This is a genomic window from Rhodospirillales bacterium (assembly GCA_016710335.1).
GTDB lineage: Bacteria > Pseudomonadota > Alphaproteobacteria > Rhodospirillales > Defluviicoccaceae > JADJXQ01.
Genome location: JADJXQ010000001.1, coordinates 343,661 through 459,003, shown reverse-complemented (window position 1 = coordinate 459,003; position 115,343 = coordinate 343,661). Strand labels below are relative to the sequence as shown.

Below are 115,343 nucleotides of genomic sequence, written 5' to 3'. Positions count from 1 at the left end.
GAGCAGCCGCTGCATGTGACATCCCGCTCATTTCCGCCGTCGGACACGAGACCGATACCACTCTTCTCGATTACGCCGCAGACTTGCGGGCACCGACACCGACCGCGGCTGCGGAACTTGCCGTGCCGGTGCGATTGGAATTGTCGACGCAGTTGACGACGTTGGAGACCAGGTTAGTCAGAGCGGTTCGTCGGTTGATCGGCAACCACCAAGTCAATGTCGAAGGCTTCGGACGCGGACTTCCACGGCCGGCGCAATTGGTGCAGGAGACACAACAACGCCTTGACGACTGGTCGGATCGCCTTTTCAAATGCGCGTTGGTGGGGGTACACCGCCGACGACTGGTTGTAGAAGGACAGGCCGGACGTCTCGTAGATCCGCGCAAACTCATCGTACACAATCAGGAACGCGTGGCTTCAGCGGCGCGAGCCCTCCTTGTCTCCATGAGCGCATTCCTGCAAAGACATGGCGATCGCTTACAGCATGTTAATGCCCTGCTTTCGAGCTTGTCGTATATGCGGACGCTCGAGCGCGGATTCGCCCTCGTCTATGACGTCAACGCTCACACCGTTTCGAGCGCGCAGCAGTTGCAGCAGAGTATGCCGCTGATGTTGAAGTTCAAGGACGGAGAGCGCAACGTCATCGTGACCAACCGTCGCAGCGGATTAAGAGTTTCGCAAGTTCAAGGCAAACCGAGTGGCAGCCAAGGCACGCTGTTGTAAGGCCATCCGCTGAGGCTCTTCCAAGCACTTCTGCATTAACCTCCGGTCGGCCGCTCGGTCGCTTCCCTGTTGTCATTGGCTTGCCCAGACGATGCGGGCGATCCAGTCGACCTCGTCTCGATCGACCAAACGCGCTTCATGCTCCGGATTGAACGACTCAAGCTCGTACTTATGGGCAGTTTGGCGGCGCAGCAGTTTTGCCATAACCTCGCCCTCGCGGGTTTTCAGCACCACCCGATCTCCCCGGCGGATGCTAGCCTGAGGAGCAACGATGATGATGTCCCCTTCCCGGTACACCGGCTCCATGCTTTCGCCACTTATCTCCAAAGCGTAGGCATGTGCATCTCCGATATCTGGAAATGGGATTTCATCCCACGCCCCGCCTACAGGGAAACCGGCATCGTCAAAAAACCCCTGGATGCCGGCTTGAGCGAGTCCGATGACCGGAACATTCATGTGCGGCTGATTCGCGCTGCCCTCCGTGACATGGACCAGAAATTCACTAACCGACGCGCCAGTAGCCTCCAATACCTTGGAAATACTTTCTGTGCTCGGCCACCGTTGTTTGCCGTCCCTGGTGATCCGCTTACTCTTGTTGAAGGTCGTCGGATCCAGCCCGGCACGGCGCGCCAAGCCTGAAGGCGACATGCCATGCTCGGCCGCCAACCGGTCAATCGCGCGCCAGATGTCTCCATGTCTCAACATGGGAACACTATCTTACATTAGGCCGGCCAGCGCACTAGGAACATTTTCATTGATACTAGGATGCCAGGCCCCTATCTGTTGCGCCGTGGTCAGGCTTCCAAGGCGCCGCAACCGACCCGCGGCATCCACGCGAAGTGAAGACGCCCTTGAAAATCAAGATGAGCATGGTGAACCGACCCGGTGGCGCCAAATGACCGTCGTAAATATTAAAAACGCTGTTGCAAGTGGCGACATCCCCGGTACTCCGAGGCCTGCGGTCGTGGTCTTCGGAGACAACTGCGGGGTCTGGTGGCTTCGCTTTCTACGGCGGGGTTTCCGACACTGCTTTGTCGCGGTCCTCTCCGCCGAAGCTTGGGTCATCATAGACCCCCTCTTGCACTACACCGAGCTAACGGTCCTACCGGGAGTCGGCCAATGCGATGTCGCGGCGGCGTACCGGGAAAAGGGTTTCACCGTTGTCGAAACGACCATTCGCCAGGCACCGCTGCGCTGTGCGCCGGTTGGTTTTCATACCTGCGTGGAGGCGGTAAAGCGAGTTCTCGGCATTCATGCCCGAGTGGTCACAACGCCTTGGCAGTTGTACAGGCACATCCTCCAGCGGCCGGCTGACGTGATGGTTGACAGAAGCCCAATGTAGGAATATATGCCAAAACGCAGCTGACACAACACAATCCGGTCAGCATCCGATGTGACTCGTGCGATGGAATTTGCTCACAAAGGGGCGTTCGCAAGTCCATTTCAAGACCGATTTCCTTGTTCTCACACGAACCCCGCTGTCTTGAACAAATATCGTTCCCGAGCGGGTTGGGCCCGCGTCCGAGCAGGCGAGGTCGCTCGTCACGGCCGCCCCGTTGTCGCAGAGGCTACTTGCAAGACAAGCGCCGGGACCACCGCGAGACATGACACTGGAAACTAATATGAACGAGCTTGCAACACAGAAAGCGACACTGGACCGCTACGCAAGAGCGCAACAGCGGCGGTCGGCCTGGACCGGTTTCTGGGACGAATGCTACGAGTTTGCTCTACCACAGTTTGGTGGATCCGCCTCGCCCCATCGTGCAGCGGCAACGAAGATTGACCGCCTATTTGACGGAACGGCTCCTGATGCCGTCGACCAGTTGGCCGCTACCTTGCTGGCACACGTTACGCCACCTTCATCGCGCTGGTTCGCACTGGATGTCGGTCCCGACGTCGACGCCGCACATGGGCAAATTACTGCAGCCGAATTGGAGAGATCCACGCGGTTATTGCATTCTCACTTCGAGAGATCAAATTTCGCCGTCGAAATTCATCAATGTTTTCTTGACTTGGTAACGGCTGGAACTGCGTCGCTGCTGTTCGAGGAAGCAGCGGCGGGAAATCCGTCTGCGTTTCGTCTTGCTGCGGTACCGCTGGCCCAGATCGCATTGGAAGAAGGGGAAGATGGCCGCCTCGACGCGACATTCCGAAAGACGCAGCTGTCCTTGAGCCAAGTGCTCGCGCGCTTTCCCAATGCGCAATGTATCGACGATATTCGCAAGCTCGCGCTGAACGATCCCAACGCTTCGATCGGCGTTTTGGAAGCGGTGACACCGGAGGACGGCGGCTACTCATACCTGGCATTTGCCGAAACGAGCGTATGCCCGGCGAGCGGCATGCGGATATTGGCAAACGGCCACTTCCGGGCGTCGCCTTTCATCAACTTTCGGTGGTCGAAGGCGCCGGGCGAGATTTACGGCCGATCCCCGGTCATGAAGGCCTTACCGGATATCAAAACCGCCAACAAGGCCGTCGAGTTGGTGTTGAAGAACGCCTCGATCGCGGTGACCGGCATCTGGCAGGCCGATGACGACGGCGTTCTCAATCCAGCCACGATCAAGCTTGTGCCGGGCACCATTATTCCGAAAGCCGTCGGATCAGCGGGGTTGAAGCCGCTGGAGGCACCGGGCCGATTCGACGTGTCCGAGATCGTGCTCGATCAAGTTCGCTCTCGCATTCGCAAAGCTCTGCTCGTCGATCAACTCGGCTTCGTCAATGGCCCACGGATGACGGCAACCGAAGTGCTGGAACGGTCTGCGGAAATGGCTCGCGTTCTGGGCGCCACCTACGGCCGCCTGCAATCTGAGTTCCTGGTACCGTTGCTTCGTAGAGCGATCGCTATCCTGACTCGAAGAGGAGAGATCGCCGACATCCCTGTCGACGGTCGCATCGCGACGATCAACTTCACGTCTCCTCATGCCCGCCATCAAGCTCAGCATGATGCTCATAACACCATGCTCTGGCTGTCGGCGGTACGAGAAATGGGATCCGAGGCTTTCGCTATCGTCGACCAGGTGGCGGCTGCGAAATGGCTGGGACGTGCATTCTCTGTTCCTGGAGAACTCATCCGCGACAATGACCTGATGTCGGGGCGCGCTGCTGAAGCGTCACGGCAAATCGATGCGAGCGTGCTGGGCCCAGACGAGGTTGTTGACCCTCAAGCGGAGGCACTGGATCTCCCGCTCTCAGGGGAAAGCTGAATGGATCAGAGCAAAGCAAACGAACTCGATACAGGCTGGTCATACATCGACGCACCAGAGCCTGGCTTGGCTTCCGACTATGCAAATGCGGACGAGATACCGATGATCTTCGCGCGGTGCTTCCAAACTGATGAAGGGGCAATTGCATTGAAGCACCTGCGCCGCATTACTTTGGAGCGCGTCATCGATCCCTCAGCTTCGGATTCAATGCTGCGACATGCCGAGGGACAGAGACATCTCGTCAAGATGATTGATAGCCTGGTCGCACGTGGACGCAAATCCCGGAGCGGGGTCCTGCCCGATCCCAGCTGAGGCCATTCAACGAGGAACAAGCCGCATGAGCGAGACCGCTTTTGAGCAACCAATGGGCGTTGGCACCGTGGGTTCTGAGGAGAAACAGGATCAGGCCGTTAACCTGGAGCAGAACCGGCGCCCGCAGAATATACCTGAGCAATTTTGGGACGAAGAACGCGATCAGATCAGAACCGATGCGATTCTCGAGTCCTATCTGGCGCTGGAACAAAGAGTCGTCTCGAGCGCTGGTCACGATAGGCCACAGGGTCCTGCGGATTACAAAATCGAGGTTCGCAGCGAACTGTTTTCCAGCGACATGGACATTAACACACGTCTTCACGAGGCGGGCTTCAGCCAAGAACAGGCACAACTCGTCTATGACCTGGCCCACGAAAGACTTGCACCGCTCGTCCATGAGATCGCTTCTGTGTTCGAGGCTGAGCATCAGGTCCATCGCCTCAAGCAGCGGTTCGGCGGGGATGAGCGTTGGCGGGACGCGTCTCAACAGATCTCGGCTTGGGGGCGCGCTAATCTTCCCGCCGAAGTATTTGACGCATTGTCGACATCCTACGATGGAGTCGTCGTACTCCACCAGATGATGTCCAGCAACGAACCGGGGCTTGTGCGCGACGGAGCTACCGGCGGCAATAATCGTTCAGAGAATGACCTTAAGCAAATGATGCGTGACCCCCGTTACTGGCGGGATCAAGACGCGTCGTTCGTGAATGAAGTGCGTGACGGATTCAGGAAGTTGTTCCCTCAACGGGGATAGGTTCCGCCCTCCGTCGCGACGACAGGACGGGCTGAAGCACAAAGGCGCTACTATTTGTGCGCGAATGTCGTCTCGCCACCAGTCTCGGCGTAACAGAAACGCAAAGTTCAACGAATACCGCAGCGCCGCAGGAGCCTTAATAGTAAGATAGGAGAAATGGACATGTCGACACAGGTCGAGCTGTCGTTCGTTAAAAATTTTGAAGCCGAAGTCCATATGCAATATCAGCAGATGGGCTCGAAACTTCGCAGCACCGTTCGCACGAAAAACAGTGTCATCGGTGCAAGCACCACATTTCAGAAAGTGGGTGCAGGAACAGCCAGCACCAAGTCCCGCCACGGCAAGGTGCCGGTCATGAACATCGACCATTCACCGGTCGAATGCATGTTGCAGGACTTTTACGCCGGCGATTGGGCCGACAAGCTGGATGAATTGAAAACGAACATTGATGAACAGCAGGTTGTGGCGAAAGCCGGCGCTTATGCTCTAGGGCGCAAGACCGACGAGCTGATCATTAATCAGCTCGCGAAGGGTGATGTTTTCGCCGGTGGCGAGACCGACGGGATCACGCGCGACAAGGTGCTCAACGCCTTCGAACTGCTCGGGGAGACGAACATCCCGGACGACGGCCAGCGCTTTGCGGTGGTCGGGTGGAAGCAGTGGAGCCAATTGCTCGCCATCGAAGAATTTGCCAATGCCGACTACATCGGCTCCGAAGAACTCCCGTGGAAGGGCACGCAAGCAAAGCGATGGTTGGGGACGTTGTGGATTCCGCATTCGGGTCTTCCAAAGAATGGCAATGTGAGAGACTGCTATTGGTACCACAAAACCGCCATCGGGCACGCGATTGGATCTGAAGTCAAAACGGACATCACATGGCATGGCGATAGAGCGGCTCATTTCATCAACAACATGATGAGCCAGGGCTCGTGCCTGATTGACAAGAAAGGCGTTATCACTCTCCGCTGCGTTGAAAATTGAGGATTGCTCTCATGTCTTATGACCCAAAATACTTGAGCGTGCTCGCCTATGCCAACGGTTTTACGCTTTGGCATTTTACGACAACTGATCCTGCTACGATTGTCGATGCTAGCGGCTACTTCAACGCCGCTGCCGATATGGTCCGCGTCGGCGACATGATTCTCGCCAACGTCGATACGGATGGATCACCTGCGGCGGGGGTTTTCCTCGTCAAGAGCAACAACGCCGGAGTTGTCGATGTTGCAGATCTTACGTCATTCGGATCGATCGACAGCGACTAACCCCGGAATTCACTTCTCAACCAGAGCCTGAGCGTCCGGGCGTACTCTTCGGGCCGACGAGAAGTTCGAACGGGCTGACGGATGATCTAAACCACATCCGTCAGCGTCGAACTCGCCGTGGTTGCCGAATGAATACTCCCACTGCCTGCCCCCTACTGGCGGCGCTCCTCATCCCCGACCCAGATTTTGGTGATGTTATGATAACTCATATCGATCTGTGCTCACTTGCGCTTATTAAGATCGGCGCCGGCGGCATTACTTCTTTCGACGATGGCACGGTTGAGGCGCAGGTAGCTGCCACGATTTACCCTATAGTCAGGGACAGCGTTCTTTCGGTTCATCCGTGGAATTTTGCCACGACCCAAAAGATCATTCCCAAGTTGTCGCAGCGACCGATCGCGGACTATCAAAACGCCTTTCAGTTGCCGCCGGATTGCCTTCGTGTGCTATCGGCCGGAAGCGGCGGCCGAGGCCGAGGTCTCACTTACAAAATCCACGGTAAACAAGTGTTGACCGATTTCGATGACGTCACGATCACATATATCTACCGAGCGCCTGAGTCCGTGTACCCGCCTTTTTTTAATCTCGCGCTTATATCGCGCCTTGCGGCGGAGTTCTGCATCCCACTCACGGACAGCACATCCCGCTGGCAAGGACTGCAAAAAGTCGCTGAGGACGAGTTGCGCAGGGCGAAGCTATGCGATGCGCAGGAAGATACACCGCCTGGCTTTTTAGAATTTAATTTGGTCGAAAGTCGATTTTGATGGCCCTCATCCGCATTGAAAAAAACAGTTTTGCGAGCGGCGAGGTTTCGCCGCGACTTTACGGCCGTTCAGACCTTAACGCCTACGCGAATGGCGCGGCGCATCTTCGCAACGTGTTCGTTCATCCGACAGGCGGCCTCAGCCGCCGATCAGGGCTTCGGCACGTCTCTGCTGCCTCAGGGCTTGGCAGACTTGTCGCCTTCGAGTTCAGCACGGAGCAGGCGTATCTATTGTTGTTTGCTCAAAACCGCGTCGATGTCTACGCGCAGGGCCGCAAGATCACTGAGCTTCCAACTCCTTGGATACTTGAACAAGTCGCTCAGATGAACTGGACGCAAAGCGCCGATACCTTATTAGTCGTCCACCCGAATTGCCCCCCAAAGAAGATTACCAGATTGGGCGAAGGTGACTGGAAGGTTTCAGACTGGCAGTTTGTTGTACAGGATACGGGCCGGCGCGAGCAGCCGCACCATAAGTTCTTTCACGAGGATGTCACCTTACAGCCTGGCGGCACGTCCGGCAACGTGTCCGTCACCGCATCCAGCTTTGTTTTTCATCCGGATCACACGGGCTGCAGGTTTCGCATCCGGAACAAAGAAGTTGAAGTCATTGCTGTCGAAACCGCGGGTGGATCCCAGAACGACGGGTGGTGGGACAGGGCATTAGTCAATGTCAAGGAGACGTTGCAGAACGTATCCGCGTCCAAGGACTGGAGTGAGCAAGCGTTTTCTGCGGTCCGCGGTTATCCCGCTTCTGTCACGTTCCATCAGGACCGTTTGGTGATCGGTGGCTCGCGAAGCCTTCCAAATCGGCTTTGGCTCTCCAAATCATCTGACCTGTTCAATTTCGATCTTGGCGAAGGGCTCGACGATGAGTCCATCAATTTCGGGATTCTGTCGGACCAAGTTAACGCGATCCGTGCCGTGTTCTCCGGTCGGCACTTGCAGGTGTTCACCTCTGGCGCTGAATGGATGGTTACCGGCGATCCCCTGACCCCCACCAACATTCAGCTCCATCGACAGACGCGGATCGGCTCCCCAAGCGGCAAAAGTATTCCGCCTCAAGACGTTGATGGAGCGACAATATTCGTTCCTCGCAGCAGCAACCAGATCCGTGAGTTTCTCTTCACGGATGTTGAGCAGGCTTACCAATCCGCGGACCTGGCGCTTTTGTCGCAGCACCTAATCAAAACGCCGGCGGATATGGACTACGATTCCCGGAAACGGCTGCTCCATGTGGTCATGGCAGATGGAACATTAGGAACCCTGACGATCTATCGGACTGAGCAGATCACAGCGTGGACTCCGCAAGAGACGGATGGATTCTTCAGATCCGTCAGCGTGTCAGGTGACGACGTCTATCTCTTAGTGGAGCGGCAGGGATCGTACAACATCGAAGTTCTCGATTCCGCAATACATGTCGATGCAGCGATGGTTGGCGAGGTCGAAACGCCCAAGTTGGAATGGTCCGGTCTGGATCATCTCGAAGGACGCACCGTAAAAGTCGTTGCGGATGGCGCAGTCCGCCCTGATACTCGCGTCGAAGGCGGAATGATTGTTTTAGATGAGCCAGCGTCGACAGTTGTCGCTGGACTCGGGTTCTCACATTTCATCGAACCGCTGCCACCAAGATCGTCTAGCGGCGGAAGCGCACAGGGTGCCAACATGCGCCCGATAACGATCACGTTTCGTTTTGACAACACGTACGCGCTTCAACTTGACACCGGCCGCGGTTTAATGAGTGTACCGTTCAAACGCTTCACGGGTAGTGCCGAAGATTTTTCTCCCACGGGGTTCAGTGGTGAGAAAACAGTGCGAGCCTTTGGCTGGCGACATGGAGCCGATGTACCGATCTGGCGCATTGAGCAGGATATACCCTTACCGTTCACTTTGCTGTCGGTGGCAACTGTAGTCAGTGTGAACGGCTGACCTTGCACTGCCAGCCAGAGGGTCGATGGGACGGGCCCGCCGTTGATGGCAATGCGCCGGTAGGCTTGCGCATTCAGGAAAGCGCTGCTGTTGCCGAGGTGGCAGCAAAATTACAGGCTCCCGAGCGCCTGCGGCGATCGCACCATAATCCCGTTTCACGGATTCAGGAGGTAACTATGGGTGGTTTTGTTCCCACTGCCGCCATGAGCGCGCTTCAAATCGGGTTTGACGCCGCACAGCGGAATCAACGCGCCAAGGTGGAAAAGTCAGCGCAGCGCGCCCACGCTCAAGATCAAATTGAGCAGTTGCGACGCAAGCAGGAGACCGAACGCCGGCAAAGAGCCCAGGACCTGAAGCGCGCGATTGCCGCACAGCGTGCCCGCTTCGGCGCTCGAGGCCTCCCGGTCGGTGGTTCCGCAGAAGCGGTTCTCGCCGGTTTGGCCGCAGAGGCGGAACGTTCGAATACAGACAGCCGTGCCCTCGCAAACTTGCGGATTGGACAGTTGAACACGGACTCCAACTATGCCGCCCGCAAAAGCCTCCTCAACGCCACACAACCGACCTACGCCTCAACGTTCGACGTAATCCAGAAAGGCCTGCGAAGGTTTCCCTTATTCGACGCCTGAGTGGACTCTGGAGAGCATTTTATTCACGTCGCTTCCAACCTCTCCCGTTTGGAGCCAAAAAACAGGGATTGCAACCTACCGATTGCATCCTCCTTTCAGCTACCAAGCAATACAAGTCACCGCAGCATCAGGGTACGCGTAATGTTGGACCATGATTTTTGGAACATATTTGGGATGCTGATAGTACCCCTGATCGGCGTCATCATGGGGGGGATGGTCCACTGGCTACGAAAGCTCGATGATCGGCAATACCATCTCGCCGTTAATACCGTGACGCGAGCAGACTTGGTGGAGGCACTTCGTCCTCTCAACGAACGACTGGTTCTGCTTGAAGGCCGGCTGCCCACTGCCAGCGCCCAATCTCCGCGTTGGCGGAATTCTTGAGATTCTGTGCCTCTCGCGCAGCAAGAACCCTTTCTAGCCAGGTAACATAAGGCAGCCTGGTATCATAAACACGTATATTCTCATGTTCTATAGTGGCGGACAGTTTCACCGGAGGATTCATTAATGTTGCGGGCGGAATCCGTGCTTACTTTGACTGACAAATATAACGAATTGTGCATTCATGAGCCGCCGGATGACAGCAAGGGTGCGGCTATTCACTACGACTTACTGAGAGAAGTGTGCCACGTATTGGAAAAGTTTTATGATATGAGCGACAGCGGATCAACATTTAAATCTTCAATTTTTAGTGAGATCGGCAAGCCTGATGAACTTTTGAGGCGGGCGGCTCAGGAAATCAGTAAGTACGATCCGCGTCTGCCATAAAACGGCTATCATCATCATGACCCGAGGGTTTGTCAGTTTTCCGGAGTTTGTGTGGATTTGGAATCACTGCCAGGGCCTGTCCACGCCATCGCTGCATGTCGGAATAGCCGTTTGGCTTTATGAGCGTTGGCAAGAAAAAGACCGGCGTCTTCTTGTCTTGGCGTTTCGCAACTCCGGTAAATCCACGTTGATCGGCTTGTTTTGCGCCTGGCTATTTTCGGTGGACCAGAACCGCCGGATTTTGGTATTGGCCGCTGAACATTCTCTGGCCGCCAAGATGGTGCGCAACGTAAAGAGAATTATCGAAAGTCATCCCCTGACGGCTGGGCTGAAGCCCAAACGTGCGGACCAATGGGCGTCGGATCAATTTACGATCCGGCGCACGGCGGTGTTTCGCGATCCGTCTATGCTCGCCAAAGGGATCGAAGCGAATATCACTGGTCTTCGCGCTGACGCCGTCATCTGTGATGATGTTGAAGTGCCAAACACCTGCGGAACACCGGCCAGACGTCAGGTCTTGCGGAGCCGTCTTCAGGAGGTCGAGTACGTTCTTGTGCCTGACGGCCTCCAGGTCTTTGTGGGCACGCCGCATACTCGCGACTCCATCTACTTTCCCACAGAAAGCTTGGTGGAGCAGAAGACGGAACAGGGGATCGGCAGCGAGTTCAAGCGACTGGAGATACCAATCGTCGACAATAGCGGACAGAGCCAATGGCCGGAACGGTATCCGCTCAACATCATCGAAGAGATCAAAAACCGGACCGGACCCGCAAAGTTCGAGAGCCAGATGCTTCTGCGTCCGAGAAACATCCGCGAGGCCCGGCTGGATGCCGACTACGTGCGAATGTACGATCAAGAATTACAATACACCGAGGCGAACGGTCAAGCGATCTTAAGTATTGGGCTGAAGCGGCTCGTATCCGCCTCATGTTGGTGGGACCCCGCTTTCGGTTCGCCCAACAAGGGCGACTCAAGCGTCGTTTCGGTGGTTTTCACTGATGAAGACGGACAGTACTACCTACATGACATTTTATACGTTAAACATAATCCCGACATTGTAAAGGATGTTGACGAAGCTTCGCAACAGTGCCGGCAAGTCGCGCAGTTTGTGCACCGGAATTACCTGCCGCACGTTTGTGTTGAAGTCAATGGCATTGGGAAGTTTCTGCCGGGCTTGCTGCGCCGGGAGATAAGAAATCAGCGCATTTCGTGTGCGGTTTTGGAACGGGTTGCGGTGCAAACCAAGGATTTGCGAATTCTCGACGCTTTCGATGCAGTGCTTGCTTCTGGACGGCTTCTCGCCCACAGGCGTGTCTGGGACACACCATTTTTAGATGAAATGCGGGAATGGCGTCCCGGGGAAGGGAACAGCGACGACGGGCTGGACGCCGTCGCAGGCTGCCTGCTTGATGAACCGATAAGGTTGCCGTACCAGCTCCCAAACACCAGCGCCCCTACGTCAGCGAAAAACAACTGGCGTCCGGGTGGCGGCGTGTTCCTGGTCGACACCGACTTCGCGGTCTGATGAGCCATCCGGAGCCGCGAGCGGCGGAACTTTCCGCGGCTTGAGCCGGACCGGGGAGGCTGAACGGCGAAAGTCGGTCTCCCTGTGCGAAATACGGATACAGGAGCATGTCGCAACAATTGAACCGGTCAGGACGGACGGCTACACTCAGCGAATGGCGGAATTCGCGAACGAAACTCAGCCGTGGGTGGACTGGCTCTTTCTTATCGTCACAGGCATCATTGCCTGGCACGGCATTCGGCACCGTGACGACGATGGTCACCCCACATTCGTTCACCTGTTGTTCGGATGCATCGCCGCCGTTTACTTCTTCCTGGTGCTGTTTGAAGATGTCCTCGGTATCATCGACTTCTAAGCCGTAACAGCCTGAAGATCCGAAGCCGGCTGACCCCCTGCTTCCCCGTGCAGCTGACGACCGGGTGTGTCGTCCCTTCTCGACAACGCCAGGACAGGAAATCAAAACGACCTCGGCGCACGATGTTGCCCGAGCCCGCAATCTGCGTCGTGACGTTGTGGTCGCCGACAGTGCGAGCGATCTGCGTGATCGGCTGGCCGCCCTTTGTCCTCGATGTCGCGCAGCAGCCCTGCAACGTCTTCGCGGAGCGCCGGGTCCGTCGAGCGACTTGCGCAGATCCTTGACCAGCGCCCCTTGGTTGGCCTGATCCTCCGGCACCTGCCTAAACGGCCAGCACCGTGTCGAGCCATGTGGCGAGCGCCACTGCGAAGCCCGGATGGGCCTCGGGAACCGAAGCATGACCCGGCGCCGTTGCAGCTCGCTCCGCCATCACCGACGAATCCCTCACCCTCAATCTCCCGCCACTCCAACCGCACAGATTGCGCGGTGCGGATTCGGGCACAAATAGAAGTATGTCAACACAGGGTGGTATCGACCCGGCACGGTCAAAACCCAGTTTGTGCCGACGAAATCGCCGCAGCGGGTGGAGGTTGATGTCCCCAACATCGGAGACCGAAGAACGGCCGAAGACTGATATTCGCAGCCAAGCCCTGTCTTTCGGCTTCGATGCCGTAGGCTTTGCGGACGCTGTCGGCGACCCGGCGGATGGCGAGCGTCTTCGCGCCTATCTCGCCGAGGGCCGACATGGCGACATGGACTGGATGGAGAGAACGGCGGAGCGGCGCGCCGATCCCCAGATGCTGTGGCCGGAGGCGCGCTCCGCCATCGTTGTCGGCGTCAATTACGGACCCGTGGACGATCCGCTGGCGGCGCAAGCCGAGGCGGATCGCGGCGCCATCAGCGTCTACGCGCGCGGCCGCGACTACCATGACGTCCTCAAGAAGCGGCTGAAGGCGTTCGCTCGGGCGGTGCAGGAGCGGCAAGGCGGCGACGTCAAGGTGTTCGTGGACACCGCGCCGGTAATGGAGAAGCCACTGGCGGCGCGAGCCGGCCTCGGTTGGGTCGGCAAGCACACCAATCTTGTGTCCCGACGCTTCGGCTCATGGCTGTTCCTCGGTGAAGTGCTGACAACCCTGGAATTGCCGCCCGACCCGCCGGGGATGGATCTGTGCGGACGGTGCCGTCGCTGTCTGGATGCGTGCCCGACGGGTGCGCTGCCGGAGCCCTACCGCATAGAGCCGCGGCGGTGCATCTCATACCTGACCATCGAGCATCAGGGCGCAATCGATCCGGACCTGAGGGCGCTGATGGGCAATCGCGTCTATGGTTGCGACGACTGCCTGGCAGTGTGCCCCTGGAACAGGTTCGCGATGCCAACTCGGCACGCTGACCTGGAGGCGCGCCCGGAATTGACCCTGCCTGCCATCGCCGATCTCGCGCAACTGGACGACGTTGGGTTCCGGTCACTGTTCGCACGCACCGCCGCCAAGCGGACCGGACGCGAGCGCTTCATGCGTAACGTCGCCATCGCGGCCGGTAATAGCGGCCATGCCGGCCTGAGGGGGACGATCGACGGCCTCGCGGCGGATGCCTCGGTCATGGTGCGCGACGCCGCCGCTTGGGCTCTAAGCCGCCTCGGTGGGCTCGGCGACAAACCGACGGATGATCGAACCTGAGGCAATCTTGATATGGACGATGCCGCCATTGCTCGTGCGCTACATGTCCTGGGCGTAGTCCTCTGGATTGGAGGGGTTGGTTTTGTGACAACCGTTTTGCTGCCGGCTGTCCGCCGGATGAAGGATCCGCCGGAGCGGGTCGCATTTTTCGAAGCGATAGAGGGACGTTTCGCCTGGCAGGCGCGAGGGACGACGCTGCTTGTCGGCGTGACCGGTTTCTACATCACGGCGGTGTGGGGGATTTGGGACCGCTTTCTCGAGGCCAGTTTCTGGTGGATGCACGCCATGGTGTTTGTGTGGCTTCTGTTTTCGTTCATGCTGTTCATCGCGGAGCCGCTATTCCTTCATCGCTACTTCCTGAACTCCGCAACGAAGCGACCCGAAGGGACGTTCCGGCTGATCGAAACCCTGCACTGGGTGCTGCTCGCCCTCAGCCTGATTACGCTCCTGGGCGCGACTGCCGGCAGCCATGGCGTCGCGTTTTAGCAGCGAAGGCGCGGCAACCTTCGAACGGACCAAGTCCTCCGTCTCCAGGCTCGTGATCAGTCGCGTTTGACCTGAACTCCGTGCGCCGCCGCCGCTTCCTGGAGCGCGGCAAGAGCTACGAGTTCGGCATCCACGGTTCTAAATCAGCGTCTTTGGGTGGCGCGCCCGGGAGGACTCGAACCCCCAACCTCCTGATCCGTAGTCAGACAAAAACCTAATAATAACAAGGACATTTCCAACTGTGTGTGGCGAACAAACGGTAAATTTCAGACTCTCTTGTAACCTATTTGCGCCGGTAGGTTTGCCGTTTGTTCCGCGTCAGCGAGAGCGGTTGGGCCGGCAACTACTCTCGGCCAAGCGGAACCGGGGCGTTGCGCGGACGCTTGTTCCGGATATCGCCGCCTTTGCGGATGCCGGCCGGGCGCGAGTTGCTGGCATCGGCCCATCGCACCGGCCGGGAGTCACTCCCCCCTGCAGCGACAAGGATGACTTGACGTTTTACGCGAAGTCGTGCAATCTGGAGGTGCATCGAGATTGGGTCGACGCCCAGACCAACCTGCCGTCCCGGGCAAGGTGGTTCCCGAAAGGGGATGTGGCTCTCGCCGGCGCACGAGCGTCATCGGGAGCAACCAAGCGGGTACGCGTCGACCCTCCTCGGCCAACCGAAGGAGGGTTTTTCAATGTCTTCTACACGTCAAGACTCCACACGTCGCAAGCATCCCCCCGACGACGAGGTCATCGTCGATCCGTGGCTGAACAGGGGGTGCAGAGATCAGCGGCTGCCGCGAGGCAGCGAGTTCCTCTGCGCGTTCGACTGCTGGGTCATCATCGACGCGGTCCCCGTCGCCACCTTCGTCCACGCCGGGCAAACGCGGGACGAGCTGTGGCTCGCCATCGGCATCGACCACATCGATCCGCTCGCCGCAGCAGCGGAGATCATGATCCACGGCGCTCCGCCGCCGCCGGCACAACTGGGCGTGGCGGTGTCGAAGGCGAGGCGGGCTGGTCCTGAAGCGACGCCGCTGGAGCTGCTCGAGATTCTGTTCCGCTCCTGGGTCGGGCATGGTGCGCCGTCGGACTTTCTCGCCTCCGGGCTGGTGTCGGGTGACGAGTATCATGCGCTGATCGCCCGGCTCGAGCAGGAGCGCGCAGACAACGCCGAACGAGCGGCCCGGAACGAGACGGAGATCGTCGTCGCCGCGCGCGAGCTTCGCCTGAACCCGCGTCCGAGCGGCACCGGCGGAGACCACTGGCGCGCCAACTGCCCGCGGACCAAACACTCCCTCGAAATCCAGGCGCGGAACAACCTGTTCTTCTGCGGCTACTGCAGCCGCGGTGGAGGCCCGGAGGAGCTTCAGGCCTTAGTCGACCATCGCGCGGCATGGAAAGCGCGACAGAGCCGCTCGTGAACCGGCGCGCTTCCCGACATCAACAGGACATGGGGAATCCACAATGACAAAGTCACTCAAGTTGCGCCCGGCCGCGCCCGACGATCCGATCTACAAGCTCGGCTACGTGGTCGGAGGCAGCGTGGTTTTCAAACGCCGCGAGGACCTCTACTACCGCGAAGCGCGCGGCAGTCTGGTGTTCGCCGGGCGCAGCACCGCCGAGCACGTGCACCGGATCCACGAGGCACTCCGCAGTGCGGAAACCTGGGGCGCGTTCAAGGCGGCGCTGCCGGCCGGCGAGTGGGACGACATCGCCGAGCGCTACCGTGCTGCCGATGAAGACGAGGATCTTCCGGCGGACGATGCGCCCTTCAGCTCCGCCGACGTGCCGGGCGTCTGCGACGGCGACTATCCCGTCTGGCTGCAAGCGGAGATCGATCTCGTCCTTCCCGAGGATCTCCTCCACCGGTTCGCGAAACGGGAGAACAGCGTCCTCAACGGCCCGTTCTTCACCATCGACCCGGAGCACGAGGACGCGCTCGTCCGCGAACTCAGGAGCCGCGGCTACACGGTCACCCGCCGGGATGATCTCCGGTTCTGGTGAGGTCGGCTGCGGTCGCGCCCGCGCCGGGGGCGCGGCCACATTATTACCCCCTGCGCGGAAGCGCCGAAACGAAACCAGTGAGCAGCTCGTCTATAAACCAGAGAACACCTCGTCTATGACCGCTCGAAGCCGTGGGTCTTGAACTTGAGGGTCTGGCAGTTCTCGGTGACGATACGCTGGACGGTGTCGGGCACGCCGCCGGGAACCTCCGCCGCGATCTCGATCGTCACGCTCGGCTTTGCCTGCGGCAGCGTCGTCAGGTGCTGAAGCACTTCCTCGGCGATGCGGCCCATGTCGCGGGCGGCGCGGTCGGGGCTGACCTCGACGGTGGCGAAGAATCGCCGCGGCAAATCAGGTCCGAGCGCCTCCAGTGCAGGTCCCGGGGCGGCGCCCGGCTCGGCTCCCGGCGTTGGACCCGGACCAGGCCCTGGCCCTGCCGGCGGCCGCTCCGTCGCCTGCTGCGCCTTGGCGATGTCGGGTTTGACGAGGACGCTGAGCGCATCGATGACGACGGCACCGCCCCCTGTCAGCTTGAGGCCGTCGTAGCGTCCCGTCTCCGTGTTGAAGCCGCCGGCGTAGGCAAAGTGGTCGCAGACCAACTCGCTGATGCCGGCCTGGATGGCGTCGATCAGCACGGTGACGTCGCGGAGCCGCGGCAGGTAGAGATACGACGCCAGGTACTCCCACAGCTGGCGGGTGCCGATGTGGTTCGTCGCCTGCCATAGGTACCTGTCGAGCACCAGCCGGAGCCGCACCGGACCCATCCTGGTCATCAGTGCCTCGTCCTGGACCAGCTTCCTGCTGATGCGCACGGCGAGAGGATCCTGTCCCTGCAGGCGGATCTGCGACCAGTCGAGCATCGGGTTCTGCGGGTCCGGTTGCCCGGGGACCAGCGCCCACACCCACGTCTCGAGGATACGAGCGGCGACCGTGTCTTCCAGTTCCCGCGTCTTCGATTCCGCCTGCCGGCGCTGGAAGGCGTCCAGGTTGAGCTTTTCGCGCTCATCGGCTATCGAGGTCCACGCGATCAGCGACCGCATGGCCTCCTCGAGGTCCGCGAGGCGCTGTTTGTCGGCGGCGAGGAACACCAGCATATTCTTGTAAAGCCGTTGGCTGGACCCGCGGTTGGCGATAATCTCCGCCGCCGCCGCGACGGCGCGTCCGTCTACGTTGCGGGCCCGTGCGTGTACTGCGGCGCCAGGATCACCAGCCGCGCCTCCATCTCGTCCGGAACTTCGCCGGAGCTGTCGGGCGCCACATGCACCGCCGCGAAGTCGCCACGCGGCGACTTTTTCCGTAGCCGCTCCACCAATCGGTCGAGCACGTCGTCACGGGCGAGATCTGCGGCGCGGTCGGCGGCGAGGCGGGTGACGCTCGGCTGTGTGGCGAACCAGTAGCGGTTCTGGTCCACGTAGAGGTACGACGCCTGATCCGCCAGCCTGCGGAGCGCGTCGCCGAACGTGCCGACCGTCTCGCCCGGCTGCACGCACGCGAGCCGGATGCGCCGATCATCGACGCCCGGGTTGGCCCCGGCGTAATTAGGGGCCGAGGCGAGAAAGATCGAGCGGGCAACCCGCCGCGTCGCCCCGTAGCGCTGCAGGTTCTGGTTGTCGCGATCGATCTGCAAGGCGCGCGCGGTCGGGCCGTCGATGTCGGCGGCGATGATCGCGTCCCACTTCTGCTCGAGATAGTCGAGGAGCTTGGCGTGGACGGCGACATCCTCGAGCGGCAGCGTCCCCGGCATGATCATCAGGCTCTTGTCGCCGCTCTCCCATAACACGTTGATGACGCTCGCCATCAGCCGCAACACGCCGCGGGTGCGCTGGAACTTGTCGAGCGCGCCCCAGTCGGTGTTGAGGCGCTCGAACAGCTCGGGGTGGATCGGGTACGCCTTCTCGAGCAGCTGACGGTAAGCCGCCTCGCTGCATTCGCTCGGAAACGCGGCGCCGTTCTCGCGGTATAGGTCGCCGTACGCCTTGACCACAGCGTCGCGGGCGCCGAACGATTCCCGCTCGGTCATCGGCTCGAACAGCCGCCGTCGGACGATCTCGTAGCCTTCCTCCGCGGAGGCCGGCCGCCACGAGCTTTCCACACGCCCGAACGTGTTCTTCAGCATGGAGAGCGCCATCTTTCCGCCCTCGCCGCCGATCTCGATGTCGGAGGCCGGCAGCGACGCGACCAGAAGCGCACCCGGCACCGCCTTCACCGCCTCGCTCAGCGCCTGCGCGAAGGTGAGGTTGGTCTCGAACGAGCCGGCCGCGGTGCCGGTCTTGCCGTAAAGCTGGCGGACGAAGGCGACCCACTCATCAATGAGAATGAGACACGGCACGTGACGCTTGAGCAGGTCGACGAGGAGCGTGGAGCCGGGGCTGAGGCCTTGCGCGTCGGAATTCGCCAGCATGCCGTACGCCTCGGCGCCGCCCATCTGCCACGCCAGGTCGCCCCATATGGTCTGCACCTCCGTGCCGTCCGGGCGGCGCTGGATCTCGCCCGGCGACCACGACGTGCCGACGAACACGGCGCGCCGCGCGCGCGGGATCGAGGTGATGCCCGTGTCGGCCATCAGCTGATCGACGCCCGATAGCGCTGTGGCATCGTCGGCCCCTGCGAGGTGGTAGAGCGCCAGCATCGAGTGGGTCTTGCCGCCGCCGAAGTTGGTCTGCAGCTCGACGACGGGATCGCCGCCGCGGCCGCTGAACCGCTCCGCGGCGCCGCGCAGGAGGCGCGCGAGTCCCGTGGTGATGAAGGTGCGGCGGAAGAACTCGGCGGGATCGCCGTACTCCGGGCCGGCGTCGCCGCGCACCACCTGGGCAAGGTCGGCGGCGAACTCGGCGACGAGATAGCGCCCGGTGGCGACGTCCGGGTGCGGGGTGATCACCTCCCGCCATGGTTTCAGGCCCGCCTTCGGCGCAGCCTGCAGGGTCAGCGTCGTCTGCCGCCGCTCCTGGACGCGCCGCTGCTCGGCGAACATGGTGCGCATCACCTCCTGGCGCATGGCATCGATCTCCCGCGCCTGCGCGGCGGAGGAGACGGCGTTCAGCAAGCGATGGGCACTGTCGAGGGCGCGGTGGGTGTCGTCGTAGCTGAACGCGTCCTGATGCGCCCAGCGGTTGCGCACGTCCTTGAGTTCGCCGACCAGCGACCGCTCTGCGTGCCCCAGGGTCTTCGAGAACACGTCCCGCCAGTTGCCGATCATCGTGTCGAGCAGCGGCTGGACTTCCCAGGCGATGCTGCCGTCGCGCCTCCGCGTGATCGCCCGGCCACGGTCGTGATCGATCCACGTGCGCCAGGAGGCGCCGGCGCGGGCGTCCATCTCCCGCTCGACGAACCCCTGCAGGCCGTCGGCGAGGATGTGCAGGCCCCGGTCGACGCGCTCGCGATTGGTGGTGGCCATGATCCTTATTCTCCTCCATCACGGTCCGGTTCGTTCTTCGGGCCCAGTGCCATTGCGATTGTCTTGAGCGACTGCAGTTGCGCAATTGCCTCGCAAACGCGCCCCACCGTCGGGGTGTCCGAAATGTCTTCTTCCTCGGCTGGATACCGGTACGCCAGGCCCCAGACGGTAAGGTCTGCGAGTGCCATCATGGCATCCGCCAACTCCGGGTAATCGGCCGCCGCGCGGTGGGCCAAGCTTTTGATGTCGTGGATCTTCGGGAACCGCGTGGCGGCCGCGACGAGCAGTCCCTTGATCAGCTTCTCGGCCGCTTGCTGGCAATGGTAGGCACCGGGGCCGAGGAGGAGAGGCTCGGCCGCGGCGCAAAGTTCGGCCGCCTGCAGGTCCTGGTCGACATATGCAAACCAACGCAGCGCCTCTGACCACTGAGCCGCGGCGCGGTCGTCATCTTCGCTCATAGACGACAATCCCCTCGTGGCTCGCGGTGTTGCAGAGGGTGCCGACGATCTTCCGGCGACGAGCGAAGGTGCTCGCCCGGCACGGAATGACGTCGGCTGCGCCGGCGAAGGGGAGCGCAGCGTGATAGCCGGATTCAAGCTTGAGGGTCTCGCGAGGCACATCGTCATCGACGACGACGAGCAGGTCATAGTCGCTGTCGCCGCCGTCGTCGCCGCGCGCCCGGGATCCGAACAGGATCACCCGTTGCGGATCGAAGAACGCGACGACCGACCGCAGCAATGCCTCCGGAACGGACGGTTCAGGCTCCGGCGACGGGCGCGGTCCATCGCGGGCTTGCGGCTGTTGCGGTTCCGGTTCCATGACCTCAGCCTATCACACAGCCAGCTCCGCCTGCGCCGGGGCCGTTCGGGCTTGTGCGGCGAGGCGGGTGAGTTCCGGCCAGGCGACGACGAGGCCGTTGTAGGCGCGCGCCTCGTCGGCCCGCTTCCTGCGCTCGCAGACGCGGTAGAGCCGGGTGGCGAGGTCCCGCGCCAGCTCGCCGCGGACGCCGAGCCGCGCCAGCAGCGCCGCCGCCGCGCTCTCGCCCTCGCCCTCGAGCCTCTGGATCAGGTGCTGGGTGCACTCCCATACCGTCAGGCGTGTGTCCGCCAGCGGGTCCCAGTCGCCCGGCAGTTCGGAACGGGCCAGCAGCCGCACCCTGCCGCTTCTGGCTTCGAGAATGCCCGAAGCCCGCACGCCGTCGACGGCGACGCCACGCGCCGTTGCGAGCGTCTCGGCAGCGCCGTAGGGGCCCGCGTCCATGCCGTGGGTCTCGAACCAGGTGATGGCGAAGCGGGTGTGGGCGTCGTACTCGGCCTCCTGTTCCGAGAGGTATTCGTCCAGGGCCTGATTGATCAGTTGCAGCGCCGTCTTCACCGTCATCGGGCTGTCGTCGGCCTCGAGCACGCGGGCATAGCGGGTGAAGATCGCCATGCCGGGGCCGATCGACGCCTGCGCCAGATCGACGGCGGCGATGTGGCCGTGCTGGAGGAGCTTGATCGCAGCCGGCAGCTCTGCTCGCATGGCCTTGATGAACTCGGCGCGGGTGATCACCGGCGCGGTCGCGGCGCGCTTGCGGCAGACGAGCACGATGGAGGAGGCGAGGGCGTTGGCGCCGATCCCGACACTACGGGCGCTCCGCTCGGTTCGCATCGGCCATGTGCCGTCGACGGAAAATCCGGCATGGGTCAGCGCTTCGAGAAAGGTCGCCCAACCGGTGGACGCGACGCCCTCCCGCTCCACCTCCGCCTGCTTGAAGGCATAGTACAGCGTGACCGGGTAATCCGGATGCGCCGCCGCCGCCATGTTGCGGAGCGCCTTGCCCATGCCCTCCATGAAGAACGCCTCGGCCTTGTTCTTGCTGCCGTGGCGGTAGGGTGTCGCCACCAGTTCCTCGGCCTTCGGCACCAGCATCGTCGCGAAAAGATCGGGGTAAATGCCCATAAGAGATCGCCTCAACCAGACGTAAAAATAGTCGGAAAGGTCCGCATAACCAATATTATCATAGTAAGGTGGATCAGTACTTACTACGAATTCATAACTTTCTTTGATTTTCCCGGTTGCATCAGCCATTTCCACAGTCGGCGTTTTTCCCACCCCTATTCCATCGAAGCACTTGGATATCCACTCAATTTGCGCTCCAAAGTTTCCGGTGGTGTTGCTGAACGGGTTGCATTCCGTGTAATCCCACACCATCGGAATGGCCTGTCGAGAGAACGTGTTCCTAATGAATTCCCCAGTTGAAGCCCACGAAGCAATCGTACTCCAGGCATCGCTGGCGCGATCCACTGCAAATGCAAGATACTTCGCGACAGCATCCGCGTAGGCTTCGGCGCCGGCGCCGCCGGCGGCGAGGCGGGGCTGGCCGGAGGGAAGGCCGGCGGCTTCGGCGTCGGCCACCACTTTCTCCCGCGCCTCCCCGACCAGATCCGAAAACGTCGTCAACGCCACCAACTGCCGCGGGGTGAACAGGTCGCCGTAGGTCATCATTCCGTAGTCAGGCGGCGAGAACCAACGCGGATTCTTCGGCATTTCCTGTTCCGGCCGCCATATCGGCTGGGCCATTCGCGCGGCCCGCTCCATCTCCTCGGATGGCGGCAGGTAGATGCGGCTGCGGTTCCCTTCGGAGACGACGGCCATCAGTTGCGCCCCCATCCGTCCAGCTCTGCCTTCCGCCTTGACGTGCGTATCCGGTGCGATCGTGCCGCAGCACGGGCACCTGAAGTTGGCGCCGCGTCCCAGCTTGGTCGGTTCCGGCGGCGTGCCGACGCCGGTTTTCACCGCAAAGCGGACACGCGGCGGAGAGGCGGATCGATCGATCGCCGGCTCGACCCAGGCCTGCTTTCCCTTCTTGGTCGACAGCGCGTAGGAACTCACAAGAGGCAGGTCGGCGCGGCACGCCGGATTGGGGCAGACGACCGTGCGCGCCCATAGCCACGCGATCACCGTCGCCTTTTTCTCCTCAGTCCCTGTCGCGCCTCCGGCGCTCCCCGCCTCTTGAGCCCCATCCGGCAACGTCGCCTGCGGATACAGATGCCCGATGCGCCGGTAAGCCTCGTCGCGCATCCATTGGCCGTAGTACCGCACGTCCTCGGCGAGGCCCTGCGCGCCTTTGCCGTTCCAGGCGCCCCGCTCGAGTTTCGCCCGGGAGCCGGGATTGACCGGCGGCAAGCCGGCGAACTTGGGCGGGATCTCGACCAGTGCCTTGGTGATCAGCACCGCGACGGGATTGAGGTCGGAGGCATGGGCCTCGAGGCCAAGCCGCTGTGCCTCCAGCGGGATCGAGCCGCCGCCGCAGAAGGGGTCGTAGACCGGCGGCGGGTTATCGCCACAGGACCTGCGAATTTCGGCCCGCGCCCGCTCGAGGACGGTCTCGTTGGTGGTGTTCTCCCACTTGACCAGATCCTCAATGATCGCAAACAGGCGCTCGCGTTCGACCATTGCCGCCGCGTTTTCCAGCGTCGGCTCGGGCTCGATCTCGGCCGCGCGGCCGCCTGCCATGCCCGCCTCGTCGGCCTTCTCGCGGCGAAGCGCCCACTCCTTCCGTTGCTCGCGCAAGCGCGCCTCGGCCTTCCGTCGCGTCTCCGGATCGGCCAGAAGCTCGTCCACCCGCTCCGACGGATCGTCCACCAGTTGCGCGAACAGCACCGCCCGGCACGCTGCAAGCGGCCGTCGCGCCCACCACAGATGCAGCGTCGACGGATGCCCGTGCCGGATCGACTTCTCCTTGGCCGAGGCCGCATTGATCGCCTCCAGCGGCAACGCCACCTCGATAAGCTTTTTCTTGTACGGAGGCTCCATGATGCCGCGCCCCTTTCGCGCGACAAGGCTAGTGCAGCGGTGCATTCAGTGAATGCACCGCTGCACGCAACTTCTTGTTTCCCTGCACAATATGACCCATCCGATTCAATCACTTGAATGGATCTGTGCACTAGGCGTAGGCCAGCTCCTCGTCAGCGGGGTCGAGTTCCGAACTCGGAACCAGATCCACCCAGCCAAGAAGGTTCAGATTGCGGGTGGTGTTGGCCACGTCGTTTCGGTTTATGGGCGGCCGCCGCTTCTGCTTCCAGCGCATGACCTCGTCGACCACCTCGATCTCAGTGGCTTTGCCGTCGGTTTTCTCGGCCACCTCCTTTGCGGCGAAATGGACAGTGGCGGCGATCTCGGCGTCGGTCGTGGTGGGCAGCCTCAAGAACAGATCCGCGACATGCTCGATGAGCGGAACCCATTCCCTGAGTTGCGGCTTGGAAACCTCGCGTGCGTCGCGATAGGTCGGTCCCGGCTTGATTTCGAACATCTGCCCGCGCTTTGTCTCGGCTACGAGCTGATGGTTCACGAGGCAGGAGATCACCTGCTTGAGGTCGGCGGCGAACGGGCCGTAGCTGCCGCGCTGGTATTGCAAGCCCGTGGGGATGCCGCTCTCGGTCGCGAAATAGGCGATCTTCTGAAACGTGGTGCGGCCAATCGGCCAGTGGTACGTTTCGCGGTTGATGCGCGACAGGATCGCCACCAGGGCGACGATTGCCGGACTGACGCGCGAGCCGTGCAGGCTTCGCCCAAACACCGGAGGATTCGCAACTGACCCGGCAAGAAAAGCCTCGTCCATCAGGTCGGCAGGCGTGCCGTGCGGCGCGTAGAGTTCGACAGGGGTGTCCAGTTCGCTCAGGTAGCGATGGAGCGTCGGGCCGACCACCTTCCACTCGAGCTGGCCATGGCCGCATCCGAGCGGGGGAACGGCAAGCGACGTAATGCCCCACTCGCGATAGTGTGCCTGGAGGTACGCGAGGCCTTCGACAATGTCGTCCAGCTTGGAAACCGACCGCCAGTGATCCTTGGTCGGAAAGTTCAGGACCCAGTGGTCGACGAGATCCTTGTATAGGTAGGGGCGTCCGAGCCTGACCTCTCTGGCGTCGCAGCGCTTCTCGTAGTCGCGGAACATTTCCGGGAAGCGCCTCTTGAATTCCAGCGCGATTCCCTTGCCCATGATGCCAACGCAGTTCACCGTGTTGACCAGGGTCTGTGCTTTGGACGCGAACAGGTCGCCGACACGGACGGTGATCATGGTCCTCCCACTCACCGAAAGAACAGGTGTGCATTGATCGCCACCTGCAGCCCCGGAGCCTGTTCAGTCAGACTCGCCGAGCTTCCAGCGTTGGAAACGTATGCACCAAAAATGTAGCCAGCGTCTACCAAATCTGGCACCAGCACCTCTGCGCACTTCACGGATTTGTGACGCAGCTCGGCAATCGGATCCTGTGGGTGGGTCCAGTACTCCGCAAAGACCTTCGCCTCGTCGATAATCGACAGCCCGCCCGGAGCGGGACTGAAACGGCGGTAGTCACTCGCTGCGTTCTGGTCGGTGATCACAACGTTCGGGAGATCGAGCACCGTCGTGCCGACCCTCAACACGCAAAGGCTTCGATGCATGTCCCGGCACTTGAAGAGCATCGGATTTCGCGCGCAGACGTAGAGGTTAACGTAGTCGTGCAGGGCGCGCCCTCCGGGCACGCGCACTTTGGCTCGCAGGTTCTGGACCTCCTGTTTGGCGACGGATTCATGCTGAAGTCTGGCCACCCGGCGATGAGAGAGAATTCCGTGTTCAAGTATCGACGGGAGGTTGGCAATCGGCGTGATGTAGTGGAGTTCCTCAAGATTCTCCCGGTTCATCCGGGCGGCTCCGCGCGCGCCAACAGCTCGGCAAGCTTGTACGTCACCGACGTCGCACCGAAGTCCGGCTCGCGCTGGAACGGCCGGCGCACGTAGCGGGGCGTGCTAGCGGAGCCGTTCCGCACCTCGACGACCGCCAGAATGAATGCATCCGGCTGGTTGAGCGCCGTCAGGATCTCGTTGCGGGTGACGGTGACGGTGTCGGCTCCCTCCACGCGGCCCTTGACCTCGATGAAGCGGAGGTTGCCGTCACCGTCCCTGGACTCGATGTCGTAGCCGCAGCGCTCGGCGCTGACGTCGCGCGGCTGGAAGCCCAGTTGCCGTTCGGTCTGCATGACAGCATCCATGGCGGCGCGCTCGACCGCGGCGGTGTCTTCCGCGAACTGCGTCACCGTGGCCTGCCGCCCGGCCCGCTCCGGCAGCAGCAGACCCTTCGGCACGACGAGGGCGCCACCGCGGATCACCGGCGGCAGGGCCGAGATGTCCCGCTCCTTGCTCACCTCCGCCAGCCGCCGCTGCAGTCGGTCAGCAAGGTCATTGGCCCGCGCCTCCGCATTGCCGGAGCTGAGCCGGGTCTTCTTGCCGGCGCGCTCCTGGGCCTTCAGATCCTGCGCCCGGTGGTCCCAGTAGTTGATTTCCTTCTTCAGGCGCGCCGTCACCTCCCGCTCGACCTTGTCGATCTCGGGGAGGCTCCGCCGCGCACCTCCTCGACGTGGCGAGGGATGATGGTCTGGATGGCATGGGCCATCACCCGGTTCTCGATGCCGTCGGCAAGCCAGGGCGCAGCCAGGTGCTGGGTAACCTCCCGGCGCTCGTCGTCCGCGAGCGGCCGGTAGTCGAGATAGGGCGCGGGACCGGCATCGACGCTGCGGCCGTCCGGCATGACCTCGACGAACTGGAGGCGCTGCGAGACCACCTGCTGCTGGCCGTTCCTCCCGCTCCGGCCGTCCTGGACCGCGTGCTCCAGGTAGACCAGGACGCGCAGTTCGTTGCCGTCGTCGGCGTCGTCGACCAGCACCGCGCCCCGTTTCAGCAAGTCCCGGTAGCGTTCCAGCACCAGGTCGATGGTGGCGTCGAGGAGAGGGTGGCCGGGGCAAACGAAGGCGGCGACCGGCGGCTGGTTGATCCTGTCCTTCTCGAAGCAGATGCGCTCGTAGCGGTCTACCACAGGTGCGCCGAGGCCGACCTGTCGGTCCCGCGCGCGAATCGGCCCCGGTACCCGGCTGATCTCCCACCGGCCTGCTTCCCGCTTGTGGACGCGTCCGCCCAGGTGCGTGAACGCTTCCAGGAAGAACGTCTGGATGTGGTACGGCTGCAGGCGCCGCGCCGCCGCCCGTTCCATGTCGTCCCGGATCGCCGCGACGCGCGTCGCGTTCATCGTCTCGTGGGCGAGGGCACGGTCGGCGAGGAGGTCGAGCAGCCGCTGCTGGTCGACGGCATCGTCGACTACCTGAAAAAGCCGCGCCTTTACGTCCTCGCGTTCGCCGTAGCGGATGGCGTCGAGGAGAAGGCTCCGCAGGTCCCGCGCCTCGAACAGGCGCCCGAGCACGTCGTAGACCCGGCCACCAAGCGCCGCACGCGCCGTCTCCAGCTTGTCCAGGAGACGCCCGTAGACCTCGCCCTCCCGCGTGTCGGCGGCGACCAGGTTCCAGCAATGGCAGACCTCGGTCTGGCCGATGCGGTGGATGCGCCCGAACCGCTGCTCCAGCCGGTTGGGGTTCCACGGCAGGTCGTAGTTGACCATGAGGTGGGCGCGCTGGAGGTTGATACCCTCGCCGGCCGCGTCGTTGGCCACCATCACCAGCACGTCCTTGTCGTGGGTGAACGCCTGCACGGCCTTGCGTCGGTCCTCCCGGCCGATGCCGCCATGGATAACCACGACAGCTTCGTGGCGGCCGAGGCGAGTGCGGATCCTGTCCGCGAGGTAGTTGAGGGTATCGCGCGGCTCTGTGAAGATGATCAGCTTCCGCCGGTTGCCTTGCGCGTCGATCATCAGGGGATCGTCGAGGATGCTGTTGAGCTGCGTCCACTTGGTGTCGGTACCGGAGCGGCGGAGATCGCGCGCCTGTCGTTCCAGGTACTTCAGCGTCTCGATCTCGGTCTCGAACTCGGCGATCGTCCGCGCCGCCGTCGCCTGATCGAGGACCCGCTCCTCCAGCGCTTCGATCTCGTCCTGCGGCGAGTCGTCGATCTCGTCCTCGTCTATGCGTGGACCGGGATCGCTGACGCTGATTGCAGAGAGCCTCGCCTCCGCTCCCCGCTTCATCAGCCGCTCCTCCGCCAGGCGGTTCTCCAACCGCTCCAGGCGGCGGCGCAGGGATTCGTGGATGGCGGCCGGCGACGATGCCAGCCGGCGCTGCAGGATCTGCAGGGCGAAGCCGACGTTCTGCCGTCGCTTCTCGTCCTCGGCGGCGAAGCGCTCGGCCCGGTTCATTTCCTCGCGAACGTAGGTAGTCACGTCGGCGTAAAGCGCCGCCTCCGCCGGCGACAGCGCGTACTTTACGGAGTAGGCGCGGCGCTCCGGGAACAGGGCCGTGCTGTCGAACTTGAGCAGCTCCTCCTTGGTCAGGCGGCGCATCATGTCCGCTGCGTTTGACTGGTGGACGCCGTCGCGGAACTTGCCCTCGAAGCGGTCGCCGTCGAGGAGTGCCATGAACAACTGGAAGTCCTGCTCCTTGCCATTGTGGGGTGTGGCCGTCATCAGCAGGAAATGGCGGCAGTGCCCGCCAAGGAGCTGGCCCAACTGATAGCGCCTGGTGTACTTGACCTCGCTGCCGAAGAAGCTCGCCGACATCCGGTGCGCCTCGTCGCACACCACCAGATCCCACTCCTTCGCTGCCTTGAGGCGGTCCTGAACATCCGGGTTGCGGCTGAGCACATCGAGACGGGCGATGAGCAGGTTGGTCTCCGCGAACGGGTTGCCGGTGCGCGCTGCTTCGAGCCGGTCGCGGGTGAGGATGTCGAAGGGCAGGCCGAACTTCTCGCCGAGTTCGTCCTGCCACTGCTCGACGAGGCTGCCCGGAGCGACGATCAGGCATCGCTCTAGGTCGCCGCGAATAGCCAGCTCCTTGATGAACAGGCCCGCCATGATCGTCTTGCCGGCGCCGGGATCGTCAGCGAGAAGGAACCGCAGCGGCTGGCGCGGCAGCATCTCGCCGTAGACAGCGGTGATCTGGTGCGGCAGCGGCTCGATGCGCGAGGTGTGGATGGCGAGGTAGGGATCGAACAGGTGGGCGAGGCGGATGCGGAATGCTTCGGAAACCAGCCGCAGCAGATGCCCGCCGCCGTCGAACGACCAGGGCTGGCCGGCCGTCACCACTTCCAGCTTCGGTTCCTCGTTGCGGTAGACGAGGCGGTTCTTCGCAGCCCCGCTCGCCTCCTCATAGGTGACCTTGACGGCTTGGTCCCCGAACCACTCGACCTGGACGATCTTCGCCGCTCCGGCCGGCGAGAGTCCGGCGATCATCGCCCCTGCCTTCAGCTCTTCGAGCGCCGCCACCTTGCCTCCGCTACCCTTGGTGCCTCTCAGAAAAGTTGAGTAGCACGAAGCGGGTTGAGTGTTAAGGGTTGTGCAGCCGCTCCACCGTCTCAATACACCAGCAATTCGTAGGCGCCGAAGCCGAAGGCGGCTCGGGCGCCCGCATGCGCCGTTTCGCCCAAGGCGAGGAGCGGCATGAACGGGCCGAGCGGGCCCTCGAGGCGGATCGTCCCGGTGAGTCCCACATGTGGGATCTCGCGCCCGGGCTGGGCCGAGGAGTGCCGCCGGCCGGCATGGAACCCGGCGTGGTCGAGTGTCGCGCGGACGCGTTTCGAGCGCTCCCGCCATCCGCCCCAGTCGGTGTCGATCCGCACCCCCTGCCAGCGCGCAAGGCCGCTCAGGCGGTTGACCAGCGACATCCCCAGGTCGTCGAGGTTGTTCTCAATCGCGCCGCTCGCCCTGAGACAGAGTGGCGTGCGCAACCGCAGCAGCACCTGCCGCGCCGGCTCCGGCACCGACACGCTTTCGCTTCGTCCCCAGTACACATCCGTCAGGTCGTACCGCCGGCGCAGTCGCCCGTCCCCGCGAAGCGGCAGCCCGGCCGCCAGGGCCGCCATCATCGCGTCCCGCGCGTCCCGGCGCCAGAACCCGGCGACGCCGAACAGGGTCAGCGTGATCCGCACCGCGCCGGCGTCGCTTTCGATGGCGATGACGAACGGCTTCGGCACCGCCAGGCGCGGGGTGAGGTGCGCGTGTTCCCGGAAGAATACCTCCAGCGCCGACGCCCGGCCGAACGGATCCGCCCGCCGGCGATGCCGCGCCCCCTGATGCTCGTGCGCCGCCATCGCCAGAAGCTGCCGGCCCCAGGCGCCGCGCAAGGCCGCCGCCAGCCACGGACCCTCCTCCAGAGCCTCCGGCCGGGCGCAGACGAATACCAGGAACGTCCGCCGCCAGTGCATCGCCAGCGCATCGAAATCGAGCGTCACCGGCGGATCATCGAGCCGCGCTCGGAGCCCCGGGTGCGGCGCGAAGATCCCGCGCTGCGGCTGCTCCCGCGCGCTCACAACAGCCAGAAGTCGTGCGGCTCCGGCAGCGGCGCCCCGCCGATCCGCCGGCAGGCGTCCAGCATCCGGTCCGAGAGCGTGTAGACGCGGAGCTTGTCCCCCGGCTCGAACAGCGGCTCCAGCTCACGCATCACCGCCGCCACCTCGGCATCGCTCATCCGCCCCTCGAACACCGAAAGCTGGATCCGCACCGCCACCGCCTCCAGCACCGCCGCCACCTTGTCCCGCACCCGGTCGGCGGTGATGTCGTAAGCGAACACGCGCACCGGACGCGCAACCGGCATTCCTCGTCCTCCCTCTTAGGTCGTCCCGCCCGGTCAGTAGTCGAGATCGTAAGGGCGATACGTTTCCTCGCCCAGCATGTGGCGGGCGTAGGCGTCGACCTGCTCCTCCATCACGCCTCGCCACGTGGTCCGGCCGTCCCGCCACTGGCTCTTGATCTCCCGGTCGAGCCCCGCCTCGTAAGCCCGGATCACCACCGTCCGCCCCTGCCGGTTGATCCGCACGCGGCCCTCGCCATCGACGTAGAAGTGCTCCTCGCGCAGCCGGCGCCGGTTGAACATTCCCACCGCCGGACCCTCCGCCAGCGGCGCCCGGAACTCCTCGACCACGTCGTAGAGGGCGCCGTCGTGGCCGTCGTAGGAGCCGTGCAGCGCCGCGAATCCGGGGTGGAGGCCGCGGCGCAGCACCAGCGCGTGGACGTCGCGGGTCAGCATCGCCGACAACCACGAGATCACCGCGTTGACGGCGTCGGCCGGCGGCCGGCGGGTGCGCTTGCCGAGCCGCCAGCCGTGCTTGAGAAGCGCCCCGAGGGCCGGCCAGTAGCGCCGCGTCGCCGCCCCCTCGAAGCCCATCACTTGGTCGACGCCGTCGCCGTGCGCCGCCCGCCGCGACAGCCGGAATATTTCCTCTGCGGCGTCCTCCACCCGCTCCACGTGCGCGTCCTGGTTGAGCTTCTTGAGTTTCTTCTGCTGGCTGCGCAGCCGCCCTTCGACCAGGATCCGCGCCAGCGCAAGCCTCCGCGCGGGATCGAGCACGCACCCGGCCTGTGCCAGGTGCAGCCCGGCACGGCGGACGAGCTTCGGCTCGATGCTGCCGATCGCCTCGCCGTGCCCGTCCACCATCGCCACCGGAATCCGCCACGCCATCGCTTGGCGGATCGCGGCTTGCGCGATCTCGACGTAGGGCCCGACCTCGATGCGGTCGACCCGGCCCGGCGGCAGCGCCAGCAACTCGACCTCGCCCTCCAGCACAACGAGCGCCTCGTTCCTGAGATCGATCCTCCGGCCGCTCTCCATCACGTAGAGCGGCGCCAGGATCGGCGCGAAGCGGCCGTGCGGCGCGGCGCCAAGCTCCGCGCGCAGGTCGGCCGGCGGCGGCTCCGCTGGGGGTTCCGCAGGCGCGTGCGCGGCCGATGCGACCGCCGCAGAACCGCTGACCTCCCTGGGGATCGTCACCACCGGCTCCGGCGGCTCCTCCGGCTCCGCCACGCCGGCGTTCGCCGCCGCTGCCGGCATCGGAAACGGCACGACGTCCCCCGGCGGCCGCTCCTCCGCCACTGCGGCGTCGTTCCACGGCGGATCCGGCTCGCTTGCGGCAACTTCCGGCGCCGCCTCGTCGGGATCGGTCTTGACCACCAGCGAGCGCACGAACAGCCGGCCGAGGAAGGTGAACCCGTTCTCGAAGCGGACGATGCGGGTCTTCTCCGGGTGCAGCTCCAGGCCGTGCTCGGCGAGCAGCGCCGCCATCCGCTCCAGCGCCCCCGCGGCGCGGCTCTCGCTCCGGCACAACAACACGAAATCGTCGGCATAGCGCACCAGCCGCACGCCCCGCCTCTCGATCCGTTCGTCGACCGCGTCCAGGTAGAGGTTGGCGAGCAGCGGCGAGATCGGCGAGCCCTGGGGGATGCCGACGCCGTCCTCGTCGAAGCCCTCCAGCCACAGCTCGATCAGGTCGATCAGGCGTTCATCGTCGACGATCGCTTCCAGGCGCGCGACCAGCGGCGCGTGCGGGATGCTGTCGAAGTAGGCGCGGATGTCGCCGTCGACCACGTAGCGGTAGCCGTCGCGGTAGAGCGCCGAGACCCGCGCCACCGCCCGCTCCACCGACCGCCCCGGGCGGTAGGCGAAGCTGGAGTCCTCGAACTCCGGCTCCAGCACCGGGCCCAGCACCATCGCCGCCGCCGTCTGCGCCACCCGGTCGACGACGCAGGGGATCGAGAGCGTGCGGGTGCCGCCGCTCCGCTTCGGCACGTCCACCGCCCGGAGCGGTCCCGGCCGGTAGTCCCCGCCCATCAGCTCCCGCGCGAGGCGCTCGATGCGTGGTCCGGCCTGGGCGCGAAAGTCCCACAACGTCTCGCCGTCGCCGCCCGGCCCGCCCTTGTTGGCCCTCACCTTCGCCCACCCCATGGTCAGGGTGTGGGCGCTGCAGACGCTGGCGAACAGGGAAGGCGATTGCCCAATCATCCGTGGATATCATAAACGCTTGTGATAACGCGATATTTTTTATAGTATCGGGTTTTCTCGCGTGACGCAACGCTTGGAGGGCTTTATCCGTGGAAACCGCCCCGAAAATTACGGCTTGCGCAGGGGCCTGCAAGGGGGTAAGTTACTGCCCGCGTGCATTGCGCCCGCGGTGAAAACACTTCGACCCATTGTCGCCTCCTGGAAAGTTGGTTACTGCCCGCGTGCATTGCGCCCGCGGTGAAAACCTGCCGGTCACACCAGTGCTGTATAGGTACGTTACTGCCCGCGTGCATTGCGCCCGCGGTGAAAACACAGCGCGAGCACAGCGTCTTTGCAGAACAGCGTTACTGCCCGCGTGCATTGCGCCCGCGGTGAAAACTACCCCGGGAAATCCGATTGAAATTCGTCGTACCTCTTCAAGTTACTGCCCGCGTGCATTGCGCCCGCGGTGAAAACTGACGGGGCCGTAGTCTTGTATGGAAGGAACGGGGGGTTACTGCCCGCGTGCATTGCGCCCGCGGTGAAACCATCGGTAATGGACGTGATCGATTGTGTCGTCATGTTACTGCCCGCGTGCATTGCGCCCGCGGTGAAAACATTCTGATCCACTGTACTACCCCTAAAAGTTGATGCATCGTTACTGCCCGCGTGCATTGCGCCCGCGGTGAAAACACAAACGGTTCGACGTCCAAATCGCGCAAGTTACTGCCCGCGTGCATTGCGCCCGCGGTGAAAACACATTAGTAATCTCCCATACTAGCTAGGTTGCGTTCCTGTTACTGCCCGCGTGCATTGCGCCCGCGGTGAAAACAACTGTAGCCGGTGTGTCTGTTTCTTTTGCATGACTGTTACTGCCCGCGTGCATTGCGCCCGCGGTGAAAACCCATAGTCACCTCCATTGTTAAGCCGTGTACGTGAGTTACTGCCCGCATGCATTGCGCCCGCGGTGAAAACTTACCTCGTCCTTGTCGAGGAGCTGTCGCTGTTCGCCCGTTACTGCCCGCATGCATTGCGCCCGCGGTGAAAACGTTCTAGTGTTTGGATGAGCGTAACTAGGTCGTTACTGCCCGCATGCATTGCGCCCGCGGTGAAAACGTATGCCTCGTACGAGGCGCACTCGTTGCGCTGTTACTGCCCGCATGCATTGCGCCCGCGGTGAAAACTACTTCAAAGAAGAATGTAATATCAGGCTGTTGTTCAATACAGTTGTTACTGCCCGCATGCATTGCGCCCGCGGTGAAAACTCATTCGGCTTCGTGAAGAAGACCGCTTCGTTGGTAAGTTACTGCCCGCATGCATTGCGCCCGCGGTGAAAACCCTTGAGCAGCGCAGTTCGTTCAATGGTGAGTTACTGCCCGCGTGCATTGCGCCCGCGGTGAAAACTATATATGAAGACATGTCTTCCTCCTTTGGCACATGTGCAATTTGTTACTGCCCGCGTGCCTTGCGCCCGCGGCGGTCCAGATGACAGATGTCAGGCATCAGGGATCAGAAGCTCGGCGTTGCGATGAGATCGTCATCGCGAGCCCCCGCGAGGGGGCGTGGCGATCCAGAGCAGCGGCGGCGGCGCTGCGGGCTTGATCCGAGCTTCCGCGACGTCTATGTACTTGCTATGTTCTCTTGCGCGGCCAGACCGGCCACCACCACAGCATGCTGACATTTGCATACATATGAATACATTCCTTGCCGCGGTCTTGCCACAAAATCAGCGATTTCATGACTTTACGATTGGTCTCCGGGGACAAACCTGTTGCTTTTCCGGCCAAAGCCGGCTGCAGTACTGGGAATTTGGTCCCGGTAGCCGCTTTGGCCGCCGGGACCTGCCATGACCGCTACATCGCTTGCCAAACCTTCAGAAGTGCAAGCATAAGCAACAGCCCGGCCTCAACGTAGAGTGGCTCGATCATGCCCTTCTCCGTCTTTGTTGCCATAGCGAGCGGCACGATGCCGCTCATGTAACCTACCGCGCCCATTGCGCCCGCGGTGAAAACCGGGTCCTTTCAGGTGCAGTCATGATGCGTTGACATCTGTACATACATTGCGCACGCTCATGGCATGCGTGTTCCGGTGGCGGGAGTGCAATGGGACGACGGCAATTGGCCGAAGTGCGGCAAGCACGGCGTCGCGCAGGCAGAGGTCGGAAGGGCTGCTCCGCGGCCAACCCGCCGTCTATCCCGACCCGCGGCACTCCGTCGACGAGGAGCGCTTTCTCGCCATCGGCGCGACCGACGCCGGGCGCTGGATCTTGGTGGCGTTCACCCTGCGGCGAACGGACGACGAGACCTGGATCCGCCCGATCAGCGCCCGCCACATGCATCGGAAGGAGGTGGAGCACTATGAGCGACGAGACCAAGCTTGAGCCGCTTAAGCCTCTTCCCCGCTTCGCCAGCGATGACGAGGCGGAACGCTTCGTGGAGAACGCGGATCTCAGCCGGTACGACCTGTCCGGGTTCAAGCCGGCCGCCTTCGAGTTCGAGCCGAAGTCGGCCCGCGTCAACATGCGGCTGCCGGCGCCCCTGCTTGCGGCGGTGAAGGAGAGGGCGAGAGCGCGGGGCGTGCCGTATCAGCGGTTCATCCGGGAAGCGATCGAGCGGGCGCTTACGGACACTCGCCCGTCCTGACGGCGTCGGGTCGCCGTCGGGACGACCGGAATCAGTCGGCGAGGCGGGCTCGGAGCCCGGCGATCAGGCGGTCGCGCTCCGGGCCCGGCGGCAGGTGCGCGCCCCAGAAGCCGCGCCCCGGCAGGGCGCCCCCGGACCAGCTTCCCGGCACCCGTTCGGAGAGCCAGCGGATGGTGTCGCCGTCGGCGAACACCGCCATCTCGTCCGCCATCGCCACCATGAGCGCGTCGAAGCCGGGCCCGCCCAGGAGCGGCTCCATGCGGTCGGCGACGGCGGACGCGCGGTTGCCGGGGACGGTGACGGCGGTGAGGCGCCCGGTGACGGCGCGCTCCGCCACCGCTGCCTCGGCCGCCCGTTCTTCGGCTTCGGTCAGACCCTGCGCGCGGCGGTCGCGTGCGCGGATTTCCCGCATCTCCTCGGCCGTGGCCGGCGGCTGCAGCGCCCGCATCGCGGCGACGTGGCCGATGTCGTTGGCGGCGATCAGCTGGTATTCGCGGGTCCATTCGTGGCGAGGCCGGCCGAGCAGGCGGAACACCTGCTCCAGCGACGACGGCCTGTCGGCGCCCGCCCGCGGCCCGTGGTGGTCGACGACGATGGTGCGCGCCCGGTCGATCGCGTCCGACGGGAGGTCGTCGGCCAGTTCCACCAGCACCGGCGTCTCGCCGCGCCCGAGCGCCGCCCGGATCTCGTCGGCGTAGTCCGAGATGCCGGCGCCCCAGGCCAGCCCCTTGTCGGTGTACCGCCCCGGCGCGTGACGGGCGAGGAGACCGGCAATCGCCTCCATCTCAAGATCCGCTCCGCCGAGGAAGAAATGGAGGCGGGCGGGCGGCGGGGTCATCGATCAGTTGCGCTTCAAGGGGTACAGGCCGGGCTGATCAGCCTTGATGGGGTCGAGGCACTGGGGGTCGGTCTTCGTGTTCTGGACGAACCACTTGAAGGTTTCCTGCTCCGGGTCGTTCTGATCGCGGCGGAGCGGATAATGCACCGGAACTCCGGCCTTCAGCTTGTCCGGATCGCCGGTCAGCATGATGGCCCGGTGCGCGTCCGGATACCGCTTCTCAAGGCGCTCGGCATGTTTCTTCGCCCGCTCGACGCAGCTTTTCAGGGTCGTCTGTGCGGCAGCGGCCTCGCTAGAGTACAGGCGGTCGGGGAGATGGTCCCCCTTAAGCCAAGCTTCGGCATACCGCGCCTGCGCAAACACGTCGGCGCCGTTGCCGTAGCGCGCGGCGCGGTCGATGCAGAAGAGTGCCACCGGCTCGATGTGCACCTTGCCGAGGCCGATCGGCTTGCCCATGCCGAGCTTGTGCCGGAACTCGTCGCTCGGATGCAAGGCGAAGCAGAGCAGGTCCAGTTCCGCCTCGCTAAGGTTGTCGAAGTCCACATGGAACCAGAAGTCACCGTGCTCATGGCACGCTTGCGGGTCCAGCGGCCGCACCGCGTTCTTTAGCCGCTCGTTTTCGTCCGGGTGCTCGGTCTTCCACGGCTGTAGGTCGCCGCCGTTGAGGTCGCGGTGGAGGTACACCTTGCGACCGTTGGGCCGGTCATCGGTGTTCAAGTCATGCTTGGCGATCGGCTTGTTGCCGTCCGGCTTGAAGTAAATCGCCGGGCTCGGCGGCTTCGGCTCCGCCAGGGTCTTGAGGCGGACGAGCCTGGGGCGAGAACACGTCGAATGTTCGGTATCCTGCGGTGATTGCGGCGTGTAGTCGCCGCCGAGGAACACGTCGTCGGCCGAGCCGGGCGTCTCAGCAAGCCGCGCCGCCGAAATCCGCACCCGCCCGGCGTAGGCCACATGCTGCGCTGCCTTCTCTTCGTCCGCCTGCTCGCCGGCCCCGTCCTCGCTGACGAACCCGAACATCCACTCCGCCGGGCTGATCGTCTCTCGATCGCTGTTGAAGGGCAGGTATTCGCCCTCCTTGCCGTCGCGCTTGTACTTGCGAAAGAAGTCCCACGTCCCGGCGATGTGGGGGTCGGACTTGTCGGACTCGGGATTTTTGATCACCAGCCCCCGCCAGATCGACGAGAACGAAACGGCGGAGACCACCGGCAGTGGCTCTTCGTCACCCCTTTGCGCCGCCGTACTGCTATCTCGTCCTGCATTTACATCGAAATAAACAAGCTGCCCTGTGCGAAGTCGGATCTCGTTCTCACCATCGTGGTCGAGTTGCATTTCGCCCCTGGAATGTACCGGCGTGAACGGCAGTCGCTCATAAACCGAAGCATCGTCCTTGTTCGTGCGCCCTCTTTCTCCGGCCAGCGCGTAGAAATTGGCGACTGCCTTGGTGGTGATCGGCAGAGATATCTGACAAGTCAAGTCCTCCGGCGCGGGTACGAAAATTTCGTAATGCCTACCCGTTTCGATTTTGCGACTGTCGTGATAGAGGACCCGCACGAATCCAGAAACCCAGCCATCAGGAATGTTTGCTGATCTTCGCACCTGTGGCCAACGCCATGCACCCTGATTCCTCTCCTGTTTACACAAGCCTTTTTCTTCTACCGGCCACTCATCGGTCGCGTACTGGCCGAGCAGCAAATGGCCTTGACGCTTCGGATCGAAGGACCAATCAACGACTCCATTTTCCGGAAAGCTGTCGCCACGAAACGCTTGCATCAGGTACCGGTCGGTCTGTTTCTTGACGGAGAGCCGACGGCGCAAATAGACACGCAGGTTCGCATAATTCCGGAACGCCTTGCTCCACAGCTCCTGTTTTTCCCGAAACGAGATTGTTTGCCGCCCACCATCATCACTCCGGTATTCGACGAACGGCAAAGTCAGCGGTTTCAATGCAAACCCGCTATCGCAGGAAGAATCCTCGACGATCATGCCTATCGCAGAGAGTGCTTTTTGATGCGGCTGCCGGTAGCTGACCGGGCGCCGGTTGTGGAGGACGCGGAGCGCGGAGCCGCTGGCGGCCTCTGCGAGGGAGGAGATCAGGCCGCGGAGGCTGGAGGCCGGGACCGCCGGCTCGCTTCCCAGCATGAATGGCGCGATGACGGCGTAGCCGTCTTTCGTCTTGTCGTTGCCGTCTTCGTCCTTGCCGTCGGGAAGCTTCTCGCGGTAGCGGTCGGCGCCGATGAAGACCGGGTCCTTGAGGCTGAGCCGGCAGATGATGCGGCCGTGCCAGATATCCTTCCCGGTTGCGTAGCTGGCATGGGAGAACCGGCTGCCGGTAAAGGCCTCCCTGGCCTGACGGAAGTCGTCCGCCTTCGGCGGCCCTTCTCCAAGCGGCCACGGTGCGTCTGGGTTGCCCGTCTCGCCCACCGGGATGAACTGGTAGGGGTTGTAGAACTCATCCTGTGCCATCCGCCCCTCCCTTGCGTTTGTGCATGTTCCTGATGCAGTGCTGCACCAACTCGCCGTAGTGCACCCGGGCGACGTCGCGGTCGATCGGCCCGGCGGCACGATCGGCCTTGTCGATGCCAGGCAAGTCCTTGACGGCTTCACAGGCAGCCGCGCCATTGACCTTCAACTCCGCGATCTCGGCCCCGCAGGCGCCGTAGCCTTTGGCGCGGCCCCAGCCGAACTGGACGTCGCCCTCGATGACGTCGCGCAGCACCAGCGCCATCAGGCCTATCGCCGCCGGAGCCATCGGCGGTGCCGGAGTGTCCTCCGGTTGCTCGCTGTGCTCTCCCGACGGCTTGCGTGACCGCGGGCTCAGGCGCAGGGTCAGGGCGCCAGTGAACACCGGAGCGGTGGCGGGCTCGGCCATGTAGAGCTTTGTGGGCGCGGCGCCGCCGGTGAAGCGGTCGATGGCGACGAAGTGCTGCGGCACCACGTTGCAGTGTTCGACCCGGAAGTCGTTCACCTCCAGCGCCCCGCGCCGGCCGGTCGTGCCGAACAGAGCGTCGATCTCGGGCATATCGCCGTCGTCGCGGCCGATGGTGCGGAGGATGCGCTCGGCCTGGGAGCGGAGAGCGCCCCGCACCGATTCGCCGGGCAGCACGGGCCTGCCGTCGTGATCGAGCCGCGGGCGCATGTCCGGCGCCGTCTTGCCCCTGTCGTCGGCGTCGGGCTGAGGACTGCCGTCACCCTCGCCGGCGCGCCACGGATCGTTGACCAGGAACGGACCGTCGAAGCTCAGTCGCAGCTTGACCCGGACGAACGCCGGCTGTTGACGTTGCCCGAGGAGGTCGGCGGCGGCGGTTTTAAGGTCCCCGGCCTCGACCGTACAGTCGTCGTCAGTGCGGATCCACCGCTGCCACATCACCGGCTCCGGCTCCGAAAGCCAGCGGGCGACGTCACCCGCATTCATGCACCGCACCTCGTCGAGACACCACGTCGCGCGGCCCTTGCCGCTGCCGGCGCTGCCGCCGAGGGTGATGGCGAGGTCTTCGGCGCCTTCGTTGAAGCCGCTGAAGGCTGCAAGGAGGAGCGCGACCTCCGCCTCGTCGAGGTTGTCCCCCGTCACGGTCACCTTGAATACGATGCCGGCCGCCACCTGCTCGGCGTGAAACAGCTTCCGGCGCTCGGCAGTGCGGGTATGGCGGTCGATCGCGGTCGAGCTGCGAAGCGGCAAAAGGGGGCGCCACGCGTCCGGCTCGTCATCTCGCGCCGAAGCGACGGCATCGTGAAGGTCGGCCTTGCCGCCACGCCCTGACTTCCGATCCGGGTCGCCTGCAATCGGCCGCGGGTCGTGGCCGAACACCTGCTCGATCGCGCCCTTGTGCCTGTCGCCGAGCCGCTCGACGATCCAGTGCCGCAGCACGCCCTTGAGGCTGGAGCCGGGGATGACCGGCCAGCCGTGACCGCCGCGGTGGACCTGCGACACCTGCACCGTCGTCTCGTCTCCGCTACCGGGCTTCGGCGGGGTCCGCTCGATGGCCTCGCCGGTGCGGATCGAAAGCGGCGCCTCGAGCTTGAGCGTCCCTTCGATCAGCCATCGGCTCCGGAACGATCCCGTCATCGCGACGCTGCCTTCTTCTCGCCATCATGCCTCGACGGAAGGCGATGCGTGCGATGGATCCGATCGTTGATCACCACCTCGCCGTAGCCGTTCTGGCGGATGTAGGGACATCGGTCCCAAAGCTTCGCGTCGTCGTCGCCGGCGCGGTCGGGAAAATGCCACTCCTTGACCGACGCCGGCAGCGGCAGGCCGTGGCGGAGCCAGTCCCGCAGGAGATCCGTCACCATGTTTCGCTTGCGCTTGTCCGTCACTTCCAGCACGAACACACTGCCCGATTCCGTGAGCAGGAACGGCTTGTAGTCGTCGTTTTTCATGTAGTGATGCAGCAGGAACGGCCCGCCGGCGAGGCGCTGCTTGGCAAAGTAGTTGTAGAGGCGGAGGGAGCCGCCGGAGATCTGATCGAAGGTGTGCCCGTACGCCCTTTCGAGCCGCTGCTGTGCACTGCCGTTCTTTTCAGCGCTGATGTCGTCGGTCGTGCACAGGAGCGCCGGCGTCTGCAGGGTCAGAACGTAGAGACCGTCATCGAGAGGTCGCAAAGCCTTGTCTTCGACCTCCCTAGCCTTGCTTACATAGTCGCCTTCGCCGCCGAGGCTGACCTGCGCCAGCGCATCTGTCTTGCCGATGCCCGGGATCGTCCCGCCGGTCAGCGCCCTCAGCCACGGGACCACCTCGCCGCGGCGGTCCTGCGTGACGTCCGCAAGATCCAGCTCGCCGACCCAGAGGTGGCCGTCGGGGATCACCGTCTCATAGGCGAACAGCCGCTCGGTCTTCGAAGCACGCGTGTCGTCGTCGATCTCGGTGCGGAGCTGCAGGCGGCGCGGCGGCTCATGGATCCCGAACAGCTCCACCGCCTGCGCCCAATGCCGCCCCTTCCAGTCCGGCCGGAACGCCGGCGCCCCATCGCCGATCAGGCACGGGTCACGAACCAGCGCCATGTCGACAGGCCGCTCGTCCGGCCCGAATGCCACCGACAGCGGGATCGCGCGCGGCCGCCGGATGTCGAGCCGCGCCATCAGAGCAGCAGGGTCGGCGAAGGCAAATGGCTCCCGCGCCGGTTTCGGCGCCAGCGCCACCGGCTGCAGGTGGCTGATGCGGAGCCTATCGAACCACTCGGGCAACGGTCGCCCCGAATTGAGCGCGTTGTGAAGTGCGGCGAGAGCGCCCTTGATGACGCCGCCGGGGACCACGGTGTCGCTGGTATAGAGCGTGTCCTCGCGCGGGGCGACGCCGATGCAGAACGGCTCGAAGAAGCGAAGCACCAGGCGGAGTCGGTCGTCCTCCGCCGGCATCGGCGGCGTTGGCCACGGTCGCTCGACCGGCGTCTCCTCGGCCATCTCGACCGCGAGCAGGCGGCCGAAGCCGATGGTGCGCTCGCCGCCCAACTGCGGGATCCAGTGCAGCCCGCGGCGGATCGCATCGGCGATCTTCGATGCCTCATGTGGCGGCGCCAGGATGACGATGCGGCCGGTGAACACGATCGCGGCGCCGGCGGCGTAGGGTGTCTCCATGATCTGCAGGGCGCCGTCCTCCGCCGTTCCGCTGGCGGCGTCGATCTTAATCCGGGTACGCATCGCATCTTCAACGCCGTCCTCTTCGGCGCGGAAGTCGGCGAACTGAACACGGGCCCTGGCCTGCCCCGATCCATGATCCTCTCCGCCGAGCCAATCCTTCAGATGCGGCTTGAACGGCGTGCCCGATATGGCTTGACCACTCCGCATGGCGAAGCAGCGGGCGGCGCGGTCGGCCTTGGCCAGGTCGCGCAGCGCCTGGCGCAGCTTGCCCTTGACGTGGGAGCCGGCGATGAAGGGCCGGCCGTCGGTATCGCGCGCGACCGGGGCGTCGACGCCGTAGGCGCCGATCGCGGTCGAGCGGGTGAGGATCGGCCCCTGCACCGTCAGCCTGACGCGATAGGCGATCACGCTGCGCCCTCCGCCTGCGCGGGCGCGACCGCGGACGCGGCCTCGGGCTTGACCAGGAAATCCCACAGGTCGTCGAGGTGCAGCCACAGCGCCTGCCCGTCTCCGAAGCAGTCCCGCAGCGGCGCGAGGTCCGCGGCGAGGTCGGCGCCGCGCGGGTACTCGTCGCGAAGCGTCTTTTCCAGCGCGCTGACGCTTTCGCCGGCGCCGTCCATGTGCAGGGTCAGCGCGAGGCGCTTGAGCTGACGCCGCGGCAGTTTCTTTCCCGACTTGAGGGCGTCGATGGACCCGAGCACCGGCCCCATCTTCTCGCCCGGCACGATCATCTGCGACGGCGCGATGCCGGCGGGGCAGCGCTCGCGGCGGAATGCGTCGAGGTCGCGGCCGATGTGGTCGAACGACTCCAGCACCTGGTAGCAGAGCAGGCTCTGGCTGCGGTCGTGGGCCTTGGCAATCTCCGCGAGGTTCCGCGCCAGGGTCTGGATGCGGGTGATCGGCGCGTCGTGGTGGCAGAACACGAGGCCCGCGGCGTGGTGCAGCGGCGGGGCATCGACATGGTCGCCGATGGTCCAGCCGGGGCGCGGACCTTGCCGCCCGGTCTCGATGTCGCGGCCGAGGGTCTCGGCGAAGAAAGTGGCGGCGAGGGTCCAGCCGAGCGACGCCGGCACAATCCACATCCCTTCGTCGCCTGCGGCATAGAGCGTCTCGAGGCGGAGGTTGGGGCGCTTGTCGTCCGCTTTGCCCGGCGGTTTTCGTAGTTTTACTTCTTCCTTCAGAGGCTTCTTGGTCATCTCCCCTAGTTGCTGGAGCCCCGCCTTGCTGCCGGCGACGGTGTCCAGGACGCGCTCCAGCAGCAGGCGGCGATAGTGGCGCAGCCGGTCGTCCCAGTCGCGCTGGCGGTGCTCGGGCGGGCCAGCGGACCAGGGGTTTTTTCCACGGATGAGGTCGTCCTGGATCCGCCCGAAGCCGTTGCCGTCGGCGTAAAACACCGCGATCTTGCCCTTGAGGTTGGGTCCGTCGCTTCCGGGATCGGCGAGATCGGCCATGTCGTTGGCGAAGTCGGCGAACGGAGCCCGACCGCCTGCGTCGAGCGGGCGACGAAGGAACTCCTGGTACCAGTAGAACTTGCAATCGATTCCGTATCTCCGGCGGTCATTGACCGAGTCGCTGAGGCAGCGGTTTTGCTTGCCCTTGATCAGTTCGCTTCGAATGCTGCCGGGGCGGACGAGGTCGAACTCGCAGACGCGTTTCGATGTCTCGCGGTCGCCCCCCGGCATCGACTGCGGTGACGGCGCGACCAGACTCGGCGACTGCTGCTGCCGCCAACGGTTGGCGGCGATGACGCGCTCGCGGTTATGGAGAAACGCACGCGCCTGCTCATCCGCGTCCTCGCTTGGTGGCAACGCCGGCGGCTCCCGCATCTTCACCAGGTCGACGACGAAGGTGAGGTGGCTGAACAGCTTGTTACTCTTGGGAAGTTCGGCCTCAAGGGCGTCGCGGATCTGAGTGGGCGAAGCGCCGTCTGCGAGGTCGAGGCTGAACAGGCCGACCGAACCGCCCTGGCTTAGGGTCTCGACGCGCCCGACCTCCGGGCGTCCGCGAAGAATCTTGTCGATCCGGGTGATGGCCTCGAGGTAGAGGAAGCTGGCGCCGCGGACGGTGCTGAGGTCGGTGGTATCTAGCATTGTCGAGGCGAAGTTGACCCCCTCGATGCGCAGCAGGTACCCGGCCATGCCCGCTCCCCCTCGCAATCCATCGAGCCGAGGCACCCGGTCCCGGTCGTCCGCCGGTCGTGGATCGATAAGCGAGACTAGCAGCGGCAGTTAAGCCCCGCAATCAGGGAACAGGCGTCACCAGTCAGGACCGGAGATCGGACACCGGAGCCGACGCCCGTCCGCCGGCCGGCATCTGCCTTCCGAGCCGCCGCGCGCGACGAACGCGGGCGCCGCGGGCGCAATGCACGCGGCCAGGAACTCAATATATGGCGGCTAGGCGTGTGTTTCTTGCGTTTTCACCGCGGGCGCAATGCACGCGGGCAGGAACTTGCTGCACTGGTTGCGTGCGTACTCGGTACACTAGGAGTTTTCACCGCGGGCGCAATGCACGCGGGCAGGAACTCAAAAAAAGACCCGGTATGCAGGGGTAGCAACGAGGAGTTGCTGAGTTTTCACCGCGGGCGCAATGCACGCGGGCAGGAACAAAACGTCCACTTCTTTCTCCTGTGCATGAAGTTTTCACCGCGGGCGCAATGCACGCGGGCAGGAACGTTCAACAATCGCCGTAATGCGGCAGAAAGGACTGAGTTTTCACCGCGGGCGCAATGCACGCGGGCAGGAACAGTAAATAAGCTCAACACGTAGTACACAGGAGAGTTTTCACCGCGGGCGCAATGCACGCGGGCAGGAACGGACCAGGTCGGGAAGCAGGTCAGGGAGCAGGTGTTTTCACCGCGGGCGCAATGCACGCGGGCAGGAACCGAGCAGCCGACCGACTTGGTACACCTACGGTCCTAAGTTTTCACCGCGGGCGCAATGCACGCGGGCAGGAACGAAGCACCTTAACATGGAGAGTCAAATGGGTTTTCACCGCGGGCGCAATGCACGCGGGCAGGAACCCTAAACGCCCGTTTGAGGAAAGCGGCTGGGATCCGGATGACGTTTTCACCGCGGGCGCAATGCACGCGGGCAGGAACATCCCGAGGAGGCCGACAGCAGGGGCGAGAGTTTTCACCGCGGGCGCAATGCACGCGGGCAGGAACATCGAAACAAGACGGACATGGAGAGGAGACAAGACGATGGTTTTCACCGCGGGCGATGACGTATTGAATCGTTCGCACAAGATTGGGTGGTGGCGCCCGGGTCTAGATGTGTTGGGTGTTGCGAGCATCCAACGCCGGACGGAGGGAGCCACCATGAGCGAGGATACAGAGACGAAGTCGTTGAGCAATGTGGTTCGGATCGACGAGGAGCAGACCCGCGAGTACCTAGGCAAGATCGTGCGCGGCAGTGTGGAGGAGACGCTGAACGCGCTGTTGGATGCGGAGGCGGACCGGCTGTGCAACGCGGCGCGCTATGAGCGGACGGAGGCGCGCTGCGACACCCGCGCCGGCTCGTACGAGCGCGGTCTGCACACGCGGGCCGGGGAGGTTCGCCTCAAGGTTCCGAAGCTGCGCCGCCAGACGTTCGAGACGGCGATCATCGAGCGCTACCGGCGGCGAGAGACGTCGGTGGAGGAAGCGCTGATCGAGATGTATCTGGCTGGGGTGTCGGTGCGCCGGGTGGAGGACATCACCCAGGCGCTGTGGGGCACGCGGGTGAGCCCGAGCACGCTCAATCAGCGCATCTACAAGCACATTGAAGCTTGGCGCAACCGGCCGATCGAGGGTTGCCATCCTTACGTTTTCCTCGACGGCGTGGTGCTGAAGCGGAGTTGGGCCGGCGAGGTGCGCAATGTGTCGGTGCTCATCGCCATCGGCGTCAACGCCGAGGGTTTCCGCGAGATCCTTGGCATCTGCGAGGGCGCCAAGGAGGATAAGGCCGGCTGGAGCGGCTTTCTCGCCCACCTGAAGGCGCGCGGGCTGACGGGGGTCGAACTGATCACCAGCGATGCCTGTCTCGGCCTCGTCGAGAGCGTTGGCGAGTTCTACCCGGAGGCCCGCTGGCAGCGCTGCGTCGTGCATTTCTACCGCAATGTCTTCAGCCACGTGCCGGCGCCGAAGGTGCGCGAGGCGGCACGGATGCTGAAGGCCATCCATGCCAGCGAGGACCTGGCGACGGCGAAGGCCAAGGCCGGTGAGGTCGTCAGCAAGTTGCGCGCGCAGAAGCTCGGCAAGGCCGCCGACCTGGTCGCACAGTCTGTCGAAGAGACACTGACCTACTACCACTTCCCGGAAGAGCACTGGCGGCGGATCCGGACCAACAACCCGCTCGGAGCGGATCATTCGCGAGATCCGCCGGCGAACCCGGGTGGTGGGAGATTCCCCGACGGCGAAAGCGCCCTCAACCTGGCCGCGGCCAGGTTGAGGCACATCGCCGGCACCCACTGGTCCACCCGCCGCTACCTGAACATGCAGCCGCTGCACGAGCAAAACTGACCGCATAAACCGCATGACCCGGACGGCCATCACCCACGGAAAAGTGCGAAAGACTCTGGACACTACCCCGCGGGCGCAATGCACGCGGGCAGGAACTCAACAACAACCAATTCAGCGGCGCATGGACGGGTTTTCACCGCGGGCGCAATGCACGCGGGCAGGAACAGAAAATGATACCTGTACGAAGGAATATGTGTTTTCACCGCGGGCGCAATGCACGCGGGCAGGAACGGGTGTCAACGCCTTTCTCGTCACCATGATGAAGTTTTCACCGCGGGCGCAATGCACGCGGGCAGGAACTGCACCGCCCTCCATGACCCGACTCTCTTGACCCCGGCATTGAAGTTTTCACCGCGGGCGCAATGCACGCGGGCAGGAACGGGGTTTGTACTAAAAGGGAGAGGGAGAAATTCGTGAGTTTTCACCGCGGGCGCAATGCACGCGGGCAGGAACTTCCCGCGAACAGGAGATCTTTGAATGTTCAACAAGTTTTCACCGCGGGCGCAATGCACGCGGGCAGGAACCTACCCCCTGATATGCTGCTTTGCAAGCTGAAAATTTTGAGGCGGTTTCCACGGATGACCGGCCTTCCCAGGGCGATGAAGGGGTTGTACCCAGTTCGCGCGAAAAAGCACCATATATCAATCATTTCTGCTTTCCACGGATGATCCGGTTTTGGCCGCGAGCAGCCGCTCCTGCCAGCGGCGCCGCCATCCTATGACGCGCTCGCGCCAGCGCGCCGGAACCAGCAGCCAGACACCGTAAGACACACCCGCGAGCAGCCCCAGCAGCAATGCAATGGCGAGGAACTCGCCGTCGGCCGCAGCAGCAAGCAGCCACGAGACGACAATGAGACCGGCAAGGACGATGACGAACGTGGCCAGTCGCGCCACGAGCATAACCGGAACGGCGTCCCGGAACGCGCGCTTGAGGAGGCGATTCAGGCCAGCGAGGAGGCAATTCAGGCCGGCCCGCCAGCCACGTTCGGATGCGCCGGTCGCATCCCGTCGGATACCGTTCCTGGCTGTGATGACGTCGCGCTCGCGAAGGGCGAACAGGGCAACGACGCCGGCGACGAGGACGAACACGGCGACGAGCGCCGCCGCCCATTCGTCCGACATGCCGCCCAGCCTGTTCAGCAGCCAGCCCCACCAGTCGTGCGTCGGCTCGCTGCCGTCCTTGCTTCCCGGCTTGCCGCGGAGGCCGTAGAGGGCGAGCATGACCGCGAAGGGAATGCCGAGTAGGGTGAGCGCCCGCATCCGCTCCTCGCGGCGGATCTCGGACTCCTCCTGCCAATAGCTGTCGGTGTCGGCGATCTCCTGCTGAATGCGTCCGTACTCGCGCTCGAGTCCGGCCTGCTGCTGCATCCGTTCGAACAGCTCGACGCCCTGCACCTGGCTCGACACCCGGTGGAACCACAAGAGGTTCGTGAAGCGGAGGAACACCGGGCGCAGCCGACGGTAGGCGTCCGGCAGGCGCTCGCCGGGCGTCCACGCCTCGAGGCTCTTGGGAATGTCGCTGGCGAAGGCCTGCAGCGCGGCCGCGTGCAGCAGGGTCAGCACGAACATCCGGCGGTAGACGCATGCCATGTGCGTTCCGTGCACCACCTTGCGGCCGAAGTCGCCGAACGTGAGGCAGACGAAGCTGTGGCTGGAGATGCCAAACCAGGTGCCGCCGGCGTTGAAGCGGGCGTAGCTGCCCTGCTCCAGCTCCGTCTCGGAAAATCCGGGATCGTAGGGCCAGCCGCTGTCGTACTCCTCCACCATGTGCAGTCGGGCGCGGAGGCAACGGAACGCCTCCGTGCCGGCCTCTCCCGTCGGCTGTCGGCCCCAGGCGACGACGGAGGAGATCACTCGGGCGCGATCGTCGCTGAGGAGGTCGATGTGCTCGCCTTCGAAGTCCTCCGGCTCGACGTGCGCGCCGAGCGCGTTCTGCAGGAAAACCCGGAACCAGGGTTCGAACGGCTGCCGGATGCTGACGCCGGCGGCGTGGTTGAGGGCGGCTGCTACCTGCCCGTCCGCCATCAGCCGGATCAGCGTGCGCTTCTTCATCGCATCGTTGCCGGACACTTCCTTCGCCTCGTAGCTCGAGTACACGAAGCGGGCGTGACGGTTGAGGTCGAGAACGGCGGCGAGGGAGGGAGCCGCTTGCGGCAGGCGCTCGAGGTAGAGCCGCCAGAGCCGCCGGTGTTCCTCGGGATCACCGCGCCGCCGCTCCTCTTCGTCCTCGACCGCCTCCCAAGCCAGCGTCCATTCGACCACCAGGCAGTTCTCCGCGAACAGGTGGAGGCGGACGGAAACGATGTCGTGCGCGATCGCCTGGTCGTAGTCGGCGCGGGTCAGGCGGAGGCTCAGCTTCGTGTCGGTCCGTTCGAACGACAACAGGGTGGCGTCCCGGCCGTCCTCTCCGGGCGGGATCTCGTCGCGGTCACGTATGGGCACGATGTGCGGGCGAAGCTGCAGCAGGAAATAGGCGCGCTCCTCATCGTCCGGCCGTACGAGCTTGAAACCCGTCGCGCCTGAAGCCGTCCGCAGCCGGTCATCCTCTCGCAACAGCTCGCGGCGCAGGCGGCGGAACCGCTCTTTGTCGCGGAACCGGAGCGGCTGCAGGAACGACGTGCGCCAGGCGCGAAGCGGCCGGTTGCCGGTGAGCAGGTCGTCGAGGAGCCAGTCGGCGAGACGGCTGAGAGCCCGGCTCTCGCTGCCGAGCGCATCGGTCAGACGGCAGCTCACCGCGTCGATGCCTGAGATCTCGATCGTGAGCCGTTCGAGGCCGAGTTCGCGCCGGGTGTCGGGCCTGAGCAGCGCCTCGACCAACGGCCGCCTCGCTCCGTCAGTGTGCAGCTCGACACCCACCACCCGGGCTCGGCCGCCCAGCGCCAATTCCTTGCGCTCGGACTCGTACAGCGCCAGGATCTCAAGCCGATGGGTCAGCGGCGAGCCGTGCGTCTCGTACATCCACCGGTAGATGGCGTCCTCCAGCACCGGCCGGAAAGGCTCTGGCGCCGTCACCAGGATCAGCTCCGGATCGTCCTCGCGTTCCGCGTTGCGGCCGGTGGCGAACACGCGGCGGCGCACGCCGCCGGTCTGCTTTCGGAGCGCCTCGACCGCGGCTTCCAGGGTCGGGACATGCTCCGCCTGCGGCGGGGGCGCGGCCGCCTTCAGGGCCTCCTTGGCGCGCTCATGGTCCCGCTTTCGCACCGCCCAGACCTGCTCGGCGATTTTCGCATGCTGTTCGTGCCATTCCGGGTCTGGACGCTTCGGTGCCTCGACCGGGACCGCGGCCGCTCGATCGCCGGGTTCGACAGGAGGGTCGACCGGCATGCCAAGTTCGTCCGCCCAGTCGACCCGCGGCGCCCGCTTCGGGGGATCCTTGCGGGGATCGGCCTTGCGCCACAGCGCCTCCGCCAACGCCGGGATGCCGCCGCGGGCGTTGGCGATGATGGCGTCGCGCTCGAGGTGCGGTGACCGGTCTCCAAGCAGCGCCTCGACCTGCTCCAGCGCGGTGCAGGAGTTGCGACGGTCCATGAGGGTCCCGTCCGCGGCGACCATGGCCCGGTCGTCAATCGCCACCACCCGCCGGCCAGTGGCGCGGATCATCTCCTCCATGCCGGGGTCGCAACAGCCGATCAGCACTACCGTGCGGTGGAACCCCTGCAGGTCCCGATGGTGGAGGACGGAAAGCGGCTGCGGCTGCGTCCCCTTCCGCGGAACCACGTCCAGCCTCCGCCACTCGCCGTTTTTGTTCCCCGCGCCGCAGGCGTCGAGCTGATGCCGGATCGCCTCGCCTTCTGTGTTGCAGATGCCGAGCACGAACGTGCAGGCGTGCGGATCGATCATGGTGAGTCTCCCCCCGGAGCATCACACGTGCGGTCGGCGCCTCTCGGCAAGCCGCCTCTATCGCTTGAGCCATTGTGGCGATTCCTGCGGCACGTGCAATGCACCTATTCTGCAGTGCTCGAGGCAGCTTGCGCGTTCGTCCTCCGGGGGCACGCTCCAACCGCAAGTCGTTCCCACCGGCGACTAGGAAGCAATTGTCACGTACTCAAGAACAATTAGTGGACTGGTGAATGGCGACCAGATTCCTCCACCTTTTGTCCAGCTCGCAACAAACCTGCTTTTATCTTGGGAGGAGCATTAAAGATCAAAGTCAATATCCCCTACTTCGTCGCTAAGAGATCTGGCAAGCGCACCTACTTCTACTGGCAGCCCAAGAAGGACCTACGCGACGCCGGCTGGCAGCTGGTGGGCCTCTCCGCAGTCGAGGCGGAGGCGATCGCCGAGGCCGAGGCGTGGAACCGCAAGCTCGCCGCCTGGCGCGGGGCGGGCGGCGGCAAGACGCCGCTCGCCGACAGCAGCGAGCCCGCCAGCGCCGCCGGCTTCGTCACGTTCAGCGAGCTCGTCGCCGCCTACGAGGCGTCGGACGAGTTCGCCGGCCTCGCCAAACGCACGCGCACCGACTACGCCCGCCACCTCGAGAGCCTCAAGGAGTGGGCCGGGGCGGACGCGCCGGTCGCCAGCATCAACGCCCGCCTGGTTCGGGACCTGCACAGGGCGCTCGCCACGCGCAGCCCGGCGGGCGCGAACTACGTGATCCGCGTCCTGCGCCTGCTCCTGAACTGGGGTATCCGCAACCAGGAGGGGCTCGCCGGCGTCACCAACCCGGCGGCGGACCCAAACCTGGAGGAGCTGCCGGTGACCGCCCGCGTCTGGTCGCCGGCCGCGGTCGATGCCATCATCCTCGCGGCCGAGCAGCTGGGCCGGCACTCCGTCGCCCTCGCCGTCGCCCTCGGCGACTGGACGGGGCAGCGCCAGGGGGACATCCTCACGTGGGCGCGCCCGCTCAAGGTGCGGGGAGAGGTGGTGCTGGCGCAGCAGAAGACCGGCGCCCGGGTGGCGCTCCCGATCCACAAGGTGGAGGAGCTCGTCGTACGCATCGACGCCGAGCTCGACCGGCAGGACGCGTGGCGGACGCAGCTGCCGGCGGACGCGCGCCCGCAGACGCTCATCGTCAGCGAGGGCAACCACCGCCCCTACCAGCAGCGCAAGTTCGCGGACTGGTTCGAGCACGCCCGCACCGCGGCGGCGGCGGCGGTGGTGGCAGCCAGGCGCGAGCGCACGGCGGCGCCGGCGTCCCTGCCGCCCGTGGTCAAGGAGTTCGAGCCCGCGCCCGGCACCTCGCGGCGGAAGAAGAGCAGGCGCACCTACCGCATCCCGGGCGGCCTTGCTGCGGTCCTCGACGAGAGCCTCGGCGACGATCTCGACGACGAGGTCGCGGCAGAGCTGGCGGCGATCCAGTTCAAGCACCTCCGCCACACTGCGGTGACCCGCCTCGCCGAGGCCGGCTGCACCACCCTCGAGATCTCGGCGATCACGGGGCACTCGGTGGAGACGGTCAACACCATCCTCAAGCGCTACCTGGTCTACACCCGCGAGCTCGCCGAGAACGCGATGGCGAAGCGGGTCGCGCACCGCGGCGGGCGTCGGCGCCCGGCGGAGGTGGTGCCGTTCCGCGCGCGGCAGGGCGGCGGCGACTGAGTTTCCAACTTTTCCAACCCGGGCGGCGAAGCAGCCGCCTCTTCGAGGGCCCGCCTCCGAGCGGGCCCTTTCGCGTTCGCGGGACCCCGGCTTAACGCCTGACGTTCAGTCGTGAAACCGGCGTCGGCGGGGCCGCAAGGCCGGTGCAGACCGCCCCGCGCCTCCGCCGTTTCCAACCGAGTTGGAAATCGGTTGGAAAAAGTTGGAAACCGGAACTCCTCTGAATCCGCTAAGCCTTTAATTTATGGCGCGCCCGGGAGGACTCGAACCCCCAACCTCCTGATCCGTAGTCAGACGCTCTATCCATTGAGCTACGGGCGCATTTTTGACGCCACGCGACCGGCGACCGGCAGCTTGACGGTGACCGACATTAGCGCGGGGCCGGTCGGGCTGCAAGGGCGCGTGCGGGGACTGGAAGTGGAGCGAAAAGGTTGCACATGCGGCGGGGCGGCGTACCTCTCTTCAAGCCCCCGATCCGCGCGATATGCAACTCTGGTGAGGCAGAATTTCCACGCCCTGCAGTTGACAGAGAGCAGGGATCAGCCTAGATCGTTGGCACTCATGTTAAGAGAGTGCTAGCAGGCGGCGCCGGCTCGTTACGCCGCATGCTCTGCCAGTGCATCCACTATGATGGAGGGATAACGATGAAATTCAGGCCTCTGCACGACCGTATCGTCGTGAAACGGATCGAGCAGGACGAAAAAACCGCTGCGGGGATCATCATTCCCGATACCGCCAAGGAAAAGCCCCAGGAAGGCGAAGTGATTGCCGTCGGGCCGGGGGCGCGCGGCGACGACGGCAACATCGTGCCGCTCGACGTGAAGGAGAAGGATCGGGTGCTGTTCGGAAAGTGGTCGGGCACCGAGGTCAAGATCGATGGCGAAGACCTCCTCATCATGAAGGAGTCCGACCTGTTCGGCATCATTGAGCGGTAGCGCGTCGGAGCCGATCAGACACCCGAACGGAATTTACAGGACGAACGCGAAAGCTGCTGCAGCGACAGCGCGTCTCCCAGATGCGCCGCTGCGCAAACGGATTCGCAAACGTGAACAAGGGAATTGAGGACCATGGCTGGTAAGGACGTAAAATTCGGCGCTGAAGCCCGGGCGAAGTTGCTCAGGGGCGCAGACATCCTGGCGGACGCCGTGAAGGTGACGCTGGGGCCCAAGGGCCGCAACGTCGTGCTCGACAAGAGCTTCGGCGCGCCGCGCATCACCAAGGACGGCGTGACCGTAGCCAAGGAAGTCGAGCTTGGCGACAGGTTTGAGAACATGGGCGCGCAGATGGTGCGGGAAGTCGCTTCCAAGACCTCTGACGAAGCCGGCGACGGCACCACCACCGCCACCGTGCTCGCTCAGGCGATCATCCGCGAAGGCGCCAAGGCGGTGGCCGCCGGCATGAACCCGATGGACCTGAAGCGGGGCATCGATATGGCCGTCGCGGCCGTCATCGAGAACCTCAAGCAACGCTCGAAGACCGTCAACACCAACGAGGAGATCGGCCAGGTCGGCACCATCTCCGCCAATGGTGAGCGCGAGATCGGTGATATGATCGCGCAAGCGATGGAGAAGGTCGGCAAGGAGGGCGTGATCACGGTCGAGGAAGCCAAGAGCCTGACCAGTGAGCTGGAAGTGGTCGAGGGGATGCAGTTCGACCGCGGCTACACGTCGCCCTATTTCATCACCAACGCCGAGAAGATGACCTGCGAGCTCGATAGCCCGTACATCCTCATCCACGAGAAGAAGCTTTCCGGCCTGCAGCCGCTGCTTCCGGTGCTCGAGGCGGTCGTGCAGTCGGGCAAGCCGCTGCTGATCATCGCGGAGGACGTCGAGGGCGAGGCGCTGGCGACCCTGGTCGTCAACAAGCTGCGCGGCGGTCTCAAGGTCGCGGCGGTCAAGGCGCCCGGTTTCGGCGACCGGCGGAAGGCTATGCTGGAAGACTTGGCGGTTCTCACCGGTGGTCAGGTGATCAGCGAGGATCTCGGCTTCAAGCTCGAGAACGTCACTGTCGACATGCTGGGCCAAGCCAAGCGGGTGATGATCACCAAGGAAGAGACGACGATCGTCGAGGGCATCGGCAAGAAGGACGACATCCAGGGCCGCTGCAACCAGATCCGTGCGCAGATCGAGGACACCACCTCCGACTACGACCGGGAAAAGCTGCAGGAACGGCTGGCAAAGCTGGCCGGCGGTGTTGCCGTCATTCGGGTCGGCGGCGCCACCGAGACCGAAGTGAAGGAAAAGAAGGACCGGGTCGAAGACGCCATGCATGCAACCCGTGCGGCGGTGGAAGAGGGCATCGTGCCCGGGGGCGGCGTGGCGCTGCTCTATGCGGCGAAAGCCCTTGATAACCTCAAGCCCGGCAACGAGGACCAGAAGGTCGGCGTCGGCATCGTCCGCCGCGCCCTCCAAATGCCGGCGCGTCAGATTGCCGCAAACGCCGGCCACGACGGCGCAGTCGTCATCGGCAAGCTCGTCGAGAAGGGTGACCTCGACATCGGGTTCAACGCTCAGACGGACGAGTACGTGGACATGTTCAAGGCGGGGATCATCGACCCCACCAAGGTCGTACGTACCGCTCTGCAGGCCGCGGGATCCGTGGCCGGCCTTCTCGTGACGACCGAGGCTATGGTCGCCGAGAAGCCCGAGAAGAAGGGCCCCCCGATGCCTCCGGGCGGCGGCATGGGCGGAATGGGCGGCATGGGCGACATGGACTTCTAGGTTACCCCTCCCGCTCAAAGAGCATTCGTGACGGGCCGCACCGCGTATGGGTGCGGCCCATTCTCGTTCTCCGACGGTCTTCCGTCGCCAGCTTCTTCGCCGGCCTTGGGGCTGACGGGCCTTCGGTAGCGAAATCCGGTATTCTCACCCTGAACGTTTCAGAGGGTGAGGCACGGGGAAGGCGGGAGGCTCTACTTCGTGTAGCGGGCGCGCGCCGCTCGCTCGATCGCGGCCGCGACCAGGCGCTCGATCTCCAGGCGCTCGCGAATGATCTCCAGCAGCCGGATCTCTTCCGGGCTGATATGCTCGTCTGCGGCGGCGACGTCGCAGGCCAGCGCGTAGGCGGTTTCACGGAGCTTCGGGGGCAGGCCATCCTTGATGGCGGCGAGTGTCTTGTCGAGGCCGTCGTCATCGTCAAGGTACTCGATGCAACTCGATGCGGTGCTTGGCAACTGATTGTGGTCGTAGCCATGAAAGACCGGCAGCCCACGGATGACCTCGCCCATCTTGCGTAGCTCCGCGTCCGTCATGTCGCGATCAGCGGCGGATACGAGGACCATGGTGTAAATAAGCGCGGTATGATGGTTGATCATGTTCTTCCTCAGTAGCGGTCGCTTCATGTGGAGGAGCAGAGCCGAGCTTAGAGCCTGTACAGGTGCCGGGCGTCAACACCCTATCCCGTGTTGAGGCTGCCTCGGACTCCATTCGCGGCAAATGTTGCAATAGATGGTCGATCGGTGCTCTTTTCGCGGCAGGGTCGGTGGCAGGCAGGAACTGACGATCGCATGGCAAAAGTCGGCAAGACATTGATAACTGTAGGATTTCTCATCTTCGGTGGCGCTGTCGCCTGGTGGTTCCTGTTTTTCGAGCAGTACTTCGGGGGCGACGTGAAAAGGGCCAGCGAGTGCTTCTACTTTACCTCGGATTCATGTTCGCTGGGCCACACAGTGGAATTCGTCGGCTCGGTTCCCGCCTATTCCCCGGTCGCGCTGTGGGTTGCAGCATCGATCTTCGTCATTGGAGTTGTGCTGCTTTCGCTTGCGCCGCTGCGTCGCTGAGGCCGGTCGGCGTCGGCGTCACTGGCCGCCAAACAACACCTGTGCGTAGCTGATCTCGCTGCAGGTGCGCCGCGCGAGGTCACAGGACACGCCGTTGGATAACGTGAAACCGTCTCGGGTCCAGGTGGCTTCTCCCAGGATGCGCTTGGCTGCCATGAGGTCAACCGCCTCACGCCCGAGGTAGACGTCCGTATAGCTGTCCGACGCCCCTTCGGTGTCGAAGCAGACGCGCTGGCCGCGGTCGCAGAGAATGCCGGTTGACGGCGAGAACACTTCGCCTCGGCCGGCGACCGGCAGAGTAGCGGTCGGCGGGGACGGGTTGTTGGTGCTGCCGGCCGTGGCCGCGCATCCGGCGACCGCTGTGACGGCTAGAAGTACAACGACAACGCCCCTCATGACTTCGTTTCCCGCACCTGACCGCCTGTCGGTCGTCTGCCGTGCCCCCGACAACGCCGTTGATGCACCATAGCGGCGCCGCACCAAACTTGTCCACGTGGACATCGTGCCTGTGCTCGCACCCGGTGCAGAAGCGGGTCTAGTCGAACGGAAGAAAGTCGTCGACGTTTCGCGCGAACTTCCGGAACTCTCCGACCGGTTCATCGTCGTATCCAGGGAGGTCGTCAGCGACCTCCACCCAATCATGCGCCACGTCGAAAGCGTCATCGAAGAAAACCCGCTGGTCCTGATCCAAGATCGTCATCATATCGCTATCCTGCCAGATCCGTGGAATATGTGTGGACTGAGATTGGCAAGGCTTGGTTAGCGAAGGATTAACGGGAAGCACTTGACCGCGCGTCCTGCCAGCGCCGAAACGGACGGCGCTGGCGGTTTGCCGTTCGTCGACGGATCCCGTAGAGACGCCCGTGCGGCCTTGTGAATCGCAACGTTGAAGACTGCGGCGTTGCGGAGCGGAGCCCGAGATTGGACACGGATCCGCGTTACAGTGAGCGCCACAACACTTAAGCCCCCGTTCAAGGAAATTCATCCTGAGACGGGGGCTTGGTTTGCGGAGGATCGCGGAACTCCGCGCTCGACAAGGTCGAGACAAGCTTGGACTTGAATAACGTGGCGGTGCCAAGTAGCCGCCAACCTAACACTCATCCGGTGGAGTCATGCTGATCGAGCACCCTCCATTCCTTGTTTACATATAAATACTATGGCTCCATCTCCGTCACATGTCAAGCCCGCGGCGACATCGTCTTCCCTCGCATCGCACGCTGCGGGGTCTTCCCTGGCATCTCACGCTGCAGGGCATGGGCCGCGGAGAAACGCGCCAGACTTGCAGGGGTTGCTGCGACTGCGTAACATGAGCCGCGCGTCTGGAGGGTTTAGAGGCTGAAGCTCAACTGTCTCGTCATGTGTGACGGGCCGTACAGTAGGGGCGGGACAGCTTGCGCCGTTCGCGATGGGCCGAGCATACTGCGCTGCGCCAAGGACGTCGGCCGCGGGTGTGTCACCCACGCCTTGTAGAACCGGCTTGCTTGATACCTCTCAATCGATTAGGCGTGCGTTCTTCCGCCATCCGCCGATCCTGGCGGTGGCGCATCGAATTGACAGCAGAACAGACTGAGGGAGAGAGACATGTCGCTACCCGAAGATCCGGTCGTGATCGTAGGAGCCGCCCGCACCCCCATGGGCAGTATGCTCGGCGACTTCAAAGACGTGACCGCGACGCACCTGGGCGGCGCCGCGATCAAGGCGGCGCTGGACCGTTCCAAGGTGTCCCCGGACGACATCGGCGAAGTCATCATGGGGTGCTGCCTGATGCACGGCCTGAAGCAGGCGCCGGCCCGGCAAGCGGCCCATTTCGCGGGCATTCCGTGGCACGTGGGCGCGACGACTTTGACCAAGATGTGCGGCTCGGCGATGAAGTCGGCGATGTTCGGGCACGACAACATTCTGGTCGGCTCGCACGACATCGTTGTTGCCGGCGGCATGGAGAACATGTCCAACGCCCCCTACATGGTCCTCAAGGGCCGTACCGGCTATCGCCTCGGTCACGGCGACACCCTCAAGGATTCCATGTTCTATGATGGGCTCGAGGACGCGTACGAAGAGGGCCGCGCCATGGGCACCTTCGCGGAGGACTGCGCGGAGATGTATCAGTTCACCCGCGAGGCCCAGGACGCCTTCGCGATGGAGTCCGTCAAACGTGCGCAGAACGCCAACAACGACGGCACCTTCGACAAGGAAATCACGCCGGTTCTCGTCAAGGCGCGCAAGGGCGACCGGCTGGTCGACAAGGACCAAGCGCCGTTCGAGCTCGCGATCGACAAGATTCCGACCCTGCGCCCGGCGTTCCGCAAGAACGGCACCGTGACCCCCGCGACCTCCAGCAAGATTTCCGACGGCGCCTCGGCGCTGGTGCTCATGCGTCGCTCGCACGCCGAGAAGAAGGGCGTCACCCCGCTCGCCGTCATCCACGCGCACTCGACCCATTCCCAGGAGCCCAACCTGTTCACGACGGCGCCGATCGGGGCGTTCCACAAGCTCCTCGACAAGGCCGGCTGGAACAAGGATGACGTCGATCTGTGGGAGATCAACGAGGCTTTCGCCGTCGTTACCATGGCGGCCATGCGCGACATCGACATCCCGCACGACAAGGTCAACGTCAACGGCGGCGCCTGCGCGCTGGGCCACCCGATCGGCGCTTCGGGCGCGCGCATCGTCGTGACGCTCCTGCATGCTCTTGAGAAGCATGGCCTGAGCAAAGGCGTCGCCGGCCTCTGCATCGGCGGCGGCGAGGCAACGGCGATGGCGATCGAGCGGCTTTCCTGAGCTGCAGCCAATCCAACGGCTGAGACGAGAGACGATCTGGCTTAAGTCCTGCCTGCGCCGTCGCTCTGGAGCAGGCAGGACCGCCGATTCGACGGATGACCTGATGAAGTTCGTTGACGACACAGATGGTGCCTTGCGCAAGGCACATTTTGTCGCTTTGCGTAACGCAAAGGGGAGAGAGAAAGCATGAACGTAAAAGGAGTAGGGGCAATCGTCACCGGTGGCGGCTCCGGCCTCGGTGAAGCCACCGCGCGTGCGCTGGCGGCGGCGGGAGCGAAAGTCGCCGTGTTCGACTTGGCCGAAGATGCTGCCAAACGGGTCGCCGGCGACATCGGCGGCATCGCCTGCATCTGCGACGTTTCGGACGGGGAATCGACGCAGGCGGCGATTGTCAAGGCACGGGACGCACATGGCGTCGCGCGCGTGGTCGTGCAATGCGCCGGCGTGGCGCCGCCGATCAAGATCGTCGGCAAGAAGGGCCCGCACCCGTTGGACCAGTACAACAAGGTCGTCGCGGTCAATCTGGTCGGCACGTTCAACGTCATGCGCCTCGCGGCTGCCGACATGTTGGACGCGGAAGCGCTCGACAACGGAGAGCGCGGCGTGGTCATCAACACCGCCTCGATCGCCGGGTTCGAAGGCCAGGTCGGCCAGGCTGCCTACGCGTCTTCCAAGGCTGGTGTGGTCGGTCTCACCTTGCCCGCGGCTCGTGAGTTCGCGAAGACGGGCGTGCGCGTCGTCTGCATCGCGCCGGGCATTTTCGGCACGCCGATGATGGCCGGTCTGCCTCAAAATGTGCAGGACTCGCTGGGGGCCTCGGTCCCGTTTCCGTCACGGCTGGGAGATCCGGGTGAATATGCCCGCCTCGCCCTGCACATCGTCGACAACACCTACATCAACGGCGATGTCATCCGTATCGATGGCGCGCTGCGCATGAGTTGAGGAGCGCGCCGACCAAGGCACAGAGGGCGTCCTGGTGCAGCGGCGCAATCAAGTATTGCACGATCGTCACACGCGGCTGTTCGTTGTCATGCGGATCTGACCCATTCGAATCGAACACATGGACGAGTTGGGGCGGTAGCGTCTTCCTGAATCCGCTGACGGACAAATCGTACAGTTGGTGCCATCACTGATCATCGGACGATCCCACGCATGGTCCCGGCGTGGGATCGTTCCGTTAGATGTGTCAGCACTGAGCCCTTGCCCTTTCAAAGTGCCGTTGCCCCTCTTGCACACCGCTGCCTTGCGACCCGGGACGGCGGGACCGCGGCAGGGCCCTGGTCGCCGGGGAGCGCGGGCCCTTGGGTGCATGTCCCGGCGGAAACGTGCTCGCAACACGGGTGGCGCAGAAACGGTTGTATCAAGAGGTCGTTAACGCTATCATATGTTGTCATAAGCCTCGCGTGCAACGCTGGGCGGCGAAGAATAAGCGAAGGGACATCGACGGGTATAGAAGCGAGATCTGTCGACTGCACGTCCGCAGACGGCGGGTTCGATTCTGAACATGGGGAGCAAGCGCGACATTCCTGGTCGATCCGGAAACTTCCAACGGAAAACTTGCGGATGCGTGACAGCTATGGAAGCGCCTTCGCAATGGGCTCGGTCCGCCGAACGCGCACGGACTTCGACCACGGCCACCCGGCGGAGCAGGAGGCGCGCATCCATGGGCGGAAGAGGGCGCGCCGCGAGGCCGGCGGAACTGCCGCTTGACGAGCCCGCTGGTGCATATGCGTCAAAAATCGCCGACCCATCATGTTGTATCTTCCGGCGTTGCAGCAGGAGGACGCCGCACGGGGCCGGATTAAGGGCCCGACTGCGTGGAGGCCGCTGATGGTTCTGCAGCACATTGACCGCGACAGATCGCCGCGCGCAGGGAGGAGTTCCGACGCGAAATTCCTGCATCTCGACCCGACCCGGCTCAACGCATTCGCGGCCGTGGCCGCGGCTGTGGAGCGGGGTGCGAAGACGGCGTTGTGCACGGGAAGCGCAGGCGCAGGCAAGACGACGCTGCTCAACGGCCTTGTCAAAGACCTTGCCGGGCGGGGGGTCGCCGTTGGCAATGGCGGGCGCAGATTTGAATGCCACACCTCCACGTCGATCGATGACGTCTGGGGCCTGATCCAGGCTACGGGCGTGTTCCGGGACGGATCGGCGACCGGCCAGGCTGAAATCGCCTCCGCGCGGGGATCGCCGCAGCGCCATGCGCTGTTGCTGGACGATGTCGACCAGTTGGCCCCCGAAATTCTCGATCGCGTCTGGCAATGGTGGCAGGGCGTTACGGTGCCGGCAAATGCACTCACCCTGGTTTTGACTGCGGCCAAGCGGCGTAGCAACGCCTTTCAGCCATCGGTCTTCGAAGCCATGGCTGCCGGCGCCGATGTCGCCGTCGATCTGTCGCCGATGTCGCGGTCCGAGACGGAAATTTTTGTCACCCACTACCTGCAGGCTGCCGGTTACCCTGGTCTCGAGGTGTTTACACCCGCAGCGTTCGACCAGTTCGCGTTTTATGGCCGCGGCACGCCGGGACGCATCGTGCAGCTGGCCCCGGCCGTCCTGGCTCTTGCGGAACAGCAAGGCGTGAAAACCATCATGTCAGAGCTGGTCAAGCAGGCGGCGCACGAGGTGTTCCTGCCGCAGCGCTTGAAAGACCTCGCTCGCGCGGTTGGTCATTCGGAGCAGGAGGCGGGTGATCGCGGAGATGAACAGCGAATCCCGGACTTGACTGCACGTCCGGTTCGGGAACCGGAGGCGGATGCGGCGCCAAAACGGCAGGCCGAACCGAAGCGAGAGCCAGAGCCGAAGCCGGAGCCGGAAGTCCAAATCGGTGAGGTTGCCGCTGCCAAGGAACAGGCGCCGCCATCGCGCCGAGCGTCTTACTCACGGATCGTTCTTGCGCTGACGCTTGTGGCCTTCGTGCTTGGGGTCGGTGTTGGCGTCACCGGCTCTTTTTTTCGCGACCGGTCTGTAGAGATGCCGACGGCGGCGGGGGTAGGGGCTCCTGCCGCGGTTGGGGCCGCCTCTTCGAACGTCAGCCCGCAGGATGGGCCGGATGTTGCCTCTGAGGCGTCCGAGGCCAGTGCTCAACGTGCCCGCGCCGAGCGTCTGGCGCGCGCAGAACAGACGGTCGAGGAAATCCTGCGCAATCGCGCCGCGACCTTGCCGCCCGCGACCTTACCGCCCACGACCTCATCGGAGCTGCCGCCAGCGGACATGTCTTCATCCGCTGCTGACGCGCCTACGGCGAATGCGAGCGGGAGCACGGATACATCCGGCGTGGTCGCAGTCGATTTGGCCCCGCCGTCCGATCGTGACATAGAGCCGGGAGCTCCCGTCGAGCCCGATGTCTCCGGCAAAGACGTGGGGATCGGTGTGACTGACGCCGACGCGCCGCCTGCCGCGGTTTTCGCCGACACTGTGGATCCCGCGCCCGTGGACTCGTCGCCCTTGGATCCGTCGCCCTTGGATCCGTCGGCTGGCGAAGGCCGAAGCGGCCGTCCGGTGGCCGCCCCTGCCGGAGTCGGACCAAGCGCTACGCTGTCTGCGCCACCGCCGGAAGGGGAAAGTTCGGCGCCAGCCGATGAGCCTGTAGCGCCCGCCATGATCGCCGCAGGAGCAGCACGTAACACAGGCCAAGCGGACGCGGACCCGGCGGCGGCGTCGCCTCCGGAGGCTGAGCCGGCGGCGCCCGCGCCTGCGCCCCCGCCGGCGCCCGCGCCCGCGCCCGCAACGCCCACTCCGGCAACAGATGGCGGATCATCAATACCTGAGGCCGTCGGCAACCGCCCTGATCTTGTTGCAGGCAGGGGGGTCGAGACCGAACTTGGCGCCGTTCCGCTCCCCGAGGTCGATGCGCAGTCCGGCGCGCCATCGGTCGCGAGCGGCCCTGCACCGGCGTCGCCGCCTGTTCCGGCGCCGCCTGCTGCAGCCCCGCCACCCGAGGCGGCTGCGGCTGCGGAGCCGGAACCAGAGGCGTCTTCACCGCCTGACGTGGTATCGCCGCCCGAAATCACGGCGGTACCCGATTTGGAACGAGGGCCAGAAGTGGCCACGGTGCCTGTCGAGCCGCTCGACGCCCCCGGTCGAGCCGGTGTGGAGCTGACGGATTCCAGTCCCGAAAGGACGGCATTGCTGCCTTCCGACAATCGGGGAACACGGGACGATGCCACGGCGTCGGAAGCGGGGGCTGTTGGTGCAATCGTCCCGGACGTAGAGCCATCAGGCGGCCAGCGCGAGACCGTGGTCGCCGCAGTGCCTCCAGCCGACGATCCGGTCGAGGCGGCGACGTCCGAGGTGTTCGTCTTCGATGAAAGCGTGCAGACCGCGCAGCTTCTGTTGAATCGCCTCGGGTACCGGGCTGGTCGTGCAGACGGTTATTTCGGCCCACGCACCGAGGCTGCCATCCGTTCTTTCGAGCAGACGCAGGGGCTTCCGGTGTACGGCCGGGTTACGGATCGGCTGATCGTCGCGCTCGAACAAAAGGCGGGAGTATCACCAGGCACAGAACGTCGACCCGCCCTGGCTCGCTCCTCTGCAGGTTTGGATCCGGCAGGTACAGCAGACGACGCGCGGACCGAGAGTGACGACACGCTCAGCGTGCTGCAGGCATGTGCGGGCCAACAGCAGGACTGGGTCTACGCGGAGAGTCTTGGGCAATACGTCTTCTGCAGACGGTTTGGCCTCGCGCCGGTGCGGTGAAGCACAACGGCTGGCGTCTGCACAAAGGGTGAACAAAAACAAGGGACTGGTCTCAGATGAGCGCTAACGGACGGAACGTGATTCTTCGCCCGGCTATGGCCATGGCGGTCTTCATGGGTGGTATCCTGATCTCCGGCGCGTTGCGCCACGCGAACGGTGATGCCCTGACGTCGGTCGAGTCTGTCCTCGATTTGCCCGCTTCGGCCGCTACGGCTCCTGCTGCACCATTCCGCAGCTCCCAATGGGTGGTTGCAGACACGGTTGGCCAGGCTACCCTGCAGTCGGCTGCGGGCGCGGGCAGAAAGCGCCTCACCCGTGGGGCGGTTGTGGCGCCCGAAAGCCTCATTGAAAATGGCGCCGGATCCTGGACGTTGCTGACTCGGGGCCAGAACACCATCGCGGTGGCAGCCGATACGCGCCTCAAGGTGACCGGCGGCAGAGGGATCAGCGCGGGCGATGCTGACATCGTGCTCGAGAGCGGCACCGCTGTCTTCAAGATCAACGCGCCGACCGTGGCGCCGTTCGCCATCGCGACGCCCGTGTTGCGAGCTGAAGTTTCGGGCGGCGCGCTTGACGTGACCGCCACCGCACAGAAGGCCTCCGCGAGCGTCAGCCGCGGGTCCGTCCGGGTGGTCCCGCTGCGTTCGGCGAACACGGTGCACGTCCTTCCGGGGCAGACTGTGGAGGTCGATGTTCTGACCGCTGCGGTTGCGCTGTCGGACACGGTGGCGCAAGCCAGAGCCGGTTGGATCGAGCAGCTGGAAACCGCCGCGGCCGGAGGCGCGCCTGGAGGCGGCCCGGGAGGGGGCGATAGCGGCGGCGACAGCGGCGACAGCGGCGACGGTGATGGCCCAGGCGGACCTGGCGGCGCTGGCGGTGATGCCGGAGGCGCCGCAGGTGGTGCCGGAGGCGCTGGCGGTGCCGGTGGCGGCGCGGGCGGTGCCGGAGGCGCTGGTGCCGGTGATGCCGGAGGCGCTGGCGGTGATGCCGGAGGCGGAGCAGGTGGTGCCGGTGGCGGCGCTGGTGGCGCTGGCGGTGATGGTGGTGCAGGTGGTGCCGGTGGAGGCGCTGGTGCCGGTGGTGACGGCGGCGGTGCCGGAGGCGCTGGTGGCGATGGCGGCGCTGGTGGCGCTGGCGGTGATGGTGGTGCAGGTGGTGCCGGTGGAGGCGCTGGTGCCGGTGGTGATGGCGGCGGTGCCGGAGGCGCTGGTGGCGATGGCGGTGCCGGAGGCGCTGGTGGTGATGGCGGCGGTGCCGGTGGCGGCGCTGGTGGCGACGGCGGCGGTGCCGGAGGCGCTGGTGGTGATGGCGGCGGTGCCGGTGGCGGCGCTGGTGGCGACGGCGGCGGTGCCGGAGGCGCTGGTGGTGATGGCGGCGGTGCCGGTGGCGGCGCTGGTGGCGACGGCGGCGGCGCCGGAGGCGCTGGCGGTGATGGCGGAGGTGCCGGAGGCGCTGGCGGTGATGGCGGCGGCGCTGGCGGTGATGGCGGCGGCGCTGGCGGTGATGGCGGCGGCGCCGGAGGCGCTGGTGGCGACGGCGGCGGTGCCGGAGGCGCTGGTGGTGATGGCGGCGGTGCCGGAGGCGCTGGCGGTGATGGCGGCGGCGCTGGCGGCGCCGGTGGCGATGGCGGCGGCGCCGGAGGCGCTGGTGGTGATGGCGGCGGCGCCGGAGGCGCTGGTGGCGATGGCGGTGGCGCCGGTGGTGATGGCGGCGGCGGCGGTGGTGACGGCGGCGGTGGTGCGGGCGGTTCCGGCTGACACAGCCTCAGGTTGTGGCACGGTGTGGCGGCGGCTGCGTCGACCTTGGACACGGCGTTGACCACAAGTGAAGGCGGCAAGCGTCCAACCTCGGTCACTCACACCGGCTTATGCCTGACGGTCGCAGTGGGGGTCGGGGCGAGCGCCCTGGCTGCGCCCGTCATGAACCTCCCGATCGGCATCGAGTTGGCGTGCGTCTTGGTGCTGGTGATCTTTCCGCTCGCCAGCGCCGATCTGCTGATTTTCAAGGTCTATGGCCGCGACAGCGCCGGACTCCAACTGCCGGTTGGCGGATCACGCCGAGGCGACCTGCGGCGTGTGGCCGTAAAGTGCGTCGGCTTCTATGCCACCCTGCTCGTCGTGGCGGCGATGTACTTCGCGTTTCCCATATATCGGCAAGACTACTATCAGCCGTTCTTTTCGCTTGCGGCGTTGTGTGTGCCGCCGATCCTTGCCGTCGCGCCGCTGTACATCTGGTTGCTGGACCGACGCATGGCTTGTCCCCGGGATGGGACCTGGCAGGCAGGCCGGTTGTTCCTGGGATACTGGCGCGGTCTTGATCGGACGGAGCTTGCTTCGTATGCGCTCGGCTGGCTGATCAAGGCGTTTTTCCTGCCGCTGATGATCGGGGGGCTCGCGGCGACGGTCCGGTGGCTGGGACGCCATCCGTTGGACGCCGCTCTCGTCGACGTCTTCGAAGCGACGACATGGCTCATCACGCTCGCCCTGTTCGTCAACCTGGCCTTCGTGTCCGCCGGCTACATCGTAACCCTGCGCGTGCTCGACAGCCACATCCGGTCCGTCAACCCCCTTGTGCTGGGCTGGGTGGTCGCGCTGATCTGTTATGAGCCATTCTGGTCAGCGATCAGTAACGCCTTCCTGCACTACGGCGATACAATCAGTTGGCGGGAGTGGATCCGGGGCTCGCCCCTTCTGGCGATCGTCTGGGGCGGGCTGATCGTGGCGGCGCAAACGGTATGGGTCAGCTCGGCGGTCATCTTCGGCTTGCGGTTCTCGAACCTGACCCACCGCGGGATCATCACCGGCGGGCCGTTTCGGTTCACCAAGCACCCGTCCTACATCGCGAAGAACATAAGCTGGTGGCTGATCTCGGTGCCCTTCATTTCTGATCTCGGGCCGGTCGCAGCGTTCAACAGTTGTCTCTTGTTGCTGGGCGTCAACGCGATCTATCTGGCGCGGGCCCGAACCGAGGAGGCCCATTTGTCCGCCGACCCGACCTATGTCGCGTACGCCATGTGGATGTCCGAGCACGGCGTCTTTCGCGGCATCGGGCGCATCCTGCCGTGGCTGGCTTATCGCCCGCCCCAGCACATCGCCCGGGTTGGGACGCACAAGGTCGAACGTTCACGACCCGCGCCGGCGGAGTGAACTGGTGGCGGTGACAGGCGTGGGCTTATGCCGTTTACGGAGACGCGCGGCGCCACGCGTCCGCTTCGGCCAGTACCATATTGATTTCTGCCTCGTTGAGGAAGGCGCCGACGAAATCGCGGTTGTGCTCTGCGCCCGGGACGCCGTGACGCACTGCCAATTCCAGCCATAGATAGGCCCGCCGGTAGTCCTTCGGCACGCCTTCGCCCTTCAAGTACATCAGCCCGAGGCTGTTCTGTGCGGGAGGAAACCCCTGCTCGGCCGCGCGGGTGAGCCAGGCTGCGGCTCGCACCGGGTCGCGAGGCACTCCCTCGCCGGCCTTGTGCATGCGCCCCAAGCTGTTCTGCGCCTCGGCGTAGCCTTTCTCGGCTGCCGACTGGAACAACTCCGCCGCTCGCTCCCTGTCGACGGGGACGCCGAGGCCGTAGTAGTAGTGGTTGGCGAGATTGAGCTGTGCGCCGCCCTGTCCCTGCGCCGCGGCGACCCGGTACCAGCGCACTGCCTCTTCCGGATCGCGGCGCACCCCGAGCCCGCCCGCGTAAAGCCACCCAAGCCCGTTCTGTGCTTCCGCATCGCCGGCGCGCGCGGCTGGCTCCCAAGCCGCGTAGGCCGCTGCGTAGTCGTTGATCTTGAAGGCTCTCAGTCCCCGTTCGAACGGCGGTTCCTGCACGGTGGCGCTGGAGCACGCCACGATCAAAGTGCCGAGCATGGCGACGATGATGGCGAGTCGGAGCGCCGCTACTCCCCCCATGAACAGGCGCCGAATGCGCGGAGAGTGCATGGCTATCACCTCTGCGAGCACCTACTCTTCGCGGAAGGCGCGGGAGAAGCTCTCCGCGAACGGCTGGATGGCGTAGTCGAGGCCTGTCCGCTTGCCGGTGACGATCATCACCTGGGCCGGCATGCCGGGATACATCTCAAGCTGAGCCAGTCCCACCTGCTGCGCTTCATCGATGGCGATGCGGGCGCGATAGTAGGGCGCACCGGTCCGTTCATCCGCGAACACATCGGCGGAGACATGGGACACGGTGCCTTGCAGCGGCAGGGTATGGCGGCTCTTGTACGAGGTCAGGCTGACCTGGGCCGGCAGGCCGACGCGGACCACGTCGATGTCGAGCGGGTCGATGCGCGCCTCGACGATTAGAGCATCGTCCTGCGGCACGATGTCGAGGAGCGCCTCGCCGGGCGCGACGACGCCGCCGGTGGTGTGAACGCGGAGATTCACCACCTTGCCGGACTGCGGCGAGGTGACTTCGGTGCGTTTGACCACATCATCTGCCGCCGTCAACTGCTCGGCCGTGTCGACGATGTCCGCCTGGATGGTGTCCAGCTCCTTGACCACCTCGCTGCGGAAGGCGTTGCGGAGATCGAGGATTTCCAATCGCGTTTCGCCGATGCGTTGCTCCGCTCGGGCGATCATGGCCTCCTGTTCGCCCAGGTTGCCGATAATGCTGGCATGGGTTCGTTGCAGCGCCAGCAGCCGCGGCATCTCGGCAAGGCCCTTCTTGACCAGGTTGCCGACTGTGTTCTCTTCCTTCCGGATGAGCTCGCGCTGGCGCTCTTGGGCAGTGACCTGAGCGTCCAGCGCCTCGATTTCCTTGCGGAGCTGCTTCACCCGCTGGTCCAGGATGTCGACCCGGCCCTGCTCGGCTTCCCGTCGGGCCTCGAAGATGGACAACTGGCCATCCAGGATATCGATCACGTCGGGGTCGTCGGCACGATCCAGGAGGTCGTCGGGGAAATCGACGAACTCGACATCGTCTCGCTCCGCCACCAGGCGCGCGCGGGTGGCAAGCAGCACATCAAAGCGCGCCCGCAGGCGGGACACCGTCGCCCGCGCCTTCGTTTCGTCGAGGCGCAGCAGCACCTCGCCCGCGACAACCTCGTCGCCTTCTTCGACAAGAAGATCACCGATGATGCCGCCCTCTAGGTGCTGCACCGTCTTGCGATGACTGGCCACCGTCACCTGACCGGGTGCCACCGCGGCGCTTTCCAGCGGCGCCAGTGCGGCCCAACCGCCGATGCCGGCGAAAAAGACGAGGATCACGGTCGCCGCGGCGACGATGGAGCGTTCCACCGGCGGACGCATGGCCGACCAACCCGTCCGCGGCGGAGCCGTCTGCGGGGGCTCGGCCTTTTTTTGATGGAATTGGCTACCGAGGGTGGCGCCGGCGCCGCCCTTCCATGCCTGCGGCAGACCGCCGCGCGGTGTCGATCCGTCGGAGCGAGATCCGGATTTCATGTAAAGTCCTCAGTTGCTTCCGCCGCAGATGTAGAGAGAGTCTGTGGCCCAAATTCCCGATTTCATACGACCCATCCTCAACGACCGGGAGCCCCGAGCGACGGTTTCGGCGGGTCGGCGGCAACCGGCACCGGACGCAGAATGCGCGGCAGAACTTCGTCGCGGGGTCCGAACATCTCGACGCTGCCGTCGCGCAGGACCAGCACCTTGTCCGCCATGGAGACGAAGCGCGGCCGGTGCGCCACGAGGACCATGGTGGACCCGCCCCGCCGGGCTTCCTCGATGGCTCGGATCAGGCAGTCCTCACCGTCGCTGTCCAGGTTGCTGTTCGGCTCGTCGAGCACGATAAGGCGCGGCGACCGGAACAGGGCGCGCGCGAGCGCAATTCGTTGACGCTGCCCTCCCGAGAGCGTGTACCCGCTTTCGCCGATCTGGGTGCGGTATCCATCGGCGAGGCGGAGGATCATCTCGTGGGCGCCGGCCTTTTGCGCGGCATCCACGATCAGGTCTTCGTCGGCGCCGTTGAGCCGGGCGATGTTTTCGGCGACCGTCCCCTCGAACAACTCGATTTCCTGGGGCATGTAGCCCACGTGCTGACCGAAATCGGTGCGCTCCCACGTGAAGACGTCGGCGCCGTCGAGGCGCACCGTCCCCGAGTACGGCTTCCACGAGCCGACGATGAGGCGGGCCAAGGTGGATTTGCCGGCGGCCGAAGGGCCGATCACGGCAAGGACCTCGCCGGGCGTGAGACGGAACGACACGCCGAGAACCGCGGGCCGAGAGCCGCCCGGCGGGATGAAAGTCACGCTCTCGGCGCTGAGGTAGCCTTGCGGCGTCGGGAGCTGGATTTCGGAGACACGAACCGGCGGCTGCCCGAAGAAGGTGCGAAGACGGGTATAGGCGGCTCGCGCCCCTAGAAGCTGTTTCCACGTTCCGATTGCGGCCTCGACCGGCTGCAACGCGCGGGACAGGATGATCGAGCCGGCAATCATCGTGCCTGGCGAAATCTCCAGCTGAATGACCAGATAGGCGCCGGCGCCGAGGATCAGCGCCTGCACGATCAAGCGCATAGACTTCGAGATGGCGATCAGCAGACCGCCGCGCTCGCTGGTCAGCTGTTGTAGCCGAAGCGATTCGCGGCTGCCATCGAGCCAGCGACGAAGCACGCCCGGCATCAGCCCCATCGCTTCGATGACATGGGCGTTGCGGAGGGCGGACTCCGTTTGGCGTACCGCCGTGCCCCAACTCTCGTTGGCGGCGCGCTGCACTTTGCGCGTCGCCAACTCGTTGACCAGCGCGAGGATGAACAACAGGATCGCGGCGATCAGCGCGATGGTGCCGAGCAACGGGTGCAGGAGCCAGATCACCGCCAGATAGATCGGCACCCACGGCGCGTCGAACAGGGAGAAGATGGACGGAGAGGAGAGGAATTGGCGCACTTGCGCGATGTCGCGCAGCGACTGCGATCCGTACCCGCGCTGCAGGAGCTGGACCCCGACCGAGCGCTCGACCGCTTCCGGGCCAAGCCGGTGCTCCACCCATGTCCCCACACCGATCATGATGTGGTTGCGCAGCATGTCGAGCACCCCGAACACGATCAGCGCGCCGACCGCCGCGATGGTGAGGAACACCAGCGTCTCGGTGCTGCGGCTGGTCAGCACGCGATCGAAGATCTGGAGCATGTACAGCGGAACAGTCAACATCAGGATGTTGACGAAAAGACTGATAAGCCCCACCGCCAGCAAGGCTCGGCGGCAGGCGCTCAAGGAGCGTGTCAGCGTGTTCCCCGCACTGTCGGGATTTGACACCTGAAGTACCTTTCTCGTGCTCTACGCAGATCGCCCCGCGTCTCTCAACGACGATCTTCGCTGGCTGTTGTCGGGCTTCGGGACACGGCCCGTGGCACCCGCCTCGCGGGCAAGCTAAACCATGCCACGTGTAATGGGAACAACTTCAAGCAGAGACCGTCTGCCTCTGCCGCGGCGGCCCGGCCTGCGACCGTGTTAGCCATGTGTTGCAGATGACCATGGCGGATTTATGACTATGGCGTCATGGCCGAACAGCACTAGCCGCGCAGAGATCAACCGCGCGCCTAACGTCCTGCGCCACGCCTCTTCACATGTTTCCGTGGTGGCCCATATCCGCTACAACGGTTTCAGGCGGGCCGCGGATCGGCGGCCGGTGATCAGGACTGCGGAAACAAGGTGATCATGCAAGCACGAACCAGCGTGGAGGTCATGGCGGAATTGCTGCCGCTTCAAGGTGCAACGGTAATCGATGTGGGTTGCGGCGATGGCGCCATGACGCGCTTCCTGGCACGAAACGGCGCCCACGTCACCGGCATCGAAGTCAGCCCGCGTCAGCTCGCGCGGGCGCGCCTGGCGGCGCCCGTCGGCGACGAGCATTATATCCAGGGCCTTGCGGAGGATTTGCCGGAGAAGAACCATTCTGCCGATATCGTCGTCTACTTCAACAGCCTCCATCACGTTGACGCGGCGGCGCTCGGTAAGGCGCTTCGGGAAGCTGCGCGCGTTCTCAAGCGCGGCGGGCTCCTCTATGTCTCCGAACCACTGCCCGAGGGCCCCTATTTCGAAGTGATGAAACCGGCGCATGACGAGACCCAGGTGCGTCGTGCCGCTCAGGATGCGTTGAAGCGCGCGCCGGAGGTCGGGCTCCTGCAGGAAACCGTGCTTACCCACATTGACACCGTAAAAATCAAGAGCTTTCAGGCTTTTCATGATCGCATCACGACGATCAACCCACATGTTCGCGAACGCTTCATCGAGCTCGAGGACGTGATCCGCGACAATTTCGAGCGTCTCGGCCGTCAGACCGAAGACGGCTGGAAGTTCGACCAGCCGATGCGGGTCCACCTGTTCCGCCGCACCTGAGCCGGTACCGCGCGGCCCGGAGGATTAAACCGGCTTGGTCGGGAGCAGGACCACAACGGTGGTGCCGCGGCCCTCCGCGCTTTCAATTCGCATGTGTCCGCGATGGCGGCTGACGATGTGCTTGGCGATCGCGAGCCCGAGGCCGGTCCCGCCCAGCTTCCGGGAGCGACCGGCGTCGACGCGGTAGAATCTCTCCGTGACCCGCGGCAGATGAACGTCTGGGATGCCGGGACCGTGGTCCTCCACTCTTATTTCCAGCCCGCCGCCCGCAGCGCTGGGCAAGGTGTCGACAGCGCGCACCGAAACCTGGATGGATGTGCTGTCGCCACCGTACTTGACCGCGTTGTCGACCAGGTTGTGGAACACCTGGGTCAATTGATCGGCGTCGCCGATCACGGGCGGCAGGTCTTCCGGGCAGTCGATGCCGATCCGCATCCCATGCTCATGGGCGCGAACCGCGAGGGTAGCTTCCACTGCGTCCAGGATCTCACAGATCTTGACGCGGCCGCGCGGCGGCACGTGCTCATTGATTTCGACGCGCGACAATGACAGCAGATCCTCGATCAGGCGCGCCATGCGCTGCGCCTCCGCCCTCATGATGTCGAGGAAATGGGCCTGGGCTTCGGGATCGCGCTTCGCGGGTCCGCGCAGGGTCTCGATGATCCCCAACAGCGCCGCCAGCGGCGAGCGCAATTCATGGCTGGCGTTGGCGACGAAATCGGCGCGGGATTGTTCGGCTCGCTTGGCGCGCGTATCGTCGCGCAACATCAACAAAACTGCCGGGCGCGCCGGATCTGGGGCGGAGTCGCTGGTGGAGGGAAGGCGGCTGGCGTGCAGCGTGAACGTGCGGGGCACCGGCACGGGCAGGACGATCTCCTCGTTGACGAACGCCACGCCGGAGAACGCCCTGTCCACCGCGGACAAAATCGCCGGATGTCTGAGAGACAAGGCCAAGTCACGGCCGGGCCGCGTCATGCCAACGAGGTTGCGGGCGGCGCGATTGAGGCCGACGATCTTGCGCGCGCCATCAATCAGCGCGATCGGCTCCGGGAACGCTTCGATGATGTCTTGAGGCAGACCGGGTGCGGGCGTTGCTGCGATCACGTCGCCCGGAGCGGCTGGAGAGGGCAGGCGCTTTAAGTACCACCACGCTCCGGCGACCAGCAGAGCGACGACCACCACCGCCCACGGCACGTCGAGCGAGCCAACGATCGCTCCCCCCACAAGCGCCAAAATCCCGGGAGCGAGGGCCGCCGCATAGGCTTGACGATCATTGACGCGAGCCGGTCCCATCGCAACACCCCTGTGTCGGCGGTTTCTCACCGAAACCGGCAGAACTCCAAACGGATGAGCCGTAGCCGAGTGCTACGGAGCATTCAAGGAGCGAGTGGTGCCTGGCTGCAACCAGTTGTTCCGACGACGGCAGTGGCTTCGTGGCTCGTCCCGGGGATCTTGCAGCCTCGCCGAGATGTCTCCGGGTTGCCGCGTCGGCATTGCCCGCCGACAACGACGAGGGTTGTTCGTATCGGAGGGGGAGGGGGCGGGTACCTCGGCGGCAGGCGTTCAGGAAGCGAGGTCCATCTTGTCCTGCAGCGTCTCTTCCGTCACGACCTTGTTGCGCCCCGTGCGCTTGGCCGCATATAGCGCCTGGTCCGCCCGCTCCACGAAATCCCGCTGCGATTCGCCGGGCTTCATCTGCGACACGCCGATCGACACGGTGATCTGCCCCAGCTTTTCGCCGGTCCGGCGGTGGACGAGCGGCTTGTTGGCGATCTGATCGCGGATGCGCCGCGCCACTTCCAGCGCGCCGCCCAAGCCAGTCTGCGGGAGAATGACGGCGAACTCCTCACCGCCGTAGCGGGCTGCAGTGTCCAGATCCCGGATGCAGTGTTGCATGATCTTGGCCAGCAACTTCAGAACCTGATCACCGATTTGATGACCATGGGTGTCGTTGAACAATTTGAAATGGTCGACATCGACGAACAGCAGCGATACCGGTTTCCCAGTGTCTTTCGACTGCTCCATGGCGTTCTTGAGAGACGTGTCGAACAGCTTGCGGTTCGCCAGTTCCGTCAGCGGATCGAACAGGCTGTGCTTGCGGGATGATTCCAGCTCGTCCCGGAGCGTCTTGATCTGCGCGGACGATTCTCGAACTCGAACTTCGAGGGCGCGATTCTGTTGCACCATTGCCCGCGTCTCGTTGAGGAGGCGGTGCACGATCTGTCCCATCGCGCCCGCGTGCTGGCTCCGCGCCAGCTCTCCCGAGGCCGTTTCCAATGATCTGCCGTAACGCTTGGCGCCCGCGCCGGCGTTCTGGAGGACCCCGAGCACCGCTTCGAGCTCCGTTTCCACCTGCTCCGCCATCAGGCTCAGCGCAGCCGGGTATTCCGTTCCGGCACAGAATTGATTGAAGAGATCGGCATTCCGGTCGACACTGAACGCGATGTTCTGGTCGAGCAGCATGTTCAACGCGTGTGTGAGGTCAGGGTTGCTGCCCGCGAAATAGGCGTACCAGAGGGTGAAATTCTTGGGCTGCGGGGAGATGCCCCGCTCTTCCATCAACGAGAGGGCCAGGTGGGCGCACTCGGAAGCCTTCTCCGGCGACTGGTTGTACTCCATGGCGTTCTCCCCTCGTCGCAACTGCAGGTAGCGTCTAATGATATACTTACAAGCGCGATTCTCAAAGAGAAACAATAGTGCGGTGGGGTGGCGTCGGTGCGGCTGAGCGTAGTGGTGCCCGTACTCAATGAGGCCGAAACGGTTGGCACGCTGGTCGCCGAAATCGACGAAGCCCTCAAGGAACTTGCAAGCTTCGAGATCCTGTTCGTGGATGATGGCAGTACCGATGCGACGCGGCAGCGGCTGCGCGACGCCGCCGAGCGGTGCCCGCGTCTACGCGTTCTGCGGCATGCCCGCCGCGCCGGACAGAGCGCGGGCATCAACACCGGTGTGATAGCTGCGCGCGGCACGATCATCGCCACCCTCGACGGCGATGGCCAGAACGATCCCGCCGATATCCTGCGGCTCGTGGATATCTTCGTGCAGGAAGGGGATGACGACTCCGTCATGGTTGCGGGCTTGCGCATGGATCGCAGGGATACGCTCATCAAGCGCGTGACGTCGCGAATCGCTAATGGCGTGCGGCGGCGACTCCTCCATGACGACACCGTCGACACCGGTTGCGGGCTAAAGGTGTTTGCGCGCGAGGCATTCCTAGCCATGCCGCGCTTCGACCACATGCATCGGTTTCTGCCGGCGCTGATGGCGCGGCAGGGTGGCCGAGTCATCTCGGTTCCCGTCAACCACCGCCCACGGGCGGGCGGCCGGTCCAAGTACGGCACCTTTGATCGGTTGTGGGTGGGGATTGTGGATCTGCTCGGCGTGATGTGGCTCCGCCGGCGGGCCAACCTTTGCGCCGTCCGTCGCGAGCCATGATGACGGCGGCGATGGTTGGAGTCTCGGCGGCGACGGTATCGCCGTGAGCACAGGCGCCATCGCCCGCGGCCTCGGCGCCATCGCTGCCCTCGCCCTCGTCACCATCCTGATCCGCGGCGCCGGCCTCGACGGTGGGCTGGACGCTCTCACAGCGTGGATCGATGCGGAAGTGCGCGGCCGTGGGCTGATGGGAAGCCTTATGTTCGTCGCCGCCGGCACGCTGATCACCGGCGCAGGTCTGTCCCGCCAAGCCGTCGCCTATGTAGCCGGCTATGCCTTCGGCGTCGCCATCGGCTCCGGCCTGACCGTGTTGGCGACCGTCGCCGGTTGTGCCCTCGCTTTCTCCTATGGGCGCTTCTTCGGGCGCGCCTTCGTCATGAAGCGTTACTCCCGGCGCCTCGCGAAGATCGATCGCTTCCTCTGTACCCGCCCTTTCCTGATGACCCTTGCGGTGCGCTTGCTGCCGATCGGCAACAACCTGGTCGTCAACCTTGTCGCGGGCGTTTCGGGCGTGCCGGCGCCGGCGTTCCTGAGCGCCTCGGCGCTCGGCTATGTGCCGCAAACCGTCGTGTTCGCGCTGATGGGCAGCGGCCTTGCGGAGGGAATCATGGCGGGGGGAATCATGATCAACACCGCGGTGGCGATCGCCCTGTTCCTGGTGTCGGCGTCCATCGGCGTCTACCTCTGCCGCCAATACCGCCGCGAGCAGGCGCTCGACGATGCGGTCGACGTTCTGCGTATGTCGGAATAGCCGCGGGCCTGTCGCTACGAAATGGCTCAGGCGCAAGCCTTCAGGCTTGAGCACGCTTGCCCGTCGACGTCATGAGCCGGAGTGCGTCGGAATACGCCTGTGGCTATTCCGATCTACAACTGCAAAACTACGCCGTCAAACCACAACTGCAAACTGGGCCCCGGCGCCGCATCGCCGCGTTCGGCGCCAGTCGCAGGAGGCGATTCATGCACACAGCGGGGGATCCCGTCGGCACGCCGCCGGTGATCGGGGTGATCGGCGGCAGTGGCATCTACGAAATCGACGGCCTGGAGGACGCCCGGTGGGTGTCGGCGGGGTCCCCTTTCGGAGCGCCGTCGGATCAATTGCTGGTCGGGGTTCTCGCCGGCGTGAAGATGGTGTTTCTGCCGCGCCACGGCCGCGGCCACCCCATTCCTCCGAGCGAACTCAACAGTCGCGCCAACATCGACGTCCTCAAGAGGGCCGGGGTGACCGAGATCATTTCGCTGTCGGCCTGCGGCTCGCTCCGGGAAGAGCTGGATCCGGGCACGTTCGTCGTCGTCGATCAGTTCATCGACCGCACCTTTGCCCGCGCCAAGAGCTTTTTCGGCGCCGGCCTGGTTGCCCACATCGCCTTCGGCCATCCCGTGTGCGGCCGGCTGGGCGATGCTTTGGAGGCGGCGCTCCGGGACCTCGGCATCAAATGCGTGCGCGGCGGCACCTATCTGGTCATGGAAGGCCCACAATTCTCCACCCTTGCCGAATCCAGGCTCTATCGCGCGTGGGGATGCGATGTGATCGGCATGACCAACATGCCGGAAGCCAAGCTCGCCCGCGAGGCGGAGATGTGCTACGCAACGGTCGCCATGGTCACCGACTACGATTGCTGGCATCCGGACCACGACCATGTGACGGTGGACGCCATCATCAAGGTGCTGATGGACAACGCCACCAAGGGCCGCTCCCTCGTCGGGCAGTTGGCGCCCCGGCTGGCCGGACGCACGGAGCGTTGCGAACACGGGTGCCACACGGCTCTCGCCACCGCCATCATCACTGCCACCGGGGCGCGGGATCCGGAACTGGTCGCCAGGCTCGACGCCGTGGCGGGGCGGGTGCTGAGGTAGACCGTTATGAAGGTCGACGGCAGGCACTACCGGTCGATCTGGCTGGCGGAGGACGGCTGGTCGGTCGAGATCATCGACCAGACCCGGTTGCCCCACGAATTCGTCACTGCCCGCCTCGCAACCATCGCCGACGCGACCCGGGCGATCGCGACCATGATGGTGCGGGGCGCGCCTCTGATCGGCGCCACCGCCGCCTACGGCCTCTGCCTGCAAGTCCGAGCCGATGCCTCGGATGCGGCGCTCGGCCGGGGATACGAGACGCTGCTCGCCACCCGGCCGACGGCAATCAACCTGCGCTGGGCGCTGGACGAGATGATAACCGTGCTGCGCCAGTTGCCGCCGGAGCGTCGCCTCGAGGCCGCCTATCGCCGTGCGGCCGAGATCTGCGATGAGGATGTGGCGATGAACGCCGCCATCGGCGATCACGGTTTGGGCGTGTTGCGCGCCCTCTGGGACGCGAAGGGCCGCGACGGCCGGGTCAACGTGCTCACCCACTGCAACGCCGGCTGGCTGGCCACTGTCGACTGGGGCACGGCGTTGGCGCCGGTGTACAAGGCCTGCGACGCCGGGATTCCGGTTCACGTCTGGGCCGACGAGACCCGCCCGCGCAACCAGGGCGCCAGCCTGACCGCCTGGGAGCTTGGCCGACACGGCGTGCCCCACACCGTTATCGTCGACAACGCCGGGGGCCATCTGATGCAGCACGGGCTGGTGGATCTGTGCATCACCGGAACCGACCGCACCACCCGCTCCGGGGACGTGTGCAACAAGGTCGGCACCTACCTGAAAGCTTTGGCGGCGAACGATACCGGCGTGCCGTTCTACGTCGCCCTCCCCGGCCCGACCATCGACTGGACCCTGGTCGACGGGATCAGGGAGATCCCCATCGAACAACGGGACGCGGACGAAGTGACGCGGATGACGGGGCTCGGCGACGACGGCCGCATTCGATCGGTCACTGTGACGCCGACTGGGTCGGCGGCTGCCAACTATGCTTTCGATGTGACGCCGGCGCGTCTCGTCACCGGACTGATCACCGAACGCGGCGTCTGCCCGGCGACGGAGCAGGCGCTGCGGAGCCTTTACCCTGAGAAGCGTTGAGCGGGGGGAAGCGTGGCATGACCGTTTACACCGCCAGTCGAAGCATCAAGCAGCCGCAGGAGGTGATCTTCGATCTCGTCGCCGACGTCGAACGCTATCCGGAATTTCTGCCCCTGTGGAAGTGCGCGCGCATCATCGGGCGGGACGGCAACACCTATGCCACCGAGCAGATGGTCGGCTTCGGGCCGGTCCGCGAGCGCTTCCGCACCAAGACCGTCCTTGTGCGACCGACGTTGATCGAGGTGACATCGACAGACCGCCTCTTTCGCAACTTTTTCATCCGCTGGGACCTGGATTCGGCCGCGGAGGGCTGCCGGGTCGGCATCGCGTTGCGATGGGAGGTGCGCTCCCGCATTCTGCAGAAGGCGATCGATCTTGTCCTTCCGGAGACCGCAGAGAAAATGATCGACTCGTTTGAGCGCCGGGCCGCCGCCGGACACCTCGGCCGCCGACCCTGAGCGGGAGGCGCGCGTTTTTCGTTTCCCTGTCGACGGCGATGCCGCTATCAAAGTGGTCCAGGCAGGATGACGGCAGGGCGATCGCCGATGGCAGTCAAAAGGCTTTTCGTTCATCTCGACGATACCCCGACCGTTGATGCACGCGTGGAAGCTGCAGTAGGGCTGGCGCAGCGTCTCGGCTCCACCCTCATCGGTTTCTTCGCCGTCACCGGAACGGACCGTCGCGCTGCACCGGACATCGGCGATACCGTCAAAGGCGCGCTTCGCAAGAGCGCCGCGGCGGCGAATGTGCCGGTCGCGTACTTCGAATTTCTTGCCAACCGCTATCCGGAGACCAACAACGCCATCATCGTCGCGTCCCGCCATTGCGACATGACAATCGTTGGCCAGCGTGATCCGGATCGGAGCGGCGGCAGCGTGCCGGACAATCTGGTGGAGCAGGTGGTAACGCGGTCGGGTCGGCCGGTGCTGATCATCCCCTATGCCGGCCGCTTTCCGTCGCTCGGGCGGCGCGTGGTCATCGCCTGGAACGGAAGCCGAGAGGCGGCGCGCACGGTTCAGGATGCGCTGCCAATCCTTGTCGACGCCGACCATGTCACGGTGCTGTCGCTGAGCCCCGGCGAGGAGGAACGCCCGGCCATGCCGCCCGGCCTGGCCGACATCGGCGTCTATCTGAGCGCGCACGGAATCAGCGCGACGAACGACCGCATCACCGTCGATCGCGATCAGATCGAGCCGGCCGATGCGTTCCTGTCCTACCTGGCGGACACCTCGACCGACCTCGCCGTCATCGGCGCCGCCGGCGAAAGCGGCAGCCGCGGCTGGAGCCGCCGCAGCCTCACCGGCGCCATTCTCGACAACATGACGACACCGTTGCTGATCTCGTCCTGAGGTTCCGTCGAATCCGGTTCGGCGTCTACAGCCGCAGCGGTGCCGGCGCGGCGGCCGAACTGGCGCCTTCGCCTGCGCTTTGGTCGGCGAGCCACGTCAGCAGCGCGCGAATCTCGGCGGCGGCCTTGCTGTCGGGGGCGGCTTCCGTGACACCTTCACCGGCATGCAGGCTTCGCTGCAGATCGGTGCGTTGCGCGACCATTCGTTCGCAGACCGGCACACCGTATCGGTTGGCCTCGATCACCGCCTCGCGCACCAGCGTTTCGGTCATGCGACCGGACTGCGGTGGTATGCCGTTCAGCACCAGGGCGCCGGTCGCGCCCTCGCCGCGCACGATGCGGGCGGTGCTGCCGCGGCGCAGATGTCGAGCAGGCCGGGGCGGCTTGGGATGAGGGTCGTGGTCGCATATTGCAGGAGGAACCCCAGCACGTCGGCGCCGACGTGTGTCGCCGTGTCGATGAACAGCCAGTCGACGTTCTGCGCTTGAGCGTGGTCGACAAGATCCAGGAACTCGTCTTCACGCGCGCCGAAGACCATGGGCCAGTCCTGCTCGCGACGCTGCCGCCAATCCACGGCCGCCTGTTGGCGATCGAGGTCAACGACCATGGCGTTGTGGGCGCAGACAGCCAGATTGACTGCAAGGGTCGTCTTGCCGGCGCCAACCCGTTGTGCCGCGAGAAGAACAGTTTGCATCAGGGTGCTTCTTGATTGTTGCCCGCGGGCCAAGCCTCTGTCCCGAAACTCGATCCCAATGCGATATCGTCCAGCAAATCACATCCACGCCGAGATTGAAACCGGAATTGCGCCACCACGAGGCACAAGCTCCGTCTATCCGTCGAGCGAGCAGTACCGCCAGCGCTTTCCGGACCGGTTGCGGGGCATTGGCATCGGCGGAGGGCTGGGGTATGATACAGTTTTGTTGCGTGTGTGTCGGAGTCGTAAGGGAGATTCAGCCATGAGCCTGGATGAGCGGATTGAGTCGCTGCGTTCGAAACACCGTGCTCTCGAAGCGGCAATCGAGGTCGAGAACAACCGCCCTCATCCCGATGACATCGAAATCAACAGGCTCAAGAAACAGAAACTCTCCATAAAGGACGAAATCGCCGGGCTCGAAGCCAAGGTCGGCCAACCCGCTGTGAGCTAGCGAATTTTCAGCTGCTCGGGGCGATCCTCGCCATCATTGCGAGCATTCCGTAGAGGTGCGCGGCGATCCAGAAAGCTGGTCGTCGTTACTGCATCTGGATTGCTGTACAGACTCCGCCGCCTCGCAGTGAAGGCCTGGAGGCGCCGCCTCTACTGTCGCGCCATGTCTCGCAGCTTGAATTTTTGGATTTTGCCGGTCGACGTCTTCGGCAGTTCGCAGAACACCACGTGGCGCGGGCACTTGTAGCGGGCGAGGTTGGCGCGGCAGAAGGCGATGATGTCGTCGGCGCTCACCTCTGCCGCCCCGGGCCGCAGTTCCACGAAGGCGCACGGCGTCTCGCCCCACGTGTCGTCCGGCTTGGCCACGACGGCGACAGCCAAGACCGCGGGGTGCCGGTAGAGGACGTCCTCCACCTCGATGGACGAGATGTTTTCTCCGCCTGAAATGATGATGTCCTTGGAGCGGTCTTTGAGTTGGATGTAGCCGTCCGGATGGCGGACGCCCAGATCGCCGGAATGGAACCAGCCGCCGGCGAAGGCTTCTTTGGTGGCGGCCGGGTTCTTGAGGTAGCCGCGCATGACCACGTTGCCCCGGAACATCACCTCGCCGATGGTCGTCCCGTCCGCCGGCACCGGCGTCATCGTCTCCGGGTCCATGACTTCCAGTCCCTCGAGCACCGGATAGCGCACCCCCTGGCGCGATTTCAGGTCGGCTTGTTCCTCGATCGGCAGGTCGTTCCACTCCGACTTCCACGCACAGACCACCGCCGGCCCGTAGACCTCGGTGAGGCCGTAGACATGGGTCACACGGAAGCCCTCGCGCTCCATTGCCGCCAGGGTCGAGGCCGGTGGCGGCGCGGCGGCGGTCATGACGCGGACCGTTTGCTCGAAGGGTCGCCGTTCGCCGGCAGGAGCGCCGATGACCATGCCGAGGACGATCGGCGCGCCGCAGAAGTGGGTGACGCCCTGGTCGGCGATGGCGTCAAAGATCGCCTTGCCGGTGACGGCGCGGAGGCAGACGCTGGTGCCGGCGACGGCCGCCAGGGTCCATGGGAAGCACCATCCGTTGCAGTGGAACATCGGCAGCGTCCACAGATAAACGGGATGGTGCGCCATCTCCCACGACACGATGTTGCCAAGCGCGAGCAGGTACGCGCCGCGGTGGTGATAGACGACGCCCTTGGGGTTGCCGGTGGTGCCGGACGTGTAGTTGAGGCTGATCGCCCGCCACTCGTCGTCCGGCGGCTGCCAAGCGAAGTCGGGGTCGCCGGTCTGAAGAAACGCCTCGTAGTCCATCGCCCCGAGGCGGGGGCCGCGCTGACGGGCCAATGCGTCGTCGATGTCGATGACCAGGAGCTCCCGCTCTACCTCTTCGAGCGCGGCGGCGACGATGGGAGCGAACTCGCGGTCGGTGATCAGCACCTTGGCGCCGCCGTGGTTGAGGCAGAAGGCGATGCTCGCCGCATCGAGCCGGGTATTGAGGGCGTTGAGCACCGCGCCGGTCATCGGCACCCCGAAGTGCGCCTCGTACAGCTCCGGCGTGTTGGCAGCCATTACGGCAACCGTATCGCCGACGCCGATACCATGCTGCGCAAGCGCGCTCGCAAGGCGGCGACACCGGGCGTACGTTTCGGACCAGACGTAGCTGCGATCGCCGTGAACCACGGCCGGGCGGTCGGGGTATACGGCTGCGGCCCGCTCGATCAAACCGAGCGGCGTCAGCGCGGCGAAGTTGGCCAGCCTGCGGTCGAGATCCTGTTCATAGGCGTTATCAGGCTGGGCGCCGGTGTCGGCCATGGACGCGTCCTCCCCCATTGTCCCCGTTTGCTGCAGCGCAAGTGCAGCCCGGGCTGGACAATGCCATACTCGGAGTCCGCAAAAAACAGCGAAATGGATGACGATCACCGCATCGCGGTGGTGCGGCGGCGGATACAATTCGCTACGTTTGGAACAGAATGCTGTAACGCTTGACCCTCAAGGTCGCGGCGGTAACAACACCTCGAGCCGCTCGGCAACCACGGGCTGGCATCTAAGAGACTTGGGAGGACGCCTATGAGCGGAGAGTATCGCAAAGCCTACGATCAATCGATCAACGACCCGGAAGGGTACTGGGGCAAGGTCGCGGAGGACATCGTCTGGATCAAGAAGTGGGACAAGGTCTTCGACGATTCCAACAAGCCGTTCTATCGGTGGTTCGCCGGCGCGGTCTGCAACACCTGCTACAACGCCCTCGACCGCCACGTGGACGAAGGCAACGGCGACCGCTTGGCGCTGATCTACGACAGCCCGGTCACCGGCAACACCGTCAAGAAGTACACCTACCGCGAACTGCGGGACGAGGTCGCCAGGTTCGCCGGCCTCCTCAAGGCCCAGGGCGTCGAGAAGGGCGACCGGGTCATCGTTTACATGCCGATGGTTCCGGAAGCCGCCATCGCCATGCTGGCGTGCGCGCGCATTGGCGCCGTGCACTCGGTGGTGTTCGGCGGGTTCGCGTCCAACGAGTTGGCTGTGCGCATCAACGACGCGAAGCCGAAGGTCATCGTCTCGGCGTCCTGCGGCATCGAGGTCAACCGGGTCATCCCTTACAAGGGGCTGCTCGACGGCGCCATCAACCTGTCGGATTCCAAGCCCGAGAAGACGATCATCCTGCAACGGCCGCAACACGTGGCCGAGCTCAAGCCCGGCTATGATCTGGACTGGGCCGCCGAAGCGGCGAAGGCGGAGCCGGCCGAGTGCGTGCCGGTCGCGGCGACCGATCCCCTTTACATTCTCTACACGTCTGGCACCACCGGCGAGCCGAAGGGCGTCGTTCGCGACAACGGCGGCCACATGGTCGCGCTCAAGTGGACGATGAAGAATATCTACAACGTCGAGCCGGGCGACGTGTTCTGGGCAGCGTCTGACGTCGGCTGGGTCGTGGGCCACTCCTATATCGTCTACGCGCCGCTGTTCAACGGGAACACCACGGTGTTCTACGAGGGCAAGCCGGTCGGCACGCCCGACGCCGGCGCGTTCTGGCGGCTGATCGCCCAGCACGGCGTCAAGGTGCTGTTCACCGCGCCGACGGCATTCCGCGCCATCAAGCGCGAGGATCCCAAGGCGCAGTTGATGCAGAACTACGACCTCAGCAAGTTCGAGGCGCTGTTCCTCGCAGGCGAACGCACGGATCCCGACACTTTGGAATGGGCGATGAAGGCTCTCGACCGCCCGGTCATCGACCACTGGTGGCAGACCGAGACCGGCTGGGCGATTGCCGCCAACTGCATGGGACTCGAGCCGCTGCCGGTGAAGCCGGGCTCGCCGACGGTTCCGGTTCCCGGATGGGACGTCCACGTGCTCGACGAGCAGCACAAGGAGGCCAAGGCAGGCGAGATCGGCGCCATCTGCGTCAAGCTGCCGCTGCCGCCGGGGGCGCTGCCGACCCTCTACAACAACGACGAGCGCTACAAGCGCTCCTACCTTGACGAATATCCGGGCTACTACGCCACTGCCGACGCCGGATACATGGACGAGGACGGCTACGTCTACATCATGGCGCGCACCGACGACGTCATCAACGTTGCCGGCCATCGCCTCTCCACCGGCGGCATGGAAGAGGTTCTGGCCAAGCATCCGGACGTCGCCGAATGCGCCGTGGTCGGCGTCGCCGACTCGTTCAAGGGCCAGTTGCCGGTGGGCTTCGTCTGCCTCAAGGCCGGCGTCGACCGGACCGAGGCCGAAATCGTCAAGGAACTGGTGCAGATGGTCCGCGACCAGATCGGGGCCGTGGCCGCGTTCAAGCAGGCGGTCGTCGTCGACCGGCTGCCGAAGACCCGTTCCGGCAAGATCCTCCGCGGCACCATGCAGAAGATCGCCGACAACCAGCCGTGGAAAATGCCGGCCACCATCGACGATCCGGCCATCCTCGACGAGATCAAGGTAGCCCTCGAAGGCATCGGCTACTCCGACTCCCGCAAGAGCGCCTGACACTTCGTTTCCGTCCCGACGGACCGGCGGGGGGCTCTGGCCCCCCGTTTTGCTTTCCATCTCCGCACGCCGGAATAGCCGGAGGCGTATTCCGACGCATGGGTTTCACGCGCTGTGGCATGGGGGTGCTCCTTGCTCGGGGCTTGGCAGAACACAAGGTTGCCCTTTCCCACTTCTGATAATTTGACCAATACGTCACCAGGCTAACGCCCTTCTGGCGTGGCCCTCGGCAGCAGCGCAAAATAGCACCATTGCTTTTGTTCATTTTTGGTTCTAGTCTCTCCCGGAGAACCGGGGGCACTGATGAAAACCGCCAAGTTTTTTGATGAGAGGACGGATCAGTCGGAAGTTAAAGCCCGCATAGTGGAAAAGTACTTTTATGCCTGAGCCAAGGTTATCATGCCGATGGCGCAAAAGGGCCCTGGCCGAATTGCGTACATTGACCTGTATGCAGGGCCAGGCCGATATAAAGACGGCGCGGCCTCAACGCCGCTCTTGGTACTCCAGCACGCCATCACCAATCCCAAGCTCGCATCGATGCTCGTTGCGCTGCTGAATGACTCGGATAGTAACAATAAGTCCACGCTCCAAACGGAAATCGACAAGTTACCTGGCATCTGCAATCTGAAGCACAAGCCGGTCGTGTCCTGCGGGGAGATCGATGAGGAGGCGGAGAAGTATTTCAACCAAACGAAACTCATTCCGTCGTTCTCATTCATCGATCCCTTCGGGTACAAGGGGTTGTCACTGAAAATCATAAAGGGCGTAATTAAGGACTGGGGCTGCGATTGTGCTTTCTTCTTCAACTACAACCGGATCAATGCTGGGATCGGAAACCAGGCCGTGGCTGGCCATATGGATGCGCTGTTCGGTAAGGAGCGGGCGGATGCGCTGAGGGAGCGCCTGCCCAACCTGTCGCCTGAGCTGCGTGAAGCGCTGATTCTGGAAAAACTCGCCGCCGAGATCAAAGCGCTCGGCGGCACCTACGTGCTGCCGTTTACATTCAAAACTTCGAGCGGCAGGCGCACGTCCCATAAGCCCCTAGTTGGGCCCGCCCCCGGCCCGCCCCCCCGGGCCCCCCCCGGCCCCGCGGGGCCCGCCCCCCCCCCCCCCCGGCCCCCCCCCCCCCGGGCGCCCCCCCCCCCCCCCCCCCCTTCCTGGGGGCCCCCCGGGCCCCCCGCCCCCGGGGAAACCGGGCCCCCCCGGCGGGGGCCCCCCCCGCCCCCCCCCCCGCCCCCCCCGCGGGCCTCCCCCCCCACACCCCCCGGCCCCCCCCCCCCCCGCCCCCGGGGCCCCCCCCCCCCCCCGGCCCCGGCCCCCCCCCCCCGGCCCCCCCGCCCCCCCCCCCCCCCCCGGCCGCCCGCCCGCGCCCCCCCCGGGCCGCCCCCCCCCGCCCGGGCCCCCCCCCCCCCCCGGGGCCCCCCCCCCCCGGCCCCCCCCCCCCCCCCCCCCCCCGCCCGCCCCCCCCGGGGCCCCCCCCCCCCCCCGGCCCCCCCCCCCCCCCCGGGGGGGGCCCCCCCCCCCCCCGCCCCCCCCCCCCCCCCCCCCCCCGCCCCCCCCCCCCCCCCCCCCCGGCCGCCCCCCCCCCCCCCCGCCCCCCCCCCCCCCCCGCCCGCGCCCCCCCCCCCCCCCCCCCCCCCCCCCGGCGAAGGGCCCCCCCCCCCCGGGGCGGGCCAAACCCCGCGCCCGCCCCCCGCCGCCCCCGGGCGCCCCCCGGCCCCCCCCGGGGGAGGGCCCCCCCCCCCCCCGGCCCCCCCCGGCGCCCCCCCCCGCCGGGCCCCCGCCCGGCCCCCCCGCGCCGGGGGGGCCCCCCGCCGCCCCCCCGGGGCCCCCCGCGGCCCCCCCCCCCCGGGGGGCCCCGGGCCCCCGGCCCCCCCCCCGCCCCCCCCCGCCCCCCCCCCCGCCCGGCCGGCCCCCCCCCGGCCCCGGGCGGCCGCCCCCGGGCGCCCGCCCCCGGGGCCCCGGGGGGCCCCCCCCCGCCCCCCCCGGGCCGCCGGCCCCCCCCCCGCCCCCGCGGGGCCCGGGCCCCGCCCCCCGGGCCCCGCCCCCCGCCCCCGGCCCCGGGCCCGGGCGGCGCGCCGGGGGGGGCCCCGCCCCGCCCCGGGCCCCCCGCGGCCGCCCCCCCCCCCGGCCCCGCGGGGGCGCCCCCCGCCGGGCGGGGCGCCGGGGCGGGGCGGCGAACCAAGGGCCCCCCCCCCCCCCGCCGCCGGGCCGGGGCCGGGCGGCCCGGGCGGCCCCGGCCCGGCGGCGGGGGCCGGGAGAAGGCCGCCGCCCGCCCGGCGGGGGGGCCGGCCCCCCGGCCGCCCCCCGGCGGGTGGGCCCGGCCCCCCCCCCCCCCCCCGCGGCCCGGGGGAAGCGGGGGCCGCCCGGGGGGGGGCCCCCCCCCGCCCCAAAAAGGGCCCCCCCCCCCCTCCCCCCCGGGCCCAAAACGGCGGGGGGGGGGCCCGGGGCCGGGCCCCGGGGGGGGGGGGGGGGGGGGGGGGGGGGGGGGGGCGGGGGGGGGGGGGGGCCGGGGGGGGGGGCCCGGGGGGGGGGGGGGGGGGGGGGGGGGGCCGGGGGGGGGGGGGGGGCCGGCCGCCCCCGGGGCGGGCGGGGGGGGGGGCGGGCGGGGGCCGCCGGCCGGGCGCCCGGGGGGGGGGGCCCCGCGGGCCGAAAAGGGGGGCCGGGGGGGGCGCGCCGCCCCCCCCGGCCCCGGGGCGCCACCGCCGGGGCGCGGGGGGGCCCCCGGGGGGGCGGCGGGGGGCGGGGCCGGGGGGGGGCCGCCCGGGCCGCGCCCCGCCCGGGGCCCCGCGCCGGGGGACGGGGGGGGGCCCGGGCCGGCCCGGGCGGGGGGAAGGGCGGCCGGCCGCCCGGGGGGGGCCGCGGCCGGGCCGGGCGGGCGCCCAGGGCCGGGGGGGGGCGGGCGGGGGGGGGGGGGCGGGGGGGGGCGCCCGGGGGGGGGGGGCGGCGCCGGGGGGCGGGGAGGAGGGGGCGGGCCCCCCACCAAGGGGGGGGGGGGGGGGGGGGGGGGGGGGGGGGGGGGGGGGCGGCGGGGGCCCCGGGGGGGGCGCCCGGGGGGGGGGGGGGGCCCCGCCCCGGGGGGGGGGCGGGGCGCCCGGGCGCCGGGGCCGCCGGGGGGGGGGGGGGGCGCGCCCCCGGGCCCACGGGCGGGGGCCGCCGCCGCCCCGGCCGGGGGCCGCGGGCGGCGGCCCCCCGCCGGGGGGGGGGGGGGGCGGGGCCCGACGTCGTCTTCGTAAGCAAGAGCTTCAAGGGATACGCCATTATGAAAGACATCATGGCAAAGGAGAGCTCGACGGAGGATCAGGGCGTGCCGTCGCTGACGTATTCCCCGGCCGATTGGTCGATGCCCCTGCTGTTCTCGCTGCAACGGCCACTCGATCAACTCCGCGCCTCGTTGCTCAAGGACTTTGCCGGGCAGGAAGTGTCCGTTGCCGACGTTTTTGAGCGCCACAGCGTCGATACGCCGTATGTCATGAAGAATTACAAGGACACCCTGAAACAGCTTGAGGCGGACGGCAGGGTTAGCGTGCGGAGCCTGAAGGGCACCCGCCCGAAGGGAACGCTAGCCGATCACCTGCTAGTCAGGTTTCCAGCGAGTAGCGGCGATGGCCAATAACTCTGCTATCGAATGGACAGAAGCGACGTGGAACCCAGTTGTCGGCTGCACGGTCATTTCACCAGGCTGCACGAACTGCTATGCGATGCGCATGGCGCGTCGGCTGGAAGCGATGGGCCAAACTAAATACACCGGCACGACGCGCATCTCTGGCGGACATCCTAAGTGGAACGGCGTTGTGCGGATAGATGAGGAATCGCTGTTGCTCCCGACGACGTGGAGAACCGGCCGAATGATCTTCGTGAACTCAATGTCCGACTTGTTTCACGAAAACGTGCCGCTGGCCTTCATAAAGCGCGTGTTTACGACGATGCGAAGAACACCGCTGCACACCTACCAGATTTTGACGAAGCGGGCTGAACGCCTCGAAGAGCTATCGCCGAAGCTGGCTTGGCCTCAAAACGTCTGGATGGGGGTGAGCGTCGAGAACGAGAACTATATGATCAGGATCGATCACCTCCGTCGCACACGGGCAGCAATCAAGTTCCTGAGCCTCGAACCTCTACTCGGACCGCTCGACAATCTCGATCTCACCGGCATCGATTGGGTTATCGCAGGCGGTGAAAGCGGGCCCCACGCCCGACCCGTCGAGCCGGACTGGATACGAAGCATTCGGGATCAGTGTCTCGATTCAGAGGTCGCCTTCCATTTCAAGCAATGGGGCGGCGTCAACAAAAAGAAGACCGGCCGAATTCTCGACGGTCGTACGTGGGATGAGTTTCCCCGCGGCGCTCAGGTGTAGCCACAACTACTATCGTCTGCCGGGAGGACTTATGCCTGCATGGTTCGGAATAGCCCAAAGTCGTATCCCGACGCATGGACCGCGTCCGCGCCGCCGCAGGCCGTAGTAGAGTCGGATTAACCGAAGGCGTAATTCGATCACTACGCTGTGTTGCGCCGGCCGAAGGAGGGCCCGGAGATGTCGAGATCGTCGACGACCACGGCTGAGGGCGAGCGGCTGTCCAACCCGCATCCCGGCGAGATCCTGTTCGAGGAGTTCCTGAAGCCGATGGCGCTCAGCCAGAACGCCCTCGCCCGCGCCATCCGCGTGCCCCCCCGCCGCATCAACGAACTCGTCCTCGGCAAACGGTCGGTCAGCGCCGACACCGATCTCCGGCTCGCCCGCTACTTCGGCATGTCCGAGGGCGTATTTCTAGGCCTCCAGAACGACTACGATCTCATGGAGCGGCGCCGACAGATCGAGGCCGAACTGCAAGAGATCGACCCCCGCGCTGCCTGAGGGGCCCAAGCCGGAACGGGACACGCCCATTGAGTACCCGCGCATTCTTCCGACCTCGCAGCCTGTGCCCGCCGCCGTCGCAACTGATGGCCATTGGCGCATGGCGTTCGTAGAGTGCCGCAGAACTAAAACTGAGAAGGCCATATAGCGCAGTATTGAATATGTCCGTAGATCCATAAGCATTACAATGGCCAAGGAAAAAAATGGCGTTCCTAACGTCAAGGCGGAAAACCTTCCGTACCGCTGGAAAAGACAAGATCCAGATCATTATCGAAGAGATAACGAGTTATGACGAGCATTCCTACGTCATCGCGGCTGGGGATCACAATTACGGGTACGAGGGCGTTGACGCGGGTTACTCCACGACGATTTGGGGACGAACGAAAGAGTACTGGCGAAACGAAAAGAGGGTATGGGTAAAGCTCGTAGGTCGGATTAGCCGGAGGCGTAATCCGACGCATGGAGCCGGGCGGGTACGCTCACGAGGAAACCGGAGCCCACCCATGCCAGCAGCGATGTCGCAATTGTTTCCGTCGTCATGGCTAGCGCCAGTCAGGCCGCGTCGATCTTCTCGGAAAGCCACGTCTTGATCAAAGATTGATAGGGGACGTCGCGCTTGTCGGCGGCGGTCTTGACGCGCTCCAACAGCGGTACCGGCAGTCGCAGCGGGACGTCCTGGACGGCTTGAGATTTGGAAAGCGCACCCGCTTGGCCCCGCTCCAATCCACATCCTCCTACGGCTCTCGCCCGTCTCCGGCCGATGATTCAACCTTGTGGAGCCGCTGCAGCCACGCCGCGATGGCCCAACTGAGCATCGCCCAGGTGGCGCCGGCGACCCAGCCGGCAAGGACGTCCGTCGGCCAGTGGACTCCCAGATAAACCCGGCTCATGCCGACGATGACGGTGACCAGGATCGCGAGCAGGAGCAGGTAGGCCTTCAGCCGTCGCCTCGGCTGCAAACGGGCGACGAGCGCGCCCAGGGTCAGGTAAACGAGCGCCGACATCATCGAATGGGCGCTCGGGAAACTCGTCGTGTACACAATCGTTTCATGCGGCACGAGATCCGGGCGTGGCCGGTCGAAACCCGCCTTCAGTGCGAAGCTGATCGCAGTGCCGCTTGCGATGGCGGTCGCGACGAACAGCGCCGTGCGATGTTTGCGGCTCAGAACCAGGTAAATTACCGACGCGACGGTGATCAGCGTCAGCACCCCGACGCTGCCGAGGGCGGTGAGATCGCGCGCCCACTCCTCCACCCATCCCGGGCCGAGGGGATCGCTTTGATCGCCCGGCGCCCGCAGAGACAAGAGGATGGTCTCGTCGATCGCGTGGGTGTCGCCTTCGACGACTTCTTCCGAGATGGCGATGAAGGCCCACAAGCTGGCGGCCAGCAGCGCCAGCAGCGCCAGCAGCGCCAGTTCCTGCCTTGCAGCGGCAAGCGTCCAGCGGACAAGTCTCCCTACGCGCTGTCCGCTTGATCTACTGACCAGTTCAGGAAGATTTGGAGCCATATTCTCTTCTATACCAAGAGTTGGCGCCTTGCCACCCGCCGGAAGAGAAGTGGCCATTCCTCTTTTTTATCCGAGCCTACAGGACGAGAACCGCGGGGACGGCAACAACACCACGGCTTGAACGACGGAGTGGCGGGGCTATAACTGGAAATGGGGCGGATCGGCGCCGACGCGGCGGACGTTGCAGAGGTTCCGGCCGGCATCTCCGGGAAGTTTCACAATCTAAAGTAGATTTCAACGAAATCAACGTGATAAAGGCGGTTTTGCATACAAATGAGTACATCCGCATACGGTTTGGGCGGCCAAACGGACACATTCTTAATGTTAACAGGAATTTAAGCCTAATGCCCCTGTGTCAAACTGCACCGAAACGGCCACAAATCCATCAGGATCGTCCGAATCCGCGGCCGGGCGGTCGGGGTGCTTCGCCTAACGGTTGCGAACCCGCGTGCCCGGTCATCCCCCCTTCGCCACCCATTCGACGCTGGCGGTGAACATGTAGCCGGCGCCGTAGACGGTTTTGATCACTTGCGGGCGCCTGGGGTCGGGCTCGACCTTCTGGCGCAATCTGGAAATGCGCACGTCGATGCTGCGGTCGAACGGTGAGCGGTCGTCGGCGGCCTGCAGGCCCAGCAGCGATTCCCGCGACAGGATGCGGTTGGGCTGGCGCACCATCACCTGCAGCAGTTGGGCTTCCGCGGCGCTGAGATCGATCTCGCGGCCGTCGCCGGCGGTCAGCACGTGCCGGTCAAAGTCGAACACCCAGTCGCCGAACTTCGCCAGGTCGCTGCAGTTGCCGTTGTTGGAGTCTGCCGGGCGCCCGGCGCGGCGCAGGACGGCGCCGACCCGGGCCACCACCTCGCGCGGATCGAACGGCTTGACCACATAGTCGTCGGCGCCCAGTTCAAGGCCGATGATCCGGTCGAGGACGCCGCCGCGACCTGTGACGATGATGACGGGGGTTCCGTAGCGGCTCTGCACGTCGCGGACCACCTGCAGCCCATCCTCGTCGGGCAGGCCGAGGTCGACGATGCAGAGAGTCGGCTGGCGGGTCCGCATGCGCCTCTGGAAATCGGCGGCGCGGAGGAACAACTCCGAGCGATAGCCGTGCTGATCAAGGGTGCGGCACAGCATCCGCCCAATGTCCGGCTCGTCCTCCAGGACGAAGACCTGTTGATTCTGAACCCGCATCGCCGCCCGTCAAAGGAGGAACTCATTGTTCGACAGGCTCACCATGCGGGTGCTCGGACACCGGCACCCCACGCCTTCATCCTGAACGTAGCCGAAGGACGAAGGATGAGCCCATCACAAGGGCGGGCATCATAGGGTCGCGCACCTCCGCATAGAAGAGAAGATCGCAACGTCGCGGTCCGCTCTTCGCGCACCGGCGGATTCAGACGGTGGCAGTGGCCGATGCGGTGGCGATCGCGGCTGCCAGTTGCTGCTGGTCAAAGGGCTTTTGCAGCAAGGGAAAAGACGCGTCTTCGAGCTCGCGCATGCGATCCTGGCCCGCATAGCCGGTCATCAACAGAACCTTGAGGTCGGGCTTCAATGACTTGGCCGCGCGCCCGAGGTCGACGCCGGACATGGAGCCGGGCATCACGATGTCGGTCAGCAGCATGGTCAGATCGCGGACGTTGCGCAGCAGTTCCAGCGCCTCCTCGGCGTTGGCGGCCTCGATCAGGTGGTAGCCGAGGGTCATCAACTGGCGGCGCACCACGGCGCGCACCTTGTCATCGTCCTCCACCAGCAACACCAGATCGCCATTCGGCGCCGTCTGCGGTGCCGAAGGCGTCGCCTGTGACTGTTCGGCGTCGGCGCCGACGTCTCCACGCGGCAACAGCATGACAATGGTGGTGCCCCGGCCGCTGGCGCTCTCGATGCGAATCGCGCCCCCCGATTCCTGCACGAAGCCGTAGACCATGCTGAGCCCAAGGCCGCTGCCTCCCTGCTCCTGCTTGGTGGAGAAGAACGGCTCGAACACCCGCGCCTGGGTCGCCGCGTCCATGCCGGCGCCGGTGTCGGTGACGCTGATCCTGACGTAGTCGCCCGGGTCGACGCCGGCCTCGTCCGATTCGCCCGCGCCGATACGGACGAACGTGGTCTCCAGCTTGAGGCAGCCGCCGTTGGGCATAGCATCGCGGGAGTTGAAGGCCAGGTTGAGGAGGGCGTTCTCGAGCTGGTAGGCGTCGGCGAGGGCCGGATAGGGTTGGCCGCGCGAGACGGTGATGATCTCGATGTCGCTCGGCAGAGAGCGCCGCAACAGCCTGACCGCACCGGCCACGAGCGCCTCGACGTCGATAAGCTCAGGCGAAAGCGGCTGGCGGCGCGCGAACGTCAACAGGCGCTCCGTCAGCTTGGCGCCCTTGCGCGCCGCTTCGATGGCGGGGTCGATGTACTCCCGGATGTCGTCCACATCGGCGGGGTTCTCGCCGAGCGGCAGCAGATTGCCGAGGATGACGGTAAGCAGGTTGTTGAAATCGTGGGCAATGCCGCTCGACAACTGGCCGATGGCCTCCATCTTCTGCGCCTGAAGGATGGCGTCTTCGGCCTGCTTGTGGCGGGTGATGTCCAGGGACAGAACGAAGTAGCCGGCGACCCCGCCGTCCGCATCCGTATCCGGCAACAGCGTGCTGCGAACCATGGCGACACGCCCGCTCGCCAAGGTCACTTGGTGCTCGAAGGTGACGCCGGAGCCGCCGAGGACGGTGTCGATGTAGCCCTGGACAGCCGCCAGAGATTCCCGGCCGACCACGTCGATGCTGGGGCGGCCGATGACCTGTTCCTTCCGCAAGCCGAACGCAGCGGCAAACCTGCGATTGGCGAACAGGCAGCAGTCGTTCTTGTCCCAGTACGCGATTCCGGCCGGCAGGCTGTCGGCGATGAGTTGCAGGCGCGCCTCGCTCTGGCGCAGCGCCGCCTCCACTTCCCGCTGGCGCGCCATCGCCCCCAGCAACCGATCATGGGCGGAGCGCACTTCCCGTGTACGCTCGGCGACCCGCCACTCCAACTCCTCCGTGTGCTCGCGTATCACGCGCTCGTAGCGGCGCTGGTCGGTGACGTCGGTGTAGACGGTCACGAAGCCGCCCTCGGGCAGCGGCTCGCCGCGAATGGCGATGATGCCGCCGGTCGGCCGCACCCGTTCGAGGGCGTGCGGCTCGAACTTCATGGCCAACTGGACGCGGGCTTCGACCAGCTCCTCGATGTCGCCCGGCCCGTACTCGCCGCGCTGGGCGTTGTAGCGCATGATGCTGGCAAAGTCGGCGCCGCGCCAGGTCAGGCGGGCCGGCAGATCGAGAAGCTCGAGGAACCGCCGGTTCCAGCCGACCAGGCGGAGTTCGCGGTCGAATACCGAGATGCCTTGGTCGATGTGATCGAGCCCCGAGTGCAGCAACGTAAAGCAGTGCGCTTCGAATGCCCGCGTCGTCGTCATGGCTCGCTCTCCCGGGCGGTCGCGACCGCCCCCGGCCACCCGATTAAAACATCAAAAAAACCGCAAACGAAAAAACGACAAAGAACAACACGCCGGCTGCCGACCGAACGGGTCCCTTGCCCTGCGTCAAAACGAAAATCTGGAACAGTCCGGCAAAGAATAACGCAAGGCCGAGCGCCGCCAGCGGAAGATAGGCCCACTGCAACGGCAGCGACGGCACGCTTTCGGCCGTGGACGCTACGACGGTTCGGGCGAGTTGCGGCAGAGCGGGCCACCCGAGCGGCAACAGGTAGGCCGTGACCCGATAGAGGCCGACGAGCAATCCCGGACCGCCGATGGCTCTTGCCATGAGCCACGTCACGATGGTGATGCCGAGGTGAACGGCGACAACGGTCATCAGGCCGACCGCGACGCTGTAAACGAAGAACCAGGTTCGGGACGCGCCCGAGAGACCCTCGAGAGAGACACCCTTGATCTCGCCGATCGACAAATTGAACAAAGCGAGCAGGAGGCCGTAGATGACGCCGGTGGCGATGAGGAAGCCGCTGACCAGATACGGCGACCGGGGGTTCTCCCAGGCGTGCCGGAACGGCGTCGGTCGCAGGAGGTAGAGGTCGAGAAGCAACATCAGGAATGCCTTGGCGGATGATGTGCCGGCTGGCGGCTCCCCCAAGCACCTAAGGGGGCACGGAAGGGGGACCCGAAGGTCCCCCCGCTCATGAACACGGTTCGATGAGCTACTTCTGTGCGACCGCCACTTTCGGCGCCGCCTGTTGCAGCGATGCCTGAGCGGCCGTCCTGTCCATGGAGGCCTGAGCCGCCTCCGGCACCACGTTCGGCATTGCCGACCAGATCATCAGCAGAAGCGCGATGGCGCCGGTCGAGAGGGCGAACGTCTTGCCGGCGTAGCGGCGCGGGTCGTAGTTCTTCCAGCCGTGGATGCGGTCCACTTCCCGCAGGATCCGCTCGTCCTTCTCGCCGCCGGTCAACAGGCTGACGACGACGACGAGGAACCAGTTCGCCGAGAAGCTGAACAGCGCGGTGACCAGGTTGCTGAGCGGGCCGGCGTCGAGCAGGGTGACGCCGAACAGCGTGCCCTTGTTCCACCACAGCACGATGGAGAGGATCCCGCCGATGACCATGCCGGCGATCGCCCCGTAGGTGTTGGCGCCCTTCCACCAGATGCCGAGGATCAGCACTGGAGTAAACGTTGACGCCGCCACAACGAACGCCCAGATGACGCTGGTCAACAGAAAGTCCGGCGGGTTGAGGGCGAGCAGGATGGTGACGATGCCGCCCAAAGCCGTGAAGAAGAACCCGGCCTTCACCCTCCTGTTCTCGGTGGCGTTGGGAACGACCGTGGAATAGATGTCGTTGCCGAGACCGGTGCCGATCACCATCAGAAGACCGGCGATGGTCGACATGCCGGCCGCCAAAGCGCCGGCGACGGGCAGGGCGGCGATCCAGGACGGCGTGAAAGCCTGGCTCATGACCACGACCAAAAGGTCGGCCTGGTCCTTGGCGATCTGCAGGCCTTGGGGATTGAGTTCCCGAACCGTGTAGAGCTTGGCTGCGAACCCGATCGCGAACGTCGTAAAGAACACGATGCCGACGAAAACGATGCCCCACAACACCGAGACTTTCGCGTTGCGCACCGACGGCGCCGTGAAGAAGCGCATGGCAATATGCGGCAGACCGATGGTGCCAAACGCGATCGACAGCATGACGCCGGTGTAGAACTTGAAGCTCATCGGCACCGTGCCGCCGGCCGTCACGAACGGATCGAAGTAGGAGGGCATGGCGGCCACCATGTCCGGAACCAGCCGCGCATATCCGAACGGCGGAAACACGCTTGCCGGGCCGGCGCCCAGGTTCCACAGGATCAGCGCCGTCGGCACCAGGAGCGCGATGCCCATGATGATCGCCTGCAGGGTCTGGTTGTACGACATGCCGTACATGCCGCCGATGGTGACGTAGGCGGTGACGATCAGGCCGCCGGCGATCAGGCCGGTGGTGTAGTCGATGTGGAACATCACCTGGAAGACGTTGCCGACGCCCTTCATCTGCCCGATCAGGTAGAGCTGGGCGAGCAGGATCATGCAGATCACGGCGATGACCTTGGCAGTCCCGCCAAAGCGTTCACCGATGAACTGCATGCTGGTGTACTTGCCCCAGCGCCTGAGGCTGGGGGCGATGCAGATCGAGATCATCACGAAGCCGCCGAGGAAGCTCAGCACGATGGCGACGAGATAGAACTGCAGGCTCCAGATGAGTGCGGTGAAGCCGAGGAAGGTCGCAAGGCTCATGTAGTTCGACGTCATCGCCAGGCCGTTCGTGAGGCCGCCGACATTGCGTCCTGCCGCGAAATAGTCGTCGCTCGTCGCGGTGCGGCGTTTGGCGATCCAGCCCACGTACAGGAACACGACGACCATGATGACGGTGTAGATGATGCCGAGGGTCGACAGCATGCTGGTCGGTTCGAACCGATAGAAGTTCTGCTCGGCTGCCGGAGCCGCCGTCTGCGCCAGTGCCGCGGTCGGCAAGCCTGCCGCCAGCACCAGGAGTGCAATCAGGGTCTTCATTATTCCGCTCCTCCCGGCACGCGCGCCGACTTGCCCGCGCCGTAGCCCTTGTCGAGGGACGTGGCGGCGGAGCTCGTCTCCGCGATCTCGGCGTCGATCTTTTCGCTGACCTCGATGTAGACCCAATAGAGCGGGATCAACACCAGCCAGCCGAGAACGATTGTCAACAGGTAGTGTGCCGGAAACCCGAACCAAACCATCTCAGTCAATCCGGGAAACAGGAAATATAAGGGGAAAATATGCGTTAAGAACGCTACCACCCCAAAGGCAATGAGTGCCGTATAGCACTCTTTCTTGTAGGCTTTGTCCATCGGGAGCCATCCCTCCGTGTTTGAAAACGTGGCGCACTCGCGCGGGAACGTGGAAATGCGCCTGCGTAAGGAGCGCGATTTCACGCAAGGCGATTGATGTCGGAGCGCTTTTGCGTGAGTGTGTGTCGATTGTATCGAATTGTAAGGTCGCCGAGCGGAACACCCGGCGTCATTCGAAGCGGCAACGCGCACATAAAAAAAGAAGCCATTCCCGGGAAGGGAGCGGCTTCTACGAAGTGGGAGGAAACGTCGTTTTCGACCATTACAGGCTACGCCTACGGCGTTACGGCAATATGTGCGGAATGTATCCAATTGTAGCCCGGCGTCCGCGCCGCAGGGTCCTGCGCCTCCGGCCGGCGCGTATGGTTTTGCATGAGGGACTCTCGGGTTTGCGCTAAACTCGGCACCATGTTGAAGCGTCTTCTATACCTCGTCCCGCTCGTCGTGTTCCTGGTGCTGGCCGGGTACTTCTGGGTCGGTCTCCGTGGCGATCCGCAAGTCCTCCCGTCGGTGCTGTTGAACCAGCCGGTGCCCGAGTTCTCGCTGCCGCCCATCGAGGGCCGGGCGCGCGGCCTCGGCAGCGACGACTTGAAGGGGCAGGTCTCCCTGGTCAACATCTTCGGCTCGTGGTGCGCCGCCTGTCGTATCGAGCACCCGTTCCTGATGGGGCTGCAGAGCGCCGGGGATATCCCCATATACGGCATAGACTGGCGGGAGAAGGATCCGCAAGCCGGCCCGGCTTGGCTGGCGCGACTGGGCGATCCCTATACCTTGGTGGGCGCCGATCCCGAGAGCAGAGCCGCCATCGCGTTCGGCGTCACCGGCGCGCCGGAGACGTTCATCGTCGATGCCGACGGCGTCATCCGCTACAAGCACATCGGACCTGTCACCCCGCAAGCTTGGAAAGAAACTCTTTGGCCCATCGTTCAACGCCTGCGCGGCGAATGACCTTGTGGTGGGTGCTGGCGGCGGCGCTTGCATTCACGGCGCCGCACGCGCACGCGGTCGAGCCGGATGAGATGCTGAGCGATCCGGCGTTGGAGGCGCGGGCGCGGGAGGTCTCCAAAGGCCTGCGCTGCCTCGTTTGCCAGAATCAGTCGATCGACGATTCGGACGCGGAGTTGGCGCGCGACCTGCGCGTGTTGGTGCGCGAACGGCTGGCGGCGGGGGACAGCGACGCCGCGGTGGTCGACTATGTCGTCTCTCGATATGGCGATTTCGTGCTGCTGAAGCCGCCGCTCAACTGGGGCACCATCGCCTTGTGGGCGGCGCCGGCCGCCCTGTTTGCAACCGCATTATTCGCTGCATTCTTATATTATCGGCGACAACGTGACGTGCCTGCCGTGGTGCCGCCGCCGTTGAGCGCGGCCGAGCAGCGGCGCCTCGACGCCGCACTTCGGGATCGGCCGCAATGATCGGATTGTGGCTGGGGCGGCCGCAATGATTGGCCTGCGGGGTCGGCCGCAATGATTGGATTCTGGCTGGGGGCGGCCGGCCTGACCGTGATGGTCGTCGCCGTGCTGGTGATGCCGCTATTGCAGCGGAGCGGACGGTCCGCGGTCCGCCGCTCCGAGTACGACCTGATCGTCTATCGTGACCAACTGGTCGAAATCGACCGGGATGCCGACCGCGGCCTGATGAGCCTTGAGCAGGCGGAGGCTGCCCGCCTCGAGATCAAGCGCCGCATGCTGGCCGCCGTCGATGATCGCGACGCAGCGGCAACCCCGCCGAAGCCATCGCGGCGCGCGCCCGTCGTCGCGTTTTGCCTTGCGTTCATCGTCCCCGCCGCGGCCTTCAGCCTCTACCTGGCGCTCGGGGCGCCGGATATCCCCGCCGCGCCGTGGGCGGCTCGGCCGGCAGACGCGACGAATGCCGTCGCCGATGCGTCGCCGCCGCCGGAGATCGCCGAGGCGACCGCGCGGCTGGAGCAGCGCTTGGCCGCGATGCCGGACGACGCCGACGGCTGGGTCTTGCTGGGCCGTGCGTACATGGCGACTGAGCGCTACGGCGATGCCGTCGACGCCTTCGCCAAGGCATTGGCGTTGCGCAAGGGGAGCGCCGCCGTTGCCGAGCATTACGGCGAGGCGCTGGTGGCGGCCGCCGGCGGAACGGTGACGGAGGCGGCGCACGAGGCTTTTCAATCCGCTGTGGCGGCGGACCCGCGATCCGTCAAAGCCCGATATTATCTGGCCCTCGAGGCCGCGCAGCAGGGGGATGTGCAGAGCGCGCTGCAAGGCTGGACCGATGTCGCCGCCCTGTCCGCGCCCGAAGCGCCCTGGAACGCTGCCGTGCGTCAGCAGATCATGCGCGCCGCCGCCGAACTCGGCGTCGATCCGGCGAGCGTGCGGCCCACGGCCGAGGTTCTGGCGCTGGGTGCGGCCGATGCTGAAGCTGCCCCGGAAGCGGGCTCCTCTGCGGCTTCGGGGCCAGGCGCCGCCGACGTGGCCGCCGCCGCGGAGATGTCGGAGGCGGAACGGGCGGAGATGATCCGGGCCATGGTCGGGCGACTGGCCGCGCGGCTGGAGGCCGAGCCCAACGACCGCGATGGCTGGCTGCGCCTCGCGCGGGCGTATGACGTGCTCGGGGATGTGGAGAAATCACGGAAGGCGCGGGCACGGGCCGAGGCGTTGCCGGCGAATTGAACTGACAATCCGTTGGCGGGCGGGCGCGCTGCTGCACGGCGGTAGCGGCCCTTGCGTTTTCGGGCGCGACTTCCCATAAAGCGGTCGCGCCGTCAGTCTCGATGAATGGCAATAGCGATATCCAGGGAAGGGGTGAAATAGGCCATGACCACGTTCAGGACCATTGACGATCTCGACGTTACCGGCAAACGCGTCCTGGTGCGCGCCGATCTCAACGTCCCCATGAAGGACGGCAAGGTCACCAACACCACGCGCATCGACCGCACTGTTCCGACCCTCCTGGAACTGGCCGACAAGGGCGCCAAGGTCATCGTCCTGAGCCACCTGGGGCGCCCCAAGGGGCAGAAGAAGCCGGAGTTCACCCTCAAGCCCGTGGCGGATGCCCTCGCCGCCAGCGCCGGACGGCCGGTGGCGTTCGCCTCGGACTGCATCGGGCCGGAAGCCAAGGCAGTGGCGGACAACATGAAGAACGGCGACATCGCCATGTTCGAAAACGTCCGCTTCTACGCCGAGGAAGAAAAGAACGACCAGGACTTCGCCCGACGGCTCGCGGAGAACGGGGATATCCTGATTTCGGACGCGTTTTCCTGTTCGCATCGTGCCCACGCCTCGGTCGAGGCGCTGGCGCGCATCCTTCCGTCCGCCGCCGGCCGCCTGATGCAGGCGGAGTTGGAGGCCCTGGAGGGCGCGCTGGAAAATCCGCAACGTCCGGCCGCAGCCCTGGTCGGCGGCGCCAAGATTTCCACAAAGCTTGACGTGCTCGGCAACCTGCTCTCGCGCGTCGACCAGGTCATCATCGGCGGCGCCATGGCCAACACCTTCCTGGCTGCGAAGGGCCTCGACGTCGGCAAGTCGCTCTGTGAGCATGACATGCTCGACAGCGCCCGCGACATCATGGCCAAGGCCGAGGGGTCGGGTTGCGAGATCGTGTTGCCGGCCGACGCCATCGCCGCGACCGAGTTCTCCGACATGGCGGCGACGGAGACGGTTGCGGTCGAGTCGGTTCCGAAGACCATGATGATTCTCGACATCGGCCCGAAGGCCATCAAGGACCTGAAAGCGCGCCTCGGCGGTCTCAAGACCATCATGTGGAACGGCCCGCTTGGCGCCTTCGAAGTCAAGCCGTTCGACGACGCCACCAACGCCGTCGCCCGGGAAGCCGCCAAGTTGACCAAGGAGGGCAAGCTGCTGAGCGTCGCCGGCGGTGGCGACACTGTCGCCGCCCTGCAGAACGCCGGCGTCGCCGACGACTTCTCCTACGTGTCGACGGCCGGCGGCGCGTTCCTCGAATGGCTCGAGGGCAAGAGCCTGCCCGGCGTTGCCGTGCTCCGCAAGTAGACCGAGGCGCCTGAGCCGCTCCTGCCCCCCGAGGCCTGAGCGGCTCTCGCAACCACCGCCGATCGTCCCCAAGTCTCTCTAGGTGTAGAGCGATTCGTGCCGGAGCGCTTCCGATTTCGCATCGATCGACCGCAACCTCATTGAGCGGTCCGCAAGAAGACGGTAACGTGAAGAGCCACGGGTGCTGAAGCCGAGGCCAGTGCGGCGCTGAAGCCAGCGCGGTGCTGAGGGAGGAAAATCAGGGAATGATCGACCCGTTCGGGCGCAGGATCACCTATCTGCGGGTTTCGGTCACCGACCGCTGCGATTTCCGCTGCCGGTACTGCATGGCGGAGGAGATGACGTTCCTGCCGAAGGCGGACGTGTTGACGCTGGAGGAGTTGGATCGCCTCTGCGGCGCGTTCATCAAGCGCGGGGTGCGCAAGCTGCGGATCACCGGCGGCGAACCTCTGGTGCGTCGCAACGTCCTGTTCCTGTTCCGCTCGCTGGCCCGCCGCCTGGACTCGGGCGAACTGGACGAACTGACGCTGACGACCAACGGAAGCCAACTCGCTCGGTATGCTCGAGACCTTTACGCGTGCGGCGTGCGTCGCATCAACGTCTCGGTGGACTCCCTCGATGCGGCGCGCTTTGCGGACATCACCCGTCGCGGCCATCTGCCTCAGGTGCTCGACGGCCTCGCCGCCGCCCTCGCCGCCGGCCTTGCGGTCAAGGTCAACACCGTTGCCCTCAAGGGCGTCAACGAGGACGAAATCGACGACCTTGTCGCCTGGTGCGGGGGTGAGGGCTTCGATCTATGTCTGATCGAGACGATGCCGCTCGGCGACATCGACGGCGACCGCACCGACCAGTACCTGCCGCTGTCGCTGGTCCGCCGCCGCCTGGAACAGCGCTGGACCCTGGTCGACTCGACGTATCGCAGCGGCGGCCCGGCTCGCTATGTGGACGTGAAAGAGACCGGACAACGCATTGGCTTCATCACCCCCTTGACCCACAATTTCTGCGAATCGTGCAATCGCGTTCGCCTCACCTGCACCGGCACCCTCTATATGTGCCTCGGCCAGGACGACGCTGCCGACCTGCGCGAACCCTTGCGGGCCTCTTCCTCCGACGTCCCCCTCCTCGCGGCGATCGACGCGGCCATCGCCCGCAAGCCCCGCGGCCACGACTTCGTCATCGACCGCCACACCACCCGTCCCGCCGTCGCCCGCCACATGAGCGCCACGGGGGGGTGATCCCGTAGAGGCGGTCATCCCGCCCGAGACGGCGCGGGAAGGTTGGGCTGCGGCTTATGGAGAGGACGCCCGACATCGCTCTTCGCCGCGGTGCACGGAGCGACGTCTGAATGCGCTTTTTGGTTGTGTAATGCTGTGTGTTCGCCTATTATAGGTACAGTACACGAGGTTTATGGATCGGTTCGGTATGGGAGGCCGGACGATCGCGAGCTTTATGGAGATGTGCCGTGTTGATCGAGGCGAACCCGTCGGCCGCTCAAATCCACCAGCCGCCGACCGTGCCGATCGCGCCGCTGGCCCTGTCGCGCATCGCGGTTCAGGCCACGCGCGATTCGAACAAGCTGGCGCTCGACGCGCGGGAGCGAAACCACAGCGACCGCGCCGACCGCTTCGACCCCAAGGCGAACGCCAGGCAGGACGCGGAGGCGGCTGACCTGCGGGACGCCGACGCGAAGGCCGCCGCGAAAGCTGCCACCGACCCGCCCAAAGACGCCGCCGAACCTGCCGGGCCGTTGCCGAACCGCATCGACATCATCGTCTAGAGGGCTTAACAAACCGCAACCGCTCGCGGCGGCTTGGCTACAAACCCAATGGTGCATTCAAAGAACACACCATTGCTGCACGTAGCCTGTTCATCACCTTGGACATTTTCGCCCATTCGACTGAAACGTTTGAGTAGGTCCGGGCGTTAGATCCGGCCGTGCGTGAACCGGCTTGCCCTGGTCAAGGCGGCTCGCGTTGTGCAGACTGGGCGCGGCATGTGGACCATCACCAACCTCCTGGAGGCGGTTGCGCGCCGCGCCGACGCACCTGCGCTGATCACGGTCGACGGCGATGATGTCACCCCTGTCGCGGCTTCGGCGCTGGCTGACCGGGTGCATCGTTTGGCCTCCGGTTTGCTCAGCGCCGGCGTCGTCCGCGGCCAGCCCATCGCCCTCTACGCGCCCAACGGCGTCGACTGGGTGGTCGCCCGGCTGGCCATCGCCGCCGCCGGCGCAGTGGCCGCGGCCATCGACGATCAGGCCGAGGCCGACGAGGCGGCTATGGTGCTGCGCGACAGCGGCAGCCGGCTGGTGTTTACCGCTGCCGCCCACGTCCCGGCGCTCCGCGCCCTGCCGGAGGCGGCGGGCGCGCAGATCTACGTGATGGGCGCCGATGGACGAGCGGATGCGCCGGCTGAAGGCTGGGAGACGCTGTTCGCCCCGCAGGCGACGCCGCTTCCCGAAATTGCCGGCGCGGACGAGGCCATGCTGGTCTACACCTCCGGCACCACCGGCGCGCCCAAGAGCTTCGCGCTCACCTACGACAACCTCGGCGCCAACGTCAGCGCCATCTGCGGCCTCGGCGCCATCGGACGAGGCGACCGGCTGGTGCTGCCGTTGCCGCTGCATCACGTCTATCCCCTCGTCGTCGGGCTGCTGACGCCCCTTGCCGCCGGCGCCGCCGTCGTGTTCCCGGAGTCGGCGACCGGGCCGCACGTGCTCCGCGCCATCCGCGCCGCCGACGCCACCGTCCTCATCGGCGTGCCGCGCCTTTACGAGGCGATGCTGGCCGGCCTCCGGGGCCGGGTGACTGCCCGCGGCCGCCTCGCGGCGATGCTGTTCCGGGTCATGCTGGCGGCCGCGGTCGAGTTTCGCCGGCGCTTCGGCGTGCGCATTGGCCGCGCCCTGTTCCGCCGGGTGCACGATCAGGTAGGCCCGCGCCTGCGCCTGATGGTGTCGGCAGGGGCCAAGCTGGAGGGGAACATCGTCTGGCAGTTGGAGGGCCTCGGCTGGCAGGTGCTGACCGGCTACGGCCTCGCCGAGACCGCCTCCGCATTCACCGGCAATCCGCCCGGTCGTCAGCGCATCGGCAGCGAGGGCCTGGCATTGGCCGGCGGCGAGGTCCGTATTGACGCTCCCGACCCCGACGGCCGCGGCGAGATCCAGGTGCGGGGTCCCAGCGTGTTCGCGGGGTACCGCAACAACCCGGAGGCCAACCGAGCCGCGTTCACCGCCGACGGCTGGTTCCGCACCGGCGATCAGGGCTCACTCGACGACGACGGCTACGTCTATGTCACCGGCCGCCTCAAGGAACTGATCGTGCTGGCCGGCGGCAAGAACGTGTTTCCCGAGGAGCTGGAGGCGGCCTACGGCGCCGACCCGGCGGTCCGCGAGCTCGCCATCCTCGAGCGCTCGGGATCTCTCGTCGCCCTGGTGGTTCCCGATCTCGACGCTATCCGCGACTCCGGATCGCCGCGCATCGAGGACGTGGTGCGCGTAGCCCTGACCACAACGGCCCAGCGCCTGCCAAGCCACCAGCGCCTCTCCGGGTTCGCGCTGACGCGCGCGCCGCTACCGCGCACCCGCCTCGGCAAGTACCGGCGTTTCGAGTTGCCGGCTCTCTACGACGCGGCGAAGGCCGGGCGGCGTCCCGGCACCGCTGCGATGCCCGAGCTCGACCGGGCCGTGATCGAGCGGTCGCCGGGACGCGAGGTGTGGGCGCTGTTGCAGCGGCGCTATCCCGGCCTGGCCGACGACCTTGACGCCAACCCGCAGCTCGACCTCGGCATCGACTCGCTGGAATGGCTGGCGGTGGCCATGGAACTGGAGGCGGTGCTCGGCATCCGGCTGTCAGAGGCGGACGTCAACGGCGTCGGCTCGATCCGGGACCTGATCGCTTCGGCGGAGCGGGCCGGCAGCGCGGCGTCGAGCGGTGGGAGGGCTGGGGCGGGGCTCGATCCTGCTGACGCGGACCGACGGTGGCTGGAGCCGACGCCGGCGTGGCTGGTGCCGTTCGCCGCCGCCGCCTACGGTTTGAATCGGACGCTGATGCGCGCACTGTTCCGCCTCCGCGTCCATGGCGCCGAGCATCTGCCGGAGCGCGACCCGTACGTCATCGTCGCCAATCATGTCAGCGATCTCGACGTGCTGGTGGTCGCGGCGGCGGTGCCGTACCGGCGCATGCGGCGCGTCCACTGGAGCGGCGACCGGGCGCGGCTGTTCGGTGGGCCGATCCGGCGGCGCCTGGCGCGCATGCTCAACATCTTCCCGGTGGACGAACGGGCTCCAGCGGCATCGCTGGCGATGGCGACGGCCGTGCTGCAACAGGGCGACAGCCTGATCTGGTTCCCGGAATCCTGGCGGTCGCCGACCGGCCGCCTGCAGCCGTTTCTGCCCGGCATCGGCAGGGTCTTGACTGCAGCCCCAGTGCCCGTGGTCCCGGCGTTGATCATTGGCACCTTCGAGGCCATGCCGCGCGACCGCCGGTTGCCGAAGCTGCACCGGGTCGCCATCCGCTTCGCGGCGCCGATGACCCTCGAGCAGCTGGAGGACGGCGCCCACGGGGCAACGCGCGAGCTGCGCATCGTCGCGTGCCTACACCGGGAACTGGCCCGCCTCGCCGGCGACGAATGATCGTAGTGGTCAAGGGCCGCTTTTGCTCTAGACTAACCCAATCAGGTTATATCCAACGGGTGCACCCCCCGCTAATGCCGTCTGCCCTAAGTCTTTGGCAATCGTGGCATGGGATCGTTGCCGCGACACCGTGGCGGCGCCTGCCCGGCGTTCTGGCTGCGAAGCTTGCCGCCGACCTTGCCGCCGAGCGGGACCGTTGGGTGCTGTGGACCCCCGTCGGTCTCGGGTTCGGGATCGCTCTGTACTTCGCACTGGTGACGGAGCCGCCGCTGTGGCTTGGCCCCGGTTTCGTGCTGTCGTGCGCCGCGGCGGGGCTCGTCCTCCGGCGTGGGCAAAGTTGGTGGCGTTGGGGATTGGTCGCGGCGGCGCTGGCGGTCGGAACCGCGGCCACGGGCTTCACGGCGGCCCACGTTCGCACCATCGCCGTCGCCGCCCCGGTGTTGAGCCAGCGCGTCGGGCCGACTACCGTTAGCGGCCGCATCGACGATGTGGAGGCGCTTGGCGGCCGCATGCGTGTAACCCTGTCGCGCGTGCAGGTTTGGGGAACGCCCGCCGCCTCGACGCCGCGGCGGGTGCGCATCAGCCTCAAGGGGACGCAGCCGCCGATGCGTCCCGGCGCCTGGGTGCGCGTACGCGCGGTGCTGATGCCGCCGGCGGCGCCGGCGGCGCCCGGCGCCTTCGACTTCCAGCGGCAGTCCTGGTTCGCGCAGCTGGGCGCCATCGGATACGGTCTCGGCGCGGCCAAGGTTACCGCAGAGACGGGTGTCGAAGGGCTCGACCGGTTCACTCTCGCCATCGGGCGGTTGCGGCATGAGGTCACCGAGCGGGTGCGAGCGCAGGTCGGCGGCGCGACGGGGGAGGTGACGACGGCGCTGATGACCGGCCAGCGCGGCGGCATTCCCCCCCACGTGTTGCGCGACATCCGCGATTCCGGGCTCGCCCACCTCCTCGCGATTTCCGGGCTGCATATGGGTTTGGTTGCGGGCTTCCTGTTCGTCGGCGTGCGCCGGGCGCTGGCGTTGATGCCGCCGGTGGCGCTGCGCTTTCCCATCAAGAAATGGGCGGCGGCCGCGGCCATCGTCGGCGCCGCCGGGTACGGGTTGCTGGCCGGCGCCACCGTACCGACCCAGCGCGCTTTCTTGATGATCGGCTTGATCCTGGTCGCCGTGATGCTCGACCGTCGCGGCCTGTCGATGCGCTCCGTGGCGTGGGCGGCGACGGTGATCCTTCTGCTCACGCCGGAAAGCCTGTTGACCGCCAGCTTCCAGTTGTCGTTCGCCGCAGTGGTGGCATTGATTGCCGCATACGAAGTTGTGCGCGAGCGCCGCCGCCGTCGTCTCGGCGAGCCGCTCGCATGGCCCATGCGCGTGCTCCGCTATCTCGGCGGCGTCGCCCTGACCACCGCCATTGCCGGCACCGTCACCGCCCCGTTCGCAGTTTTTCATTTCAATCGCTTCGCCGGATACGGCCTTGCCGCCAACCTGTTGGCGGTGCCGGTCACCGCGCTGTGGGTGATGCCGTGGGCGGTTATCGCGTTCGTGCTGATGCCGTTCGGCCTAGACGCGCTGGCACTGACGCCCATGGGCTGGGGCGTGGACGTGGTGCTCCGTGTCGCCGCAGCCGTGGCGGCCTGGCCCGGCGCGGTTGCCACCCTTCCGGCGGCGCCCATCTCCGGGCTTGCGGTCCTGACGCTGGGCGGTCTGTGGCTTTGTCTCTGGCGCCGGCGCTGGCGGCTGTTGGGAATCGCCGGGATCGCCATCGGCATTGTCGTCGGCGTTAACGGCCGCCCGCCCGATGTGTTGATCGATGGCGCGGCAAAGCTGGTCGCGGTGCGCGAGGAATCAGGGGACCTCGCGGTGTCGTCCCAGCGCGCCGCCACGTTCGCGCGCAACGCGTGGCTGCAGCGCAATGGTCAGGACACCAAGCCGACCTTGTGGCCGAAGACCGGCGCCACCGGAGACGGCCGCCTCCGATGCGGCGGCGACGCCTGCATCTACCGGGTGCCAGGGCGCAGCGTCGTCATCCACCGCCAACCGCCCGAGCCCGGCGACGCCTGCCTCAGCGCCGACGTGGTGGTGAGCCTGGTCCCGCTGATCAGCCGCTGCCCGGACGCGACGACGGTCATCGACCCGGCCCGGCTGCGATCCGGGGGCGCCCATGGGATCTGGCTGGGCGACGACCGGCTCCGCGTTGAGAGTGTCAATGCCCTGCGCGGCGATCGCCCATGGGTACTGCGCGTCGGCGAGGCCAGCGGCGCCTCCGATGACGGAAAGGAGCCGTAAGCGACAATGGAAGGGCGCGGTTGCCGCCATTAATACTATCTTATGGTTGTAGATGGTATTTGTGTGCGGTGGAGCCACGGAGGATCCGGCGGATCTCCGCATCGCGACTATGGCGGCAACACGGGACGACGGCGACGATGATCATGACTGCGGTTCAACCGTCTGCAGCGCTTTCTCCCGAAGACGAACCCGAAGAGCCGCGCGCCACCGCTCCGGCCGAAGCGCGACGCATCGGTCGGGTCGCCAGCGTGTCCGGGGCCCAGATCATCGTGCTGATCGAGGACTTTCAGTCGCCCGAACCCCAAGTTGTGCTCCGTAAGGGCAGCCTGGTCAAGCTGGAGATCCACGGCTTCTGGGTGTTCGGCTTGGTCACCGCACTGACGGTGCCGGTGCCGGCAAGCAGCGCCAACGAAACCGAACTGCGCTTCGCCGAGATCGCCCTCCTCGGCGAATCCGCGAGTACGGCAGCGGACGCCTCCAGTATGCACTTCAAGCGCGGCGTCAGCTTTTATCCCACTGTCGCCGACCAGGTGTTCCTCGCCGATCAGAAGGACATGACCGTCGTCTACGCCAAGCCGGCCAACTCGTGCGTCTCCATCGGCACCATCTATCAGGACCGCTCGATTCCGGCCTACGTGCTGGTCGACACCCTGCTTGGCAAGCACTTCGCGATCCTCGGCACCACCGGCACCGGCAAATCCTGCGCCGCCGCGCTGCTGCTGCGCCGAGTCCTGGAGGCCCATGGCAGCGGCCACGTCGTGCTGCTCGATCCGCACAATGAATACGCCGCCGCCTTCCCGGATTTTGCGGAACGCATCGAGGCGGGCTCCCTGCAACTGCCGTTCTGGCTGTTCAATTTCGAGGAGATGGCCGCCGCGCTGCTCGGGCCGGACTATGGAAAGGGCGAGCAGGCGACCGAACTGCGCCTCCTGGCTGAGGTCATCCTCGAAGCGAAGCAGGCGTTCCCGGGGAACAAGACCCGAGCCAAGCACATCACCGTCAACACGCCGCTGCCCTATCACATGGGTGACGTGCTCAAGATCCTCGACCGGGACATGGGGCAGCTTGAGAAAAGCGACACGACGGCGCCCTACGCCAAATTGATGACGACGATCAACACGCTGTCCTCCGACGCGCGCTACAAGTTCATGTTCGGTGGGATCATGGTGCACGACACCATGCAGAGTATCCTTTCGCGCATCTTCCGCATTCCCGTCGACGACAAGCCGATCACCATCCTCGACCTGTCGGCCGTTCCCTCCGAGATCCTCAACATCGTCGTCGCCGTGCTTTGCCGCATCACGTTCGATTTTGCGCTGTACAGCGAGGGCGCAGTGCCCATCCTTCTGGTGTGCGAGGAGGCCCACCGCTACATCCCCGAGGACTCGAAGCTCGGCTTCGAGCCGACGAAACGCATCCTGTCCCGCATCGCCAAGGAGGGACGGAAGTACGGCGTTTCGCTGGGGATCGTCAGCCAACGGCCGTCCGATCTGGCGCTGAGCGCGCTGTCCCAATGCAACACCATCTTCGCGCTGCGCCTGACCAGTCATACAGATCAGGATTTCGTGCGCGGCGTCATGCCGGACTGGAGCGACGGCCTGTTGGACTTCCTGCCGTCGCTCCGCAACTCCGAGGCGGTGGTCGTCGGCGAAGGCGTGCCGGTGCCCGCGCGCGTGCGCTTCGACCAACTGCCGGAAGGACAGCGTCCGCGCAGCGCCACGGCGTCGTTCTGCCATGCGTGGCGGCACGATGCAGCGGACGCGACCCTCATCCAGACGGTCATGAAACGGTGGCGGAATGGCCAGTAGGCCGCCACGGCAGAGTGCCACGAGGATCTAGCAATGCGGACCTCCTCCGCCTCCCGGCGCGGCACCCGCGATTCGGCCCTGGCCCGTTACGCTGCGGCCTACGAAGCGGCGCGCCACCGCACCAACGCCGCGCTCGGCATCGTCAACGCCGCCAAGCTGCAGCGCGCAGACGCGCTGATCAACAGCCTCTTCGAGCGGAGCTTCGATGCGATCCTGGTCGCCGGAGTGGATGGACGCATTGAACTGACCAATGACGCGGCGGCCCGCCTGTTCGGCCTGCGGCGCGGCACGCTGACCGGCCGCTCGGTGTTCGACTTGATACCGTCGACGCTGCTGTCCGCCGGCCTGCCGGACATGAGCGGCGAGATCAGTCCTCTCGTCGCGTATCACGAGGCGACCGGCCGCAAAGCCAATGGCGCCGAGTTCCCGATCGAGATCGGCGCCGGGGTCATCCATGTGAACTCGGAGCGCCGGTTGGTGTTCATCGTTCGCGACATTACGGATCGCAAGGCACAGGAGGCGCGCCTCCAGTACCAGGCCCTGCACGACGCCCTGACCGGTTTGCCCAACCGCGCCTACCTGGCGGAGCAACTGGATCAAACCCTGTCGCTTGCGGAGCGGACCGGGCAGACGGCGGCGCTGCTGATGCTCGATCTCGACCGCTTCAAGGAAGTCAACGACACCCTCGGCCACCCGGCCGGCGACGCCTTGCTGTGCGATGTGGCGCGCCGACTGCGCACGTCGATGCGCACCTCCGACGTCGTCGCCCGTCTCGGCGGCGACGAGTTTGCGGCTGTGCTGCCGGCGGGAAGCGGCGAAGATCGGGCGCGGCGAGTAGCGAGGCGCATCGCCGAGTCACTTCGTGACCCGTTCACCTACGACGGCGTGGTCATCGAGATTGGCGGCAGCATCGGCATCGCCCTCTATCCCGAGCATGGCCGCGAGAAGGAGCGGCTGTTGCAGTGCGCCGACGTCGCCATGTACGCCGCCAAAGAGAGCCAGTGCGGCATCGCCCTCTACCAGCACGACGAGGACCGCTATAGCGTGCGCCAGCTCACCCTAGCGAGCGAGTTGCGGCGCGCCATCGACAACGGCCAGATCTTCCTGGAATACCAGCCAAAATTGGACATCCGCCAGCGCAGGATCCTCGGGCTGGAGGCGCTGGCCCGCTGGCACCATCCCCTCTACGGCCGCATCGGCCCGGACGAGTTCGTCGCGCAGGCCGAACGCTGCGGTCTGACTCAGCAACTGACGGCGTCGACAGTGAATTTGGCGCTTGAGCAACTGGCGACGTGGCGGGCGGCGGGACTGGACCTGAGCGTCGCCATCAATCTGTCGGCGCGGGAAATGCTCAACAGGGGTCTGCCTGATCTCCTGTCCGAAAAGCTTCAAACGTGGAACGTCGACCCGGCCAGCGTCACCATCGAGATCACAGAAAGCGCTTTGATGAAGGATCCCGACCGGGCGCTGGAGATCGCCAATACCGTCTCCGAGATCGGCTGCAAGCTCTCCATCGACGACTTCGGCACCGGGTACTCATCTCTGTCGTACCTGAGCCGCCTTCCGGTCAACGAGCTGAAGATCGACAAGTCGTTCGTCCTCAGCATGGCGCATTCCGGCACAAACGCGACTATCGTCCATTCGACGATCGACCTGGCCCACAACCTCGGCCTCAAGGTCGTCTCGGAAGGCGTTGAAACTCGTGAGATGCTAGACGCCCTGGTCAGGCTCGGCTGTGATGCGATCCAAGGATTCCTGATCGGCCCTCCGATGTCCGCGGCCGGCGTTCCCGCATGGTTGGGAAGCGATGTACTCGTCGAGGCGCTCGACCACCTCCTGGAGCCACGCCTCGACGCTCACGCCGCCGCCTGATCTTCGGCCTCGCCGAACCATTCATCTCGCTCGGCCAGGTCCCGCATGTGCTGCGACAGGCGCCTGGCGTCGATGCCGACGAACCCGCAGACGAGGTGCAGGTCGCTGCTGCCTTCGGTAAGCCAGCGCCGTGCATCATCCCGGGCAGGTCCGCCCGCGACGTCGAAGGCGTCACGGATGACCTGATCGAGCACCGCAAGCCACAGAGCGTGCTCGGGGGACCGAGGGTAGATATCGTAATGTCTCGAGGTGTGGGGCACTGCTATGGCCTCCTGTTGTGGAAAGAGTGCTCCAAGAGCTTGCAGTTCGGCGACGCCAGCCTTCATTTCACCACGGCGCCGACCTCGTCGAGGAAGCTGCCTAATTTCCGGTCGAACGTGTTCAGGTGGTTCTCCAAAGCCGCGGCATACTGCTCAAGACGTTCGCGGCAACCTTCCACATCGTCGGCTCGAAAACGCTCCCAGACCTCGGTCCCCAGCCTGTCGAGCGTGACATGCTCCGCGCCATGAAGGGCGCGGTCCGGATACCGGTAGAGCCGCATAAGCAGGTTTTCGCTATAGGTGTGGACCTTGTTGGATCTGTAGAGGGCCTCGATCGTCTCGCCGGCGATCGCCTTGTCAGCGGCTCCGAGGGTATCGAAAGCCGCTGTCACTAGGCGGCCCAAGGTTTCGTGGTCGTCCTGGATCAGGGCGACCCTTTTGTCGAACACTTCTTCAGGAGGAATTGCGGGCATGGCGTGCCTTCCGTCTGTGGTGCCGGCCCTCCAGGGCGCTCGTCTAGATGTCGACTGGCCGCACCGTGCAGGGCTCAAAATCTTGAAAGGTACATATACCTATTATTCCTGCAATGCAAGGATCATAAGCTGATATCAAGCAATTTTTCCTTGCTCCGGACAATGAAACGTCTGGCGCTGCTGCCTGTGGATGGGTATCGTCCCGGCCATGCGACGCCAGCGCCATGCCAAGATCGTCTCCACTCTGGGACCGGCAACCAGCTCGAAGGAGGCCATCGATCGCCTGTTCGAGGCCGGCGCCGACGTGTTCCGCCTCAATTTCAGCCACGGCAGCCATGACGAGCACGCCGAGCGGTTCCGCATCATCCGCGAGTTGCAGAGCACGCACGGCCGCCCGATCGGCATCATCGCCGACCTCCAGGGGCCGAAGCTCCGCATCGGCGCCATCGCCGACGGGCCGGTGCACCTTCAGTCGGGTGCGGCATTCCGCCTTGATCTCGATGACATGCCAGGGGACGAGCGGCGGGCAACTCTGCCTCACCCGGAGGTGTTCGAGGCCCTGAAGCCCGGCACCACCTTGTTGCTCGATGACGGCAAGATCACCCTGCAGGTAAGTGACTGCGGCCCGAACTTCGCCGCCACCCGCGTCGTCAACGGCGGTTTCCTCTCCGACCACAAAGGCGTCAATCTTCCCGACGCGGTGCTCAGCCTCTCGCCGCTCACGTCGAAGGACCGGATTGACCTGGAATTCATTTTAAGTCTCGGGATCAGTTGGGTGGCTCTGTCGTTCGTGCAGCATCCATCTGATCTGGAGGAAGCCAAGAGGCTGATCGACGGCCGCGCCCACCTGATCGCCAAGCTGGAGAAACCGTCCGCGGTGCGCCAGCTCGCGCCGATCGTCGATCTGGCCGACGGCGTCATGGTGGCGCGCGGTGACCTGGGTGTGGAGATGCAGCCGGAGGATGTGCCGGTTCTGCAGAAACGCATCATTCGCGCCTGCCGCAGCGCCGGCAAGCCGGTCATCGTCGCGACGCAGATGCTGGACTCCATGGTCGACTCGGCGATGCCGACGCGCGCCGAGGCCTCCGACGTGGCGACAGCGGTGTACGACGGCGCCGACGCCGTCATGCTATCCGCGGAAACCGCGGTCGGCCGTTATCCGGTGGAGGCGGTGGCGATGATGAGCCGCATCATCAGGCGCGTCGAGTCCGACACCCTGCAGCGGGCGATGATGGACGCCACCCGGACGGTCCCGGAAACCTCCACATCGGCGTCGATCACCAGCGCCGCCCGTCAGGTGGCGGAAACGGCGCCGGCGGCGGCCATCGTCACCTTCACCGCCAGCGGCTCGACCACCGTTCGCGTTTCGCGGGAACGCCCGCCGATGCCGATCCTGGCGCTGACCCCGAACCCGCGCACCGCCCGCCGCCTCACCCTCGCCTGGGGCGTCTACGCGCTCGAGGTCGCCCCGTTCGACAACATCGACGAGATGATCGCCGCGGCGGTGAGGATCGCGCTCCGCGAGGGCTTCGCCGAGGCCGGGGACCGCCTGGTGGTGACGGCGGGAACGCCGCTCATGGTGCCGGGCCACACCAACATGCTGCACGTGGTCGAGGTCGATGAAGCGGACGCCGCGGCGCATGCGCCCGGGCAAGTGTAGGCCGATGCGCCGCTGACGGCGCCAGGCTCCGGAAAGAATGCTGAGCGATCTATTCGCCATCGTCGCGCCGGTGTTCGTGTGCGCCGGGATCGGCTACGGCTGGACGCGGGTGGGCCGCGCCTTCGAGACGGAGTTCGTCACCACCCTGGTCACCAACATCGCGGCGCCGTGCCTGGTATTCCACACGCTCGCCACCCTCACCGTCGGCGGCGCAGCCTTTGCGACCATGGCGGGTGCCGCCGTCGCGGCCTTGATCGTTTGCGGGCTGGTCAGCGCAGCCGTCCTCAAGGTCGCGGGGCTTCCGCTCCGCTCCTACCTGCCGCCGTTGATGTGGCCCAACACCGGCAACATGGGGTTGCCGCTCAATTTCCTCGCGTTCGGAGAAGTGGGACTCGGCTTGGCGATCGCAGTGTTCTGCGTCAACTCGGCGACCCACTTCACCGCCGGCGTCGCCATCGTTTCCGGGCACGCATCGCTCCGCCGCCTCGCGCAGGTTCCGGTGCTCTATGCCGTCGCCGCTGCGTTGGTGTTCATGGCGAGCGGCACGACGCCACCGGCGTGGATCACCAATACCACCAAGCTGCTCGGCGGCATCACCATCCCGACAATGCTGATAGCGCTTGGCGTCTCGCTCGGCCGCCTCGGCGTGCAGCGCCTGCCGGTCAGCCTCGGCCTCGCGATGCTGCGTCTCGCCCTGGGGTTCACCGTCGGCGTGACGCTCGCCTGGTTGCTCGGCCTGGAAGGGCCGGCCCGGGGCGTCCTCATCATCCAGGCGTCGATGCCGGCGGCCGTCTTCAACTACCTGTTCGCGCAACGCTACGGGCGATCGCCGGAGGAGGTCGCGGGCCTCGTCGTCCTCTCCACCGCCCTCTCCTTCGCCACCCTGCCGCTGCTGCTGTGGTTCGTGCTGTAGACGTGGCGGTGCGCTGCGCGGGTCAGGAAATACAGCATGAGCGCGTTGAGCAGATGCCAAAGAAAGTGCGTGCCGACGACCGTTTGCTGACAGAGGGTCCGGTCGAGGGTGCGAAAGGTGAGCGACACCGCGAAGACGGCGCCGGCGGCGATCAGCACCCGCCCGGCCGGATGGCGCCGCACCGCCAGCCAGCCGCCGATCCCGAGCAGCGCGATTAGCGCCGGCATGTAACCGACCGAGCCGTTGAGGCAGGCGCGGCCGCCGCCGGCGACCGGCATCAGAACGTTCGGGCCGCAGCGCACCTGCGGAGCCGCCCACAAGGCCACCATGAAGCCCGCGGTCAGCAGCACGACCCAAAGCACCGGGAGCCGCGCGAACACCCGGAGCGCGAACGCGAAATACACGATCATAAACACGCCTATCGGCGCCACATCGGCGATCGCCGCCCACCGGCTGGCGGTGGTGTGGAACAGGAAACTGCCGACGCCGATCAGCATCACCAGCCCCGCCAGTCCCAACGGCACCGCCCGCCGCGCCTGAGCCGGCCCGGTCACCATGGCATGGAGCAACGCCGCACCTGCGACGATGAACGCAAGGTTGCTGGCGGCGTTCAGCGGCTCCGCCGACAACCCCGGGTCCACCCCCCGCTCGCAGTAGGCAAAGATGGTGGTGCGGACTGAGTCGGATGATGTCATTTTCTTTTCGACACTTGCGTCATTCCAAATCTCTCATTGCGGTCGCGATCGAGGCCGAGCGCCGGCAGCGGCGCGTTCACTGCAATGGGCTGTTATGCGGCGCCGAGGCGCTCGAGCGTGGCAACCAAGTCGTCGTCGCCGACTTGCCAGGACGCTCGGCCTTCGACCCGGTTCCAATTCGCGTACGGCTTCGGCC

Annotated in this window: 88 protein-coding genes, 1 tRNA gene, 6 pseudogenes, 3 CRISPR repeat arrays and 1 riboswitch (2 of these 99 running past the window's edge); of the genes and pseudogenes, 55 read left to right on the top strand and 40 right to left on the bottom strand. The window is 65.4% G+C overall.

Annotated elements, in window-relative coordinates; translation table 11 throughout:
* Nucleotides 1-722, top strand: the 3' portion of a protein-coding gene (locus IPM60_02040) for an exodeoxyribonuclease VII large subunit (GenBank protein ID MBK8906714.1). 703 nt of this gene lie to the left of the window's left edge; 722 of the gene's 1,425 nt are visible here — the last part of the coding sequence; the start codon falls outside the window, past its left edge; its stop codon occupies nucleotides 720-722.
* A 72-nt stretch (nucleotides 723-794) separates the two neighbouring features.
* On the opposite strand, the gene IPM60_02035 is transcribed toward IPM60_02040, so the two are convergent.
* A complete protein-coding gene (locus IPM60_02035) occupies nucleotides 795-1,427 on the bottom strand; it encodes a helix-turn-helix transcriptional regulator (protein MBK8906713.1) in 633 nt (210 codons plus the stop codon).
* 899 nt (nucleotides 1,428-2,326) lie between these two features.
* Between IPM60_02035 and IPM60_02030 the strand changes: the two genes are divergently transcribed.
* From IPM60_02030 to IPM60_01960, 15 genes are all read left to right on the top strand, one after another.
* Nucleotides 2,327-3,925: a head-tail connector protein gene (locus IPM60_02030; protein MBK8906712.1), complete on the top strand. Its 1,599-nt coding sequence runs from the start codon at nucleotides 2,327-2,329 to the stop codon at nucleotides 3,923-3,925.
* The gene (locus tag IPM60_02025; protein MBK8906711.1) at nucleotides 3,926-4,237 is read left to right on the top strand and encodes a hypothetical protein; all 312 of its coding nucleotides are present in this window, start codon (nucleotides 3,926-3,928) and stop codon (nucleotides 4,235-4,237) included.
* A gap of 25 nt (nucleotides 4,238-4,262) precedes the next feature.
* A complete protein-coding gene (locus IPM60_02020) occupies nucleotides 4,263-4,991 on the top strand; it encodes a hypothetical protein (GenBank protein ID MBK8906710.1) in 729 nt (242 codons plus the stop codon).
* A 162-nt stretch (nucleotides 4,992-5,153) separates the two neighbouring features.
* On the top strand, nucleotides 5,154-5,972 hold the full coding sequence (locus IPM60_02015; GenBank protein MBK8906709.1) for a hypothetical protein: 819 nt from the start codon (nucleotides 5,154-5,156) through the stop codon (nucleotides 5,970-5,972).
* 11 nt (nucleotides 5,973-5,983) lie between these two features.
* The gene (locus IPM60_02010; GenBank protein ID MBK8906708.1) at nucleotides 5,984-6,253 is read left to right on the top strand and encodes a hypothetical protein; all 270 of its coding nucleotides are present in this window, start codon (nucleotides 5,984-5,986) and stop codon (nucleotides 6,251-6,253) included.
* A 128-nt stretch (nucleotides 6,254-6,381) separates the two neighbouring features.
* Nucleotides 6,382-7,017, top strand: coding sequence for a hypothetical protein (locus tag IPM60_02005; GenBank protein ID MBK8906707.1), 636 nt, complete (start codon nucleotides 6,382-6,384; stop codon nucleotides 7,015-7,017).
* Nucleotides 7,017-8,945 (top strand): hypothetical protein, encoded by a 1,929-nt coding sequence (locus IPM60_02000; GenBank protein ID MBK8906706.1) that lies wholly within the window; start codon nucleotides 7,017-7,019, stop codon nucleotides 8,943-8,945. The genes IPM60_02005 and IPM60_02000 overlap by 1 nt, the downstream gene beginning before the upstream one ends.
* Before the next feature lie 65 nt (nucleotides 8,946-9,010).
* On the top strand, nucleotides 9,011-9,571 hold the full coding sequence (locus IPM60_01995) for a hypothetical protein (protein MBK8906705.1): 561 nt from the start codon (nucleotides 9,011-9,013) through the stop codon (nucleotides 9,569-9,571).
* 507 nt (nucleotides 9,572-10,078) lie between these two features.
* The gene (locus tag IPM60_01990) at nucleotides 10,079-10,339 is read left to right on the top strand and encodes a hypothetical protein (protein MBK8906704.1); all 261 of its coding nucleotides are present in this window, start codon (nucleotides 10,079-10,081) and stop codon (nucleotides 10,337-10,339) included.
* Nucleotides 10,340-10,355: 16 nt separating this feature from the next.
* Nucleotides 10,356-11,864 carry a phage terminase large subunit gene (terL, locus tag IPM60_01985; GenBank protein ID MBK8906703.1) on the top strand — a complete coding sequence of 503 codons (1,509 nt, stop codon included), beginning with the start codon at nucleotides 10,356-10,358 and terminating at the stop codon, nucleotides 11,862-11,864.
* Nucleotides 11,865-12,018: 154 nt separating this feature from the next.
* Nucleotides 12,019-12,219, top strand: coding sequence for a hypothetical protein (locus IPM60_01980; protein MBK8906702.1), 201 nt, complete (start codon nucleotides 12,019-12,021; stop codon nucleotides 12,217-12,219).
* Nucleotides 12,220-12,812: 593 nt separating this feature from the next.
* On the top strand, nucleotides 12,813-13,895 hold the full coding sequence (gene queG / locus IPM60_01975; GenBank protein MBK8906701.1) for a tRNA epoxyqueuosine(34) reductase QueG: 1,083 nt from the start codon (nucleotides 12,813-12,815) through the stop codon (nucleotides 13,893-13,895).
* Between the two features lie 12 nt (nucleotides 13,896-13,907).
* Nucleotides 13,908-14,381, top strand: a complete 474-nt coding sequence (locus IPM60_01970) for a hypothetical protein (GenBank protein ID MBK8906700.1) — start codon at nucleotides 13,908-13,910, stop codon at nucleotides 14,379-14,381.
* Between the two features lie 520 nt (nucleotides 14,382-14,901).
* Nucleotides 14,902-15,024: riboswitch (SAM riboswitch) on the top strand.
* A 37-nt stretch (nucleotides 15,025-15,061) separates the two neighbouring features.
* Entirely contained in the window at nucleotides 15,062-15,790 is a 729-nt protein-coding gene (locus IPM60_01965) for a hypothetical protein (protein MBK8906699.1), read from the top strand.
* Nucleotides 15,791-15,833: 43 nt separating this feature from the next.
* Nucleotides 15,834-16,373: a hypothetical protein gene (locus IPM60_01960; protein ID MBK8906698.1), complete on the top strand. Its 540-nt coding sequence runs from the start codon at nucleotides 15,834-15,836 to the stop codon at nucleotides 16,371-16,373.
* Between the two features lie 113 nt (nucleotides 16,374-16,486).
* On the opposite strand, the pseudogene IPM60_01955 reads toward IPM60_01960, so the two are convergent.
* The 10 genes and pseudogenes from IPM60_01955 to cas1 all read right to left on the bottom strand — a co-directional run bounded on the left by IPM60_01955 (nucleotide 16,487) and on the right by cas1 (nucleotide 32,438).
* Nucleotides 16,487-19,767: pseudogene (locus IPM60_01955) on the bottom strand (DUF499 domain-containing protein).
* A gap of 5 nt (nucleotides 19,768-19,772) precedes the next feature.
* Nucleotides 19,773-20,225, bottom strand: a complete 453-nt coding sequence (locus tag IPM60_01950; GenBank protein MBK8906697.1) for a HEPN domain-containing protein — start codon at nucleotides 20,223-20,225, stop codon at nucleotides 19,773-19,775.
* The gene (locus IPM60_01945) at nucleotides 20,212-20,586 is read right to left on the bottom strand and encodes a nucleotidyltransferase domain-containing protein (GenBank protein MBK8906696.1); all 375 of its coding nucleotides are present in this window, start codon (nucleotides 20,584-20,586) and stop codon (nucleotides 20,212-20,214) included. Before IPM60_01945 ends, IPM60_01950 begins: the two co-directional genes overlap by 14 nt.
* Before the next feature lie 12 nt (nucleotides 20,587-20,598).
* Complete coding sequence (locus IPM60_01940) at nucleotides 20,599-23,565, bottom strand: DUF1156 domain-containing protein (protein ID MBK8906695.1); 2,967 nt, start codon at nucleotides 23,563-23,565, stop codon at nucleotides 20,599-20,601.
* Nucleotides 23,566-23,695: 130 nt separating this feature from the next.
* Nucleotides 23,696-24,826: a macro domain-containing protein gene (locus tag IPM60_01935; protein MBK8906694.1), complete on the bottom strand. Its 1,131-nt coding sequence runs from the start codon at nucleotides 24,824-24,826 to the stop codon at nucleotides 23,696-23,698.
* An 11-nt stretch (nucleotides 24,827-24,837) separates the two neighbouring features.
* Complete coding sequence (locus IPM60_01930) at nucleotides 24,838-25,431, bottom strand: DUF4433 domain-containing protein (GenBank protein MBK8906693.1); 594 nt, start codon at nucleotides 25,429-25,431, stop codon at nucleotides 24,838-24,840.
* A pseudogene (locus tag IPM60_01925) lies at nucleotides 25,428-28,897 on the bottom strand (DUF3883 domain-containing protein). Before IPM60_01925 ends, IPM60_01930 begins: the two are co-directional and overlap by 4 nt.
* A gap of 122 nt (nucleotides 28,898-29,019) precedes the next feature.
* Nucleotides 29,020-29,895 carry a CRISPR system precrRNA processing endoribonuclease RAMP protein Cas6 gene (gene cas6, locus IPM60_01920; GenBank protein ID MBK8906692.1) on the bottom strand — a complete coding sequence of 292 codons (876 nt, stop codon included), beginning with the start codon at nucleotides 29,893-29,895 and terminating at the stop codon, nucleotides 29,020-29,022.
* A gap of 74 nt (nucleotides 29,896-29,969) precedes the next feature.
* Entirely contained in the window at nucleotides 29,970-30,257 is a 288-nt protein-coding gene (gene cas2, locus IPM60_01915) for a CRISPR-associated endonuclease Cas2 (GenBank protein MBK8906691.1), read from the bottom strand.
* Nucleotides 30,258-30,290: 33 nt separating this feature from the next.
* Nucleotides 30,291-32,438 (bottom strand): CRISPR-associated endonuclease Cas1, encoded by a 2,148-nt coding sequence (gene cas1, locus IPM60_01910; GenBank protein ID MBK8906690.1) that lies wholly within the window; start codon nucleotides 32,436-32,438, stop codon nucleotides 30,291-30,293.
* A gap of 141 nt (nucleotides 32,439-32,579) precedes the next feature.
* Nucleotides 32,580-33,901: direct repeats of the CRISPR family, unit length 36 nt; unit sequence GTTACTGCCCGCGTGCATTGCGCCCGCGGTGAAAAC.
* Nucleotides 33,902-34,493: 592 nt separating this feature from the next.
* Between cas1 and IPM60_01905 the strand changes: the two are divergent.
* A pseudogene (locus tag IPM60_01905) lies at nucleotides 34,494-34,797 on the top strand (BrnT family toxin).
* The gene (locus tag IPM60_01900; GenBank protein MBK8906689.1) at nucleotides 34,775-35,059 is read left to right on the top strand and encodes a BrnA antitoxin family protein; all 285 of its coding nucleotides are present in this window, start codon (nucleotides 34,775-34,777) and stop codon (nucleotides 35,057-35,059) included. The pseudogene IPM60_01905 and the gene IPM60_01900 overlap by 23 nt, the downstream one beginning before the upstream one ends.
* Before the next feature lie 31 nt (nucleotides 35,060-35,090).
* On the opposite strand, the gene IPM60_01895 is transcribed toward IPM60_01900, so the two are convergent.
* The 5 genes from IPM60_01895 to IPM60_01875 are packed head-to-tail and all read right to left on the bottom strand — an operon-like array spanning nucleotide 35,091 to nucleotide 43,609.
* Nucleotides 35,091-35,897 (bottom strand): hypothetical protein, encoded by an 807-nt coding sequence (locus tag IPM60_01895; GenBank protein ID MBK8906688.1) that lies wholly within the window; start codon nucleotides 35,895-35,897, stop codon nucleotides 35,091-35,093.
* A gap of 3 nt (nucleotides 35,898-35,900) precedes the next feature.
* Nucleotides 35,901-38,360, bottom strand: a complete 2,460-nt coding sequence (locus IPM60_01890; GenBank protein ID MBK8906687.1) for a TIGR03986 family CRISPR-associated RAMP protein — start codon at nucleotides 38,358-38,360, stop codon at nucleotides 35,901-35,903.
* Entirely contained in the window at nucleotides 38,347-39,960 is a 1,614-nt protein-coding gene (locus tag IPM60_01885) for a hypothetical protein (protein ID MBK8906686.1), read from the bottom strand. Before IPM60_01885 ends, IPM60_01890 begins: the two co-directional genes overlap by 14 nt.
* Nucleotides 39,957-41,879, bottom strand: coding sequence for a hypothetical protein (locus tag IPM60_01880; GenBank protein MBK8906685.1), 1,923 nt, complete (start codon nucleotides 41,877-41,879; stop codon nucleotides 39,957-39,959). Before IPM60_01880 ends, IPM60_01885 begins: the two co-directional genes overlap by 4 nt.
* Nucleotides 41,876-43,609 carry a hypothetical protein gene (locus tag IPM60_01875; protein MBK8906684.1) on the bottom strand — a complete coding sequence of 578 codons (1,734 nt, stop codon included), beginning with the start codon at nucleotides 43,607-43,609 and terminating at the stop codon, nucleotides 41,876-41,878. Before IPM60_01875 ends, IPM60_01880 begins: the two co-directional genes overlap by 4 nt.
* 205 nt (nucleotides 43,610-43,814) lie before the next feature.
* Nucleotides 43,815-44,709: direct repeats of the CRISPR family, unit length 36 nt; unit sequence GTTTTCACCGCGGGCGCAATGCACGCGGGCAGGAAC.
* A 78-nt stretch (nucleotides 44,710-44,787) separates the two neighbouring features.
* On the opposite strand from IPM60_01875, the gene IPM60_01870 reads away from it, so the two are divergent.
* Entirely contained in the window at nucleotides 44,788-45,969 is a 1,182-nt protein-coding gene (locus tag IPM60_01870) for an IS256 family transposase (GenBank protein MBK8906683.1), read from the top strand.
* Nucleotides 45,970-46,029: 60 nt separating this feature from the next.
* Nucleotides 46,030-46,493: a CRISPR direct-repeat array (repeat unit 36 nt; unit sequence GTTTTCACCGCGGGCGCAATGCACGCGGGCAGGAAC).
* Nucleotides 46,494-46,610: 117 nt separating this feature from the next.
* Here IPM60_01870 and IPM60_01865 read toward each other — a convergent pair.
* Nucleotides 46,611-49,808: a hypothetical protein gene (locus IPM60_01865; GenBank protein ID MBK8906682.1), complete on the bottom strand. Its 3,198-nt coding sequence runs from the start codon at nucleotides 49,806-49,808 to the stop codon at nucleotides 46,611-46,613.
* 285 nt (nucleotides 49,809-50,093) lie between these two features.
* Between IPM60_01865 and IPM60_01860 the strand changes: the two genes are divergently transcribed.
* Complete coding sequence (locus tag IPM60_01860; protein ID MBK8906681.1) at nucleotides 50,094-51,506, top strand: hypothetical protein; 1,413 nt, start codon at nucleotides 50,094-50,096, stop codon at nucleotides 51,504-51,506.
* A 245-nt stretch (nucleotides 51,507-51,751) separates the two neighbouring features.
* On the opposite strand, the gene IPM60_01855 is transcribed toward IPM60_01860, so the two are convergent.
* Nucleotides 51,752-51,827 (bottom strand) — tRNA-Arg (locus tag IPM60_01855).
* A gap of 323 nt (nucleotides 51,828-52,150) precedes the next feature.
* Here IPM60_01855 and groES point away from each other — a divergent pair.
* Together groES and groL are read left to right on the top strand one after the other, a co-directional pair.
* Nucleotides 52,151-52,441, top strand: coding sequence for a co-chaperone GroES (gene groES, locus IPM60_01850; protein MBK8906680.1), 291 nt, complete (start codon nucleotides 52,151-52,153; stop codon nucleotides 52,439-52,441).
* A gap of 132 nt (nucleotides 52,442-52,573) precedes the next feature.
* A complete protein-coding gene (gene groL, locus IPM60_01845) occupies nucleotides 52,574-54,226 on the top strand; it encodes a chaperonin GroEL (GenBank protein MBK8906679.1) in 1,653 nt (550 codons plus the stop codon).
* A gap of 191 nt (nucleotides 54,227-54,417) precedes the next feature.
* Here groL and IPM60_01840 read toward each other — a convergent pair whose 3' ends face one another.
* Nucleotides 54,418-54,819: a tellurite resistance TerB family protein gene (locus IPM60_01840; GenBank protein MBK8906678.1), complete on the bottom strand. Its 402-nt coding sequence runs from the start codon at nucleotides 54,817-54,819 to the stop codon at nucleotides 54,418-54,420.
* 192 nt (nucleotides 54,820-55,011) lie between these two features.
* Between IPM60_01840 and IPM60_01835 the strand changes: the two genes are divergently transcribed.
* Entirely contained in the window at nucleotides 55,012-55,284 is a 273-nt protein-coding gene (locus IPM60_01835; protein ID MBK8906677.1) for a hypothetical protein, read from the top strand.
* 18 nt (nucleotides 55,285-55,302) lie between these two features.
* Here the strand turns inward: IPM60_01835 and IPM60_01830 are convergent, their stop codons facing one another.
* Together IPM60_01830 and IPM60_01825 are read right to left on the bottom strand one after the other, a co-directional pair.
* Nucleotides 55,303-55,680 carry a hypothetical protein gene (locus IPM60_01830; GenBank protein ID MBK8906676.1) on the bottom strand — a complete coding sequence of 126 codons (378 nt, stop codon included), beginning with the start codon at nucleotides 55,678-55,680 and terminating at the stop codon, nucleotides 55,303-55,305.
* A 139-nt stretch (nucleotides 55,681-55,819) separates the two neighbouring features.
* Entirely contained in the window at nucleotides 55,820-55,987 is a 168-nt protein-coding gene (locus tag IPM60_01825; GenBank protein MBK8906675.1) for a hypothetical protein, read from the bottom strand.
* Between the two features lie 878 nt (nucleotides 55,988-56,865).
* Between IPM60_01825 and IPM60_01820 the strand changes: the two genes are divergently transcribed.
* From IPM60_01820 to IPM60_01790, 7 genes and pseudogenes are all read left to right on the top strand, one after another.
* On the top strand, nucleotides 56,866-58,062 hold the full coding sequence (locus IPM60_01820; GenBank protein ID MBK8906674.1) for an acetyl-CoA C-acyltransferase: 1,197 nt from the start codon (nucleotides 56,866-56,868) through the stop codon (nucleotides 58,060-58,062).
* A 186-nt stretch (nucleotides 58,063-58,248) separates the two neighbouring features.
* Nucleotides 58,249-59,004 carry an SDR family NAD(P)-dependent oxidoreductase gene (locus IPM60_01815; GenBank protein MBK8906673.1) on the top strand — a complete coding sequence of 252 codons (756 nt, stop codon included), beginning with the start codon at nucleotides 58,249-58,251 and terminating at the stop codon, nucleotides 59,002-59,004.
* A 621-nt stretch (nucleotides 59,005-59,625) separates the two neighbouring features.
* A complete protein-coding gene (locus IPM60_01810; protein ID MBK8906672.1) occupies nucleotides 59,626-59,772 on the top strand; it encodes a hypothetical protein in 147 nt (48 codons plus the stop codon).
* Between the two features lie 120 nt (nucleotides 59,773-59,892).
* A complete protein-coding gene (locus tag IPM60_01805) occupies nucleotides 59,893-62,757 on the top strand; it encodes a peptidoglycan-binding protein (protein MBK8906671.1) in 2,865 nt (954 codons plus the stop codon).
* A gap of 56 nt (nucleotides 62,758-62,813) precedes the next feature.
* Nucleotides 62,814-63,386: pseudogene (locus IPM60_01800) on the top strand (FecR domain-containing protein).
* A gap of 217 nt (nucleotides 63,387-63,603) precedes the next feature.
* The gene (locus tag IPM60_01795; protein MBK8906670.1) at nucleotides 63,604-64,575 is read left to right on the top strand and encodes a hypothetical protein; all 972 of its coding nucleotides are present in this window, start codon (nucleotides 63,604-63,606) and stop codon (nucleotides 64,573-64,575) included.
* 101 nt (nucleotides 64,576-64,676) lie between these two features.
* The gene (locus IPM60_01790) at nucleotides 64,677-65,903 is read left to right on the top strand and encodes a hypothetical protein (GenBank protein ID MBK8906669.1); all 1,227 of its coding nucleotides are present in this window, start codon (nucleotides 64,677-64,679) and stop codon (nucleotides 65,901-65,903) included.
* Nucleotides 65,904-65,937: 34 nt separating this feature from the next.
* Here the strand turns inward: IPM60_01790 and IPM60_01785 are convergent, their stop codons facing one another.
* From IPM60_01785 to IPM60_01775, 3 genes are all read right to left on the bottom strand, one after another.
* Nucleotides 65,938-66,684, bottom strand: coding sequence for a sel1 repeat family protein (locus IPM60_01785; protein MBK8906668.1), 747 nt, complete (start codon nucleotides 66,682-66,684; stop codon nucleotides 65,938-65,940).
* Between the two features lie 21 nt (nucleotides 66,685-66,705).
* Entirely contained in the window at nucleotides 66,706-68,145 is a 1,440-nt protein-coding gene (locus tag IPM60_01780; GenBank protein MBK8906667.1) for an HlyD family type I secretion periplasmic adaptor subunit, read from the bottom strand.
* Nucleotides 68,146-68,222: 77 nt separating this feature from the next.
* Nucleotides 68,223-69,881, bottom strand: coding sequence for a type I secretion system permease/ATPase (locus IPM60_01775; protein ID MBK8906666.1), 1,659 nt, complete (start codon nucleotides 69,879-69,881; stop codon nucleotides 68,223-68,225).
* Nucleotides 69,882-70,355: 474 nt separating this feature from the next.
* On the opposite strand from IPM60_01775, the gene IPM60_01770 reads away from it, so the two are divergent.
* Nucleotides 70,356-71,036 carry a class I SAM-dependent methyltransferase gene (locus tag IPM60_01770; GenBank protein ID MBK8906665.1) on the top strand — a complete coding sequence of 227 codons (681 nt, stop codon included), beginning with the start codon at nucleotides 70,356-70,358 and terminating at the stop codon, nucleotides 71,034-71,036.
* Nucleotides 71,037-71,060: 24 nt separating this feature from the next.
* On the opposite strand, the gene IPM60_01765 is transcribed toward IPM60_01770, so the two are convergent.
* Complete coding sequence (locus tag IPM60_01765; protein ID MBK8906664.1) at nucleotides 71,061-72,329, bottom strand: PAS domain-containing sensor histidine kinase; 1,269 nt, start codon at nucleotides 72,327-72,329, stop codon at nucleotides 71,061-71,063.
* A 270-nt stretch (nucleotides 72,330-72,599) separates the two neighbouring features.
* Nucleotides 72,600-73,655 carry a GGDEF domain-containing protein gene (locus tag IPM60_01760; protein ID MBK8906663.1) on the bottom strand — a complete coding sequence of 352 codons (1,056 nt, stop codon included), beginning with the start codon at nucleotides 73,653-73,655 and terminating at the stop codon, nucleotides 72,600-72,602.
* 96 nt (nucleotides 73,656-73,751) lie between these two features.
* Here IPM60_01760 and IPM60_01755 point away from each other — a divergent pair, with 96 nt between their 5' ends.
* The 6 genes from IPM60_01755 (at nucleotide 73,752) to IPM60_01730 (ending at nucleotide 78,775) form a co-directional block, all read left to right on the top strand.
* Nucleotides 73,752-74,471, top strand: coding sequence for a glycosyltransferase family 2 protein (locus IPM60_01755; GenBank protein ID MBK8906662.1), 720 nt, complete (start codon nucleotides 73,752-73,754; stop codon nucleotides 74,469-74,471).
* 43 nt (nucleotides 74,472-74,514) lie between these two features.
* On the top strand, nucleotides 74,515-75,222 hold the full coding sequence (locus tag IPM60_01750; protein ID MBK8906661.1) for a VTT domain-containing protein: 708 nt from the start codon (nucleotides 74,515-74,517) through the stop codon (nucleotides 75,220-75,222).
* Nucleotides 75,223-75,428: 206 nt separating this feature from the next.
* Complete coding sequence (locus tag IPM60_01745; GenBank protein ID MBK8906660.1) at nucleotides 75,429-76,325, top strand: S-methyl-5'-thioadenosine phosphorylase; 897 nt, start codon at nucleotides 75,429-75,431, stop codon at nucleotides 76,323-76,325.
* A 6-nt stretch (nucleotides 76,326-76,331) separates the two neighbouring features.
* On the top strand, nucleotides 76,332-77,426 hold the full coding sequence (gene mtnA, locus IPM60_01740; GenBank protein MBK8906659.1) for an S-methyl-5-thioribose-1-phosphate isomerase: 1,095 nt from the start codon (nucleotides 76,332-76,334) through the stop codon (nucleotides 77,424-77,426).
* 17 nt (nucleotides 77,427-77,443) lie between these two features.
* Entirely contained in the window at nucleotides 77,444-77,884 is a 441-nt protein-coding gene (locus tag IPM60_01735) for a type II toxin-antitoxin system RatA family toxin (protein ID MBK8906658.1), read from the top strand.
* 144 nt (nucleotides 77,885-78,028) lie between these two features.
* On the top strand, nucleotides 78,029-78,775 hold the full coding sequence (locus IPM60_01730) for a universal stress protein (protein MBK8906657.1): 747 nt from the start codon (nucleotides 78,029-78,031) through the stop codon (nucleotides 78,773-78,775).
* A gap of 25 nt (nucleotides 78,776-78,800) precedes the next feature.
* On the opposite strand, the gene IPM60_01725 is transcribed toward IPM60_01730, so the two are convergent.
* Nucleotides 78,801-79,046: a hypothetical protein gene (locus IPM60_01725; GenBank protein ID MBK8906656.1), complete on the bottom strand. Its 246-nt coding sequence runs from the start codon at nucleotides 79,044-79,046 to the stop codon at nucleotides 78,801-78,803.
* A gap of 26 nt (nucleotides 79,047-79,072) precedes the next feature.
* Nucleotides 79,073-79,468, bottom strand: a complete 396-nt coding sequence (locus tag IPM60_01720) for a hypothetical protein (GenBank protein MBK8906655.1) — start codon at nucleotides 79,466-79,468, stop codon at nucleotides 79,073-79,075.
* Between the two features lie 262 nt (nucleotides 79,469-79,730).
* On the opposite strand from IPM60_01720, the gene IPM60_01715 reads away from it, so the two are divergent.
* The gene (locus IPM60_01715) at nucleotides 79,731-79,919 is read left to right on the top strand and encodes a YdcH family protein (GenBank protein ID MBK8906654.1); all 189 of its coding nucleotides are present in this window, start codon (nucleotides 79,731-79,733) and stop codon (nucleotides 79,917-79,919) included.
* 149 nt (nucleotides 79,920-80,068) lie between these two features.
* Here IPM60_01715 and IPM60_01710 read toward each other — a convergent pair whose 3' ends face one another.
* Nucleotides 80,069-81,715: an acyl-CoA synthetase gene (locus IPM60_01710; protein MBK8906653.1), complete on the bottom strand. Its 1,647-nt coding sequence runs from the start codon at nucleotides 81,713-81,715 to the stop codon at nucleotides 80,069-80,071.
* 255 nt (nucleotides 81,716-81,970) lie between these two features.
* Between IPM60_01710 and IPM60_01705 the strand changes: the two genes are divergently transcribed.
* The 5 genes and pseudogenes from IPM60_01705 to IPM60_01685 all read left to right on the top strand — a co-directional run bounded on the left by IPM60_01705 (nucleotide 81,971) and on the right by IPM60_01685 (nucleotide 88,740).
* Nucleotides 81,971-83,884: a propionyl-CoA synthetase gene (locus IPM60_01705; protein ID MBK8906652.1), complete on the top strand. Its 1,914-nt coding sequence runs from the start codon at nucleotides 81,971-81,973 to the stop codon at nucleotides 83,882-83,884.
* A gap of 303 nt (nucleotides 83,885-84,187) precedes the next feature.
* Nucleotides 84,188-84,922: pseudogene (gene tcmP, locus IPM60_01700) on the top strand (three-Cys-motif partner protein TcmP).
* Nucleotides 84,923-87,146: 2,224 nt separating this feature from the next.
* Entirely contained in the window at nucleotides 87,147-87,500 is a 354-nt protein-coding gene (locus IPM60_01695) for a hypothetical protein (protein ID MBK8906651.1), read from the top strand.
* The gene (locus tag IPM60_01690; protein MBK8906650.1) at nucleotides 87,490-88,242 is read left to right on the top strand and encodes a phage Gp37/Gp68 family protein; all 753 of its coding nucleotides are present in this window, start codon (nucleotides 87,490-87,492) and stop codon (nucleotides 88,240-88,242) included. Before IPM60_01695 ends, IPM60_01690 begins: the two co-directional genes overlap by 11 nt.
* Nucleotides 88,243-88,419: 177 nt before the next feature.
* Entirely contained in the window at nucleotides 88,420-88,740 is a 321-nt protein-coding gene (locus IPM60_01685) for a HigA family addiction module antidote protein (protein MBK8906649.1), read from the top strand.
* 552 nt (nucleotides 88,741-89,292) lie between these two features.
* On the opposite strand, the pseudogene IPM60_01680 reads toward IPM60_01685, so the two are convergent.
* The 7 genes and pseudogenes from IPM60_01680 to IPM60_01650 all read right to left on the bottom strand — a co-directional run bounded on the left by IPM60_01680 (nucleotide 89,293) and on the right by IPM60_01650 (nucleotide 96,574).
* Nucleotides 89,293-89,468, bottom strand: a pseudogene (locus IPM60_01680) (hypothetical protein).
* A gap of 6 nt (nucleotides 89,469-89,474) precedes the next feature.
* The gene (locus IPM60_01675) at nucleotides 89,475-90,248 is read right to left on the bottom strand and encodes a phosphatase PAP2 family protein (protein MBK8906648.1); all 774 of its coding nucleotides are present in this window, start codon (nucleotides 90,246-90,248) and stop codon (nucleotides 89,475-89,477) included.
* Nucleotides 90,249-90,704: 456 nt separating this feature from the next.
* Nucleotides 90,705-91,439, bottom strand: a complete 735-nt coding sequence (locus IPM60_01670; GenBank protein ID MBK8906647.1) for a response regulator transcription factor — start codon at nucleotides 91,437-91,439, stop codon at nucleotides 90,705-90,707.
* Between the two features lie 202 nt (nucleotides 91,440-91,641).
* Complete coding sequence (locus IPM60_01665) at nucleotides 91,642-93,681, bottom strand: PAS-domain containing protein (GenBank protein ID MBK8906646.1); 2,040 nt, start codon at nucleotides 93,679-93,681, stop codon at nucleotides 91,642-91,644.
* A gap of 43 nt (nucleotides 93,682-93,724) precedes the next feature.
* Nucleotides 93,725-94,309 (bottom strand): hypothetical protein, encoded by a 585-nt coding sequence (locus tag IPM60_01660; GenBank protein ID MBK8906645.1) that lies wholly within the window; start codon nucleotides 94,307-94,309, stop codon nucleotides 93,725-93,727.
* Between the two features lie 109 nt (nucleotides 94,310-94,418).
* Nucleotides 94,419-96,263 carry a cation acetate symporter gene (locus IPM60_01655; protein MBK8906644.1) on the bottom strand — a complete coding sequence of 615 codons (1,845 nt, stop codon included), beginning with the start codon at nucleotides 96,261-96,263 and terminating at the stop codon, nucleotides 94,419-94,421.
* The gene (locus IPM60_01650) at nucleotides 96,263-96,574 is read right to left on the bottom strand and encodes a hypothetical protein (protein ID MBK8906643.1); all 312 of its coding nucleotides are present in this window, start codon (nucleotides 96,572-96,574) and stop codon (nucleotides 96,263-96,265) included. Before IPM60_01650 ends, IPM60_01655 begins: the two co-directional genes overlap by 1 nt.
* Nucleotides 96,575-96,985: 411 nt before the next feature.
* Here IPM60_01650 and IPM60_01645 point away from each other — a divergent pair, with 411 nt between their 5' ends.
* The 10 genes from IPM60_01645 to IPM60_01600 all read left to right on the top strand — a co-directional run bounded on the left by IPM60_01645 (nucleotide 96,986) and on the right by IPM60_01600 (nucleotide 111,146).
* A complete protein-coding gene (locus IPM60_01645) occupies nucleotides 96,986-97,522 on the top strand; it encodes a DsbE family thiol:disulfide interchange protein (protein ID MBK8906642.1) in 537 nt (178 codons plus the stop codon).
* Entirely contained in the window at nucleotides 97,519-97,989 is a 471-nt protein-coding gene (locus IPM60_01640) for a cytochrome c-type biogenesis protein CcmH (protein ID MBK8906641.1), read from the top strand. The genes IPM60_01645 and IPM60_01640 overlap by 4 nt, the downstream gene beginning before the upstream one ends.
* Before the next feature lie 51 nt (nucleotides 97,990-98,040).
* Entirely contained in the window at nucleotides 98,041-99,216 is a 1,176-nt protein-coding gene (ccmI, locus tag IPM60_01635) for a c-type cytochrome biogenesis protein CcmI (GenBank protein ID MBK8906640.1), read from the top strand.
* 144 nt (nucleotides 99,217-99,360) lie between these two features.
* Nucleotides 99,361-100,554, top strand: coding sequence for a phosphoglycerate kinase (locus IPM60_01630; GenBank protein ID MBK8906639.1), 1,194 nt, complete (start codon nucleotides 99,361-99,363; stop codon nucleotides 100,552-100,554).
* Nucleotides 100,555-100,799: 245 nt separating this feature from the next.
* A complete protein-coding gene (moaA, locus tag IPM60_01625) occupies nucleotides 100,800-101,789 on the top strand; it encodes a GTP 3',8-cyclase MoaA (GenBank protein ID MBK8906638.1) in 990 nt (329 codons plus the stop codon).
* 227 nt (nucleotides 101,790-102,016) lie between these two features.
* Nucleotides 102,017-102,331 (top strand): hypothetical protein, encoded by a 315-nt coding sequence (locus tag IPM60_01620; GenBank protein MBK8906637.1) that lies wholly within the window; start codon nucleotides 102,017-102,019, stop codon nucleotides 102,329-102,331.
* 162 nt (nucleotides 102,332-102,493) lie between these two features.
* The gene (locus IPM60_01615) at nucleotides 102,494-105,184 is read left to right on the top strand and encodes an AMP-binding protein (protein ID MBK8906636.1); all 2,691 of its coding nucleotides are present in this window, start codon (nucleotides 102,494-102,496) and stop codon (nucleotides 105,182-105,184) included.
* A 74-nt stretch (nucleotides 105,185-105,258) separates the two neighbouring features.
* Nucleotides 105,259-107,466 carry a ComEC/Rec2 family competence protein gene (locus tag IPM60_01610; protein MBK8906635.1) on the top strand — a complete coding sequence of 736 codons (2,208 nt, stop codon included), beginning with the start codon at nucleotides 105,259-105,261 and terminating at the stop codon, nucleotides 107,464-107,466.
* Between the two features lie 143 nt (nucleotides 107,467-107,609).
* On the top strand, nucleotides 107,610-109,274 hold the full coding sequence (locus tag IPM60_01605) for an ATP-binding protein (GenBank protein ID MBK8906634.1): 1,665 nt from the start codon (nucleotides 107,610-107,612) through the stop codon (nucleotides 109,272-109,274).
* Between the two features lie 33 nt (nucleotides 109,275-109,307).
* The gene (locus tag IPM60_01600) at nucleotides 109,308-111,146 is read left to right on the top strand and encodes an EAL domain-containing protein (protein ID MBK8906633.1); all 1,839 of its coding nucleotides are present in this window, start codon (nucleotides 109,308-109,310) and stop codon (nucleotides 111,144-111,146) included.
* On the opposite strand, the gene IPM60_01595 is transcribed toward IPM60_01600, so the two are convergent.
* Both IPM60_01595 and IPM60_01590 read right to left on the bottom strand, forming a co-directional pair.
* The gene (locus tag IPM60_01595; GenBank protein ID MBK8906632.1) at nucleotides 111,131-111,406 is read right to left on the bottom strand and encodes a hypothetical protein; all 276 of its coding nucleotides are present in this window, start codon (nucleotides 111,404-111,406) and stop codon (nucleotides 111,131-111,133) included. The genes IPM60_01600 and IPM60_01595 overlap by 16 nt on opposite strands.
* A gap of 62 nt (nucleotides 111,407-111,468) precedes the next feature.
* Complete coding sequence (locus tag IPM60_01590) at nucleotides 111,469-111,879, bottom strand: hypothetical protein (GenBank protein MBK8906631.1); 411 nt, start codon at nucleotides 111,877-111,879, stop codon at nucleotides 111,469-111,471.
* Nucleotides 111,880-112,087: 208 nt separating this feature from the next.
* On the opposite strand from IPM60_01590, the gene pyk reads away from it, so the two are divergent.
* Entirely contained in the window at nucleotides 112,088-113,539 is a 1,452-nt protein-coding gene (pyk, locus tag IPM60_01585; protein ID MBK8906630.1) for a pyruvate kinase, read from the top strand.
* Between the two features lie 37 nt (nucleotides 113,540-113,576).
* Complete coding sequence (locus IPM60_01580; GenBank protein MBK8906629.1) at nucleotides 113,577-114,452, top strand: AEC family transporter; 876 nt, start codon at nucleotides 113,577-113,579, stop codon at nucleotides 114,450-114,452.
* Here IPM60_01580 and IPM60_01575 read toward each other — a convergent pair.
* Together IPM60_01575 and IPM60_01570 are read right to left on the bottom strand one after the other, a co-directional pair.
* Nucleotides 114,356-115,147: a ceramidase domain-containing protein gene (locus tag IPM60_01575; GenBank protein ID MBK8906628.1), complete on the bottom strand. Its 792-nt coding sequence runs from the start codon at nucleotides 115,145-115,147 to the stop codon at nucleotides 114,356-114,358. The two genes, IPM60_01580 and IPM60_01575, sit on opposite strands and share 97 nt — an antisense overlap.
* Before the next feature lie 92 nt (nucleotides 115,148-115,239).
* On the bottom strand, nucleotides 115,240-115,343 hold the end of the coding sequence (locus tag IPM60_01570) for a hypothetical protein (GenBank protein MBK8906627.1). It continues 373 nt past the right edge of the window; only the last 104 of its 477 coding nucleotides appear in the window; its start codon lies beyond the right edge, outside the window; the stop codon is at nucleotides 115,240-115,242.

Bases quoted from the DNA above. Each gene is read 5' to 3' on its own strand.
- IPM60_01785 (MBK8906668.1), bottom strand. From the start codon at position 66,684: ATGCACTCTCCGCGCATTCGGCGCCTGTTCATGGGGGGAGTAGCGGCG.
- IPM60_01875 (MBK8906684.1), bottom strand. From the start codon at position 43,609: ATGGCCGGGTACCTGCTGCGCATCGAGGGGGTCAACTTCGCCTCGACA.
- terL (MBK8906703.1), top strand. From the start codon at position 10,356: ATGACCCGAGGGTTTGTCAGTTTTCCGGAGTTTGTGTGGATTTGGAAT.
- IPM60_01790 (MBK8906669.1), top strand. From the start codon at position 64,677: ATGAACCTCCCGATCGGCATCGAGTTGGCGTGCGTCTTGGTGCTGGTG.
- IPM60_01760 (MBK8906663.1), bottom strand. From the start codon at position 73,655: ATGGAGTACAACCAGTCGCCGGAGAAGGCTTCCGAGTGCGCCCACCTG.
- pyk (MBK8906630.1), top strand. From the start codon at position 112,088: ATGCGACGCCAGCGCCATGCCAAGATCGTCTCCACTCTGGGACCGGCA.
- cas1 (MBK8906690.1), bottom strand. From the start codon at position 32,438: ATGATTGGGCAATCGCCTTCCCTGTTCGCCAGCGTCTGCAGCGCCCAC.
- IPM60_01935 (MBK8906694.1), bottom strand. From the start codon at position 24,826: ATGATCACCGTCCGTGTCGGCGACCTGTTCGCGTCCAAAGCACAGACC.
- IPM60_01575 (MBK8906628.1), bottom strand. From the start codon at position 115,147: ATGACATCATCCGACTCAGTCCGCACCACCATCTTTGCCTACTGCGAG.
- IPM60_02035 (MBK8906713.1), bottom strand. From the start codon at position 1,427: ATGTTGAGACATGGAGACATCTGGCGCGCGATTGACCGGTTGGCGGCC.
- IPM60_01965 (MBK8906699.1), top strand. From the start codon at position 15,062: ATGTCTTCTACACGTCAAGACTCCACACGTCGCAAGCATCCCCCCGAC.
- IPM60_01715 (MBK8906654.1), top strand. From the start codon at position 79,731: ATGAGCCTGGATGAGCGGATTGAGTCGCTGCGTTCGAAACACCGTGCT.
- IPM60_01960 (MBK8906698.1), top strand. From the start codon at position 15,834: ATGACAAAGTCACTCAAGTTGCGCCCGGCCGCGCCCGACGATCCGATC.
- IPM60_01780 (MBK8906667.1), bottom strand. From the start codon at position 68,145: ATGAAATCCGGATCTCGCTCCGACGGATCGACACCGCGCGGCGGTCTG.
- IPM60_02000 (MBK8906706.1), top strand. From the start codon at position 7,017: ATGGCCCTCATCCGCATTGAAAAAAACAGTTTTGCGAGCGGCGAGGTT.
- IPM60_01655 (MBK8906644.1), bottom strand. From the start codon at position 96,263: ATGAAGACCCTGATTGCACTCCTGGTGCTGGCGGCAGGCTTGCCGACC.
- queG (MBK8906701.1), top strand. From the start codon at position 12,813: ATGTCCCCAACATCGGAGACCGAAGAACGGCCGAAGACTGATATTCGC.
- IPM60_01735 (MBK8906658.1), top strand. From the start codon at position 77,444: ATGACCGTTTACACCGCCAGTCGAAGCATCAAGCAGCCGCAGGAGGTG.
- IPM60_01900 (MBK8906689.1), top strand. From the start codon at position 34,775: ATGAGCGACGAGACCAAGCTTGAGCCGCTTAAGCCTCTTCCCCGCTTC.
- IPM60_01600 (MBK8906633.1), top strand. From the start codon at position 109,308: ATGCGGACCTCCTCCGCCTCCCGGCGCGGCACCCGCGATTCGGCCCTG.
- IPM60_01765 (MBK8906664.1), bottom strand. From the start codon at position 72,329: ATGGGACCGGCTCGCGTCAATGATCGTCAAGCCTATGCGGCGGCCCTC.
- IPM60_01710 (MBK8906653.1), bottom strand. From the start codon at position 81,715: ATGGCCGACACCGGCGCCCAGCCTGATAACGCCTATGAACAGGATCTC.
- IPM60_01870 (MBK8906683.1), top strand. From the start codon at position 44,788: ATGAGCGAGGATACAGAGACGAAGTCGTTGAGCAATGTGGTTCGGATC.
- IPM60_01885 (MBK8906686.1), bottom strand. From the start codon at position 39,960: ATGACGGGATCGTTCCGGAGCCGATGGCTGATCGAAGGGACGCTCAAG.
- IPM60_02005 (MBK8906707.1), top strand. From the start codon at position 6,382: ATGAATACTCCCACTGCCTGCCCCCTACTGGCGGCGCTCCTCATCCCC.
- IPM60_02030 (MBK8906712.1), top strand. From the start codon at position 2,327: ATGACACTGGAAACTAATATGAACGAGCTTGCAACACAGAAAGCGACA.
- IPM60_01770 (MBK8906665.1), top strand. From the start codon at position 70,356: ATGCAAGCACGAACCAGCGTGGAGGTCATGGCGGAATTGCTGCCGCTT.
- IPM60_01820 (MBK8906674.1), top strand. From the start codon at position 56,866: ATGTCGCTACCCGAAGATCCGGTCGTGATCGTAGGAGCCGCCCGCACC.
- IPM60_01805 (MBK8906671.1), top strand. From the start codon at position 59,893: ATGGTTCTGCAGCACATTGACCGCGACAGATCGCCGCGCGCAGGGAGG.
- mtnA (MBK8906659.1), top strand. From the start codon at position 76,332: ATGAAGGTCGACGGCAGGCACTACCGGTCGATCTGGCTGGCGGAGGAC.
- IPM60_01950 (MBK8906697.1), bottom strand. From the start codon at position 20,225: ATGAGCGAAGATGACGACCGCGCCGCGGCTCAGTGGTCAGAGGCGCTG.
- IPM60_01830 (MBK8906676.1), bottom strand. From the start codon at position 55,680: ATGAGGGGCGTTGTCGTTGTACTTCTAGCCGTCACAGCGGTCGCCGGA.
- IPM60_01690 (MBK8906650.1), top strand. From the start codon at position 87,490: ATGGCCAATAACTCTGCTATCGAATGGACAGAAGCGACGTGGAACCCA.
- IPM60_01590 (MBK8906631.1), bottom strand. From the start codon at position 111,879: ATGCCCGCAATTCCTCCTGAAGAAGTGTTCGACAAAAGGGTCGCCCTG.
- IPM60_01720 (MBK8906655.1), bottom strand. From the start codon at position 79,468: ATGCAAACTGTTCTTCTCGCGGCACAACGGGTTGGCGCCGGCAAGACG.
- IPM60_02010 (MBK8906708.1), top strand. From the start codon at position 5,984: ATGTCTTATGACCCAAAATACTTGAGCGTGCTCGCCTATGCCAACGGT.
- IPM60_01890 (MBK8906687.1), bottom strand. From the start codon at position 38,360: ATGGCACAGGATGAGTTCTACAACCCCTACCAGTTCATCCCGGTGGGC.
- IPM60_01795 (MBK8906670.1), top strand. From the start codon at position 63,604: ATGGCCCAGGCGGACCTGGCGGCGCTGGCGGTGATGCCGGAGGCGCCG.
- IPM60_01725 (MBK8906656.1), bottom strand. From the start codon at position 79,046: ATGACCGAAACGCTGGTGCGCGAGGCGGTGATCGAGGCCAACCGATAC.
- IPM60_02015 (MBK8906709.1), top strand. From the start codon at position 5,154: ATGTCGACACAGGTCGAGCTGTCGTTCGTTAAAAATTTTGAAGCCGAA.
- IPM60_01815 (MBK8906673.1), top strand. From the start codon at position 58,249: ATGAACGTAAAAGGAGTAGGGGCAATCGTCACCGGTGGCGGCTCCGGC.
- IPM60_01650 (MBK8906643.1), bottom strand. From the start codon at position 96,574: ATGGACAAAGCCTACAAGAAAGAGTGCTATACGGCACTCATTGCCTTT.
- IPM60_01930 (MBK8906693.1), bottom strand. From the start codon at position 25,431: ATGAACCGGGAGAATCTTGAGGAACTCCACTACATCACGCCGATTGCC.
- cas2 (MBK8906691.1), bottom strand. From the start codon at position 30,257: ATGCCGGTTGCGCGTCCGGTGCGCGTGTTCGCTTACGACATCACCGCC.
- groES (MBK8906680.1), top strand. From the start codon at position 52,151: ATGAAATTCAGGCCTCTGCACGACCGTATCGTCGTGAAACGGATCGAG.
- IPM60_01580 (MBK8906629.1), top strand. From the start codon at position 113,577: ATGCTGAGCGATCTATTCGCCATCGTCGCGCCGGTGTTCGTGTGCGCC.
- IPM60_01670 (MBK8906647.1), bottom strand. From the start codon at position 91,439: ATGCGGGTTCAGAATCAACAGGTCTTCGTCCTGGAGGACGAGCCGGAC.
- IPM60_01675 (MBK8906648.1), bottom strand. From the start codon at position 90,248: ATGGCTCCAAATCTTCCTGAACTGGTCAGTAGATCAAGCGGACAGCGC.
- IPM60_01630 (MBK8906639.1), top strand. From the start codon at position 99,361: ATGACCACGTTCAGGACCATTGACGATCTCGACGTTACCGGCAAACGC.
- IPM60_01660 (MBK8906645.1), bottom strand. From the start codon at position 94,309: ATGTTGCTTCTCGACCTCTACCTCCTGCGACCGACGCCGTTCCGGCAC.
- groL (MBK8906679.1), top strand. From the start codon at position 52,574: ATGGCTGGTAAGGACGTAAAATTCGGCGCTGAAGCCCGGGCGAAGTTG.
- IPM60_02025 (MBK8906711.1), top strand. From the start codon at position 3,926: ATGGATCAGAGCAAAGCAAACGAACTCGATACAGGCTGGTCATACATC.
- IPM60_01640 (MBK8906641.1), top strand. From the start codon at position 97,519: ATGACCTTGTGGTGGGTGCTGGCGGCGGCGCTTGCATTCACGGCGCCG.
- IPM60_01605 (MBK8906634.1), top strand. From the start codon at position 107,610: ATGACTGCGGTTCAACCGTCTGCAGCGCTTTCTCCCGAAGACGAACCC.
- IPM60_01745 (MBK8906660.1), top strand. From the start codon at position 75,429: ATGCACACAGCGGGGGATCCCGTCGGCACGCCGCCGGTGATCGGGGTG.
- IPM60_01695 (MBK8906651.1), top strand. From the start codon at position 87,147: ATGAAAGACATCATGGCAAAGGAGAGCTCGACGGAGGATCAGGGCGTG.
- IPM60_01665 (MBK8906646.1), bottom strand. From the start codon at position 93,681: ATGACGACGACGCGGGCATTCGAAGCGCACTGCTTTACGTTGCTGCAC.
- IPM60_01705 (MBK8906652.1), top strand. From the start codon at position 81,971: ATGAGCGGAGAGTATCGCAAAGCCTACGATCAATCGATCAACGACCCG.
- IPM60_01940 (MBK8906695.1), bottom strand. From the start codon at position 23,565: ATGGAGCCTCCGTACAAGAAAAAGCTTATCGAGGTGGCGTTGCCGCTG.
- IPM60_01610 (MBK8906635.1), top strand. From the start codon at position 105,259: ATGCCGTCTGCCCTAAGTCTTTGGCAATCGTGGCATGGGATCGTTGCC.
- IPM60_01835 (MBK8906677.1), top strand. From the start codon at position 55,012: ATGGCAAAAGTCGGCAAGACATTGATAACTGTAGGATTTCTCATCTTC.
- IPM60_02020 (MBK8906710.1), top strand. From the start codon at position 4,263: ATGAGCGAGACCGCTTTTGAGCAACCAATGGGCGTTGGCACCGTGGGT.
- IPM60_01685 (MBK8906649.1), top strand. From the start codon at position 88,420: ATGTCGAGATCGTCGACGACCACGGCTGAGGGCGAGCGGCTGTCCAAC.
- IPM60_01825 (MBK8906675.1), bottom strand. From the start codon at position 55,987: ATGATGACGATCTTGGATCAGGACCAGCGGGTTTTCTTCGATGACGCT.
- moaA (MBK8906638.1), top strand. From the start codon at position 100,800: ATGATCGACCCGTTCGGGCGCAGGATCACCTATCTGCGGGTTTCGGTC.
- IPM60_01895 (MBK8906688.1), bottom strand. From the start codon at position 35,897: ATGACCCCGCCGCCCGCCCGCCTCCATTTCTTCCTCGGCGGAGCGGAT.
- IPM60_01980 (MBK8906702.1), top strand. From the start codon at position 12,019: ATGGCGGAATTCGCGAACGAAACTCAGCCGTGGGTGGACTGGCTCTTT.
- IPM60_01865 (MBK8906682.1), bottom strand. From the start codon at position 49,808: ATGATCGATCCGCACGCCTGCACGTTCGTGCTCGGCATCTGCAACACA.
- IPM60_01840 (MBK8906678.1), bottom strand. From the start codon at position 54,819: ATGATCAACCATCATACCGCGCTTATTTACACCATGGTCCTCGTATCC.
- IPM60_01945 (MBK8906696.1), bottom strand. From the start codon at position 20,586: ATGGAACCGGAACCGCAACAGCCGCAAGCCCGCGATGGACCGCGCCCG.
- IPM60_01970 (MBK8906700.1), top strand. From the start codon at position 13,908: ATGGACGATGCCGCCATTGCTCGTGCGCTACATGTCCTGGGCGTAGTC.
- IPM60_01810 (MBK8906672.1), top strand. From the start codon at position 59,626: ATGCGTGACAGCTATGGAAGCGCCTTCGCAATGGGCTCGGTCCGCCGA.
- ccmI (MBK8906640.1), top strand. From the start codon at position 98,041: ATGATTGGATTCTGGCTGGGGGCGGCCGGCCTGACCGTGATGGTCGTC.
- IPM60_01990 (MBK8906704.1), top strand. From the start codon at position 10,079: ATGTTGCGGGCGGAATCCGTGCTTACTTTGACTGACAAATATAACGAA.